Source organism: Paenibacillus sp. HWE-109 (genome assembly GCF_022163125.1).
GTDB lineage: Bacteria > Bacillota > Bacilli > Paenibacillales > NBRC-103111 > Paenibacillus_E.
Genome location: NZ_CP091881.1, coordinates 4495568 through 4610910, shown reverse-complemented (window position 1 = coordinate 4610910; position 115343 = coordinate 4495568). Strand labels below are relative to the sequence as shown.

Below are 115343 nucleotides of genomic sequence, written 5' to 3'. Positions count from 1 at the left end.
GCTATTACTGAACTGATTCACGATAGGCAAATTGTCGACACGTATCGGACCGTTTTCGGCATCCGTACGGTGGAATACCGACGGGACGGATTATACCTGAATGGCACGTATGTACAAGTGAAAGGTACTTGCAATCACCAGGATTTCGCTGGCGTGGGCATCGCGCTGCCGGACAGTGTGCATGAATATAAAATCAAACGCCTGCTGGAAATGGGCTGTAACGCTTTCCGCTGCGCCCATCATTCGCCGGCACCGGAGCTGCTCGATGCATGCGACAGACTAGGGATGCTGGTTATGAACGAGAACCGGATCTCGGAGAGTACAAAGATCAAGCTTGATGATCTGAAATCCATGCTGTACCGTGACCGCAACCATCCAAGCATCTTTATGTGGAGTCTCGGCAATGAAGAGAAGATTAGCGGCAGCTATCAAGCCAATCGGATGCTGAAGCGACTTCATGATTTGACGAAGCGAATCGATCCCACCCGTCCTGTTACGGCGGCCAATCTAAGTCAGGAAGGTATGGACGTTGAGGTCAACGGCGCGAATTATGCGGAGTCCATAAAAGGAAGACAGACGATCGGCGAATGGTTCCAATCCCGCCCTGAAGCCAAAGTGTTGAATACGGAAAATGTCTCCTTCTTCTCGGCTAGAGGCGTCTACGAGGATGATCGGGAAGGCGGGCGCTGCTCTAGCTACGGCTCGAAATATACGATGTTCGGCAAGGAGATGGATGTCGGCAATCTGGGCGGAGCGGGCGGTACGTCGACGCCTGAACGAAGCTGGCGTTATTTCTTGAATAATCGTTTTACAGGCGGCTTGATCGTGTGGACGGGTTTTGATTATCGTGGGGAGACGACGCCGTTCCAGTGGCCGTCTGTGTTATCTCATTTCGGCATCCTGGATTATTGCGGATTTGCCAAGGATTCTTACTATTTCTATCAATCGATCTGGAAAGACGAGCCTATCGTTCATCTCATGCCGCATTGGGACTGGCCGGACCGGCTGGGACAGCAGGTGGAGGTCCGCGTGTATACCAACTGCCGTGAAGTGGAGCTAATACTGAACGGCCAAAGCTTGGGCAAGAAGATAGCGGATGCTGAATTAGGCGAGCACACGTTATCGTGGCAGGTAGCCTATGAACCCGGTCTTCTCGAAGCCATCGCTTATCGGGATGGTGTGATGGTAGCAGAGCGGAAAGAGACCACAACGGAAGCATACTCTGTTCATTTGGAGGCTAACCGGTCGGAACTCCTTGCTGACGGTCAGGACGTGTCCATGGTCACGGTTTCGGTGAGAGATCAATCGGGACGGGTAGTACCGGTTGCGGGCAACCTGATCCGATTCCATGTAGCAGGTGAAGGCAAGCTGCTTGGTTTGGGGAACGGAGACCCAGGCTGTCACGAATCGGATAAAGGAGATACGAGATGCGTGTTCAATGGATACGCTCTAGCCTTGATTCAGTCTTTGGAAAAAGCAGGGGAGATACGCATTGTAGCGTATTCGGAAGGGCTGGTGCCGGCGGTATTGACTCTTCAGGCACGGAAAAAGTTTGCAAATTGAATACTATGAGGTGATACTTATGTCAACAACACGTGATGGGGCGTATCCGGGACAGCGAATAATCGTTCTCGAAGGAACACATAATTTCCGCGATATGGGAGGCTATCAAACTGCCGATGGAAGGAAAGTCAAATATGGTATTTTCTTTCGTTCCGATGAATTGACCGGATTGACGGAGCAAGATTTAGCGGCTGTTCAAGCCTTGAATATCAAAACGATTTTCGATTACCGCAATGACTATGAAGCGCAAAAGAAACCGGATCCGGTCTTTGCCAGCGTAAAAAATATTCGCATTGCTGCTATTCAAGCAGATCAAGCATCTCGAATCAACATGTCGGGTGATGTTGGGGACGGCGATCGAAACCAACGCGATATCGCCGATATGATCAAAAGCGGCTATTTCAAACAATATCGCGCAGATACGATGATGATGGAAGTGTATACGAAGCTCCCGCTCGGCAATCCGTCCTATAAACGGTTAATGGAATTGATCCAGCATTCGGATAACCTTGGACTTCTGCATCATTGCACAGCGGGCAAGGACCGTACGGGAGTCGGTGCCGCCTTGATCTTACTGGCGCTCGGCGTCCCGGAGGAAACGGTGATGGAAGACTACCTGCTCACCAACGAAACGATGAAAGGTTTCAACAGGAAATTGCTGAGTCAGCTTGCCGAACATGTGGATGAGGTGGAATTGCGCAATATCGAACACCTGTTTGGGGTGAGGGAGCAATTCATGGAAGCCGCCTTCGGGTCGATCAAGAAGACATATGGCAATGTTGATACTTATTTTTCTGAAGAATTCGGTTTAACCGATCAAAGACGGGAAGCCTTGCAAAGCATGTTTTTAGAGTAGGAGGGCAAGCATGGACTCATTCACTTATACGATTCATTGATGAGAAGGTTCGCCGTCAGAAATAAATAAGTCAGTTGAGAAAAACCGCGAAGGCTTGATGCTACGCGGTTTTTTTCTAGTTCTGGTCATTTCTTTCATTATTCTTTTATTTGGCTTTAGTAAACTTTTAAAAGTGATGATTTGAAAAAACAACGATAAAGTTGAATCCAAAAACGTATACAGTACCATATCGTTATTGATGGGAGCGAGTTGTAAATGAATGGAAAAGCAAAGCAGACTTATCGTAAATTAGTAAGTATCATACTGGGAATGTTGATTTTTTTGTCGGGCGTACCCAATATGGGCGCGCCAATGGTTGCCCAAGCTGCGTCTGAACAATGGGGCACAGTAGGCTCAGCCGGTTTTTCGGCAGGTGCTGCAACTTATACAAGAATAGCCATCGACAGCAGTGGCACGCCCTATGTTGTTTATAGGGATGGGGGTAGAGGCGGTAATGCAACCGTCATGAAATATAACGGAAGCGCGTGGGTGAATGTTGGCTCCGCCGGTTTTGCTGATGGAACTTATCTAAGTATAGCCATCGACAGCAGCGGCACGCCATATGTTGTGTATCAGGATTTTGGTAACAGCTATAAAGCAACCGTCAAGAAATATAACGGAAGCTCGTGGGTAAATGTAGGCACTGCCGGTTTTTCGGCAGGTGGAGCAGAATCTACAAGTATAGCCATCGACAGCAGCGGCACGCCATATGTTGTGTTTCAGGATGGGGGTAACAGTAATAAAGCAACCGTCATGAAATATAACGGAAACTCGTGGGAGAATGTAGGTTCCGCCGGTTTTTCGGCAGGTGGTGCAAGTTATATAAATATAGCCATTGACAGGAGTGGCACGCCCTATGTTGTGTATAGTGATGGTGGTAACATATATAAAGCAACCGTCAAGAAATATAACGGAAGCTCTTGGGAGAATGTAGGCTCCGCGACAGGTGGAGCAAATTTTACAAGTATAGCTATCGACAGCAGCGGCACGCCCTATATTGTGTACAAGGATTTGTTGAACGGCGAAAAAGCAACCGTCATGAAATATAACGGAAGCTCGTGGGAGAATGTAGGATCCGCCGGTTTTTCAGCGGGTGTTGCAAATTATTCAAGTATAGTCATCAACAGCAGCGGCACGCCCTATGTTATGTATAAGGATTATGGTAACGGTGGTAAAGCAACCGTCATGAAATATAACGGAAGCTTGTGGGAGAATGCAGGCTCCGCCGGTTTTTCGGCGGGTGTTGCAGATTTTACAAGTATAGCCATTAACAGTAGCGGCACGCCCTATGTTGTGTATATGGATGATGAGAAGAGGAGTAAAGCAACCGTCAAGAAGCTTGCAATGACATACATGGTGACGTATGACGGCGACGGAGCTGCGTCCGGAAGTGCGCCGACGGACAGCGCCACCTATCAATCGGGAGATACGGCCATGGTTCTGGGCAACACGGGAAGCCTAGTGAAGACGGGTTACACGTTTGCGGGTTGGAACACGAAAGCGGACGGAACTGGAACGGATTACGTGGCAGGTGCCCCGATCAGCATAAACTTAGCCGACGTGACACTGTACGTGAAGTGGACAACGACCAATGCGGCAACGCCGATCATCGGCACGCAGCCGACGGGGGCAACGGTGAACGAAGGCGTGAGCAGCCCGAGCTTGAGCGTAGCGGCGACGGTGAGTGACAGCGGAACGCTGAGCTATCAGTGGTACAGCAGCACGACCAGCAGCAATAGCGGCGGCACCGCGATCAGCGGGGCAACAAGCGCATCGTATGCAGCGCCGACGTTAGCGGCGGGAACGACATACTACTACGTCGAAGTGACGAATACGAATAGCAGCGCGACGGGCAGCCAAACGGCGTCGGCGACAAGCAGTGCGGTGTCGGTAACAGTGAACGCGCTGACCAATGCGGCAACGCCGATCATCGGCACGCAACCGACAGGAGCAACGGTGAACGAAGGCGTGAGCAGCCCGAGCTTGAGCGTAGCGGCGACGGTGAGTGACAGCGGAACGCTGAGCTATCAGTGGTACAGCAGCACGACCAGCAGCAATAGCGGCGGCACCGCGATCAGCGGGGCAACAAGCGCATCGTATGCAGCGCCGACGTTAGCGGCGGGAACGACATACTACTACGTCGAAGTGACGAACACGAATAGCAGCGCGACGGGCAGCCAAACGGCGTCGGCGACAAGCAGTGCGGTGTCGGTAACAGTGAACGCGCTGACCAATGCGGCAACGCCGATCATCGGCACGCAACCGACAGGAGCAACGGTGAACGAAGGCGCGAGCAGCCCGAGCTTGAGTGTAGCAGCGACGGTGAGTGACAGCGGAACGCTGAGCTACCAGTGGTACAGCAGCACGACCAGTAGCAATAGCGGCGGCACCGCGATCAGCGGGGCAACAAGCGCATCGTATGCAGCGCCGACGTTAGCTGCGGGAACGACGTATTACTATGTCGTAGTGACGAATACGAACAGCGGCGCGACGGGCAGCCAAACGGCTACGGCGACAAGCAGTGCGGTGTCGGTAACAGTGAACGCGCTGACCAATGCGGCAACGCCGATCATCGGCACGCAGCCGACAGGAGCAACGGTGAACGAAGGCGCGAGCAGCCCGAGCTTGAGTGTAGCAGCGACGGTGAGTGACAGCGGAACGCTGAGCTATCAGTGGTACAGCAGCACAACCAGCAGCAATAGCGGCGGCACCGTGATCAGCGGGGCAACAAGCGCATCGTATGCAGCGCCGACGTTAGCTGCGGGAACGACATATTACTACGTCGTAGTGACGAATACGAACAGCAGCGTGACGGGCAGTCAAACGGCCACGGCGACAAGTAGTGCGGTGTCGGTAACAGTGAACGCGTTGACCAACGCGGCAACGCCGAGCATCGGCACGCAACCGACAGGAGCAACGGTGAACGAAGGAGCGAGCAGCCCGAGCTTGAGTGTAGCAGCGACGGTGAGCGACAGCGGAACGCTGAGCTACCAGTGGTACAGCAGCACGACCAGCAGCAATAGTGGCGGTACCGCGATCAGCGGGGCAACAAGCGCATCGTATGCAGCGCCGACGTTAGCTGCGGGAACGACATATTACTATGTCGTAGTGACGAATACGAATAGCAGCGCGACGGGCAGTCAAACGGCCACGGCGACAAGCAGTGCGGTGTCGGTAACGGTGAACGCGCTGACCAACGCGGCAACGCCGAGCATCGGCACGCAGCCGACGGGAGCAACGGTGAACGAAGGCGTGAGCAGCCCGAGCTTGAGTGTAGCAGCGACGGTGAGCGATAGCGGAACGCTGAGCTATCAGTGGTACAGCAGCACGACCAGCAGCAATAGCGGCGGTACCGCGATCAGCGGGGCAACAAGCGCATCGTATGCAGCGCCGACGCTAGCTGCGGGAACGACATACTACTATGTCGTAGTGACGAATACGAACAGCAGCGCGACGGGCAGTCAAACGGCGTCGGCGACAAGCAGAGCGGTGTCGGTAACAGTGAACGCGCTGACCAACGCGGCAACGCCGATCATCGGCACGCAGCCGACAGGAGCAACGGTGAATGAAGGCGCGAGCAGCCCGAGCTTGAGTGTAGCAGCGACGGTGAGTGACAGCGGAACGCTGAGCTATCAGTGGTACAGCAGCACGATCAGCAGCAATAGTGGCGGTACCGCGATCAGCGGGGCAACAAGCGCATCGTATGCAGCGCCGACGTTAGCGGCGGGAACGACGTACTACTATGTCGTGGTGACGAACACGAACAGCAGCGCGACGGGCAGTCAAACGGCAATAGCCACAAGCAACGCAGCCAAGTTGACCGTCAATGCGGCAGTGTCTTCAGCACCTACGGGGCTTACAGCAATAGCTGGGAATGGGCAAGTTGCGTTAACTTGGAACGGTATATCTGAGACAGTCACCTACAGTGTCTATAAGGGAACGGCTTCCGGCTTCTATGGCTTAACCCCCATAGCGACAGTGAGTAGCACGACTTATAGCTACACAGTAACGGGTCTGACGAACGGCGCTACCTATTATTTCGCAGTAACAACGAGCAACGCAGGAGGAAGCAGCAACTACTCCAACGAAGTGAGTGCAACACCGAAAGCCCCTACAACTGGCGGATCCAGTACTACGAGCGAAACCGGATTCAGCGGCGGTGCGACCAACACCGCAACGATTGCGGCTGCCAGCGGGGGGACAACAAGACTGAACGGAGCGACAATCGAAGTTCCGGCCGGAGCGATGGCTAACAACATTCAAGTTACGGTTTATAAAGTGAGCGACGCCTCGATTCTGCCACTGGACAGCGCCTTGCAATTGGTCAGCGAGGTGTACGAGATCAAGAAAGACAAGGATGGTGAATTTAGTAAGCCGATCGTTATTACGCTGCCTTTCGATAAGACGAAGGTGGACTTTGGGAAGTCGACGATAGGCATATATTGGCTGAACGAGCAAACACATAAATGGGTGTCATTGGACAGACTGAAGGTCGACGAAGAGAACGGGACAGTATCCGGAACGGTTAACCATTTTACGAAATTTGCCGTTCTGGCATCCGATAAAGCGAAGCCCGTGCAGCCGCAAACGAACGAAACGGACTTTGCAGATATCAAAGGACATTGGTCCGAAGAGAATGTGCGGGAACTGGTGAAGCTTGGCGCGATTAAAGGCTATTCAGACAACACGTTTAAGCCGAATGCAAACATCACAAGAGCGGAATTTGTGACCGTCATCGTCAAAGCGTTCCATCTTGGGGAGCAAAATGGCAAAACCTTCGCCGATACGGAGACTCACTGGGCTAAGAGCGCTATTACGACTGCCGCAGCGAAAGGCATAATTGCCGGGTATAGCGACACAAGTTTCGGACCGGACGATCTCATAAATCGTGAGCAAATGGCGGCGATCATCGTTCGCGCCGCCAAACTGGCGGCGACGGACTTGAGTGTCAACTCCCCGGACAGTGTCGATATATCCGACTGGGCGCGTAAGGCACTTGCAACGGCGACAGCCAAAGGCTTGATCAACGGTTATGAAGACGGCACAGTGAAACCGAAAGTGAACACTACCCGCGCCGAAGCGGTGACGGTCATTCTCAGAGCTTTACATGCGCAACCGTAATGGTTCTGATGTGGGGGACTTCTTCTTTTGGAGTGGTAGTATAGCGGGAAAATATGGTAATAGGTAATATAAAACTTTCATAAGCAAACAAAAGAAGCTCCAGTCGAACACACTTGTTATGAGTGTTTTGACTGGGGCTTTTTTTAAAATCGAAGCTACTCTCTGAAATAATTCTCAAGCCATAATTTGCGGGGGCAGTAATCCCAACATTATAATTGTGATAAATATCCTATAGAGGCACTGACCTGGAGGCCGGCATGCAATTTGAACCAATTTATTATATTGGAGAATTACTTCTACCGAAGATCGAGTTAAATATGACTTCGAACCAATCGATTGGCATTATAACGGACTTGAAGCGAAAGCAGCTTTTAATGGATCAATTAGTCGATCATTCCCGATATTATTTATTTCGGGTTCAACAAAATGAGTATATGCGTTTAACGGTGGAAGAGCTAATCACTTTTCTAATCAGAATAACGGAGAGGAATGAGAGTGCCGCTTGGTTGATGGATTATTTTGCTTTAAAAGAAGAGCGGAAGGTAAAAATCAAAGATCTAAGCTCAACGAAAAGAATGTATGTGACTTTGCTGCGTGTCTTTTTTGCACATCAGCCCACACTTATACTGGAGGAACCGTATTTTTACTTGGAAGAGCCAGATCGTCGTCAATTCAAACGGATTCTGGATGATCTTTCGCAAGAAAAGCAGATTTTAATTTTAACTTCGAATTTAGAGGACGCCCTTATTTCCTGTGATGCCATTTATCGGTTGAACGAGTCCGGATTTCATCCATTGGATATTCGGGACTTCGAAGAGGATAAGCAGGAAGTACAGAAACAAGACGAAGCCAATATAACCTTGCAGAAGATCTCTACCAAAAGAAATGATAAGGTCATTTTATTTAATCCGCCTGAAATCGATTTTATAGAAAGTGTAGAGGGTTCAATCCTTGTTCATGTGGGCGGCGAAAATTATGACTGTGCGTTGACGCTGACCGAGCTCGAGATGAGATTGTTAAACTTCGGTTTTTTTAGGTGTCATCGGTCCTACATCGTTAATCTGCAAAAAGTAAGAGAGATTATTACATGGACGAAGAATAGCTACAGCTTGCGATTGAATACAGGTAAAGATGCCGTGGTTCCATTATCCCGTTCCAAATTGCATGAATTAAAAGCACTTCTTAATATTTAATTTCCGGGGAAATAAAGCAGCAATCAAGCATTGAGTGGTACCATTCAGGTGACAACAGCTACATTTCGGCGGGTTTTGATGGCAGGAAGCAGGCAATTTATATATGTTTAAGTCATCAACGCTAAGGAAGTGGTGTTAATGGATGTTATCCAAGTAGAACGTATCTGTAAGAGATTTGGAAATAAGGATGCGTTGGCAGAGGTATCTTTTTCAATTCCGAAAGGGGAAATTTTTGGGTTTCTGGGTCCGAGTGGTTCAGGAAAAACAACATTAATCAAGATTTTAACTGCGCAGTTAAATCCGACTAGTGGAAAGGCCAGTGTATTTAAACAGCCAGCGGAGATGATGCATCAATCTGCACAGAAGATGCGCTTTGGCATTTTGACGGATAATAGTGGTCTATATGAGAGATTGTCGATTGAGGAAAATCTAGAGCTGTATCGTAAGTTATATGATCTTCCTAGATCTTCGATTGATAAGGTGCTGCAGTTTGTAAATTTAAGCGGAGAGCGCAAAAAGAAAGTTAATTTCTTATCAAAAGGGATGCGTCAACGTGTCATGCTGGCATGCGCGATAATCCATGAGCCGGAATTATTATTTCTGGATGAACCTACTTCGGCTTTAGATCCGGTAAACTCAGCACATATTTATAAAGGCTTGCGCTACTTAAATGAGAAAGGGACAACGATTTTCTTAACTACGCATGATATGGCTGAGGCAGAGTTGATATGTAACCGTGTAGCGATTTTGTATCAGGGACAAATCCAAACCATCGGCTCACCGAAGGAACTTAAACGACATCATCGGGAAAATGTAATTAGTGTTGACTTAATCAATGGGGAATCCTACGAGCTCCCGATCGATGAGGGGACGGCTGATCAAATAGCGGATTGGATGAAACGGGGGCTCATTGACCGATTAGAAACGAAAGAGCCAAGTCTAGGCGATATCTTTATTAAAATGACAGGAAGTGAGTTACTATGAGTATCTCATTAAAACGTGCCCGGGCGATATTTGTAAAGGATTACAAAGAGTTTTCACGTAATTACGCGGTCTCCATTATGTTAATTTTCCCAATTATTCTAGCACTTCTTTTTCGGGGGGCAGGTCCATCTTTACAAGGTGCTAGCGGTTTACTTCTAAATACTTCGTTTGTACTACTAACATGTTTCGCACAAGCATGCTTGATTGCGGAAGAGAAGGAGCGTAACACTTTACGGTCATTAATGATGACTCCGGCCACGACCATGGATGTTCTAATCGGTAAAAGTACTTTAGTCTTTGTAATGTCTGCTATTGTTCTGGCTATTGCTACGTTTATAATTGGCTATGAGCCAGCTAATATGTGGGCGTTTGTGACAGCAATCTTTCTTTCGATTATTCTATACACAGCAGCCGGGACGATATGTGGTTTATTCTCCAAGACGTTGCTTGAAGCCTCATTATCAATACTCCCTGTGGCGTTCGTATTCACCGGGGCACCCTGGGGGGCGTTACTAGTAAAGGATTATCCGGTCTTCAAAGTGCTGGATTACATGCCAAGCAGTCAGCTTGTGCATTTGCTAGGTATAAGCAGTACAGGCTTTACGATGGGAGATTTATTAAAACCTCTCCTCATTATTTTGGCATGGACGGTTGTATTAACGATTGTGTCTGTTGTTTTGTATCAACGACGGTTAAAGGATGAGTAGAGTTCATATACGGTCTTAGAGTGGTATTCGCAGGAATCCTATGGTTAAACCGTTGCCATTCGATTTGCCTTGTAATTTGGACCCCCGTGTTACAATACGGGGGTGCTGGGAATTTAGTAAAAGGGAAAGATAAGATTATAGACACGTGAATTCTAAAATGTCAGCGTGAACCGGATAGATGTCTGCGGATCAATCGTTGTCGAATCCTTTCAGAAAAAGAGAAATAACAGACATCGTTTCCTCCAACGACTGGCTGTCATCCGGACTTTGTGCGATCCACAATGCAGATTCATTCAGGGCACCTGAGAGAAAATGAGTCATTGCGTCTAAAGGGACCGGCTTCAGGTAACCTTGCCGCTGCATCAACTGCAGCTGCTCGCGCAAGTGCCGCATCGAGTTCTCCTCATCCATCCTGCGCCAGGCTTCCCACCCCAACACGGCAGGACCGTCAATGAGCATAATCCGTTTAATTCGTGGCTCGACAGCAGCCGCAACGAAGGCTCGGCATCCGAGAATCAGCTGCTCCCGTGCATCATCGCTTTGGGCCGCCTCGGCTTCAACCCGCTCCCCGATCTCCGCCTGAACGGACTCCAGCACAGCTTGAAACAAGCCTTTCTTGCTGCCAAAATGATGGTAGAGGGCGCCTCGAGTCAGCTTAGCCTCAGCCACGATTTCCTCCATAGACGATTCCACATACCCATGGTCAGTAAAGTGCTTCCGGGCTACTTCTACCAGCTTGACAATCGTTTCATACGCTTCTGCCTTGCTTTTTTTCATATCGTTTTAAATCTCCTTCTTTCCTTCATTTCTCAATAAGCTTCAAAAGCTCAATGGCTTTCAAGTCAAGAGCGATCGTCGTCGTCATTCCTTGCCGCCTTTCTCCTCATTCAGCCATAACTTCTTATTGTACTGCTCAGTATACGCGTAGGAAGGAGGGATGATTTTGATCACATCGATCAATACACCGTTGGGATCGCTAGTAATGAAATGGCGCTGTCCGAACTCTTCGTCCCGGATATCGAGCAGCAGGGGAAGCTTTTCTTGCTTAATTAGCCTTTCGTATTGCGCGTCTACATCATCCACTTCGAAGTTGAGTATTAGTCCGTTCACTGAATGTCGGAAGGCTGCGGGTACAGTAGGATGTCCAGACTCCAGAATAGCCAGCTCGAATGCCGTTTCACTATCCCGTGGCAATCGCAGGCTTACATACCAATCGGCTTCGAATACGGTCTCAAATCCAAACTGATTTCGATAAAACTCGGCGCTGGACGCCACCTGCTCGGTCAAAATGACTGGATAAAAGCTGGAAATTTTCATAACTGCATTCTCCTCTATATGTTTATAAAGAAATAATAACATACATTCTGTATGTATGTAAACTTACGCTTCACACCGCCCTCAAGCGAACGAAAAAGCACCGTCAATCACCAGACCAAGGCGATCAAGCCATTATGAGCGTTCATTCAAAAACCGCAAAGCCTTCTGCTGCGCGGTTTTTGTCTGTTTATGACCGAATCTTTCATTATTCTTTTATTGGGGTGTGGTAGATTTAACTTAGTTTGCGGCAATGGATGTACAGGGATAAGAGGAGTGAAGGTAGATATGGTCACGAGGGTGTTATTGAAAAGGGTTGCGATTCGTTTATTACTGGGATTGATGCTAGTTTCATCGATGCCATTTTCGTCTTTATTCACATTACCTGCGATAGCCAACGGACCAGAGGGTAGCGATGGGTGGACGGAATGTGCTGCAGAGGGGGCAGCCTGTACATTCTCAGGGACCAAAGAAGTGCGATTATGGGGAATCGGCGCCCCTGCAATACCTGCTAATTATGGCTTTACTTCTCACTTATTGACGGGAGGGACACTATGCACAATCGCTGCTTTCGGCTATAGTGATCCTGCTCCTGGAACTAGGAAAAAGTGTTACTACCGTGATGTACAGCTGGATAGCAAAGTGACGTCTATGGCTAGTGAACACGATAAGAAAGTGACCTTTACATTCCATGTTTATGCCATACAGGCTGGCACGTTAGATGACTTGAAAAGTAAGATTACCGTGAAAAAAACAGGTGAAACAGCCTATTCAGCTCTAGGCACCCAAGATACCGTTGCGAACCCAACGTCTACGGCGACGTCGAGTACAGTTGAAATCAACTTTAAAGACGCATTAGTTGGCTCGGAGAATGCGATACAAATTGCTCCTGGGGCATTCAAGGATAGCAACGGCGATCCGATAGAGATACCGGTGACGTCTTCCGTAGTAGGCGAAGCGCCAGACGGAAGCCTTGGCTGGACGAATTGTTCTGCGCTTTACGGCTTTTGCAACTTTACAGGGACGAAAGAAGTGCGATTATGGGGAACTGGTGCTCCGGCTATACCCGCGGATTATGATTTTGTAGCTAGAATTGTTACGGACAGTGCGTATTGTTCAGTTTCTGCATTCGGAGGCATTGATCCTGCATTTGGAACAGTTGAACGGTGCTACTACCGTGATGTACAGCTGGATAGTGCAGTGACGACGACAATCAGCGGACCCAATAATAAAGTGACGTTGACCTTTCATACGTATGCCAAACAAACGGGCACGCTGGATGATTTAAAGCGTAAGATTACAGTGAAAAAAACAGGTGAAGCTGCCTACACGGCTCTTGGTGCTGAAGATACGGTTGCGAATCTAACCTCTACGGCTGCGTCGAGTACGCTTGTCATCAAATTTAAGGATACGTTAGTCGGTCCGGAGAACACGGTACAAATAGCGCCTGGAGCTTTCAAGGATAGCAATGGCCAACCGATTAATTTGCCGGTAACCGTTTCAATAACGTCATTACCAACGGGACCGGACGGCAGCCCGGGTTGGACGGATTGTAGTGATGAAGGCGGGAATTGTTCTTTTCGAGGGACGAAAGAAGTGAGGTTGTGGGGGATAGGTCCTAATTATGGTTTTATCACTCATATATTTAGAAATATTACGGATAGTCCGAGATGTCAAACATACTTTATTGGCAATTATGATCCTGCACCAGGTTCACCGAAAAGGTGTTACTACCGTGATGTCCAGCTGGATAGTGCAATGACAACGGTCGTTAGCGGACTCAATAACAAGGTGACATTCACATTTAATATGTACGCCGTACAGGCTGGCACTATTGAAGATTTGAAGCGCAAAATTTTGGTTAAACGAACAGGTGATTCTGCCTATTCAGCGCTAGGTGCCGAGGATACAGTTGCCAATCCAACCTCTACGGCAATTTCAAGTACCCTCGAAATTAACTTTAAGGATCCGCTAGTTGGGTCGGGAAACGCCATTCAGATCGCTCCTGAGGCATTCAAGGATACGAATGGTGAGCTAATAGATCTATTGGTCTCTACTGCACTCAAGGAGCCTGTTGCCATAGACGCTGCACCGGACGGCAGCCTGGGTTGGACGTTTTGTGCCGTAGAGAATGGGAATTGCAGCTTTGCAGGAAGGAAAGAAGTGCGCTTCTGGGCAATTGACCAACCTGATAAGTTTCAATCTATCGTAAGCACAAATGATACGGCATGTACCCTTGCGTCCTTCAGTAACCGTGATCCGGCATCTGCATCTGCCAAAAGGTGTTACTACCGTGATGTACAACTTGATAATAACGTGATGACAGTCATCAGCGGAAGCAATACGAAAGTGAAGGTCACATTTAACACGTACGCCATTCAAGTTGGCACCTTAGAAGATTTCAAAAGTAAGATATCGATTAAAAAAACGGGTGATTCTGCTTATACAGCGCTAGATACCGAAGATACTCTTGAAAATGTATCCTCTACGGCTACTTCGAGTACATTCGAAATTAAATTCAAGAATGCGTTAGTTGGTCCGGAGAACGCCATACGGATCGGGTCCAACGCGTTCAAAGATAGTAATGGCCAGCTCATCGACATAGCGGTGAATTCTAACGTCGTAGGTGTTATTCCAGACGGTAGCCCTGGTTGGACGTATTGTGCTGCGGATGGCGAGAATTGCAGTTTTGCAGGGCTGAAAGAAGTGAGATATTGGGGAATAGGTACGCCAGCACCTAATTATGGTTATCGGTCCAGAGTCATTTCGGGAGGTACGGCGTGTACAATGGCTGCCTTCGGTAATACTGATCCGGCCAATGGAACATTTAAAGCGTGTTACTACCGGGATGTCCAGTTGGATTATAACGTGTCGACCGTCGTTAGCGGTCATAACAATAAAGTGACATTCACATTTTCTACGTATGCCATACAGGCTGGCACTTTAGAAGATTTAAAGAATCACATCACTGTTAAAAAAACAGGTGACACGATCTTTGCTGCGCTAAGTCCAGAAGATGTCGTTGCCAATAAAGTATCTACGGCTGCGTTGAGTACGCTGGAAATTACCTTCAAGGACACGCTAGTTGGTTCAGGGAATACGATACAGATAGCACCTGGGGCATTCAAGGACAGTAATGGCCAGCTCATCGACATAGCGATTACGTCTTCATTAACATTGTTAGGTCTTGGTCCGGACGGCAGCGGGGGTTGGACGAATTGTGCTGCGGATGGCGGTAATTGCAGCTTTGTGGGGACGAAAGAAGTGAGATACTGGGGAATAGGCACTCCTGCTATACCAGCTAATTATGGCTTTAGCTCTCAAATCATTACGAGTTATACGCCGTGTTCCATTGCGGCTTTCGGCAGTATCGATCCAGCACCTGGAACGTCCAAAAAATGTTACTACCGTGACGTTCAGTTGGATAGTGCAGTAAAGAGCGTCGTTAGCGGGATCAATAATAAAGTGAAGATAACATTTAATACGTATGCCATACAGGCTGGCACTTTAGATGAATTGAAGAGCAAGATTACAGTTAAACGAACAGGTGAAGCCGCCTATAAAGCGTTAGGTGCAGAAGATACAGTTGCCAACCCAACAGCTACGGCTATGTTAAGTACGCTTGAATTTATTTTTAAAGATCCGTTAGTGGGTTCAGACAATGTGATACAAATCGCTTCGGGAACCTTTAAGGATAGCAATGGCCAACCCATCGACATACCAGTGACGTCCGCTCTCACTTTGTTACCCGCGGCGCCAGACGGCAGCTTGGGTTGGACATATTGTGCGGAAGAAGGCAAATCTTGTATCTTTACCGGTAAGAAAGAAGTGAGATATTGGGGAATAGGTACACCTGCAGTACCCGCTAATTACGGCTTTAGATCCCTAGTTATTACGGATGTTACAGCCTGTTCAAAGGCTGCTTTCGGTAATGTTGATCCTGCATTTGGCACGACGAAAAGGTGTTTTTACCGTGATATACAGCTTGATAATAACGTAAAGACAGTGGTAAGCGGACTCAATACCAAAGTTACTTTTACATTTAATACGTATGCCATTCAGGCTGGATCTTTAGCAGATTTGAAGAGTAAAATTACGGTTAAAAAAACAGGTGCCTCGACCTATACAGCGCTAGGTACTGAAGATACGGTTGCGAATCTAACATCGACAGCAGACTCGAGTACGCTTGAAATTAACTTCAAAGACACGTTAGTTGGTTCAGGAAATACGCTGCAGATAGCTCCTGGGGCGTTCAAGGATAGCAATGGCTTGTCGATTAACATCACGATTACATCCCCTTTAACATTGCTGCCCACTGCACCAGATAATACTTTTGTTTGGACAGATTGTGCAGCAGAGAACGGGAATTGTATATTTACTGGAACGAAAGAAGTGAGATACTGGGGAATCGGCGCACCTGCTGTACCAGCTAATTATGGCTATTTGTCTAAAGTCGTTACCAGTGGTATCGGATGTAGTGGGGATGCGTTCGGTGATATGGATCCTGCACCAAATACCTATAAGAGGTGTTACTACCGCGCAGTACAGCTGGATAGTGCAGTGAATTCAAGCATAACCGTACGCCATAATAAAGTGACGGTTACCTTTCATATGTATGCTATACAGGCGGGTACTTTAGATGAGTTGAAGAGTAAGATTACGGTTAAAAGAGCAGGCCAGGCAGCCTACACAGCGCTAGGTGCAGAGGATACAGTTGAGATCCTATCATCTACGGCTAACACGAGTACACTTGAAATTAACTTTAAGGATGCCTTGGTTGGATCGGGCAACACCTTACAGATTGCTGCTGGGGCATTCAAGGACAGCATTGGCCAGCCCATCAATACATCGGTCTCCTCCCCTTTAACAATGCCGTTGGAAGTAAATGCGGTAGCTGCTACTGATACTGCCATTACGGGGACAGCCGAAGCTGGCTCCAGGGTAACGGTAAGTGCAGGTACAGGCTTATTGGGAACAGCTGTCGTGACAGATGGTACATTCTCCATACCAATTGCCGTTCAAACCGTAGGTAAGACGCTTACGATAATCGCCAAACATACAGCAAACAATGTCAGCTTAACAGCGATTGTTACGGTAATAGCCGATGAAACAGCACCAACAGCACCTTTAGTGAACACAGTGAATATGGAAGATACTTTCGTAACAGGTTCAGCAGAGCCTGGTTCCACGGTAAAGGTGAAAGCGGGGGCAAGTTTACTTGGAACTGGCCTAGCACCAGCAGGTGGAGCTTACTCCGTACCGATTACAGCTCAAGCAGCAGGTACGCAGCTTACGATTACGGCAACGGATGTAAGGTTGAATGAAAGTTTACCAACTCGTGTAATCGTAGAGCAGACGGATACACAAGCGGTAACCGCTGCAATTCAGGCGCTGGCCATTACGTATGGCGGCAGCGATCGGGCAGCGAGTGTAACGCAAGCAGTAGGCTTGCCAGCAACAGGAATAAACGGAACGACAGTTGTGTGGGCATCCAACCATACCGCAATTAACGCAGCATCTGGTAGGGTATCACGTCCTTCATATGGAGCGGGCAATACGACGGTAACGTTAACGGCGACGATCAGCAAAGGCGCAGCAAGCGAGAGTAAAGCATTCACGCTGATTGTAGCTGCAGAAACAGCAAGCAATAGCGCCGATTTGAGCGGCTTGCGTGTAAGCAGCGGAGCATGGAACGAAACATTAGACGCGGCAGTAACGAGCTATACGCTGAGCGTACCGAACAGCATCGCGAATCTATCCGTTACACCAACGGCGGCAGATGGGAAGGCGAGCGTGGAAGTAAACGGAGCGATTGTTGCAAGTGGAGAGCTGAGCGCAGCGATTCCATTGCATGTAGGTACGAATACCATTATCGTAAAAGTAACCGCACTGGATGGCACGACCACGAAAACCTACAAGATCCATGTCACAAGGACCAGCAACGAAGCCTTGCTGTCGGGACTGACTGTTGATCAAGGCACTTTAACGTTCGAGCCGGCTGAACTTGCTTATCGTGTAGATGTGGCGAGCACGGTTACAAGTCTTCTTTGGACCGTTACCAAAGCGAATCCCAACCAAACACTGACGGTTACGGGGGTGACTTACCATTCTACTTCTGTAACGGGCAATGTATACGTCTATACCGTACCTAGCTTAAATGTGGGAGCTAATGTGATCAACATTCAGGTAACAGCGGAAGATGGTTTGGCGACGAATACGTATCAATTGACCGTGAACCGTGCACCGGTTGTGCCACCCGTCGTTGTCCCAGTTGACAGCCATACAACGCCGCCAACTGATACGACTGTTACCTCTACAGATGGGAATTTGACGTTGGCGGTTGGTCAAACGGGCAAAGTTAGTTTGAACCAAGAGGTTGTGATCTCGATCCCGGCGGATGCTTCTGCCAAAGAGCTCAAGATTACGATAAACAAAGTATTGAATGCACAACAGCTAGTCACGGATAAAGAAGTTCTAGCGAGCCCGATCTTCGAAATTTTGAAAAACTTTACGGAGAATTTCAGTAAGCCGATTACGCTGACCTTCACTTTCGACAAAGCTAGTTTGCAAGGCGGCCAAACAGCAGCGGTATTTTATTATGACGAAGTCCGCAAAGTGTGGGTGGAAGTTCCTGGAGGTACGATCAATGGGGATCAAATCACCGTAACTGTGAACCATTTTACGAAATATGCGGTATTTGCAGTGGGCCAAGCGGCTGTTGCAGCAACGAATTTTAATGATATAGCTGGACACTGGGGAGAGGCAGGGATTAAGCAAGCCGTAGAAGATGGCATCGTTTCGGGTTACCCGGATGGTACGTTCAAGCCGAATCGTATTGTGACGCGCGCGGAATTTGCCGTCATGCTGATGAACACGCTGAAACCGCAAGGGGAAGGCGCGAAGCTGAATTTCACTGATGGCGCGGATATAGGGGCTTGGGCACAGATAGCGATCTCGCTCGCAGTGCGAGAAGGTTGGATGAACGGTTATGACGATGGCAGCTTCCGTCCGAACGCTGAGATTACTCGTGCAGAGATGGCCGTGGTGATTGCAGGCGCTCTAGGTAAGCCAGTCGGTGCGAATGCAGCAACTCATTTTGCAGATGATACAGACATTCCATTATGGGCAAAAAGCAGTGTTGCTGCCGTTCAGCAAGCGGGGATCATGCAAGGCAAGGACGCTGGGCAATTCGCGCCGCAAGATCGGGCAACAAGAGCCGAGGCTGTGACGGTTTTGTTGAAAGCTAAGGCGCAGAAAAGCAACGGAAGTCAATAAATGTTGGATAAGAGGCTGTTCCCAAAGTAGCTAGATCTACTTAGGGGGCAGTCTTTTAACATCATTCTAGGAAACATCGCTCTTTACTCCTCGAAGCTTGGCCACTATATGAATCAACATAGGGAACAACATACTAACAACAATACCGAAATAACTGATGATGGGTCCCATCTTACTGAAATCAGACATGTTTTTTGGAAGCATACTCATTAAATATATGATAGGGCTAAGAACGAATACCCACGTTTTATGTTTAGGCTTAGTAAATAAAGATTGCAGTGCATAAATCGTGCAATCATAGGCCATTACAGTCGTTGTAAATGCAGCCATTATCCAAATGGTAAAGAAAATCGATTCAAGACGTTCGAAAAATTCACCCGGAATATAAACTTCTTTCGCAAGTTCGACGACAGGATATGTTATTTCCATAAGTGCCATTTGTGAGAATACCCCGACACAAGTCAGATAAATGACGGTATAGCCAACGACTGGTAAAAATACGCCAATGACGACAGCTTTCGGAGCCTTTTGGGGACAATTCATCATTGTGATATAAAATAGGATCACTTCAAAACCTAAGAGTGAAAAAGTGGTCGATTTCATGGCTGACGCTAACGATTTCCAATCAGTCGTAAAAAACGGTTTTAATTCTTTGGTATCAAATACGCTTAGACTTAGCAACAGGACGGCTAGGGTGACAACTATCACAATCGGGATAAATAAGATATTTAATCGGATTAGTCCAGCACGGCTTCCGGAGACGGCATATACAATCACCATAAGGTAGCTAAAGGAGATAATTTCCATTGGTGTCGTTTCAAATAAATATTGTTTGGCAATATCGGAGATTGCCCTGGCTTCATATGCGCAATAGGAAAGGAAGTGCAGGAACAGCGCAAACACAGCAATGAATGCAACTGGTTTCGTCACTGCTGCAGAGGCATAAGCGTAATACCCTTGCTGGCTGAAATTTGTGGCGATTTTGGTTATTGTCCAAGCGATTCCAATGGCCAGTAAACCCGCGGCAAGCATTGACATCCAGGCATCCGAAGCGTTTACTGTTTTGGCCAGCTCGCTTGGCAATGTCAAGATGCCGATTCCAATAATCATCGATGTCATTGTAATGGTTATATCCAGGCCGCTGATTTCTTTATCCCCGTATTCGAAAGACTTCATTCTCTTTTCTCCTAACTTCCATATGTCCAGTTTAAGATTTCCAAAGAGTTGTATTTTTATTCCATTTCTTATTAGAAGCATTCATGTAATGACGGATCTGAGAATGCGATATGCACGGGGAGTCTCACCAATCTCTCGTTTAAATAAAGTGCAGAATTGAGCGTCCGTAGAAAATCCACACTCTGAAGCAATTGAGGTTATGGATATATTTGTATGACGGAGAAGTTCAATCGCATGTTTAATCCGTTTACTCAATATATATTCTCCTGGAGAAACACCATAAGTTTCTTTAAATAAATGACGAAATCGATCGTAGCTATAATCCGCCATAGAAGCAAGAGTTTCTAAATGTAACTTTTGATTAAAATGTTCATTGATATAATTGCGAACATAGATTAGCTTATCATCTTTCCCGGTTGACTCTGATAAGTGTTGTAATCGTTTCAGTTCAATTATCAAAGTACTAAGAAGCAAATCTAGCTGCAAGTGGTAGTGAGCCTTCTTGTTTTGAAATTCAAAGAGTATGGTCTGTAACAGCCTATTAATCTTGTAATCTGGGGTATCTACAAGCATTCCGTCACTTAATTGAAATGATGGATTATGAATATGAAATCCGATAAAAAGCACTTCTGTTTCTACTGCATGACGCTCGTCATGCCAAGTGCCGGGGCGAATGAGTGTAAATGCGTGTGGATCGTACCGATAGTCGATATCCGCTAGGCGTGTCGTGCCTGTGCCAGATTGGTAATAAACTAATTCATAACAAGTATGTTGATGCATGGCAATATAAGTTTCAGCAAGCCGTTTAGTATGATAAAAAAAGTCAAGGTTACTTATCATTCTTTGCCCCCCTTATGTTGTGAAAATAGCCAAATCATATAAAAAGTTAGCCGAATTATAGAATTAATCATTGGTATTTTTAGCTATATTAATATATGGGTTGGAGATTAGATACTGTTAATATCCAAATCGTATAATAAATGAATGGGGATTTCAATGCTGTTGGGATTTACATTGTCGAAGGGAAGGAATAACTGTGAAACAACCTCATATAGTCGTTGTCGGTAGTTTAAATATGGACCTTGTTGTCTCAATGCATCGAATGCCAATAATGGGTGAAACAATACCGGGTTCAACATTTCATACAATTTCCGGAGGAAAGGGGGCAAACCAGGCAGTAGGATGCGCGCGACTTGGTGCAAAGGTTACCTTGATTGGAGCTGTTGGAAAAGATGGATTTGGTGCCCAAATTTTAGATGGCTTGAAGGCTGAGGGGATCTTAACAGACAAGATTAAGCAGGTACTTAATGTACCTACAGGGGTGGCTAATGTTCTCCACACCTCTGAGGATAACTGTATTGTGATCGTAGCAGGAGCCAATGAGCAATGTACACCTGAATGGGTGGATGACTATGAGCAACTAATAGGCAAAGCAGATCTTTTATTGGTTCAACTGGAAATTCCCCTTGCTTCCGTTAAACGAGCAATGCAAATTGCTCATGCTTCCGGTGTTCCTGTTGTTTTAAATCCAGCACCTGCCCAAAAGCTCTCGAGAGACATTTTGCAATATGCTGATTTTATTACTCCTAACGAAATAGAGTTTGACCTGTTAAGTGAAGGTCTCTGTGATCGTAACGTTGATCTCCAGCAAAGGATGATTCTCTGGAATAAGGAATATAATGCGGAGCTTATTATTACTCGAGGCAAGGAAGGTAGCTCCTTTATACGTAACAATTCCTTACATACTGTGAAAGCACCCATTGTGCAAGTCGTTGATACGACTGGGGCTGGGGACGCTTTTAATGCTGGATTTAGCGTAGCTTATGCAAGTGGTGAAACAATGATGGATTCAGTAGAATTTGCGGTTAAAGTCGCTTCAACGTCTGTGACTAGATTTGGGGCACAAGCTGGAATGCCCTCGTTTGAAGAAATAACTAACATTTAGGAGGAGTGATTCCTGTATGCTTAACGTCTTATCACAAGAAAAAATGCTGAAACGTTTGGAAAACCCTCAAGGTAAAATTCGGATGGTGTTAGATACGGATACCTTTAATGAAATTGATGATCAATTTGCTGTTGTTTATGCACTGAAATCGCAGGAAAGACTTCAAGTAGAAGCCTTTTATGCTGCACCATTCTTTAATGAATTATCTACTGGACCTGATGATGGAATGGAAAAAAGCTATCTGGAGCTGAAAAAAATTGCTGGAATTGTGCCGGAAATGGCGAATATTCCTATCTATCGTGGATCAGATAAGTATTTACCAGGACCTGAGACTCCAGTAGAAAGCGAAGCTGCACGAAATTTAATCGAACGAGCGATGGCTTCTGAAGAGGACGATCCTCTTTATGTGGTTGCGATCGGGGCTATCACGAACGTCGCTTCAGCTATACTTATGGAGCCAAGAATTATTGAGAAGATCGTCGTTGTGTGGTTGGGAGGTCATGCTTTGCATTGGCCGGATACGAAAGAATTCAATCTGTTTCAAGATCTGCATGCCTCTCGGACAGTATTAAATTGCGGAGTACCACTTGTGCTAATACCATGTATGGGTGTTGCCTCACATTTAAAGACCACATTATCGGAGATCAGAGACTATGTGAAAGACAAAGGCAAAGTAGGAGAATACTTGTATGAAACATACCAGAATTGCATGAAGGAGCATTATGGAAAATCAAGAGTAATCTGGGACATAGCAACGATTGCTTACCTTATTGAATCAGATTGGACACCAAACGAGCTGGTTCATAGTCCAATTTTATCGGAAGATTTTCGTTGGAGTTTCGATGCTTCGAGACATTTCATACGATACGTTCGTTATATAGATAGGGATCATGTATTTGAGGATTTATTCCATAAACTTGCCTAAGAATTGTCTTTGTCGGCATGTCCCTCTGAATGTCCCCCCTACGGGGCTGCTAAGGATAATTCTTTTCAAGCGCGGATCGATTATCAATAATCGATCCCTGTTCCATTACTATGAAACGGTCGGCGACTTTGCGAGCTAAGCTGAGGTTATGCGTGATTAAAACAAGCGCAAAGCCTTTTTCGTTCTGCAGCCGTTTCAATAAACGCATCACATTGGCCTGTGTGGAAGGATCTAGCATCGTGTGAATTTCATCAGCAATCAACAGCTTGGGCTGTAAAATCAGGCCTCGCGCAATGGCGATGCGCTGGAGCTGTCCGCCGCTCAATTCGCTGCATTTTTGGGCAAGAAAACGATCATGATCCGGCAACTGCACCTGTTGCAGCATAAGCTTCACTTGTTCTAAACGGTTGGCCTTGGTTCCCCATTTGAGCACATCCAGCGGTTCCTGATGGTTTTTCAAAAAGAATGTCTCCGCAATCTGGGGGCAATAACCCTGCCAACATCAGGCCGAGAGTTGATTTGCCCGAACCAGACTGTCCGATCAGCGCCACAGCTTCACCTGCGCGGATTGAAATCGAGCAGGTGCGGCAGGCTGTACGGTTCCCAAATGATTTGCTGATTTGGTTTGCCTCCAGCAACGTTAGAATGCCTCCTCGCAAGCAGGCGATACGATGATCGCCGTGTAAGGATGTTGAGGTTTTCGCAGCAGACTACTCGTAGGTCCCTCTTCCAGCACTTGCCCCTGATCGAGCACGATCAACTTGCTCGATCCATTTGCTTTGCCACCAGCTGATTAATTTCCGCATTCTCATAACCGATCATTTCCCAAAAACCCTGACTGCTAGGCTTAGTAGCAAAGATAGTGCGTAGTTGATCCGGAATCGGCTCCCCATCCGCCGAACACATTCACGGTAACTCGTAGTTGCCCTTGCGAACCAGCTCATCATTTGTTTTCGTATCATAGGTACGGACGTTTAACACAATCTCGGATTTTTTTAGACTGATTTTGATTAATTCGGCGGTCCGTACCGTTTGTTCCATAGTGGGGATGGTTAGTAGGGATGTTCTTGAGGCAAGTAACCGGCGCTTCCCGCTATGTCCGCACCACGGAGCACTTTCTCTACCAATTCCGCCTCATGAATCGCGTAAGCGAATGTCTGACAAACAGCTTTATCTTTTAATTCTGGTCGTTTCTCCATATTAAAGCTGATATCCTGCGTGACTTCGGTAAAATCGATCTCTCCTTTTTCAAAGAGCTTCTGAACAAAGCCACTTGCCAGTGACAATTCATCGAGAATGATTCTCAGTTGCCCTGACGTCATCTTACTTGATATCGTTTATTTAATCCAATGCATTTGATGTTATAATCATATTGACTTAAAGGAATAAGGGAATGAATTTACTGCATAGGAGCGTTTGAAGGAACATGATAAAGAAAGAACTCGCACATATTCGCAAACAGTTTAAACTGGATCACGAGAAGCTTGAAATTTTCAACATTCTTAACGTGTATATCATGAAGGAAAGCAACGAAATCTATCATTATGAGCGTCAATCTTTCTCCTTATTGGACAGGGAAAAGCAGGAACTATATATGGCCAATTTCAAAAAACTACTGACCGGCGAGTTGGATCAGAAGATGTTCGAGTTAAAGTTTCAGGAGGAGGCGGAGAAGCCTTCACAGGTGCTTCTCCATCAAGGTTTAGTGACCGGCAACCCGGAAGAATGGCAAGATCTGATGCTCCTGTTGGTGGAGAAAATGTTGGCGGATACCCAATATGAACGGGACACGGTCATTACTTTCGTCCACGGACAATACTTTAAGCCGACCAAAATCAGGAATGAAGAAGCTGAGGTGAGTGAAAAGGACGAGATGTTCGCGAATCCGTTCATTCTGTGCAGTGTGAATTCCACGGAACAACAGCGGAAAATCCTCATGTTTGATTACGTCGAGCGGGAATACAAGTATAATGTTTTCGTAGATCCGATCATTAAATTGAACTCGCCGGAGCAAGGTTTTTTCTACCCAAGTGTGACGGACAACTATTCCGACATGAATCGCATTGTGTATTGCTCGGGGAAAGCCAACGAACCGAATTGGCATTTCATCGAGCAAGTTTTGAATGCCGAGAAGACCGTGACGGCGCAAGAAGAGAGAACTATTTTTGAGGAAATCGTGAAAGAAGTGGCGGGAGATCAGCTGGACGCCTCAACAATCGCTCATGTGTACGAGGAAATTCATCGGGTTATTGAGACTAACGAGGAGGAGGAACCTCCGAAGTTGGACTATAAAGATGTGGAACGCATGCTAACGGTGAGCGGCGTGGAGAACGTAACGATGGAAAAGGTGGAACGAGCGTTTCAAACAGTCGTCGACAACAAAAACTATGAACTCAAAGCAAACAGTGTCATGCCAAAGTTCACATCGAAATCAATTAAGATTGATACGAAGATCGCCACGATTTCAGTCAGTCCGCAAGATTTAAAGTACGTGAGACAGGTGAATTATAAAGGGAAACGATGTATCTTGATCGAGGTCGACGAAGACGCCGTGATCGAAGGATTTACCCTTAGTACGGAGACGTTGTAGTGTAGGGAACACGTATAGCTGAATAAATGAATCAACGAGTAGCTATGCGCTTTGAAGGAGGCGAATTTTATGCTGTATATCTTTAGTGGGTTGCCAGGCACCGGTAAGTCCACGTTATCAGCAGCTTTGGCCAGAGATATCCGGGCCACGTATCTCCGGGTAGACGTTGTGGAGCAGGCTATGCGGGTTGCTGGAACTGAGGTTAACGGACCTGCTGGTTACATCGTGTGTTACGAGATCGCTTCGCATAATCTCCGGTTGGGCCTTGACGTGATAGCTGACACCGTCAATCCCATTCATGAAACTCGTCTAGCCTGGCGCGACGTTGCGGAAACTCTCGGAATTCCGTTTGTGGAAATTGAAGTGGTCTGCTCGGATGAACGTGAACACAGGCATCGTATCGTTACGCGTGTATCCGATATTTCCGGTTTTGCGTTACCTACGTGGGATGAGGTCAAGACCCGAAAGTACGATGTTTGGGATCGGGATCACATCATTATCGACACAGCTCATCAAACCGTATCTGAAAGCCTGATGACGTTAATGGAAAAGTTGGAACAGGAGCGATTCCGTAGTAGCTTTATGAACCGACCGCGAAAGAATGTGAAAATGTAAGCCGCGCAAATCGAAAAAAGCCAATAAAGTTTTGAAGTGCTGCTGGCGGCTGCTTTGCTGCATCATCTACGAGCATAAATGTTCGTTTAACACCCCTTCAAGTAGTCTGAAAACTACTTGAAGGTTTTTTTTCTATCAATCTGCAATGTTGTAGTCGTTGATAGTATCAAACCGGACTTGAACGCCGTCATCATCAGCACGCCCTGCATGAGCATTGGAAGCAGCGTCATCGACGAGAACAGCGTCAACGGGAAATAACCGTAATTGAAAACAGGTTATTGACATTTATCTTAAAATCGTATATCTTTAAATTAAGATAAATGATTTCAAGATATCATTTAGACGACTTTAAGGAGGTAATGAGAATGATTCCAATTTTGAACCGTATTAATGAACTGAGCAGAATTGAGCGTAGTTCAGGTCTATCTGAGATTGAGAAAGCGGAACAAGCAGCGCTTCGGACGCAGTATTTACAGATTTTACGCGGGCAACTATTAACAACGCTTCTGAACGTGTCTGTTATGGATGAAATGGGGAACGATGTTACGCCTAAAAGGCTCATTGATGAAAAAGCAGCTAATAATCAATAATTTTTGTCATATATCTTAAATTTAAGATTATTTAAATTAAGACAGTTTCGCAGGTTGGCAACATGTCAGTTTAATAGCTGTGGCACCTAAACCAATTTTTTCCATGCATAGTAAGGAAAGTATTGCATGATTATATGAGAATGAATTCTGGAGGTTGACTAATGTCAAAAAAAATTGGGATTATTGTAGGAAGTTTGAGGGAAAGCTCTTTTAATCAAATGATTGCGAATTCGATTCCAGAACTTGTAGATTCCGCGGAATATGAATATATATCGATTGCTAATCTTCCCCTCTATAACGCGGATTTGGATCATGAAGAAGGGCCAGAGCCAGTTAAGCATTATCGCGAGGCGATTCAAAAGACGGATGGCATTCTCATTGTTAGCCCCGAGTACAACTCAGGTATACCGGGAGTACTAAAAAATGCACTGGACTGGGCATCGACACCTACGAAAACAGCCGTCTTAATTCATAAGCCTGCAGGTGTGATAGGCGCAACACCTGGCGTAAAAGGGACGATTCTTTCGCAGCAGCAAATCAGGCAAACGTTGGATGCCACCCAGTCCTATGTGATGCCGGCTCAAAAGATGTATATTTCTCAAATCATGGACAAGATTGATTCAAATACTCGTAAGCTCACGGATGATACGACTCGCAAATATTTACAGCGTTATGTTCAATCATTTTTGCAATGGATTAACCAGGTAGAACGGCTTAATGAGTAGTAAGGATAATAACTTGGCATGAAAAAGTATCTGCTGTTTGTGGTTTATATAATCCTGACTATATTCTTTGAAATCGCAGGATGTTCTTCAAATATTTTCAAATCATGAAACGGTAAGGGGATTAATCCTTGTTTATGAGCATTTGACAAAAAATTCTCATTGTTTTCTGTATTAGAAAAAACCCCAATAGGTCTATTACTTTTTAAATTTTCACACCAATAACACTCATCACCAGTGATTACGTAGTCTTTATTATCATTTGTAAAATAGATAACAGAGGAACCATCGCTATGTCCACCAATGACTTTAAACCTAAAAAGATTTTCGTATGAATATTCATCTTCTACGGTTACTGGATTACATTGCAATAGTTTTTCTTTAATGGAATCCGAGCAATTGTTAATTGCAAAATCGTAGTCAATTTTAGAAATAATTATTGTAGGGTTATCCATTAGATCCAAGTTTTCAATATGGTCAAAATGGCTATGTGTTATAATGACAACATCAGCAGATACTTTATTGTTTATTATTTTTCCTAATTCATTTTGGACACCAGTAAATGTAATTCCCCATTTAGATGCAGTAGTCTCATCTCGAAACCCTGTATCAATAAATATAATTTTATCATTATGCTTTGCTATATAATAAGACCAAGAAATAGTTGTTTTCATTTCTGAATTACCCATATCACGATAAATATATTTATAGTAAAACGGCGATTCTCCAAATTTAACAGCATAAAGTTCCATTGACTTTTCATCCCCTTTAGCACTCTTATTTTTAGTATTCGATATTCTTTTTATAATAATAGGCTACCGACTTCTCGGTAGCCTATTGAAGTAACCGGCAGAATTGTGGGAGGGTGAAATGCGACTTAAATTAAGCTTACTTTTTGCTTTTTTAATTTCTTCTACTTTATTTGTCGGTATTGTTTCAGCTGATTGGGCGAATATGTTTGTAGTCAATGATGGGAAAATATACGTTATTTCAGAAGAACATATAGATCCCAAACAAATTGGATTAAAAATAGGCAAAGTTACGAAATATTCCGATAGGGAAGGTACTTACTCTGGTAACTTTTCCAATTACTATCCAAAGGGAACTGGATATTACGAAATTATGGGGCTTGGAATAAATGAAGCAATCGCCATTAAAGATGATAAGGGGTTGTATATTAAAGCAACTTATGGCGGTGAATATGCAGGAAACAGGTATAATGCGATAGACTTTTTGCCATACGTTTTCGCGGTCCTCTTAGTCTTTATTAGCGGTTATTTCATAAAAAAGAAAATTAATCGTTGATTTTATTTTCGGAATTCCACAACAGATATGCTGGACAGAATAGGATCCCGTGGCTCTTCTAAGATTAATTTTGCGATGCCTGAATGAATCGAATAAACTCCCTCATGGCGTAGGATTGATATTTATCTTTATGCCAAATAATAATCAGATTCCAAGGAATGGTAGGATTCGTTAAACGTACCGTTTTCACGGAAGAATTGGTGATTTTGCTGCAAATAGCTTGCGGAAGGATAGAAATGCCTGTGTTAGCTGCTACCATTTCAGCAAGCAGATCCCAGTGTGCGCTTTCATAGATGACGCGCGGCTCAAAACCGACTTTGCTGCAGGCCTGCATAATATGCTTCCGAACAGCAAAGCCGCCAGGAAACAAAATGAACGCTTCTTTTCTTAAGTCCAGTAGGTCCACTGAGGCCTTCTCAGCCAAAATGTGCGATTCGTGGAGAATAAGGGCTAACTCCTCATTTAAATAAGGCATGACTTCAAAATCGTCCGATTCTACAGGCGCAACAACCACAGCGAGATCGAGCTGTCCTTCCAGAATGCGGCTTTCCACTTTTTTGGCACCTTCTTCTACGATATGGAAATCGATGTGTGGATATTCCCTTTGGAAGTTGGCAACAACGCTGGGGAAGAAGAGGGTCCCAATCACGGGGGGCAAGCCAATCCGTATGGAACCTGTCCGCAAGTTGGATACGTCATTAAGAATAGTGTGCAGATCTTGAACGGATTGGACGATCAACTGAATCTGCTGAATAGCGGCGGTGCCAGCATCCGTCAGTTTAATGAACTTACCTGATCGGTCAAATAGCGTTACGCCTAGCTCTTCTTCAAGTCCCTTCACCATTTTGCTCAGTGTTGGTTGGGTTAAATGCAAGGACTCCGCGGCCTTCGTGAAATTAAGCTGCTTGGCAATCTCAAGCAAATAGGTTAATTGCTTTAAATCCATGGACCTTCACCAACCTATAGACAATTTGCATGGTAAACATTCTATTAATGAATTTTACCTATTGTTGATCCGGTTGTAAAATATAATTATATTTGTAAGCGTTTTAATCCAATTTGATTTTTGTAATCTTTAGCTGCGGAGGTATAAGCAATGACAAGATTTCTAGAAAATAAAGTCGCTTTGATTACTGGTGCTGCAAGTGGAATCGGTCTTGAAATTGCCCGCACTTATGCACGAGAAGGAGCCAAAGTTGTCATTGCTGATGTCAATGAAGAAAAGGCTGGTTTGGCGGTTGAGGATTTGAGATTAGCAGGTTTCGATGTGATCGGGTTTGGCTGCGATGTCACGAAGGAAGAGCAGTATCTGGACGTTATTCGCAAAACAGAACAGGCTTACGGAACATTGGATATTCTCGTCAATAATGCGGGATTACAGCATGTATCGCCGATTGAGGATTTTCCGGTCGATAAGTTCGAGTTTATGCTTAAAGTGATGGTGACAGGCGCTTTTATTGGCATTAAACATGCTTTTCCCATCATGAAACGCCAAAACTATGGACGCATTATTAATATGGCATCGATTAATGGTGTCATCGGGTTCGCTGGCAAAGCTGCATATAATAGTGCGAAGCATGGTTTAATCGGCTTAACGAAGGTTGCCGCTCTGGAGGGGGCGTCTCACGGTATTACCGTGAATGCCCTTTGTCCCGGCTATGTCGATACGCCGCTTGTGAGGGGGCAATTGGAAGATTTGTCCCGAACACGCAATGTTCATGTAGATAAAGTTTTAGAAGAAGTGATTTATCCACTTGTCCCGCAAAAGAGGCTCTTGTCTGTGGAAGAAATCGCTGATTATGCCATGCTGATTGCCAGCGACAAGATGAAGGGTGTTACGGGGGCTTCCCTGCTCATTGACGGAGGCTACACGGCACAGTAGGAGGAGGTTATTGAATGAGTAAACTATATGCTTCAATATCTGAAGCGATACAGGATATACATAGCGGTGACACTTTGATTGTCGGAGGATTCGGGCTGTGCGGTATTCCAGCGAATTTGATCGGTGCTCTGAAAGAACAGGGAACTACAGGACTGACCGTAGTTAGCAACAATTGCGGTGTTGATGATTGGGGACTTGGGTTGCTGCTGGCTAATAAGCAAATTGAGAAAATGATATCTTCCTATGTGGGCGAAAATAAAACGTTCGAGAAGCAATTTTTAAGCGGAGAGCTTGCAGTGGAACTGGTCCCACAAGGAACTCTTGCGGAGCGGATTCGAGCCGGTGGTGCAGGAATTCCCGCTTTTTACACGGCTACTGGTGTTGGCACGTTAGTTGCTGAGGGCAAAGAACATAAAGTGTTTGAAGGACGCACGTATCTATTGGAACGTGGAATTGTCGGGGATTTTGCCCTTGTAAAAGCATGGAAAGCCGATATGCTGGGCAACCTGGTCTTCCGCAAAACGTCGCGGAATTTCAACCCGATCGCTGCAACCGCAGGGAAAGTAACCATCGTAGAGGCCGAGGAAATCGTGGAGGCAGGGGAGCTTCATCCGGATGAAATCCATACGCCTGGCATTTATGTGCAGCGGATCGTGAAATGCACGAGCATTCAAAAACGGATTGAGCGCCTCACGGTACAAACTGGAGGGATGACTACATGAGTGACGACCGTACGAAAATTGTAAAACGAGCCGTACAAGAGATTCAGAATGGTATGTATGTCAATCTGGGCATCGGTTTGCCTACTAGGATTGCCAGCTATATACCGCAAGACATGAATGTCATGCTTCACTCGGAAAACGGGCTGCTCGGTATAGGTCCTTATCCACTGGAAGGAGAAGAAGATCCGGACTTAATTAATGCCGGCAAAGAAACGATCACCGCGATCCCTGGCGCCTCTTACTTTGACAGCGCCGAGTCCTTCGCAATGATTCGAGGCGGGCATATTCACTTGGCGATTCTTGGTGCAATGGAAGTAGCAGGCAACGGTGATTTAGCCAACTGGATGATCCCAGGCAAAATGGTCAAAGGCATGGGAGGCGCCATGGATCTGGTCAGCGGCGCACAGCGCGTTGTTGTTATTATGGAGCATGTTAATAAATACGGAGAGTCCAAAGTGAAAACAGCGTGCACCTTACCCCTCACAGGGCAGGGCGTAGTTGACCGACTGATTACAGATTTGGCGGTTTTTGATTTTACCTTTGGAAAGATGGTTCTAATTGAATTGCAGCCAGAAGTTACATTGGATGAAGTGTTAGCGAAAACTGATGCAGCCTTTCTCGTCTCCCCCCATTTGAACAGCGGACAAGTCACGGAGGGAAGACAAACATGAGCGCAGAAGTTGTTATTGTGAGTGCTGTACGCACAGCAATTGGAAATTTCATGGGAGCACTCTCGGGTGTCAGCGCACCTGAACTCGGCAGCATAGCCATACGGGAAGCGTTAAAGCGGGCCCATATCAGGGACGATCAAGTGAGCGAAGTGATCATGGGCAATGTGCTGCAAGCCGGAATAGGTCAAAATCCGGCGAGGCAAGCCTGGCTTCAAGCCGGCTTCAATGAATGCATACCCGCTATGACGATTAACAAAGTTTGCGGGTCAGGCTTGAAAGCCGTTATGTTGGCAGCTCAAGCTGTAAAGCTGGGCGATGCCGACATCGTCGTTGCTGGCGGTATGGAGAACATGAGCCAAGCGCCATACTTGCTTCATGGTACGCGTGCTGGCCTTCGCATGGGCGATGCTCCCCTAGTAGACTCGATGATCCGTGATGGGCTATGGTGCGCCATGTGCGACATCCACATGGGCATGACCGCCGAAAATGTGGCGGAGCGCTACAGGCTTTCACGTGCGGAGCAGGATGAATTCGCCGTAAGGAGCCAGGAAAAAGCGCAGCGAGCGCTGAGTTCAGACCGTTTCGTCGATGAAATCGTAACGGTTTCTATTCCACAGCGCAAGGGTGAACCGCTGAGCTTTGCCCAAGACGAGTTCCCCCGTGCTGGAACGACCGGGGAAACGCTAGCGAAGCTGAAGCCGGCTTTCAAGCGAGATGGAACGGTCACAGCAGGTAATGCTTCGGGCATTAACGATGGCTCCGCTGCGCTGGTCGTGATGTCTGCGGAGAAGGCGGGGGAGCTTGGCTTGATGCCGCTAGCCCGCATCCGCAGCTACGCCAGCTTCGCACTTGAACCATCGATGATGGGGCTTGGAGCCATTGGGGCAGCTCGCTTAGTGTTTAAGAAAACGGGCATTTCCGTGGATGATATCGACTTGTTTGAAATGAATGAAGCTTTCGCGGCACAATCTCTGGCTGTCATGCGAGACCTAGGCATTCCCTCAGATAAGCTGAATGTCAATGGTGGCGCACTAGCTTTAGGACATCCAATCGGAGCAAGCGGGGCTCGTGTTCTCGTATCCCTGCTTCATGAATTGGAGAAGCGGGATGGCAAATTAGGCTTAGCCGCTCTCTGCATTGGTGGCGGTCAAGGTGTAGCTATGCTGGTTGAACGAGGGTCATTCGAAGCGAAATAGGGGTAAATCATGCGATCTTTATATGACGAAAAGTCTTCCAAGGCAGTCCGCTTGGAAGACTTTTTGTTCTACAAGTGAAGGTGATTATTCGTAAGCAACTTCCGGACTCCAGTAGGTTTTGTCATTGGATAAAATAAATATCGATAATTATATATTGCAAAACGATAAATATTAATTTAAAATCAAACTGACAATAACTAAGTGAGGTGCATGTTATGAAACGAGAAACATTCTTTTTGAAGGCAGCCGTAATTCTTATTGGAATCCCAGTTCTTGCTTTGTGCATATTTTTGGTTCCAGAGATAGCGAATTATACAGTAGAATTGTATCCAGATCATACTTATATGAAATATCTTGTTTTTATCGATTTGTATGCTACTGCTATACCGTTTTACTTTGCTCTGTATCAAGCTTTTAAACTTTTAAGTTATATTGACAAGAACAAAGCTTTCTCAGAATTATCTGTACAAGTTTTAAAAAATATTAAATATTGTGCAATCGCAATCAGCAGCTTGTATGTGGTAGGCATGCCGCTCTTCTATCTCGTGGCGGAGAAAGACGATGCCCCTGGTGTCATTGTAATCGGAATGCTCATGATTTTTGCTTCCCTGGTGATTGCAGTTTTTGCTGCTGTACTTCAAAAGCTTTTGAAAAATGCCATAGAGATAAAATCAGAAAATGACTTAACGGTCTGAGGTGGATAAAACATGGCGATTATTATCAATATTGATGTGATGCTGGCGAAGAGAAAAATGAGTGTGACAGAACTTTCGGAGAGAGTTGGAATTACAATGGCGAATCTTTCTATTTTGAAAAATGAAAAGGCAAAAGCGATTCGATTTTCCACGTTAGAGGCGATTTGCAAGGCTTTAGATTGTCAACCTGGCGATATTCTAGAATACAAAAGTGATGGAGACGATTGTTGAAATTGAATCACAAGGATGATATAATGCTTTTAAATTAAGGACTGGAGTTGAAAGAATAATGTAGGATTTCTTGCTAACGATAAAACAGTAAAGCGATATTTTCGCATGTTTTATTTGCTATGCAAGAAAGTTACATATTCTTTCACTCAACCGATATCTTTATTTAACTCCGTGCAGGGGTTGATTAACTGTATTTATTTGAGCTACAAGAATGTAACTTTCTTGTAGCTTTTATTTTTTATACAGGAGGATAAGGATATGTCATTAATCAATGTTACAAACCTCACATATGCCTATGAAGGAAGTTACGATAACATTTTTGAACATGTCAATTTCCAAATCGATTCTGATTGGAAATTAGGATTTACAGGAAGAAACGGGAGAGGCAAGACAACATTTCTCAATTTGTTGCTTGGTAAATATGAGTACAGTGGAACTATTTCTGCCAATGTCAGTTTTGAGTATTTCCCCTTCCCAGTAGAAAATAAAGAAAATAATACGCTTGATGTCATCAACGACATTTTTCCGGACTATGTACACTGGCAGTTAATGCGTGAGCTTTCTTTATTAAAGGTTTCTGAGGATGTTTTGTATCGGCCATTTGATTCCTTGTCTAATGGGGAGCAGACGAAAGTTTTGTTAGCCACTTTATTTATTAAGGAAAATAGCTTTCTGCTAATCGATGAACCAACTAATCATCTTGACATGCATGCAAGAAAACTGGTTAGTGATTATCTCAAATCCAAAAGCGGATTTATTCTGGTGTCTCACGACAGATCTTTTCTTGATAACTGTGTAGATCACATACTTTCAATCAATAAGACCAACATCGAAATTCAAAAAGGCAATTTTTCAAGTTGGTGGGAAAATAAAATAAGGCAAGATAATTTTGAACTTGCCGAGAATGAAAAACTTAGAAAAGACATCAGACGTTTGACAGATTCCGCTAAACGGACGGGCAACTGGTCGCATGAAGTGGAAAAAACAAAAAACGGAACAAGAAATTCCGGTTCCAAGGTAGATAAAGGATATATTGGCCACAAAGCGGCTAAAATGATGAAGCGCTCTAAATCAATTGAGCAAAGGCAGCAAACTGCTGTTAGTGAAAAATCTAAACTTCTCAAAAATATCGAGAGCTCAGAAAGTTTAGAGATATCACAGCTTGCTTTTCATAAAAACCAACTTGCTGAACTTGATCGTGTTTCCATTTTTTATGGTGATAAGATGGTTTGTTCCGATCTAAGTTTTACGATTGAGCAGGGGGAGCGAATTGCGCTTTCCGGTAAAAACGGCTCAGGAAAATCAAGCATCATCAAACTTATTTGTGGTGAGGAAATGAGTTATACAGGCAGCTTCAGGAAAGACAGTCAATTGAGAATATCTTACGTTTCACAGGATACCTCCCATCTCAAAGGCAATTTATCGGATTACGCGGCCGACTGCGGAGTTGATGAAAGCCTGTTTAAATCCATTTTAAGGAAGCTTGATTTTTCCAGAAGTCAATTTGAGAAGGATATTTCCTCATTTAGCGGAGGGCAAAAGAAAAAAGTATTAATTGCAAAAAGTCTCAGTGAGCATGTACATTTGCACATCTGGGATGAGCCGCTTAATTTTATCGATATTATTTCTCGCATGCAAATTGAAGAGTTGCTGCTTGAATACACACCAACGATTCTTTTTGTCGAGCATGACAGGGAATTCTGTGAAAATGTGGCAACAAAGGTCATTGAACTCTAGTTGAACCAAGCAGGGAGCATTGCTGGTGCGGCATGGTTTTCTTGCAAAACTTTTCTGTAGGGAGCAACGGCGATTTTTGCGGTGAATCTAAAGCGAATTTCAGTGGCGTAACCGCAGGTTTGTGGAGTGATCGAAGAGTTCCCACAGCTGCCTCGGGCGGAGGAAAGGGAACTACAGTTCGCTATTCTGGCAAAAAGTGTCATTATCACGAGGTTGAGGGAACTACGGTTCGCTATTTTGCTGATTCGTGGGAAATTCAGCGCTTTTCGCGGAAATAAGACCCTGTAGTTCCGCTATTGCCATAGCATCCCAGCTTTTTGCCTAAATAGCGTCTTGTAGTTCCCTTTAACAGGATTGCTTACTTTGAAGAGGCTATTTTCTAAGCATAACAGTTTCCAAATAACAAACGGAGCCCCTCACGTTCGGGGGCTCCGTTTGTTATTTTGGCACATCACACGCGAGTTAAAAAGGGTTCAAAACATGGAAGAAGACGTTTGGCGAAGCCATCCGGTAATAGTAGCTGCACCAGCCAACGCCCTTATTCGTGAAGCGGTTCGTCGTGCTGTACAACAAACGCTCTTGTTCCAGCTCTTCGATTTGACCGATTCGGCCATCTGCGTAATCGAGAAGTCTGAGTGAAGCTGTGTCCAGACGGTTCACGACACCTCCGTAACGGATGTCGATGACTTCCCAGCCGAAAGGTTTGTACATGCTCAGCCACTGGGTACGATGGGCTGCGCGCAGCTCCCTCACAGCACCCGAAATGGCTGGGAGCACTTCAGTCGCAATCCGCCGCAACGACTCCTTATCGTCCTTATCGTACGCGCGCTTCAGCTCGATGCCGATCTCGCTTTTCTGCTTCAGGACGCTGCACAGCTTCTGCGGCACGTCGAACAAATAATCAAGCTCCGCGTCGCTTGCGCGGCGGCTGTGAATGTCCTGCTCCAGCTGAGCATAATGGGCAGACATGGGGAGACCTTCGATTTGCTTGTCGAACATCCCCAGCAGCACATCTTGGTACAAGAGAAACTTCGAAGGGTTGCTCTGCTTCCGGTTATCCGGTTCAGAGCCAGGCGTTTCGTCCAAATACTTCAGCTGCAAATACGCGTCAGCCTCAATGCCCGTGCAGAACTTGACCCGCTCTGCGACTCGATTCCAATCGGGACTACCCTCGGTGTAGGCATGCTCCGCATAAAGCTGCAAGCCCAGCAAAGCGATATACGGATTGCTTTCCATTCCGTCATCACCCCACATCGTGGCGTATACTTCGCGAATGCCTTCTTTTTTACATACTTGCAAAGCCGTGTCTGTCGCATTCAACGACAATCCGTAATTCACGCCGAATGTGTTAAATACCCATACAGCACCGGCAAATACGAGATTGCAGCCAAGCGGACGATGCTTGGCGATCAGGTTCTCATAATCCTCACGCTCGGTGTGGACGTAATCCCAATACACCATGTCCACATCTTTGGGGATGCGGCTCGCCATCTCTTCCGGAATTTGGGTATCCTCATCATAGTACTCATCGCCGCCATTCGAAGCCAGCTTCAGAAACATATCGCTCCACATCATCGGCTTCAAACCGCGACTGCGCACAACATTCAGCACCTTGTCCAAATGTGCTGTCATAATATCGAAACGGCTTGTATATCCGTTAAGGTCCAAATATTTGCCGCGTCCGAGCTCTTCCGCCTCATCCATGCCGATATGGATTTTGCGGCTGCGGAACGGAGCGCTGATGGCTTCGATCATGCGCTCGACGAGACGATCCGTCTTGTCTTCGCCGACGAGGAGAGCACCCTTCGTATCCTTGTAATGCTTAACGGGCTCCCATTTCAAGAACTCTTCCAGATGGGCAAGTGTCTGAATGCTTGGAAACGCCTCGATGCCGAATTGGTCTGCATAATCGTCAATTTCCTTGAGCTCCGCATGCGAATAGCGTCCGCGCATATAACCGAAGTAGGGCTCGCCGCTAATTTCGTACGTATCTTCCAAATACAGCATGACGGTGTTCATCCCCATCAATGCCATCTTGTTCAGCATGAATTTGAAGCTGTCCACCGTAAGTACCGCATTGCGCGATAGATCGAACATCGGTCCGATGGTATCGAACTGCTGCTTCTCCTGAATCTGGAACAACTCTCCGCTGCGGCCATGCTGTACGAGCAAACCGAGACCACGGTAGAATTGATGTTTCCGTTCATAGCGGATATACGCTTTTCCTTGCTCCAAGCCAACTTCCAGGCCGCCAGTCGATGGTTCGACATGGACGGTTAGTCCATCTTCGGCCTCGATAATGCCAAGCTCCTTCGACAATATCTGAATGCCGGATAGCAAGGAGGTTAAATCCCCTTCGAAATGCAATTTCATCTGTCATATCCTCCTAAGCGAGTTACAAGTTATCACTCTAAATCTTACATGATTTTGATTGTTTCATCCAGTATTACATAGGATAAGTTTGGATTTCAATCATAATTTCACATTTTCAGTTGAGAGGGACAGTGGATTTTGACTAAATGGTAAATAAAGGGTTACTGGGTGTTTTATCGAATACTATGATTTGCTACTTCTAAAAGAGAGAGGTGAGGTCAGGATTGTCCATAAAATTCAATTGGCTGCCCAATTTATTGCGAAAATCGAAAATTAAGCATCGATTGATTGTATCTTTCATCTTATTATCGATTATCCCCTTATTTTCAATGACACTTATTGCCTATACCCAATCCAGTGAAGCTATTCATACGAAGATAGGTACGTATTCCTTGCAAATCTTGGACCAAGTTCGCGATGAGATTAAAAGAGAGAACCGTAAACTAGACTACTTGAGCAACCAAGTAATGATGAATAGTCTCGTTCAAAAGAATTTGGAAAATGCAACAGAACTCGACGCTCAGTCGGTTATGGATACTTATTATGAGGTAAATCAGACGTTTAGCGGCCGCAAGCTGTTGAATCATATTAAATCGATGCAAATCTATAATAAGTCCAAAGAGCTCGTTTATGATTTGGGCTATGACAAGCTGCTCGCGCAGGACATAGAGCCTTTGACCCAGATGATTGCTGAACGCAAAGGAAATGATATTTGGACGCATGTTGTCACTCAGAATGGCGTAGATTGCATCGTGCTTGCGCGCGAAATCCATTCAGGATCGAATTGGCTCAATACGGTAGGTTATATCTTTATTGCCATTAAAGAAAGTTTTTATTCCCGAGATATTTATGAGGACGTCAATATGGGGGAGGGGGCGGATTTATTCATGATCGACCCGCAAGGCAGTGTTCTTTCCTCCAGGAATATGGATATGCCGGTTGGGCGCACGCTGGATCAAAGCAAGGATCTGTTGAACAAAATTACCGAAAATGAGAAGAAAGGCAAACGTGCTTTCATTTCATCATGGCATCATAATGGCTCATTGGTCGCTTATTCCTACGATTCTACGGCAAGATGGTACTTGGTAAGCACGATTCCTACCTCTTATTTGAATAAAGAAACCAGTACGATCGTTCCGTATATGTTGATTGCCACTGTGCTCTGTCTCTTATTTTCACTTTTATTGACTTTTGTAATTTCAGGCAGTATTTCCAATCCCCTGCAGCGATTAACGCATTCCATGAAACAGTTGGCGTTGGGGAATTTACAGGCAACCAATGAAGATCGCAGCCAAGATGAGATCGGCTTTTTGTCAACGAGATTCAATACGATGGTTTTGCAAATAAGCAATTTGATCGAACAGACAAGGAATGAGCAAGTGAAGAAAAGGGAAGTTGAACTGCAAATGCTGCAGGCACAAATTAATCCTCACTTTTTGTTCAATACGCTGAATTCTCTCAAGTGGACTGCAATGCTCAATCAAGCTGTAAGTGTAAGCGATGGACTTGGGGCGCTGGCCGAATTGCTGCGGAGCACCATTGTAGAGACGAGTGAAATGATTTCACTGCGTGCGGAATTGGATAACATTAACAACTATATCGTTATACAGAGGTTGCGCTATGGCGCTACGTTTGAGGTCGAGCATCAGATTGATAAGGGGTTGATGGAAAGTGGCATTCTTAAATTCATCCTGCAGCCTATTGTTGAAAACGCGATCATCCATGGCTTGGATGAACAGGCTGACCATAATAAGATCGTTATAACGGCCAAGCGGTTCGAAGGTCATATTCAAATCAACATTGTGGATAATGGCAAAGGGATGAGCCCGAATAAAGTTCAGCAGCTGCTGGATACCCCGAATATAGCTAAGCAGCGGCTTTCCAATATTGGGATTTCAAATGTTAATGAACGAATCAAGCTTCATTTCGGTGAAGCATACGGAATCACGATTCAGAGTGAGGTAGGCAGAGGCACTTCGGTAAGCTTAATAATGCCTTTGGCAGAGATAGGGAGTCGTGCGGATGAGTAAAGTATTAATTGTTGATGACGAAAAAATTATCCGAATCGGGCTCAAAATGATGATTCCGTGGGAGCAGCACGGATTCGAGTTGATTGGCGCAGCAGAGGATGGGGAAGCGGCGATGGCCCTAGTCGAACAGTACACGCCTGATATTGTCATAACGGATCTCAAGATGCCTCGGTTAAATGGCCTTGAACTCATACAGAGGCTAAAGGAAGCCCAATTCTTCAGTGGGAAAATTATCGCAATAAGCAATTATGGTGAATTCGATTTGGTTAGAGAAGCGATGAAGCTTGGGGCCATTGATTATTTGCTCAAGGTAACCTTAAAGCCGGAGAACCTGCTAGATAGTATAAACAATGCTGCCAATCAGCTCTTGTCAGAAAAAAAGAAACAAGAACTAGAGCGGCAAAAGGAAGTCGCACAGATTGAGAATCTCATGTTAGCTCGGACAAATTTCTTCAAAGATTTGGTCTATTTCAGCAACATGTCGGAGCCGGAAGTAGAGAGGCAGGCGCAGAAGCTGAACATTCAGATCGATCCCAAGCGCAATTTTTTGTTGTTAATCACAATAGACGAGTATGTGCAAACGATGAATAGCGGCAAATGGACGCAGAAGCATCTGTTGGCATTCGCGATTAGCAATATCATATCGGAGATGGTCGATGTCTCTTTCGTGATGGAGTTCTCTGAAATCAGTGAACGTGACTATGTGGTTGTTCTTCCAGATCGCAATAAGTATGAGAGCGCGACTGCCAAGCTGCAGTTTGCAAACCGGATTGCCAAGCTGCTGAAGCTCTATTTGAATCTTGGCGTAAACGTTGTTATCAGCGCCTCATTTGCCAGCTTGCAACAAGTAAGAGATGCCTATAGATCATGTAAGGAAGCAGTTGAACTGCGATTCTATAAGACTGATGCCATCGTGATTCATGTCGGAGATGCGGTGTTTGATGGAAAGAAAAACATGCTGCATGAACAGGATAACCTGCTTGAACATATCCGTTCAGGCAATAAGGAAGCATATCTTGGCTGCTTTGATGATATGTATGAGAAAGCAAAACAAGGAAGGGTTCCTCCTGTTCAATTCAAGAAAGCCATATCAGCCGTTCTTGATAGCTGTGAGGCATTCAATGCGGAGAGTGAGCACCCATTACTGCCCGAACAGGTGCGCGAGCAGCTCAGCAGGGGAGATAACCTAGCGGAAGTCAGAGAAGCATTCGTGCGAGCAGTGAGTTATTTTAGCCAAAATGTCATTCCTGTATCATCCAAATATCGCAAGGAAATACGTGCCATTATCGCCTATATGCTCAAACATATCGATCAGAAGATAACGCTTCAGATGATGGCAAGTGTTGTGAATATGAACGAGAGCTATCTGACGCGTCTCTTCAAGAAGGAAACGGGAAAAACGATCGTGAATTTCCTCAATGAGCTAAGGTTGGAGAAAGGCAGAGAGCTGTTGAAAAACCCCGATTTTAGCATCAAAGAGATTGCCGAGCTGGTCGGCATTCCAGATCCCTTTTATTTCAACCGCCTCTTTAATAAAACGTACGGGCTGAACCCAACGGATTTCAGGAAAAACAATCTTAAAAGTATAAATCGTCCATAAAGGGGTCGAGATAATAAATGTGCATGCGGTATCGATCATTATATGATGAGGTCAGCTAAGAAGCATTCTACAATTTTTACGAAATCTAGGGGGAAGTTATGATGAAGAAGCTGACAGTCATGATCGTGTCATCGGTACTAGTAAGCAGTTTTTTAGCAGGATGCACAAGCAATCAGGAAACTCCGACAAAGCCGAAAAGCATTACGCTTAATGCGCTTTTCATGAAGCAAGCGGGGTATAGCGAAGACGCTATCAAGGAAGCAACCGATGCTTTTATCAAAGCGAACCCTAATATTAAGGTGGAGACGACATTTGTTCCTTATGAAGCACTGGAGCAGAAAATTCTTGTTTCCAATGGCAGCTATGACGCCGTATTAATCGACGCGCCATGGACAGCGAAATTTGTAAAAGCCGGCGTGCTGAAGGAAGTTACGGATAAAGTGCCGGAAGCGGCGCGCAAAGACATTTTTGACGGGGCGCTAAGTGCCATGCAATATGAGAATAAACTGTATGGAATGCCCTGGCTGAATGACGTGAAATATTTATTTTATAATAAAGAGATGCTCACGCAAGCCGGCATCAGCAACCCGCCTACGACATGGGACGAATTGATCGCAGATGCGAAGATTTTGAAGGAGAAGAAAATCGTTGATTTTCCGCTTGTCTGGTCTTGGAAACAAGCAGAAGCACTATCTGTCGACTATACGATGATGGCTGCCTCTTTCGGCGGGCAAATGGTGAAGGATGGCAAACCGACCCTGAATGATAAGCCGAACATCGAAGCGCTGAACTTCATGTATCAGTCGATGAAAGAGGGACTTACGAATCCAAGTTCCCTTGAATATTTGGAGGAGGATGTCAGAGGCGTATTCTCAAGCGGTAAAGCTGCATTTGCTTTGAACTGGACCTATATGCTTGGTATGGCCAACGATCCCAAAGAATCCAAAGTTGTTGGCAAAGTAGGCATAACTACAGTACCTGGCACCTCGAAGGGGCCAGGAGCAACAGCGAATGGCGGAATGGGCCTGTCCATAGCCAAAGACAGTAAATACCCGGAAGAAACATGGAACTATATCCAATTCTTAGCGTCCAAAGACTTCCAGAAAAAACATGCGAAAGATGCGCTGCCGATCTGGAAATCGTTGTTCAGCGACTCCGAAGTTGTCGCAACGAGCCCGGAATTAATCAGCGTTTCCAAATCGCAATATGAACATATCGTGAATCGTCCCGTTGTTCCATGGTATGGGCAACTGTCGACCGAACTGCAGACCTCTGTTCAGAAAGCCTTGACGGGGAAGGAAACACCCGAAGATGCACTAAATAAACTACAGGAGAAAGCTAAAGAAATAGCGAGTAAATGACATCATGCTGAGAAAAAGATGGAGTGACCGACGTTTTGCAATAATTACGATACTGCCAGCTTTTATCCTGGTATTCGGCATTGTCTTATATCCGCTGATTCAAACCTTCATCTACAGTCTCAAGAACATGGAACTGACTTCAGCCAGCAAGGGGCAATTTGTAGGTATTCATAATTATGTTGAAGCTTTAACCGACTCTTCAGTATGGGAAGCACTGGGGAGAACAGCCTATTTTGCCTCATTCTCCATTGCACTGGAGCTTGTTCTAGGCTTGTTGGCAGCTCTCTTGCTCAATGAGAACATTCGGGGAATCGGGTTCCTGCGCTCGATCATTATTTTGCCCTGGGCGGTTCCAACTATTGTGAACGCAGCCATGTGGAAATGGATTTATCATCCAGAGTATGGTGCGCTTAACGGTTTGCTAGCTCAGTTGCATTTGATCGATGCGTATCGGCCTTGGCTTAGCAGCCCTTGGACAGCCATGAATATGGTCATACTTGCAGATGTTTGGAAAATGACCCCATTCGTATGTATCTTCTTTCTTGCATCCTTGCAGATGACGAATAAGAGTGTATACGAAGCGGCAAGTATCGATGGAGCGGGACTATTCCGCAGATTGATCGTGCTCACGCTCCCATATTTAAAACCAACCGTGCTGGTGCTGATCGTGATGCGAACGATGGAATCCTTCAAAGTCTTTGATTTGATTTACGCCTTAACGAAAGGCGGGCCGACGAATGGCACAATGGTTATTATTTATAAAGCCTACCTGGAGGCGTTTACCAATTTGCAATTTTCACAAGGCGCCACGCTTTCCTATTTGATTGCCCTATTTATAGCTGCTCTTACATTTGCCTATGTGAAAGTTCTGAAGGCAGAAGGGGGGATCTAAGTGAAAAGCAGCGTGTTGTCGACTTTCCAGTATGCGTTTGGCGTGCTGATTGCCATCTGCACATTGGCTCCTTTTGCTTGGTTATTCATTTCCAGTATTTCGTATCAAATTGATTTGCAAGAAGTGCCGATGAAGTGGATTCCCAAGCGGATTACCTTTGAACGCTATATGGATATTTTTACGAATGCTCATCAAGATATTGCCTATGCTTTTCGTATTTCAATGGCCAATAGTTTGTTGGTTGCGGTTTCTGTTACTATGATCGCGCTTCTTATCGGTGGTTTGGCTGCGCATGCTTTTGCCAAATATCAATTTAACTTCCGGCGACAACTGATTTATCTGTTCTTATTCACTTATATGATTCCATCCGTTGTCATTGTCATCCCTTTATATCTCCTGCTTCAAAAAATGGGGATGCTGGATTCCAAATTGACCTTAATTATTCTTGATTTGACCTTTGCAATTCCGTTTGTGATATGGATCATGCAGAGTTATTTCAAACAGGTATCGCATGAATTCTATGAAGCGGCTTCGATAGATGGCTGCAGCCGTATGCAAATCCTGTATTTGATCGTAGTGCCAATCGTGCGACCTGGCATTTTGGCAACGATGATTTTTGTGTTTTTGCTTTCTTGGGATGAGTTTTTCTTCTCGCTGTTGTTTACTTCAACGCTTCGTGCCAAAACCATTTCAGTCGCCATTTCAGAATTTAGCGGTAAGAACGCAGTAGATTTCGGAATGGTAGCCACAGGCGGCGTATTGGCTTCCCTGCCTCCTCTGCTTATTGCGATCTTGTTTCAGAAGTTCCTTGTTCAAGGAATGACTGCCGGTGGCGTGAAAGAGTAGGGTTGGCTAGTGTTAGCGAAGCTTGGCAGGTCGAGACGCTTCTTGATGACTAAGGATAACAGTGTTTCTGGGGCTGCGGGGGTGCTTCTCTGAAGCGGAGCTTTCGCAGCGCCTGATTCGCTTTTCCATATAGAATCACTTTTATCCTAAAAGTTTAAACGCTTATACTATCGGGCGATTGGCGAAAGGGGGATAGTGACAGAAGCAAGGGATCTGGAGCGTTCACAGGCTTGGAAAAAAAATGAACCAGGAGGCGTTAATATGAATATAGCCAAGGTAAACCCCGTTAAGAGTAAGTTGAAATGGTACTCTATTGCTGTGCTTTGCGTCACTTTCGTTTCGGCAACCTTGCTGACACCTGCTCTAGAACAGAGGGCTAGCGCGGCAGGCGAGCAGAAACCTTTTCCACAGCAAGTCAGTTATAGTGGGATTACCAAACCTAATCATGTCACACAGGCACAATTGAATACGGATGTCGCGGCTTACTATAATTCGTGGAAAGCAAGCTATCTTAAAAATAACTTATCCTCCTTGCCTGGCGGCTATTATGTGAAAGGTGATATTACTGGCAGCGCGGATGGGTATAAACCATTGGGTTCTTCCGAAGGTCAAGGATATGGCATGGTAATAACAGCTTTAATGGCAGGCTATGATGCTAATGCCAAAACGATTTACGACGGCCTTTTTAAGACAGCCAGAGCTTACAAAAGTTCGCAAAATAATAATTTGATGGGTTGGGTAGTCGCAGATGCCGCGGGTGCTCAAGGGCATTTTGACTCAGCGACAGATGGGGATATCGATATCGCATATTCCCTGATTCTTGCCCATTACCAATGGGGATCAGCAGGTACGATCAATTATTTGGCTGAAGCCAAAAAGATGATTACTAGTGGCATTAAAGTCAGTAATGTGACGACTAATAACCGATTGAACCTTGGCGATTGGGATGGTAATAGCGTGTTGAATACGAGACCGTCTGATTGGATGCTCAGTCATATGAGAGCCTTTTACGACGTAACGGGGGATCAAACTTGGCTGAATGTGATTAATAATCTTTACAGTGTTTACACTTCATTCAGTGCGTCCTATTCGCCAAACACAGGTCTGATTTCGGACTTTGTGGTAGGCAATCCGCCGCAACCTGCTCCTCAGAATTATTTGGATGAGTTTCCGGAGACGAATGAATATAACTACAATGCAGCTCGCGTGCCTACCCGAATTGTGATGGATTATGCGCTATATGGCGATGCGAGAGGCAAAACAATTGCCGACAAAATCGCTACTTGGATTAAAGGGAAAACAAGCAACAATCCGAACAATGTGAAAGACGGATATAAATTGGATGGAACTGTGACGGGTTCGGCTAGCGGTCCAGCCGGCGTATTCGTGGCTCCGTTCATTGCAGCCGGCGTATCCAGCAGCAGCAACCAAGCATGGATCAACAGCGGCTGGGACTTTATGAAAAGCCACAAAACGGGCTATTATGACGACAGCTTCACACTTTTAAATATGCTGTTCATCTCAGGCAATTGGTGGAAACCAGCGGCAGGAGGAAGCGTTCCGGATACGCAAGCGCCTACGTCACCTGCGAACTTGGCGGCAGCCGCTTCATCCAGCAGCCAAATTAATTTAACTTGGTCGGCTTCGACGGATAATGTTGGCGTTACCGAGTATCGGATTTATCGTGCGGGCACACAAGTTGGAACCTCAACAACTGCTTCTTACAGTGATACAGGACTTACGGCTTCTACCTCATACAGCTACACGGTCAAAGCTGTTGACGCTGCCGGCAACCTATCCGGTCCAAGCAATACAGCAACAGCTACAACAACCAGCGGAACGACACCACCGTCCAATCTAGCTCTGAACAAGACGGGTGTCTCCAGTTCTAACGAAGGATCGGGCTTTGTACCGGCCAAAGCCTTCGATGGCAATGCAGCTACAAGATGGGCAAGTGTCGAGGGAGTTGATCCTCAGTGGATCTATGTTGATCTTGGTTCTGTAAAGAACATAAATCAAGTGAAGCTAACTTGGGAAGCGGCTTATGCGAAGACTTACAAGATTCAAATATCTACAGATAGCGGAGCTCCTACGAACTGGACCGATGTCTATTCAACATCAACTGGCGATGGTGCCATAGACAATATTACGATTGCCTCTCAGAGTGCCAGATATGTAAGAGTATATGGCACGGGTAGAGGAACTTCTTACGGATATTCATTATTCGAATTTGAAGTATACGGCACAAATCCTTAATCATTTACTAAGAAATTTACAATCTGCTTTAACGTACCGTTCTCCAGTAGTACTAAAAACAAATTCGGCGTCGTGGGATTGAATGCGTACGTTCTCGCCAATAATTTCATCATTTATAAATACAGAAATTGGCTGTTGAAATACTCTCATTCGCTCGAAGTCAGAAGGTTCTATGAGTTGACGTTGTTTGGGCATGGTTATCTCCTTAATTAGTAATCAACCTTTGTTACATTATGGCATAAATTCAGAACCGGTAGTAGCAGGCATCTTCTTGGAATAAAAGGCCAACCATCATCTCATACTAACTGAGAGATAATGGAGGTGAACACTATGCCCAAAAATGATGCAGATCCCAAGTATGACCGCGAAGATAACAAAGCAGATAAAAAGAACAATCAGCAGAATAACGCTAGTTTCCTCGAAGAAGAACAAACGCTCACGAACAACGAGGCCCCTGATTACGTCCCAAGTTTAAATGGTATCCCCAAAAATCAAGTTTGAGTTCGATTATACAACAAACTGTAGTCTGTACAAGGCTGCCCCAGGGTTAAAACCTGGGGGCAGCCCTTTTGTTTATCCGAATCAAGAGTGGACTGGCAGCCCTTCATCAAGCCAGACGGGACCCGCGGCTGATGGCTTAGTTCCAAAAGGAAATCGTATCAATAATCAAGCCGATCAGTTTGGTTGATTTGAATTTTCGGTCCATCAAAATGCTTATCCAATCTGCAAAACCGAGCAGTGAGATGGCTGCAAATACAATGATTTCCTTTGTCTTTCTGCGGGTTTGAATCATGATGATTACGCTGATGATCAACGCGAGAGAGCCGAATAGGATGAACCAGATCATGTGGAACATGGCTCCTCTTTTTTTTCTTTTTTTCTTCTTCGCATCCATGTTATGAGAAGCAGCAGCACAGGGATGATGAAGCTGAAAAATAACGAATACTCGAAGTCGTGCTTCTTGCTGAATTCTATATTTTCGACCATATTGTCATAGCCTAAGGCAAGTCCGGAAATGAGTAGAATGAACGCCAACGCCAGCCAAGATCGACTGGTGATTTGGAATAATTGACATAACCCAGCTACTGCACAGTAATAGGCGATAGACAGCTTGATAAAGATAGCCGCCAACAAAATTAGGGCAACTGTCGATTCGAGATGCTCAAAAAACAATCCGACATGAATTTCTTGCACAATGACAAACATCGGGTAAGCGTCGTGAGAAGCGCGGGAAACACCCAGCACGCCGATTGTAAAAAATGTAGTGGCGCTCAATAAGATTGTGGCAACCGTGATGGCAAGAATAAAGGTAGTTTTTCTGCGTGCTTGAACATAGGGAAACAACATGAGGAAGATGAGCGCCTCCATAAATGGAAATCCAAAGATGGATCGGGTGTCTTTGACTGTTTTCCATACGTCCATTCTGAACATACCTTGGAAGCGATCCCAGTTCCACTCGGAAAGTGCAAAAATGAACACAAAGATAAATGTCATCGTGACGATGGGAAATAGCAATTCTGTCGACCTGGCGATAGTCTCGATTCCTTTGATGACCGCATAGGCAATAATCAAGAGAAACATCGCATGGAATACAGTCAATGGTGTAAGCGGCATGAGGGTTTGTTTCATGAAATCGCTTAGGTTCCTGGTGATGAAACTAGCAAGCTGGGTAAAGTAGGCTACGTACATTAGGGCCAGCAGACCGCCGAATCCTTTGCCGGCAGCTGCGGTACAAATCTGAACGATTGTAAGCCCAGGATATTGGCCAGCTAAATAGAACCAGAGGAAGGAGATGAGAATGCCTGCGGCGCCACCCCACAATGGAACCATCCAGGCATCTTGCTTGGCAGCGGCGATCAATCCTCCAGGAAGGAAGAAAAATGAAGTTCCTATTAAGAAAGAGAGTGTCAGTACAAAAAATTGCCAAACGGTCAATTTACTTTGTTCCATCTATTACTCTCCTTTATACGGATTAATGATCTCACCGATATCGTTAACCGTGCTATTAACCTTTATTTGCAGTTTGGTTTGGGTCCATGAATTCTTCTGGTTTCTCAAATAATCCCATTCTTTTCCTCGCTTGTATTTGATCTTGTTCTCCAGTCCGAACAAATCCCACTGTTTCTCACACGACTCCAGGTATAACTCCGTAGACTTCTCGATGATTTGGTTGTTAAACTGTTGTTTGATTTTGGCGATGTTGTCCGTGGTCAAATCCTTCATTTGCTCGTTATTTATGATGGAGAGGCGGATATCTAGCGTAACCATCCAGATCGGTTTTCCGGAAACCATGGACAAGGATTTATGAACTTTAACTTTGCTTGCCGCTAGATCAACAGTACTTCCATCCATCTCAACCGACTCAAAAAAGCTGCTGGCTTCACCTTTTAGTAGATTGTAATAGCCGGCTTGCTTCAACCCCATTTTGCCAACCATTCGGTCATGCTTGAAGACAGCGCCCCCGGTCAGTATGAGGTTCTTCTGATTAGCATTAATCTGTTCGTACCGGTCTGTAGTAAGGGATGGCTTCGATCCACTAAGGCTGACCAAGGGAAGGATGGTGATCATGGAGGTTTCCATGTTCTCGACCAAATCTTTGACCCTGGATTTTCTGCTAACCCGTCCGGTTGATTCGGATACGTTATTGACAAGCGAACGCAGGGTGCGACCTTGCAGCCGCTCAAGCGGAATATATGTCATCATGACATCAGCAAGCGGAGAATCCGTTACGAGCAGGAGAAGGCTCGAACGTCTGTTGTACTGCCTTTCATAGTAGTTGAGAAAAGGCCGTAAACCTTCCCTTGCGTACCTTTCGCTAATGATGTGGGATTGATAATGATCTGTAAACAACCTGCGCGGCAAAATTTCCGATGATTTCAAACCCAACTCCCCTTTGCTGGGACCCTGCACTTTGTACGTGTAAACGGGGGATTTGACGTTCGATCCCATTTGGGAAGCGAACGCACCGGGGTTGATGATTTGGTAGTAAACAATCTGTTCGTGGGTCTCCGGCACCGTGTCTGTTCCAACCAGCCCGGCAATCGCCAATTGATTGACCTCAATCTTATCCCAGCATCCTGTTAGACAGCCTATACAAAGGCAGATGACAGTCCACTTCCATATTATCGCGCTCATGTGCCGCCACTTCTTTTTCTTTTGGCGCGGTTCAAACGCGGGTATGTTTTCATCCAGGGTCGAGGGACTCTGACTAGACTATCTTTCCAATCGGATAATGAAATCGGCGCAAGGGGAGAGAGATAAGAGATGTTGAAAGATTTGATGGAAGCCAAGTGTACGATCGTAAACAGCGCTCCGCACAATACGCCGAACAAACCCATTGTGCCAGCCAGGATCATGAAAAAAAATTGCAGCAACCGCTGCGTGATAGCGAAGCTGTATGAAGGCATTACAAAATTGGAAATCGCGGTTATGGCGACGACGATAACCATGGCCGTGGAAACAAGTCCTGCACTTACAGCTGCTTGACCAAGTACTAATGCGCCAACAATGGAAATCGCCTGGCCAGCAATGCGGGGCATGCGAAGTCCTGCTTCGCGGAGAAGTTCGAACGTCACCATCATGATGAATGCTTCCATAAAGGCAGGAAAAGGGACGCCTTCCCGTTGAGCGGCAATGCTGATCAACAAGGAGTGAGGCAAAAGCTCCTGATGATAAGAAACGACTGCTATGTACAGAGACGGCACGAATACAGATAGCATAAAAGACAGTATTCGCAGCAATCGAAGCAGCGACGCGACATCAGCTCTTTGATAGTAGTCGTCAGGAGCAATAAAAAATTGGAAAAAGGTAATAGGCCCGATCAAGGCAATCGGACTCCCGTCGATGAGTACGGCTATACGTCCTTCCAGCAGGTGCGAAGCCACTATATCAGGGCGCTCTGTGTCCAGTAAAGTTTTGAAAGGAGAGTAGGTCCGGTCTTGGATCCATTCCTCGATATATGCACTGTCCAAAACGCTGTCGATTTCGATAGAAGCGAGGCGTTGCCGGAACTCATCCACGATCTCAACAGGCGCAAGGTTCCCCAGGAAAATCATATTAATCGTTGTTTTCGTTTCTGTTCCCTTAGTGATTTGCTCGATGTGCAAATGGACGTTTTTGACTCGTTTTCGCAGCAGTGACAAGTTGATGGCGATATCTTCTGTAAAACCTTCCTGAGGCCCGCGGACGGTGGATTCCGTCTGAGGTTCTGATACGGTTCGGTTACTCGTTTGGGAGGCATTAATGATCAATACCTGGTTTGCCTGGGAAAGCAGTAACAAGCAGCTGCCATTGAGCAAACTGTCGATGCAAACTTTCAGATCGGATGAACTTGAAATGAAGCTGAAAGGAATTCTCCCTTGCAATTCGTGAATGAGATTATCAGATGATTCCAAATCACTCAAAAGCGTTTTGTCAGTTAGGAAATGCAGTAATTCATGTTCAATCTTATCTCGATCGGCCACAGTATCAATAAAAACACATAAGCTTTGAATGTCTGACGAAATAACAAGCGAGTGTACGACCAAATCAGGAGGTTCATGCAAGATATGCATGATTTGACCGACAAAATCTTGCATGTTCTCACAGTCGTAGATCGAGGAAGCATTCTGGTAGGAATCATTTCGCTGCATACCCAAGCTCCTTAATTAATAATTAATTCCAGTATTTCCATATTGGGTTTGGATATGCATTGTGATACTTGGTGCTTGGCAGTCTGTTCAGTTATAAGGCAGCGCAAAGTAAAACGTAACGATGCCATCCCGGACAGTCAAGCCATAAGAGGCTTGATGCTGCTGAAGAATGGTACGGGTAATGGATAAACCGAGCCCAGTTCCGCTGAATTTTTTGCTGCGGGAGCTCTCCAGCACATAGAAAGGCTCCCAGACTCGATCCCATTCGGCTTCTTTTGCAGCATGCGTGGGATTCGAAATTTGGAAGTGCAAGACATCCTCCTTGGTTTCCACCTTTATCGTAACGAAGCTTCCACTCGTATATTTCATCGCATTGCTCATCCAATTGTTCAACACCGATTGCAGTTTCCTCCGATCCGCCATCACGCGAATATCCTCATTCAAAGCCACGTCCAGTTGCAGTTCGATGCCTTGCTGGCGAAAAGCGTTCCCATAGACCGCTATCGTTTCCATAAATAGCTTCTTGAAGTCGACAGGTTCAAAGAGAGAGGTGTCCTCCTGCAGTCCAGACAGTTCCAACAGCCGGTCGATCAATCCGGACATATCTTCGCTCTGCTTGCGAATGACGGCTGCATAAGTGCCATCATCCAGCCCGTCTTGAAGTCCTGATGCATAAACGTGAATTAACGCTAATGGTGTTTTCAGTTCATGTGAAATATCCGAAATAAAATGCCGGAGATTGGCATTTTTCGCTTCCAACGATTGATGAGCTTCTTTTAAATTGTCACTCATTTGGTTAATGCTATGCGCAAGAGATTCGATTTCATCGCCAGTGCGGATGTCTGTTTTTATGAAAGTTAAGCGGGAGATCGCCTCTGCAGCCTGATTTAGTTCAGCCAGCGGTTTCACAATGCGTTTCGTATACAGCACGGACAACAGGACAAGCAGCACAAACATACCTATCCATAGATACGCATTGAAGCGATTCACGATCTGTATCGTATCCTCGGAGTGAGAAATCGATTCGCCCACAGCAAATACGGTATCCCCCACGGTCACGAAATTGACGAGAAAGCTGGACTTGAGTTTGACTTGATCAAATATTTTATTGACCCTTCCGCCCTCGCGGAGGATCACCATGCTCTCCTCGGTCAACCAAAATTTGCTGAGGGTTATGCCTTTGCGGTTCAATTGCACCAACAAGTCACTATTCAAATCGTTGACGGACTCCGATAATGAACTGGCTACGATGGTGACCTGATTGTGTTCCGCAATGGTCTCAAGTTGTGCGACTAGTGTCTTGAGCTCCATATGCTCGAGCGCCGTGACTAACTCATCCAGCTTGTTTTTTTTCTCATACAAAAAGTATTTGGGCAGTAAATAAGTATTTACGCTGAAGGACAGCAGAAATACAACGCATAACGTAAGGCTAATCTGCGTAATCAGCTTCCGGGTCAGTCTACTCATGCGAATCCTCCAGACAATAGCCCATCCCTCGGTGCGTTTTGATCCAGTGTTCGCCGATCTTCTCTCTTAGCCTGCGAATATGGGTGTCAACCGTCCGCTCCTCTCCGAAATAATCGAATCCCCAAACTTGATCGAGCAGCATTTTGCGAGTTACGATGTGCCCTTTGTTGACGACAAGATATCTCATCAATTCGAATTCTTTATTCGTAGCCTGGATGTCCTTGCCACCGCGATAAATCTTCTGGGCTTCCATATCCACAGTCAAATCGCCAATGACGGACTTCGCAGTTAAATTCAGCAATTTTTGCGCTCTTAATCGTAAAATGCGTGGATCAAACGGTTTGCGCAGATAATCGTCGGCTCCCGACTGCAAAGCAAGAAACTCGTCATCTGGATCTCCTTTGGCTGTCAGCAGAAGCACCTTGGTTCGGCTTGATTTCTTCATTTCCTGGCAAACCTCAATGCCACTCCGTTTGGGCATCATCCAATCCAGAATGGCCAAGTCCACTTTATGCGTATAAAAGAGGTCGATTGCTTCTTCACCGTCTTGAGCGAGGAGCACGTTAAACCCATCTTTGACGAAATAAGCTTTTAAAATCTGCAGCATAAGCGTCTCATCGTCTGCGAGCAGCAAGTTCATACCGATCCCTCCTTCTTGTATGGCTGTAACGATATCATGGTTTTGTTACATCAGTATGACAGATTCTCAAAACTCGAATCAAGTTGGCTCTGTTTCTTGTCTTACGCTTTGGCACATTGTTGTAACATAGCTCCTTTACAATGACGTCGAACGATGATCAGGAAATTGGAGGATGTACCAAATGAAAAAACAATTAACAACGCTATGTGTAACAAGTATGCTAAGTCTATCCTTAACGGGATGTTGGGGCAGCGCGGCTACGCAACCATTGCCCACAATCAGCTTGCAGTCAACAGAACCTACTGCGGTGAAAGCCGCGGTGGAGCAGTTTCAATTTGACGTTGATCCGGAAACATTTGCGCTTGTTCTGATGAAAAATGGTGTGCGAATGCCGGCATCGCTGCCTCTCCCCAAAGCTGAAGTGACGAACTTGGTGAAGTCCAAGCATGCTGTCAAATGGACCTATCCGAATAAAGTCAACGTCAGTATCGAGCAGAAAAGCGACTATCTCGACATTCGGCTCGAATCTGCCGGGGCCGAGCAGTTCCAGTGGCCCTCTGTTCAGTCGGATAACTATATGCTGCCTCTAGGCGAAGGGAAAAACATTCCCGCAAGCGACGCAAACTGGCGCGAATTTCTGAAGGACCAGACGCTCAGTTGGAGCGAATCGTTCTCCATGGATTTTTTTGCGCTTGGCAAGAATCAGTTGTCTCTTGTCTATGTGGTCACGAACAAATTCAATAATGAAATTCACTTCGATGCTTCACCGAATGTAGCCTTTCAATTTACCCATGAATTTCCTTCGATTAACAGCGATAAAAGCTACGGATTCCGCCTCTATGTAACGGCAAATGATCCACAAAATGTTGTGCTGCCCTATAAAAACTATGTGGCAGAGCAAGGCAAGATTGTCACTCTGAAGGAAAAAGCCAAGCTTAATCCTTCGATTAGCAAGCTGTATGGAGCACCTCAGATTTACTTGTGGAGCGAATCGATTCTTACGGATTCCGATGTCAAATGGCCTCAGCTGCGCTCGCTGCTTCCCAAAGGGCTTGGGTCATGGCTTGTTAAGCTTCTGGCTCCTACAACGGATGGAAGTGCAGAACTGGAACAGGTGCTCAAGCAAATTTCCAATCAGGATTTTATGGACAAATATCAGAAGAAAGTTGTTCTCACCGCGCTGAATCAGGCTTTGAAAATGCGAGAATTTTATACGCAAGCCCAGTTTCCTAACCCTGGTGAGGAAGCTCGCAAACTCATTGGGATGGGAGTTGACAAGCTGAGCGAGGAAAAACTATATGATTTGAACAAGCTGCTTCTCAAAAGTATTCTGCTGGATGCCGTCAGTGAATTAGCGGATTGGGGACAATCCGATTCGACGCAGCTAATCAAAGATATGCGGGAAGCGGGCATCGAAAATGCCTGGCTGGGCCTTCCCAACTGGTCGAGTGGCTTGATGAATCCTCAAATGGTTAGCGAGGGAAGCAAGAACGGCTACCTCATTGCTCCATATGATTCCTATCATTCTATTCATGAAAAAGGAGATCCTTCGTGGAATACGGCTTCCTTCCCAGACCCAACGCTCTATGAGAATGCGACGGTAACGCGCAAGAATAACACCAAAGTCGCTGGATTTTTGCAGCGTGGGCGCAAACTGAACCCTACACTGGCGATGCCAAGTGTCAAACAGCGTGTGTCTGGCATTATGCAGGACGGAATCAGCTTTAACTCCTGGTTCGTGGACTGTGATGCCACGGGGGAAATCTATGATGATTTCTCTCCAGCCCATCCGACCACGCAGCAACAGGATTTGCAAGCGCGCTTGGAAAGGCTCGATTATTTTGCCACAGACAAGAAAATGGTTGTCGGCTCGGAAGGAGGCAACGACTTTGCCAGCAGTGTGATTGCCTTCGCGCAAGGTATTGAAAGTCCTGTCATTGCTTGGGGGGACCCTGATATGAGAGATCAAAAGAACAGTCCATACTATGTTGGAGGCTACTACGCCAAGGATGGAATTCCCGAGCGCTATGGCAAGCCTGTGCCCATTAAACCGCTCTATGAGAAAGTTTACATCGATCCTGCTTACTCTGTTCCGCTCTATAAATTGATCTACAACGATACAATCATTACAACGAATCATTGGGAGTGGGGCAGCTACAAGATTAAGGGCGAGGAAGCAGACCGGATGCTCTATGAGCTGTTGTACAATGTCCCGCCGCTCTATCACTTGGATCGCAAGGCATGGGACAAAGATAAAGCAAGCATGCTTGGCTTTCTGAAAGTATGGTCACCATTTCACCGAGAGGCTGTTAGCCGTCAGATGAGCGGGTTCTCGGTCCTTACGGAGGATCGGCTTGTGCAAAGCGCACAGTATGGGAATGATCTGAAAGTCATCGCTAATTTCTCGGATAAACAGGTAACGGTGGCAGGTGAAGTCATCTCAGCCAAATCGGCTGTTCTATACAATGGCAAAGAGCGTCAAGTGTTTGACGCGGCGGCGAATGCCAAACTGTTGTGACCGTTCTCAAAAATTACGAGTTGATCTACGCGAAGCAACTATAGTATATTTTAGGAATCATTCGAAGGTTTTTTGATGCCTTTCGGTGTTAAGGGAGGCTCATCATGAGGACGGATACATTCTTAAACATACTGCAAAACGAACTCGTCGTCGCGCTTGGCTGTACGGAGCCTGTTGCGATTGCCTTAGCTGCTGCCAAGGCTAGGACTTATGTGGATGGCAATATCGATAAAATTACAGTTTACGCAAGCGCAGGCATAATCAAGAATGCACTTGCAGTCGGTATACCCGGGACGGGTTTGACAGGGATCGATTTTGTCGCTGCTTTGGGGGCAATTGCCGGAAATGCAGAGAAACAGCTTGAAGTGCTTGCCGATATTAAGCCGGAAGATATTACTGTGGCGCAGGAAATGGTGGAACGAGGGATTTCTGTTGTTCATCTCGCCGATACACCCAAGAAATTATATATTGAAGTCATTATTGAAGCAGAGACAAGGTACGCGAAGGTTGTTATTACGGATAACCATACGAATATCACACTGATAGAAGTTGACGGGCAGATCATTGATAGGGGCGGCTGCGCCAATGCGAGTTTTAAGAGCTCCAAAGAAGATCGCAGCGAGCTGACGATTGATTCGATCGTCGAATTCGTGAACACGGTGGATCTTGCCGAGCTCGGTTTGGTAAAGCAAAGCATTGAGTTAAACCGCAAAGCGGGATTGGATGGTTTGGAACATGCATACGGTCTCGAAGTCGGTAAGACGATTAAAGAAAATGTGCAAAAAGGTATTCTGTCCGACGACTTAATCTCTCATGCCATGGCGCTTGCCGCGGCGGGATCAGATGCCCGGATGGCGGGTTCCTCCATGCCGGTCATGGCGAATTCGGGAAGCGGAAACCAAGGCATTGCCGCGACTAATCCTGTAATAGCAGCAGCCGAAAAGCTTGACGCCACCGAAGAGCAGCTCATTCGCGCCGCTGCTTTGAGCCATTTGGTCACGATTCATATTAAATCCAAATTTGGCCGATTATCCGCCTTATGCGGGGTTACCGTATCCGGCACCGGAGCAAGCTGCGGCATCACCTATTTGCTTGGCGGAGGTAAAGCGGAGATCAAAGCAGCAATCCAAAACATGCTCGGCAATGTGTCGGGGATGATGTGCGATGGAGCAAAGGGCGGCTGCGCGATGAAAGTAGCCACCTGCACAAGTGCGGCAGTGCAATCTGCGCTTCTCGCATCCAAAGGAATGACGATTTCCTCTACGAATGGGTTTATCGAAAATGAAGCTGAGAAGACGATCGACAACTTTTGCCGTATCGGTAATGAGGCGACATCGGAGATTGATAAACTTATTCTCGAGATGATGCTGAATAAAGACTTATAGCAGGAAACAAAAAGGCTGCCGGTATCGGCAGCCTTTTTGTTTTGTTCGGCGTGAAGGGTAGGTCCGCCCGTGCTATTGATTTTGTTGTTGATTATGATGCTGCGGATTGTGGTGTTGTTGGGAGTGCTGCGCATTCTGAGTATGTGTATGGTGGGTTTGATGATGATGCGGATGTTGCATGTGATGAGTATGATGTTGTTGCGGATACAGCATATGGTGATACTGTGGATGGTAGCCAAGGAGATGTACAGGGTGGTAAGTATGATGATGCATAGGATGATACGCATGATGGTGTACAGGATGATAGGCGTGATGATGCATCGGATGATAGGCATGATGATGTATAGGGTGAGGTGTTTGAGCATGGTGCGGATGGTAGACATGATGAGGTTGCGCATGGCCGGCGTGTTGGAGCTGTTGATGTGCAGGTGGGTACACGACAGGTGTTGTCATCGGTTGTTGATAGATGGGGAGATTATCCCCTGTCCATGCTGGCGTTTGTTGAACTGGAAGCTGGGCACCCGTCCATGTTGGGGCTTGCTGCGCAGGCATATGAACCTCCGTACGTGTTGCAGCTGGATAAGTAGGGAGTGTTCCCTCTAGCGATACATTTTCTTTAATCATGTTTTGTTCCCCTTTCGGTGTAGGCATATGTCATCCTATGCAGGTGATGGAAAATAGGGCACATGTCTATAAAAATTGGGCTTATCTGCCCGATTTGGGTTGCGTCCAACCTTTTTGGACATAGATCGCTTCCCCCACTTTGGCAATAATGGGTTGCTTCCGCTTGCTGTTTTGAAAGAGCGAAAAATAGGAGAAATCTGGATGCACGAAGCGATCCGTCCGAAAGGCGGACTGGGTGCTGCCAGGCATCCTGTGTTTATTCAGGATCATAATGACTTCTTGCTCGGAAGCGAGGTCCAGACCATAACCATGTCCATAGTAATGATCGTTTTCCATCATAATGACGTTTTCTCCTTTGCCCCAAGGAATTGTGGGTTCGTATTCGGGGTTCTCAAAATAAATGATGTCCCCACTTACGGCTTCTTCAATCACACCCCGGTCGATGAGATGCAAGTTGCTGTTGGATTGCCAATCGAATAGCAAAAGGTCCGAGAATAAGATATCGAATTGTCTGGCATCTATGGACTCCAGTATGGCTTTGTACAAGATGATGACAACAGCCATTGAGCATTCGAATGCGTAAGAAGTGCCATTTTTGAAAATATCTCTTATGGCATCCTGCGGGGCAGCGCCTGGTTTCAACTGAAATCTCCCGTGATTTGTAAGGTGCCAATAGGCCCGATTGCATTGCGTATTGTCGAAACCAGCAAAATAGACACCGCTTTTACTCAGCGCTCTTGAGGACTCCACAATTTGGGTTCGCATGTCCAGTTCAAATAACAGGGTGCCAAGCGAATCATATTGATACGTTAGAGGGCTGTTCAGCTTTTTTTGATAAATGGCAAATTCTAATTCAGACAGCGTATTTTCTCCAAATATGACTCTGTTGTTGCCTTCGATTACGATCATGGGCTCCTCCCCAATTCCTAGATCAGTAAGCGTGATTCACCTATTTTTATGTGGAAACAGGCATTTATGTGCGGATTATTTCCTTCAATTGGATTTACACAAAACACACATTCCTCTTAATCTTTGGATAATGCGCAGCGACTATACTGTGTCATATACAAGCAGAAGGCTCAAGGAGAATGGAACATGCTGCCAAAGGGAAAAATTAGAAGTCTGCTGAGCGGCTGGAAAATGCTGCTTTTTGCGCTTATTTCGTATACCGTACTGTTTCTAATTGCTTTTCAGGGAATGATTATTAGCAAACAATCGACGGCTACGATTCAGAAACAATACAATCAAATCGTATTTGATAAAATGGACTCGCTTTCTGTCAATCTCATTAACTATCTGAATTATATAGATGATTTTGCACGCACGTTATCCGTTAAGACGGATTTAACGCGCCGCATTCAAGACAATCACGATGTTCCTAAAGAGGTCATTGAAGGATATTTGAGTTATTTTCGGCTGCGGCTCCCTTTGTATATTCAAATTCTTACCGATCAAAACCGTGTATTCGCTTATCCGCCGATTGATCAAGAGGAGGAAGAGCGATTCAAAGCGACCTTGTCTGCAATGCCTTGGTATGGGACGCGTTTATTTCTCGACAACAGTTTTATTCACTCCGACGTAGCCCCTGATTTTCATTACCGTGCGTTCCCTCAAGCGCTGTACATCAGCAAAAATATGCTCCAAGACGACCATTCAATCGGAACGCTCACGATCAAAATGAACGGTTCCGCCATTGAGACGCTGCTCGATACGGTAAGAATAAATCCAATGAATGCCGTGTTTATCCTATCACCGGAAGATCAGGTGCTGTTCGCCAATACGCAGCCTTCTTCAGAGGTATCCAGCTATCTGCAAGCGCTGGATAGAAAAAGGTTGGACGAGCTTATCGGCAATAGCGGCGATGATGCAGGTTCAGGCAAACTGAAATTGGCAGGTCAGGATTGCTATTTTATCTATAAGCAGATTCCTTCGACGACGTGGAAGGTGCTGTCGATCATGCCCATGGCATCGCTGCATGCCGAGAGTATAAGCATATGGCAGACGACGGGCATTACGACGGCTTTTTCGCTGCTGCTCATTGTCACTTTTGGCTACCTTCTGTATACGAAGCTGCTGCTTCCTCTACAGAGAATGTCGCGAATTGTCCGCATAGCGGGAGAAGGCGAGTCTCCGGAGAGGTATGTCTACAAAGGGTTTAAGGAGCTAGAGACATTAAATGGAGGCATCTATCGGTTCTTCGAACAAATTCAAACACAGATTCAAACGATTAAGGAAGTGGAGAGTGAGAAGAGAAGGTTGGAGGTCCATGTGCTGCAAGAGCAAATGCGGCCGCATTTTTGGCATAATTCTCTCAATGCCTTGCGCTTCATGGCCGTTCTGCACGGAAACTCGATCATGGCTGACGCGATTCTAGCGCTAACCCGTATGCTCGATTATACGTTGAAAAATGCGCACACGCTGTTCAGCAAAGTGGAGGAGGAGAAGGAATATGCCCTCCAATACATCCGGTTCCAAGAAATACGCTCGATGCAGCGAATCGAACTGAATGTGGAGATTGAACCGCAGGCGCTGCAGGCTAGCATCCCCAAATTTACACTCCAACCTTTACTTGAAAATGCGATCACGCATGGCTTCTGCACGCCATTCGACCGTAAGCCTACACTTTGCCTACGCATTCATGCGAGGGAGGAAGGCTTGTGCATTTGGATTGAAGACAACGGCAATGGCATTGAGGCGGATAAGCTGCGAACGCTTCTGGTTCCCCAAGATCAAGAAAGGAAGGGCGAGTCTACGTCTGGCATCAGCCTGCTCAATTTGCAAGCGCGAATATCGCTGGAATATGGCAGCAACTACGGGGTCCGGGTGCACAGCAAGCTGGGTGAAGGGACGCGAATCGAAATTACATTGCCTTTGATCATAAACGAAGAGAAAGCAGGTGACCCGTTATGAAGGTCATGATTGTTGAGGATGAAGTACTGGTGCGGCTAGGTTTAAAAAAGGCAGTTCCCTGGTCAACGCTAGGCATGGAACTTGTTTGCGAAGCAAGCGACGGTTCGGAAGCCTACGAAATGTTCGTACGCCATCTGCCCGATATTGTGCTCGTGGATATTGAACTGCCCAAAATGGATGGTTTGCGGTTCATTCAGTTTGCCAAGAAACACAGGGAGGATGCCAAATTCATTATCCTCACCTGCCATCAGGATATGAAGTATGCGCGGAGCGCTATTCAACTGCAGGTTACTGATTTTCTGCTGAAATCGACGCTGGATATGAAGGAACTTTGTGATATTTTGCAAAATATTTCGGTTGAATTGCGTCTCAAACGCCATGCGGGCAACGGAACAGACGCGCGTGAAGCAGATCGGGCACAGCGGAAAAAAAGGTTTCTGCGCAGCTGGCTCGACGGTGTTCTGCCTAAATCCGAGCCTGAGCGTTCAGATGCACAGCTGGAGGAATTTGCGTCACTCATAGAAGCGAACCGCTTCCAAGCATGGGTGATCCAGCTGGGTAAACAAGCTGCTGCGATGATGGCATGGCCCCAGATGGACGCGGATCTCGAGCCGTTGACCCTGCATCACTTGGGGAGCCGCTGCTTAGGGCTGGTCGAGGATGCTTCCAAGCGCAGGCTGCACCTGATCTTCGCTGGAGCGCCTTCAACAGAGGAAACGCAGCGTTGGAAAGAAGCGGTACAGGATAAGCTGGATGTGACCATAACCATCGCAATGAGTGCCATCTTCCACGATCCTTATGAATGGCGTGCACATGATCTTCAAGCTGCCGAACTGCTGCAGCTTGAATTTTATAATTACAACGGTGATATTTACTCTTCAAACAAACAATGGATTCACGATACAGTTACAGAACCTGTTCAGAAATTGAAAAAAGAGATTTACGACCGAATTGGGGCTCTCCAATTTGCAGACATGGCTCCACTCATTGGGGCACTGTGCGAATCGCTTGTAGAGCCTCCTTTCCTGCATCCTCATATTGTCAAAAATATGATGACGGAGATGCTCTTCCGCCTGTGGTCAGCCTGCGAAGAGATGACCACTGCGGCTATTTCTACCAACCATCAGTTGGTTGACTTGATCTATGCGGCTGCAAGGCTCGGAGAACTGTCAGATCTGCTGTTGGAGGAAGTGCGCAGAGTCGGGAAGGCTGTAGCAGAGTGTTATGCGCAAGACGATAAATCAACGCTTATTCTATTGATCAAACAGTATATCAAATCCAACATGCACAGGGAGTTCTCCCTGCAGGAGATAGCGGATACGTTTCATATGAATAATTCTTACTTGAGCCGTATATTCAAAGAAGAGACGGATACAAGCTTCACCGAATATGTCCTCTATGAGAAGACGGAAGCCGCCATGGCCCTGATGAAGAACGGACTGCCTCTCACTCAAATTTCTGAGAAACTGGGCTATCAGAATTTAAGCTCTTTCACACGCATGTTTAAAAAAGTTAGAGGGGTTTCCCCCTCGCGTTATCAGGACTAGTTGATAAATGGTTAGCAAAAAATGATAAATCGAAAGGACAAATGGTGAAGCCATTTACGAGCTCTTTAACAAAGCGATACATTCGCCTCGCATTCGCTCAGAGCTTAACAAAGAGGTAAACAATCCGTCAAAGCCTGTCATGTCCCTGCGTCAAAATCGCTTCTATACTAAATGAGAAGGGTGCAATCAAGCCTATGTGAACAAGAAAAAGGAGAGAAACGACCCATGCAAACCTATTTGAAATGGTTGTTGCTGCCAACTGTCGGCATGACACTTCTGGCAGGCTGCGGACAAACGGCTAACAAAACCGCGACATCAAGCCCCGCTTCCCCCACACCATCTTCATCAGCTTCAACAGCACCTGCCGCAAGCGCAAAGACGGCGAATGAGCCCGTAGAGCTGACTTTCTACTATCCCGTTAACGTAGGCGGACCGGTTATGAAGGTGATCGACGGAATGACGAACAAATTCATGGAGACTCATCCGAATATCAAAGTGAAACCTGTCTACACAGGCAACTATGGAGACAACACGATCAAAATCCAATCCGGGATTCAAGCGAAGCAGCCGCCGGATGTGGCCGTCATGATGTCTACGGAACTATATACCATGCTGGACTCGAACGCCATTATCCCGCTGGATGATTTTATTGCCAAAGATCCCAGTATTAATATGAAAGATTTCTATCCGGCTTTTGTTGAAGATACGCAAACAGGCGGTAAAACGTACAGTATTCCCTTCCAACGCAGTACCATAGTTCTGTACTATAACAAGGAAATGTTTAAGGAAGCTGGGCTCGACCCGGAGAAACCACCGAAAACGTGGGATGACCTGATCGATTACGCCAAAAAGCTAAAGCGTGACGGACATGCAGGTTTGGAGATACCTGGGAATGACGATTCTTATTGGATGCTGCAGCTTTTCGCGCTTCAGAACCACACGGATCCGAAAGTTAATCTCATGTCTCCAGACGGCAAGAAAGTCATGTTCGACCAGCCTGAGAACGTAGAAGCCTTGCAGTTCTGGCTGGATCTTTCCCGCAAGCATAAGGCGATGGCGGAAGGAATTATCGATTGGGCAACGGTACCAACTGACTTCATTCAAGGCAAAACAGCGATGATGGTTCATACGAGCGGGAATTTGACCAATGTGAAAAATAACGCGAAATTCGATTTTGGTGTTGCGTTCCCTCCAATGAAGAAACAATTCGGCTCACCAACGGGTGGCGGCAACATGTATATTTTCAAAGATACGGAACCGAAAAAACAAGCTGCAGCCTGGGAGTTCGTCAAGTTCATGACAGAACCGGAGCAAGCTGCGCAGTTCAGTGTCGGGACAGGCTATGTAGGTGTGCGTAAATCCGCGTTCGAGACCGATACGATGAAGAAATACGCAGCAAGCTTCCCGCAGGCGCTCGTTGCCCGCGATCAGCTTCAATATGCGCATGCAGAGTTATCCACACATAACCATGGCAAGGTATCGACGGCGCTCACGAACCAGATTCAGGCCGTATTATCGGGGACGATCGATCCGGCAGCTGCGCTGAAGAAAGCGCAGGAAGAAGCGGAACGCGCACTCGCGCCATTTAACAAGTAAACACTGACTGTTTGTGAATGCCGCAGCCCATGGGCCCGCAATTCATCGCGCTTGGTCGATGGGCGCTGCATTTACTGAAGGAGACTTGCCTTATGAATACCGTCTGGAGCGAAAGACTCAAGCGGAACAGTTTGGGGTGGGGCTTGCTGCTCCCTTCACTGCTTATACTTGGTTTATTTACTTACTATCCGATCTTCAAGACAACCTGGCTTAGTCTATTTCGAATGGACTTATCCACACCCGTGCCGGTCTTCAATGGGCTGGGGAATTATGCAGCGCTGCTGGAAGATCCTGTGTTCTTGAAAGTATTCATCAATAATATCTGGTTTGGACTTGGCACTGTGCCAACTTCGATGGCGCTTGCTTTTGTAATGGCGTTGTTTGCCGATAAAGCGATTCGTGGAAAGGGCTTCATTAGGGTCGCCTATTTCTATCCGAATATGATTCCAATGATTGCTGTAGCTAATATTTGGCTATTTCTATACACACCTAAATTTGGTTTGCTTGCTCATGTAGCATCCTGGTTCAGTGAGCAGGAAGTCAGTCTACTGGGTCAGCCTGGAACGGTAATGGGCGCCTTGATCGTCATGATCATCTGGAAAGAAGCGGGCTATTTCATGCTGTTCTATTTAGCCGCCTTGCAGCAGATACCCAAGGATTTGTATGAGTCAGCTTCTGTGGATGGCGTTGGCATGTGGAAGGTGCTTTGGCGCATTACGATCCCGTTAACGATGCCGACTTCGCTGTTCGTCGCTATTGTGGCAATAACGAATGCTTTCAAGTTGGTTGATCACTTGTGGATTATGACCAAAGGCGGGCCGGATAACGCCAGCAGTCTGCTCCTTTACTACATTTACGAAACGGCATTCAGTTATAACGACCAAGGGATGGGAGCGGCGATGACGGTCGTGCTAGTCATTCTGCTGCTGATTGTATCTTCGCTGCAATTTTTCGGATGGGATCGCAAAATCCATTATGAGTAGCAGTGGTCGGGAAGAAAGCTTCATAGGAGGGATCGTATGAATCAAATTGAGCTGCAGCTTGGCCGTCAACGAACGAACAGCCGCAAAGAAATACAGATGAGGACTGGCTTTCCCTCAAGCGTTCGCCGCCTCATAGGACAGACGCTGTGGCATGTTTGCATGTATATCCTTGGTTTGTTATGGCTCATACCGATGGCGTGGGTCGTTTGGACAGCCTTCCGTCCGAAGGATGCTGCGCTGGGCTTCCACTGGTCCTTGGAATGGACACTGGATAATTTCATTACGGTATGGCAGGAGGCGCCATTCGGTCAGTATTATCTCACGACATTAATCCTTACAGGCGGTGTGCTGTGCGTGCAGCTGTTGAGTCTAACGCTTGCCGCCTATGCCTTTGCGAGAGTACGTTTTGCTGGTCGGGATTTGGTGTTTATTCTCTTCTTGGTGCAGATTATGGTGCCGCCAGATGTGCTCATTTTCTCCAATTATCATGTGCTCAAAGAATTGGGGCTACTCGATACGAAGCTTGGTGTCATGCTTCCTTATTTCGCCTCTTCGTTCGGTATCTTCTTGCTGCGGCAAGCTTTCAAACAGCTTCCTTATGAGCTTGAAGAAGCTGCGCGTGTCGAAGGCTGTTCGCGTCTGGGCCTGTTGTGGCGAATTTATGTGCCGCTTTCACGGCCTGTTTACTTATCATTCGCCGTCGTTTCCTTCAGCTATCATTGGAATAATTTCTTGTGGCCGCTCGTTGTGACTAACTCTGTAGAAAATCGACCGCTCACCGTCGGTTTGGCGCTCTTCGCCAAATCTACGGAGTCAGGCGGTCAGTGGACAGAGGTTTGCGCAGCAACACTTCTGGTGGTGGCGCCTATTTTTATTGGCTTTCTCATTTTTCAGCGGCAGTTTATTTCCAGCTTCATGCATTCGGGAATTAAAGGATAAAGCAGCGGAGGGATCAGTATGAAAATTGCTATGATTGGAGATTTGCATTATCCGTCTATCGTTCTGAACCGTCCTGAGGTGGTGAAAGCGCGTGACGCTTTCTTTGATTATGTGTTATCTGCCTTTTTGGAGACAGAGGCGGATTATCATATCGCGATTGGCGATATGGCCAATGCTGGAGAGCTTGTCGAATTCGACTATATTTTCAGCAAAGTAGAGAGCTGCGGAAATCGGGTTCGCTTCATCCATATTATGGGCAATCATGATACCTATACGCACGATAAGGCAGCAATTCTAGCGGCTACGGGGCTGAAGCCCTACGAGCGGATAGAAACAGAGCAAGCGACACTGATCATGCTGGATACGGCGCGAGAAACAGTAACGGATTGGAGCGGGTTCATGGAGGAGGAGCAGTTGACTTGGCTGGAAGCTAATCTGAGTGAGCCATCCGATAAACCTCTTCTCGTATTTGCCCATCATCCCATTTATGGAACAACTGCGCGATCAACAGAAGCGATGATGTCGCTGCACGAGGCTGTCCAGCTGCGCCGTATTCTGAATAAGCATACGGGTGTAGGTTTCTATTTCAACGGCCATAATCATATCAACTCGATTGTAAGGGAACAGGACTGGTATTTCGTACAGACAGCTGCAATGCTTGATATTCCAGCATTTCGGCTGATTACGGTGGAAGATGGACAAGTGAGTGTGGAACTAATCAAGTTTGACGATAGGAATGTCAAGGAATGGGCTCATATCGTCAGTCGGCATATGCCTTATTTTGAACCCTTTCCTGAGGCCGAGGGAGATGCGTTATCGTCAAACGTCAGCGCTCGGAAGGGCTCGTCGTTTGGAGGTCATCAGGGATGACAAAAGGGCCGCTGCGTCTTGCCATTGTTGGAGGTAATCGGGGAGGCCGATTGGAACGGGCGCTTGGGTTGCTGGCTGCCCAGATTCAACTGACAGCCATATGCGATGTCAACGAAGCTGTCCTGGGAGCTTGGCAGATTCAATACCCTGGCGTTACGACCTACACGGATTATCAGGATATGCTTCAAGACCAGACCATTGAAGCTATTTATATCGCTAGCCCGATGCCCTTTCACGCTCGGCAGTCCGTTGAGGCTTTGCTCGCGGGGAAGCACGTGCTTAGCGAGGTTCCAGCCTTTCAGACCTTGGATGAGGCATGGGAACTGGTGGAAACCGTGCAGCGTACAGGCTTATGTTATATGATGGCCGAAAATTATTGCTTTTCCCGCGCGGTTCTGACTGTAGGGCATTTGATTAATCAGGGGTGTCTGGGCGAAATAACGTATATGGAAGGCGGTTATCTTCATGATTGCCGTCATCTCATCGCACAGGCTGACGGCTCGCTCACGTGGCGTGGACAGCTGCATCGTGATTACAATGGTATGAATTACCCGACGCATTCGCTCGGCCCGCTGGCACATTGGCTCGGCACGAACCAAGCTGGCGGGGATCGACTGAAGAGTTTAACCGCCTTCACTTCGCCTTCCAGATCGCTGCAAAATTACTTCCATGAACAATATGGCGGCCAGCACCCAGCCGCGCAGCAAGGCTATTGGCAACAAGGAGATTCCTCCGTAGTGGTTGTTCAGTCAGAGCGAGGTGTACTGATTACTTTGCGCGTAGACTGGACATCTGCAAGGCCTCCCAATCCGACGCATTATGTTGTGCAAGGAACGGAGGGGGGGTATACGTCAGGTCGCCATGAACGGGAGCAGGATCTGATTTGGCTGAAACAGGTGTCGTCTCAAGAAGATGACGGGCGAACGGCTATGTGGGAGCCGCTAAGCCGCTACCAGCCTCAGTTCGACCATCCGCTCTGGCAGGCGTGGGGCCATGAAGCGGCTCATTTCCGGCATGGCGGCGGCGACTTCCTCGTCTTCGTGGAATTTGCCGCAGCGATTGAGGAACAGCGTGCTCCTATGGTAGATGTCTACGATGCGGCAACATGGAGTTCTGTGTTTGCGCTATCGACGGCATCTGTAGCAGCTGGAGGCAAAACAATGGTATTTCCGGACTATAAAGCCAAGAATGGAGGGAAAGACGCTTGAACGAACCCCTATCCAAGCTGTTTATGCATAAGGAAAGTTTAGCCGATTTGTCGGCACTTGAACTTCTTCCAGGATACTCACTTCGTCATTTCAAGCCAGGTGATGAAGCCGTCTGGGAGCATATCATTGAGCGCTCTTTTGAAAAAAGGATCACCTTCGAGGAGAAGATCGGCGGATCTCCCTATTTTCAAATAGAGCGTGTGCAGTTTATTTGCCGGGGGAGCGAGCCTGTAGCAACCGCAACGGCTTGGGAGCGGGAAGAAACAGGGGAGGATTCCGGTTACTTGCACATGGTTGGGGCTTTGCCTGAGTATGCAGGACAAGGGCTTGGTCGTGCCGTAACCTTGGCGGCACTGCACAAGATGAGAAGTGAATACCGCAGCAGCGCAACTCTCAAAACCGACGATTTCCGGTTAGCAGCGATTCAGGTTTACTGGAGATTGGGCTTTCGCCCTACGTATCTTGGCGAGGATCATGAGAAGAGATGGACTCACATCATGGGGCTCATTCAGAAGTAGTTGGTTGAATGAATGGAAAATAGGGTGATCAATTTGCAGGGTCCTGCCTTGTCAAGCGAAAAGTTGCGTTGGGAGAATGTGCGTTTCTTCTATTGGCCAAGTGTTCCTCCTTATTTCAAGGACAATGATGAGGCCGAAATAGATGGCGGCAGCCAGAAAGTCGTTACCATTTATGGCTGCTCGGATCGTTCAGCGGAAAGTGGTGAGCTGCATATCTGCCCTCACGGATATCCCTACAGCTTGATACAGCACGAGGGCTCGCTCTTCCTCATTGAAATTGCTCCCTCTTTCCTCGATACAATGGCTTACGAGTCGGGATTCGGTCAGCCGGGCTCCATCGAAATCAGGCATAAAGCACAGGTGCAGGATGCGAAGCTATGGCAGCTGGGCAGTTGGATGCTGGAGGAAATCAGAAGCGAGGGTGTTCATGGCGCTCTGTATCGAGACGCACTTGCGACGATGACAGTTCTCCATCTGCTCCAGTATTACGCTGTGAGTTCCCGTCCGCTGGCTGCTCCTAGCCGTTTTACTCATCAACAAATATCTGAAGTTATTCAGTACATGCGCGAGCATCTAGACCAAGACCTTGCACTGACCGAACTGGCCTCAGTAGCTAATGTGAGTTCGCCTCATTTGATCCGTCTTTTCAAAAAGCAAACCGGCTATACGCCTCACCAATATTTTATCCGCATGCGGGTAGAACGCTCCAAAGTGTTGCTCCAGTATGGCAAGGAAAGCCTGAAGACGATCGCCTTACAGGCCGGGTTTGCTGATCAAGGCCATTTCACCAGGCTGTTTAAGAGGCTGACGGGCATTACGCCTATGCAGTATGCGAATGAATGCATCTCTAAGTGATGAAGTGAATAAATCCCCTAGTCTGCTGTAAGAGGCAGCCCTTCCCTTTTTGTGCAAATAAGAGTCTTTATGCAGCTCTTATTCGCACGGAGAGTGGTTTTTTTTTCGTTAATAGCGGCTTTTATTGGAGGCTATTAGCTTCAAAATAACTATACAAACCAAGACGATTTTGTTCAATGAATTACGTGTTTTGTTCAATAACGAATGGGGGAAAAAGCTTACGATATAGAAGAGTTAAGGTTGCCAATCTAAGGAGGAATGAATGATGAAAATGGGTAAGAAAATTTCGATGTTGGCGGTAAGCACGATGCTGTTAGGCTCTCTTGCAGGTGTTGCTTCGGCAGCGGCGTGGCACCAGGTTTCTAGTCAAACTTACTGGCTGCTCGATGCATTGGAACGTGGACAAGGTGTTACCTCAGACGGAAGCGGCTGGATTTTCAATTCGAATGCCGGCTTACTTCGCACCAGTATTGACGGCAAGACGGTTCAAGCCCGCAACGCATTGGCGATTCCTTCGGCGATTTCCAGCTTGGGCGGTGATCATATTGGGGACATCAGCTATTATAATGGCAAAATTTATGCCCCAATCGAAGACGGTTCCAACTATCAACATCCCTTCCTTGCGCTCTATGATGCACAAACGCTGCAATACACAGGTACTTCGTACGCGTTGCCGTTGAACCTGCATCCAGGTGGAGTGCCTTGGGTTGCTGTTGACGCTCAGCGTGGTCAAGTGTACACGGCACAGTGGAGCAATGCGAGCAACCTGAATGTATTCAGTCTCGATGACATGCATTTCATCAAAACCGTTCCGCTCACGCAAAGCATCGATCGCATTCAAGGAGCCGAAGTATACAACGGTCAGCTGTATGCTTCTACGGACAACGGCACGCAATCGGTCTATACGATTGACCCGGAAACAGGCAGCGTAGCGCTTGCGTTTAACCGCAACTTGTCCAGCGGGACAGAAGCTCAGGGGATTGCTGTGCTGCCAACAGCTAATGGCGCAGCTCTGCACATCCTCGACGTCGGATCTAACCGTATCAGCGTCAACTTCCGCCACTATGCGGAGTAGCGTTTAGCTATTATCAAAGGCTGGCATCGAGAATCTCGATGCTGGCTTTTTTTGCAATAATAGACAGCGGAAGTTTTAGGGTGGATTTTCGTTGACGTTTATCGTAGACCTCTTTGCTTTGGCGGTTTTCGGTCTTGAGTGGCATCTAATGAACTGTAGGACGCTTAAAGACGAGAAAATAGCTTCTTTGGAGATGTAATGAACTGGATTGGTGTTATCGACTAATTTATTGACCGAATGGTTAGCAATTGCTTGAAATAGCGCGTCTGGCATTCATTAGATTTTAAGAATGAGCGATTTTGGCCGAATAAAGGTTATTGAGTTCGTAAGGAGACTTGCGATGGTGCATGGACTTGAAGACCTAGCCGCAGGCTAGGTCTTTGTTTATATGAACGCGGAGTTACTCCAGCTACCTCGCACGGAGGGACTGCGGTGCGCTGTTCTAGCCAAAAGTGTCATTATCGAGAGTTTGAGGGAACTATAGTACGCTATAATGCTGAAAACCGCCATATGCCAGGCCAGAGGGAACTACGATCCGCTATGTCACCGTTTTCCGGTTGGAATCAGCAGGTTCCGCTGAAATAGCGGATCTCAGTTCCCTTTCAGGCTACGTTTACCCCAGTTTCCGCCAGTTAGCGGATCATAGTTCCTTTTCACACGACGCTCTCTGTCATTGCATAGTCCGAAGGGAACTACGATCCGCTATGTCACCGTTTCCCGGTTGGAATCAGCAGGTTTCGCTGAAATAGCGGATCTCAGTTCCCTTTCAGGCTACGTTTACCCCAGTTTCCGCCAGTTAGCGGATCATAGAAAACCGCTATGAAGATGCTCATCTCTAAAGGCGGCAAAGCTGCTTTCTTGCGAAAAAGATAATATCGGATAACGAAGTATAAATAATCCCGTATCTTTGACACACGATTCATCCTATATTAATCCTTGTAATCCGTAATAACGGCAAATTGTCAAGCCTCGCGAATCTAAAAAAAAGGATGTGATCTGGCTGCGGATAACGTTAATAAGGTAGGAAGAATGCACAGCTGCTGAATGAATCATAGCCTTGTCTCATCAGCCCCGGTGAATGCTTAGAAGAAATATTAATTTGTAGGAGGGGATTCATGTATGAAGAAATTGGTCGCTTGGTTGTTGCTCTGCACAATGGTTATCGCGCTTTTACCATCCATGCAAACACGCGCTCAAGCATCTACGGTGAACATAGTTAATCCTGGATTTGAAGAAACGACGCTGAATCAATCGAAGCTAATTCCTACGAATTGGACGACTTCCTTATGGAGCAGGACGACTGCAGTCGATACGAGCGTAACTACAGCGGTTTACAACAGCGGGACCAAAGCGCTTTATATCAGCGCGACGGATGCAGGAGCTGCTGGCTGGACATCCAAAGCGATTCCGATTGAAAGCAGTATGCAAACCATCCAAACCACGGTGAAAGTGAAGAAGTCGGCGGATTATGCCGGTAATAATCCATGGGTGTTCATCAGTTATGGGAATAGTGGCACATTCCTTGGCACAACCTCAGCTCCAGCAGCAGCTTTGAGCAGCAGCGAGTGGACCACCATATCGCTAACGATTAACAGCAGCCAGTTTCCAGCTGGAACGAATATGATCTGGCTGAATCTGGCTACGAGCAAAGCAGGGGCTGCTACGAATGCGGGCTTCCTCTATTATGATGATGTAACGATGGAACTGCTTGATGCTCAAGCGCCTACAGCTCCGAGCAATCTTGCGATTGCAGGGCAAACGGCGACAAGCATTGAACTAACTTGGAACGCGTCGACTGATCAGGTAGGCGTCACGGGATATGACGTGTACAATGGGACAACACTGGTTGGGTCTACGACAGGCTTATCTTATATTGTAAACGATCTCAATGCGAATACCAGTTACACCTTTACTGTAAAAGCCAAAGATGCAGCGGGTAATCAATCAGCAGCAAGCAATGCTGTAAACGCTACCACTCCAATAGCTTACGAGATAGCCAACCCTGGATTTGAATTAACAACAGTAAGTCAAACGAAGCTTGTGCCCCTTAATTGGAGCTCCTCTCTGTGGTCTCGAACGATCCCTGTCGATACAGGCGTAACCACAGATGTAGCAAATAGCGGCGCGCATGCGCTGTATATAAGCGCAGTGGACGCCGGAGCCGCTGGTTGGGCGTCCAAAGCGATTTCTGTTGACAGCAGCATGCGGACCATTAAGACGACAGTCAAAGTGAAAAGTTCGGCTGATTATGCTGGCAATAGTCCGTGGGTGTTCATCAGTTATGGGAATAACAACACATTTCTTGGTACAGCAGTTGCTCCGGCCACCAGCCTTAGCAGCAGCGTATGGACAGAAATAACGTTAACGATCAACAGCAGTCAGTTTCCAGCTGGAACCAACAATATCCGGTTAAATTTGGCTACGCTTCGCGCAGGTGCCACAAGCAATCAGGGGACGTTGTATTACGATGATGTCACGATGGAATTGGTCCCGGATACGCAAGCACCTACGGCACCGACCAATCTTCATGCAACTAGCCAAACGGCTGAAAGCGTAGCTTTGGCATGGAATGCCTCTACAGACAATATCGGCGTGAGCGGGTACCATGTTTACCAAGGGGCGACGCTGATTGGAACAGCGACAGGGTTAACGTTTACGGTGAGTGGTCTTCTTTCAACGGCAAGTTATGCTTTTACGGTGAAAGCTATAGATGCTGCGGGGAATGAATCTGTTGCAAGCAATGCGTTTGTGACCAATGACACGCAAGCCCCGACAGCGCCAACCCATGTAGTGGCGTCAGCGATTAAGATGAAAAGTGTCACTCTGACCTGGGACGCTTCAACCGACAATGGGGGCGTAACGGGCTATGATATTTTCCAAGGGTCGACGCAAGTAGGGACGGTGACTGGAGTAACGTATACAGTGAGCGGTCTTGAAGCGTACAGTGGCTACACCTTTACCGTGAAAGCACGAGACGGGTCGGGGAATATATCAGCTGCCAGCAGCCCGGTAGACGTCATTACCTCGAAGTATTACGATTTAGCGAATCCTGGATTTGAAGAAACGCGGGTGAGTGAATCGAAGCTGGTCCCAATCAGTTGGTCATCATCCCTGTGGAGCGGAGCGCATGCGGTGGATACGGGGATTACTACAGCGATGAAATACAGTGGTACCAACGGTCTTTACATTAACTCGACGGATGTGGGAGCTGCAGGCTGGTCTTCCAAAATGATCCCAATCGACAGCAGCATGCAGACAATTAGAACTTCAGTAAAAGCGAGAAAGTCCGCTGATTATGCGGGTAATGGCTCGTGGGTGTTTATCAGCTATTTCAAGGATGGCACGTTTCTTGGAACAGCGGTTGCGAACTCCCCTGGGATTAGCAGCAGTACATGGACAGAGATCGCTTTTACCATTAATAATACGCAGTTTCCGGCAGGAACGAATCAAATTCAGTTGAACCTTGCTACACTCAAAATGCCTAACGTAAGCAATCAGGGAACGATTTATTACGACGACGCAAAGATAGAGTCTATTGAATATTTTCCGCTGAAAGCAGATACGTTCGCAAACTGGTGGAAAATCGGCCAGAATGTGGTGTTCAAGGCAATCGAAGGTCAACTGCCAAGCAGCGTGCAAACGGTGACTGGTACGGTCTACGATACGGATAATCAGGTGGTAGCGCAAGCTGCGGTAGATCGCCAAACGCTGCTTACGACTGGTTGGAGTTGGACACCTACTCACGAAGGGTACTATGAGGTCGCTTTCGACTATACAAAACAAGGGATTACGGGTTTACTTCCGCTTCAACAATCGTATCAAATTATGTCCAGCCCGAAACGAACGTCTGCAGAATTTGTCCGCAATCGCTACTCGGTGGCCGTGGTTGAAAGCCAGCCCAAAAGCATGGCCGACCGCAATTCCCTGTTCGGTTTCAGCTATGGTCTTGATGGTGACGTTTCCATCCAACTCGCGGATATGGTCGGTTTTGATTTTGCGAGAATTCATACCGTCCCATGGGGAGGTCAGTTCGGTGATATCAGCATGGCGCTTGAGCCAAGTCGCGGCACGTTTAATTGGGCTGCGTTCGATGCACATATCAATAAACTGACAAACCAAAATTTGGAGCTTATTGGCAACATTGTATTCACGCCACAGTGGGCATCTCCACATCCGGAAGATACAACGATTTATATTGCCGTTCCCGGATATGCCTCTTACGCTCCGGTAGATATGAATGATTTTGCCGTTTTCCTGCGTGCGCTTGTCACTCGTTATGGCGATCGAATTAAAAAGTGGGAAATATGGAATGAGCCTCATTTGAAAGGAGGAAGTATTTTCTGGAATGATACGCCAGAGAAGTTCGTGGAACTGCTTCGAACGGGTTATGAGACGATCAAAAGTGTTCAGCCAGATTCCGAAATTTGGATCGGCGGCATGGGAGGCTACAGATATCTGCCGTTCTACAACGAGCTGCTGCGTCTTGGAGGAGCAAGTTATTTCGATAAGCTATCGCTGCATGGCAAATTTCCAGATCCAAGAGATTATCAGAAATATGATCAATTATATGGGGTGCCATCCAAGCCGTGGGTAACGTCAGAAAGCCATGCGGGTCTCTATGGTCCAACTCTTTTGAAAGATATGCTGACAGAGCCTCAGGTTGCCCAAAAAATGCTGCTTGATTATATGTTCCAGATGAAGCATCAGGTTGAGCAGATCGCTTATTTCGAAATGATAGATTTAACGGAGCCTGAAGCACTGCCATTCGCCCAAGCGGAAGGTTGGTTTACGAATTCTGCGGGATTGTTCCGCAAGAAACCGCAATTAGAGCCGAGACTTAGTTCCGTCGTCATGCATAGATTTGTTGAGACACTTGGGAAAAATGTCGTCTATCGCGGTGAATATTCGCTTAGCGGCAATCAGAAAGCGGTTTATTTCGAGAGTGACGGAGAGCCGCTGCTCGTCGTATGGACCGAAAATGCAAATGCGGCGCCAATTGCTGCTAATCTTACTGGGGCTTTTACAAATGGGACCGTTGTTAGGGATTGGACGGGAAGCACAGAGACCGTATCTCCTTCTTTACTGCTGAAACCTAACAAGATGTACTTTATTAGCAACGTTAATGCAGCCTATTTGGCCAGTTTGACTTCAACAAAGGATGTCCTATTGTCCGATTACGAGAAATCCCGACAAAGCGCCAACGCGCCTACAGGATTAGGGAAGAAAGGCATGTTGTTTGATCGTACGACGGGCGCTTTGAGCACCGATATTCATTGGATTGACCAGGATTGGCTTTATCAGAACATTGACTCTGAGCGGCCAGCAGGTTTTGCCGCCAAGGCTGCTGTTGGCATTGCGAATGACGGACTCGATCTGGTCATTGATGTTTCGGATAACGTATTCGTACAAAATGAAACGAAAGGAAACTATTGGATTGGCGACAGCATTCAATTCGGGATTGATACATCGGGGATTGGCTTAGCAGGGGCGCAAGTGGAATTCCAAGCAGCTCTTACGGCTAACGGTCCTGTCCTCTACAAGTCCTCTGTGCCTTATATTGGCGGGGATCTGCCGTCAAACTGGACACAAGCTGGTCAGTTCGTACAATACGCCAGCATGCTGGTAGACAGTACACAGAGTGGGAAGAAGATTTATAAGATACATCTCGCTTGGTCGGAATTGTATCCTTATATTTCTGATGTAACGAAGCCATTATATATATCGCTGCTTGTCAATGATAATGATGGTGCCGGGCGGCTCGGTTGGCTGGAATGGGCCAGTGGGATCGGCAAAGCCAAGGATGTAAGTGTGTATGGCAAAATTGTATTTGATCAGCAGGCACCTGTTACGACGGCTTCGGTGTCGCCAGTTCAGCCAGATGGGCCAAATGGCTCGTATATGAATCCGGTCACCGTGGTATTGGCCGCGACCGATAATTTGACGGGTGTGGCTAAGACGGAATACAGCCTAGATAACGGGAATACGTGGCAGCCTTATACAGCAGCGGTGACTTTTAGCAGCAATGGCCAGTATACTTTGAGCTACAGGTCAACGGATCAAGCGGGAAATGTTGAATCTAGTCAACAGGTTAGTTTTAACATTGCCACGACAACGGTAAGCGTTCAATTGAAGGATAGCAGCGGAAACCCAATCAGTGGGGGAACCGTATCCTACTATGACGGAGAATGGAAGACTTTCGGTGTTACAGATGCCTCTGGAACCGTAAGCAAGTCTTTGCCGCATAAAAGCTATACGTTTGCTATGAACTATGAGGGAACGTATAAGGAAAAGGTGCAGCATACAGGAACGGACTCTGTTATTGTGTTTAATACTGTCAACGTGAAGGTGCAGTTGAAGGATAGTCTGGGTAATCCGCTTAATGGTGGTATTGCGAGTTACTACGCAGGAAGCTGGCGGCAGTTTGGCAGTATAAGCGGCGGCGAGACTAACAGGGAATTATTGCCCGGCTCCTATACGTTTGCTATGACATACGAAGGGACCTATAAGGAGAAGGTGCAAAATACTGGAGTGGATGCTACGATTGACTTTCAAACCGTCAACGTGAAGGTGCAGTTGAAGGACAGTTTGGGTAATCCGCTTAATGGTGGTAATGCGAGTTACTACGCAGGAAGCTGGCGGCAGTTTGGCAGTATAAGCGGCGGCGAGACTAACAGGGAATTATTGCCTGGCTCCTATACATTTGCTATGACATACGAGGGGACCTATAAGGAGAAGGTGCAGAATACTGGAGCGGATGCTACGGTCGACTTTCAAACCGTCAATGTGAAGGTGCAGTTGAAGGACAGTATGGGTAACCCGCTGGATGGCGGTATTGCGAGCTACTATGCAGGAGGCTGGCGGCAATTCGGCAGTACGAGCGGCGGCGAGATCAGCAAGGAATTATTGTCCGGCACCTACACTTTCGGCATGACATATGGAGGCGTGTATAAAGAAATAGCCAACAACACCACGGCAAACTCTGCGGTCATCTTCCACATGTAAAAGGTGAAAAAGCAAACGGAACTAAGCCATGGGCTTGGTTCCGTTTGTGGTTTGAAGCTGGAGTGATAGATGAGTTACACCAGCTGCTTCCCACGGCGGCAACTACAGGACGCTATTCCTTAAGGATGAAAAACAACCTTAAAGCAGCCGAATCCTGGGGAAAAGCGCCGACACCCACCGTAGCCCCCCCGAAATCCCCCCCACCGTAACGCTGAAATTCAGCGTTAACGAGCTCGAAACGTTCGTTTGCCACTCCATAAGGATGAAAAAGAACCTTAAAGCAGCCGAATCCTGGGGAAAGTGCCAAAGCACCCACCGTAGTACCCACCGAAATACCCCCCACCGTAACGCTGATTTTCAGCGTTAACGAGCGCGAAACATTCGTCTGCGACTCCAAAAGGATGAAAAACAACTTTAAAAGTAGCCGAATCCTGGGGAAAGTGCCAAAGCACCCACCGTAGTACCCACCGAAATACCCCCCATCGTAACGCTGAAATTCAGCGTTAACGAGCACGAACCGTTCATTTGCCACTCCATAAAGATGAAAAACAACCTTAAAAGCAGCTGAATCCTGGGAAAAGCGCCAAAGCACCTACCGTAACGCTGAAATTCAGCGTTAACGAGCGCGAAACGTTCGTTTGCCACTCCATAAGTATGAAAAACAACCTTAAAGCAGGAGAACCAATCCCGTTGAGCTATTTTCAGCACTTTTCGTGGAAATAAGACAATGCAGTTCCGCAACTGTCCTCGTACCCCATCTATTTGCCGAAATAGCGAGTCAGAGTTCCCACCCTTAATAGGCTTCACAATTTCTAAGAGGATCACCGCTCAGGGCGTCGAAGCGGACGCGCTCGATCAATCGCGTGCCCGCCAGATCGTCGAAGCGGACGCGCTCAATCAATCGCGTGCCCGCTCAGATCGTCGAAGCGGACGCGCTCGATCAATCGCGTGCCCGCCAGATCGTCGAAGCGGACGCGCTCAATCAATCGCGTGCCCGCCAGATCGCCGAGGGCGGATAGCCGACAATTTTGCGAAATACGCGGTTAAAATAGGATTGATCGCAAAATCCAAGCTCCTCGGCAACTTGACGAATGCTTTTGTTCGTATTCAGGAGCATATCGCGGGCTGCCGAGACACGCACTTGATGCACATAGTCAATGGGCGGATGGCCTATGGTTTCGCGAAAGAGGCTGGTCACATAGTTAGGCGTGCGATCAACCAAGGCGGCTAAGTGCTCAATGCGAATTGGTTCTGTGTAATGATCCAAGATGTATTGCTGGATCACATGAACGAGGGCTAATTTCTTGTAAGGAAATTGGCGTTCGTCAAATTCGCGGCAAGTGATCGCCAGCATTTCCTGTAGAATACTGCAACACAATGGAGCGTAGTAAGGCCGCTTGCTGATCCATTGCTGGGTCAAATGCTGAAACCTTTGTTTGAGATAGTCGAACTGCCGTGTTTCTATTTTGAAGTGTGAACGAATGGGCGGAAGCATTTCCAAAGGGGAAGGCACAGGAGCAGGTGTGAAATGAGCCGAATATTTCTGATGCGCATGTCCAAATTCGGGATAAGCTTCCCTCATGGTAGCGGCGGGAATGTAAAGCATATCACCTTTCTTCAGAGGAATGATGCTGTCATTAAGCTCATAAATCAATGTACCCTGAGTGACTAACAGTAAGATGTCATAGTCGACTGGAGATCGCTCCTTTCTCCAGTTAGGATCAGAGACATCATCATAGTAAATGGAATGCAAGTTGATCATCTGAACACTCTCCCTGAGCTATTCCTTCTAATATATCGTAGAATCATCCCAAATTAAATAGAATTATTAATCGCTTGCCTGGAAGAATTTCTGTATCCTTATAGTAAATTATGGGCATTACGATGGGAGACGAATTCGAATGACAACGTTGCAAGAAGCGATTCTGCAAACCCCTTCTCTTGTGTCCTTTTGGGACTTTCAAGAAGAGGATAATTTTCATACGGCCCAAGGTCCTTTTCCTTATGTTTTGGAAGCGATGTCAGGACCTATTAAGCGAGTAGAGGACGGCGTGCTAGGGGCAGGTGCCGTTGAATTAGCCTACGGACAGTGGTTTCGTTTACCCCGCAGCGAATGTCCAGCACTCGACTTCCATGGGTCAGACGCCAAGCTGACTCTGATTGCCTGGATCAAGCGGAATCCGTCAGACAATCCACAATGTGAGGCGATCGCTGGCATGTGGAATGAATCGGAGAAGAAAAGGCAGTATGCCATGTTCCTTAATTTGCGAATCTGGGACAGCCAGGACCAGGTGTGCGGTCATGTGTCTGCAGAAGGCGGTCCAACCCCGGGATATCCGTGGTGCATGTCAACTGCTATCGGAGCGACACCTGTTGCCAAAGATGAATGGCATACCATTGCTTTCACTTATGATGGGAGCCATGCCAAAGTTTATTTGGATGGCTTGTTGGATGAACGCGAACAGTACAATCCATATTTCTATGATCAAGGGCTGTACGATGGAGGCAGCTCAGGCGCTGATTTTACTGTAGGAGCCGTACATAGGTCTGGTGAAATGGGCAACTTCTACGCAGGCTTGCTGGGAGGGCTCGCCGTTTTTCAAACAGCACTGCCAGCAGAACAAATTCGTAAGTTTTCTCTGAATGTTCGTTAATTTTGTAAGCCCTTAAGTAAGATTGAGGGCTTATTTTTATTTTTTACTACTTAGATTTAGGATGAAATTTTGCGAAAGTTGCGGTAAGCTTAGGGAAATTGCAAATATGAGCATGTGGGGATGTGCAGACATGTACTCGCTATTAATCGTGGAAGACGAGGAACTGATTCGCAAAGGGATGAGGCATTGTTTGGACTGGTCTGGCTATCAAATCGACAAGGTCGAAGAAGCGGACAATGGTCAGCTCGGACTGGACATGGCGATCCAGATGCGGCCGGATATTGTTATCACGGATGTGGTCATGGCAGAGATGGATGGTATCGAATTCGTTAGGAGATTGCGGCAGGAGATCACGGATAAGCCGATCTGGGTGATCATTATCAGCGGTCATGAGGATGTGGATTACATCCGATCTGCTTTAAAGCTGCAGGTTGTCGATTTCTTGTTAAAGCCCTTTCATACGGAAGAGCTGGAGGAAGTGCTGCGCAAAGTAATAAGGGCCTGCGAGGATGAGCGTAAGCAGAATGCTCATGTGGCCTATCTGGAACAGCGCAATGGGCAATCACAATCGATTGTTCGGGAACGGTTTTTGCAAGATCTTTGTTACCGTCAAGTTTCTGATGAGGAAATTGCGTTGTATATGGAGTTTTTGGGAGAATCTTTTAGTGATTATGGCTCGTACAGAGCTGTTTTTATCGAAAGTGACAAGGCGCAATCGCATGTGGAAGAAGCTCTGCGCAGCATGGCGCCAATGGTCGCCGTGTTCCCCATTGATCGAGGGGCGTACGGTGGTATTGTCTTCGACACAGGCCCCGAATGGTTGCCGCAAGCAGGTTTAAGAATAGGCCTGGGCTGCGGAGTCATGCGGCTTGCGGATCTTCATCGTTCCTTTCAGCAAGCGAGAGTTTCTCTCCTTTTTCTGCCAGAAACGATGGGTGAAGGCACCGTCTTAGCTTATCAGGCAGAGGTTGCGGGCGATATGCAGGAGGTGCTGCTATCCGATATGGCCTTGCAAGAATCAATGATCCTGGCCGCCATGGAGAATGGTGATCGTGATGCCTTGCATGCAGCGCTAGAGGTTTACTTCGAGCTGGTGCTGCGCTTGGACCGAACTAAGCTGGATTACTTGCGAGCTTTCAGCAGCATGTTGTTGATTCAGATCCGCCGGCATTTTGCCGTGCTTGGAGAAAGATCAGCGCTTATCACTGCGGCGCTAGAGCAAATTAGCGTAGTGAGCGACATTCAGGGACTTCGCCAGCTCATGATGCAAACGCTTGCGGAACTCACCGTCATCATCAACGATAAACCGGATCAACGGAAAGTTGTTCGGCTCATTCACAGTTACATTCAGAGTGCGTTCAGAGAAGAGCTGACTTTGGCGCAAATAGCGGCGCAGGTGCATCTGTCACCTAATTACTTGGCAAGTGTGTTCAAAAAAGAGACAGGCATCACAGTCAATGCGTACATCACGGATGTCCGTTTGGCAGAGGCTAAGCGGCTGCTGCAATCCGACAGGCAGCTATTAATTCATGATCTTGCCGAGCAGGTTGGTTATAAGGATAGCAAATATTTTACAAAACTGTTCAAACGAGAATGCGGCATGAATCCCAGTGAATATCGGGAAAAATTCGGATGAAGACACTTTTACTTCGACTGCTGACAATGGATTCGCGGATGAAGCTTCGCAACAAAATCTTAATTTCTTTCGTGCTGATGGTTATTATTCCAACGGTTTGCATCGGCTTTTTTTCCTATCAGAAGTCGTCTTCCATCATCAGCGAACAAACAAGTCATGCTTATCTGGAAGCGCTTCGTCAGACAGAAATCAATATGTCGTATCGGCTGACGGAAGTCGAAAACATTTCTGAAATCGTTTACGCGAACGGAAGGCTGCAGCAAATTTTGCGTCGCGCGAGCCAGGGCGATCTGAGCATCGGGGATGTGATCGTGGATTACAAAAACATCATCGAAATTATCAAGAATCTGGAAAAAAGCCGTAACATCCTTCGTATTCGCTTAATGGTTCAGGGTGATCCGCTTTATGCTATGGAGAAAGAAAACATTTTGGGCATCAGCAAGGAATCTTTGGATCATTGGAACGATGAATTGAATTTGCAGCCGAGAAGCATGGAGTGGGTCTTCAGCAATAAGACGACTTATCCAGGCGTTGCGAATATGAGTACGGTTTCGCTCTATCGTACAATTAAGGATTTTGAAGATGTGAAAAGCGTGCTGGCCCTGGTAGCAATCGATATGGATCAGAAGACGTTGACGAATGTGCTGCAAAATATGAATCTGAGCCTGCCTTATCAAGCGATGCTGTTTAACGAAAGCGAATTGATAGCCTCTTACACCAGGGAGCCTGAGCAGATTAATATCGATGCGCAAGCGTTGCAAGAATTGTTGGAACAAGACGAAAAAGATCCTGTTGCTTACAAAAATATACGTGTTCAGGGGAAAGACTATTTATTCTTGGTTCAACAAGTGGCAAATGTAAACTGGAAGCTCGTTGTCCTCATTCCTACTCTGCGTATTACGGATCAAAGCTCCTTATTGGGCATATATATTTTATTATTATCGGTATCGCTGCTTGCGATGACGGTGGGATTGTCCTATTTGCTCTCTGATCGAATAACAAGACGGTTGTACAAGCTGATGGTCAAAATGAAAGGGATCGAGAAGGGTCATTTCGGCGAGCTGGTCGAGGTCAGCGGGCAAGATGAAATTTCCGTCCTGCAGCGCAGCTTCAATCACATGTCGGTACAGATTAAAACCTTGATTGATGAAGTTTATGCCATTACGCTGAAAAAGCAGCAGGAAGAAATGAAAGTGCTGGAGGGAAGAATTAACTCACACTTTCTATACAATACACTGGATACGGTCAAGTGGATGGCGCTCGATTCCAAGGCGCCTGAGATCGCTAAGATCGTGACGAACTTGTCTAAGTTTTACCGGATCAGTCTGAATCAAGGACATGAAAGACTTAGTGTGGAGAAGGAACTGGAGCATGTGAAAGCTTATGTTCATATCCAGGATACTCGCTTTAGCGGCAATATCAAGTTCGAAACCAAGATTGATCCAGCTCTGCTGCACAAAGAAATTATTAAACTTATTTTACAGCCAATCGTCGAGAATGCGATATTGCATGGCATTAACAAAAGTCAGACGAAGAAGGGCACGATTCGAATTCGGGGTCATTTGCGCAGAGACGGTATCGTGTTCACAATTTCCGATGATGGAGTGGGAATGAGCAAGTCAGTGAAAGATTCCCTATTGCACCCAGAGGGATCTGGTTACGGGATTAGGAATGTGCATGAGCGGCTGCAGCTGTATTTTGGTGAGGGAAGCGGTGTGAAGATTCGCAGTCAGGAAGGAATTGGTACTTTAGTAAGGCTCTTGTTAAAAAAATCAAGTGATTCAACGCAATAGCGTAGCTTTCACCACCAAATCGTAGTTAAGCCCCGTTACCGGGGCTTTTTTCTTTCCTTATAATCGGTTGTAAGCGGATTCAATTAGAATGCAATTCGCGAATTAAATCTCATTTGTGAAGGAGTGCATGCTTGCCATGGTCAGATTAAGAATTACGGCAGCGTCCAAAAGAAGGTTGAAGACAAGTGTTATAAGGGGAATTGTGTTGATGATGCTCCTGCTCAGCTGCTTGCCCGCGCCGTTTGCGGCGGCAGCGATAAGTGGCGATACACTTGTCCCAGGCGAAGTTGGCGTCATCCTGGATGATCGTGATTCGGGGGTCATAAGATCAGGTCTGTTTGTTGATGTTACGGGATGGGGAGGGGCGTACAACAACGGTTTCAGCTATGCGAATTTGAATCGAACAACGCCGCAGCGAATCAAGTTTGCCCCAATAATTCCGCAAGATGGCTTGTATGATTTCTATGTAAGAAAGCCGGGCGGCAAATCTTATGTCGGGAATGTTCCCTACACGATTCATCATGAAGATGGAACGAGTGTGGTCAATCTTGCTCTCAGCGCGGATAACAAGGAAGAGTGGGTTAAATTGAACGCGCAAGCCTATCCGTTCAAAGCTGGAGGGACTTACAGTATTGTCGCTGCCGGAGACGGATACCTAACGTTTCCTCCTCTTCCAACGGGGAACACCGGGTTCGCGATTGACGGCATCAAGCTGATTCGGACGGCCAATCTGCCGAATCCCAATCAGGATGCGGTAGAGGCGGAGAAGCTCAAATATGAAACGAACGCGTGGATTGGGGCAAGCACAACAGTTGCTTCAAGTGTCTACGCTTCTGTCATGAAGCTGAAATCCGGCCAAGTACCTGGCAGCGGTGTACTCGTAAGTGCTGTTGTTCCGCCGACAAGCACTTATCTATTGGGTACTGCCAGTGATGTTGTATTGAAAGCGCAGAATACGTCGCATACGAATGCGGTGGAGAACGTTACTCTTACCTTTGTCAAAGGGAATGCCTCAACAACACTGAACGTTGCTGTGACTATCGAAGGACAGCCATTCGTTGATAACGCCAATTTCACGAATACGGCAACGTGGTACCGGGATTATGCGCCGGGCATCTTTAACCCAAGTGAAGGTACCATTGAGTTGACGGCCCGTATCGATAAGCCGTATAAGGAATTCGGCAACGATTGGGATTTCTTGTTCCGACTTGTTCCGGCCCAAAGCGGACCGGGAAATACGTTGATCAATGCTCACATTCCACCGCCTGGAGCGAAGCCAACAGGTGCGAATCCAACCTATGAACAGCCGCTTATTTTCACGGTGCGCAATGGAGATGGAGCGAAGGGGGCCAGCGCTTTTGCGCAGCCAGGACAGTTGAATTATGTGCAGGGAGTTCCCTTTAATCTTGCTTTTACATGGAAGATGGGAGCAGGTGGATATGTGGCTATCTCCCAAGATGGCGTAGAGATATCGCGTACAGCAACTACGGTGCCAGCTGTTATGGAAAATTTCTTGCCATTTGAATTCATGGTGGAACGCGGAGCTCCTTATAACATTAGCAATGTCAAAATTTCCACCAAAGCGCTAGCTAGCAGTGAGTTGGAGACGAACAAAGCAGCCTTTACGCAATCAGTAAATACGGCATTAATTGCCAAGACAGCACTCGGACAACCGATTCAGGCGAACAAATTCGTAACACCTTGGCATACGAGCTCCCAGTATAGTGTGGTCAAACCAGCTTTCCGCAGCGAAAAAGAAGTATTCCTGGCAAATGAGGCTGCTGTTTACCCGATTATGAGCGTCAATTATGGAACCGCTGCCAAAACATATACGGTAAAGATCCAAGCGAAAGATCCCTATAATAACATAGCGTTCACAGAAGAGAAAAGTGTCGTTGTCCCTGCAGATGGTGTCTATCGTGCCGAGGATTTGACCTTGCCGCAGCTGAATAGTTTAGTTGGCTTCTGGTATTTGGAAACCACGATCTCCTCTTCGGAATTGGATGTTATGACTTATAAGAGTGCGATTTCCAAAGTGCCTGTCAACGATACGCAGCTTACCGACGGCAAATATGCAAATTATTACGGACAGCATACGAGCTACAGCTATTCCATGCTGCCTTGGAAGAAGATTAATACGAGCACAGAACGAGCATGGGAAGATGCTCGAGCATTCATGTGGTTCAAAATTGAGCCGGAGAAAGGTCAATTCTCTTGGGCACAAACGGATGGATATGTGCAGGATGTAACGGAAGCGAATATGGATGTGCTTGCCGTTCTCGGCTATCCGTCCGATTGGGCTTCGTCACGGGTTGCAGCGAGTGAAGTTCCAGCGGAAGGGTATAAGAGCGATTACCAATACCGGGCAGAACGCTGGATTCCCAAGGATATTCAAATGAAGAACGGGGTTCTTGGCACAGGCGAGGATTGGTCGAATTACGTGTATCAAACGATGAAGCGTTATGCGGGCAAAGTGAAGTATTATGAAGTTGTTAATGAGGCGAACTTCCATCCACCGTTCATTGCAGCGACACATTCGGGTACGAAGGAAGAATACTTCCAGATGCTGCGACTCGCTTACGAGCAAGCACAGAGGGTGAAGGCTGAGTATAAGGCAGAAACAGGAAATGACTTGGCCTTATATGTGACAACCAGCGGCTTCGCAACGCCACCAACGTCAGACCGTCAAATGGCGATTGACGCTTTGAAACCGCCTTATAATCAATATTACGATATTTATGTGATTCACGGTTATTTGGGTATTGCTGGAATCACGGATGTGCTTGCAGCGTATTCACTAGCCAAGCAGGCACGTCCGGAGCTAAAGCTTTGGCAAGGTGAGGTCTATCCATTGAACAACATAGTGACCTCCTGGCGTATTTATGACGTCGTGCAGAAGTATACAGACTTCATCTCAGCGGGCTTTGACAAGTACTTTGACATGGGTACGCCAGCGGAAGATGCTTTTCTGACAAGGCATTCCTTATCGCCTACGGAAGTATTCCAAACTACAGCGCTGATGAATCATCATATTCGTAAGGTAGATCATTATATAGGTTCATACGCCGGATTCACAGGAGCAGCATTGCTGCCTGCGAAGCATTATATGCAGCGCACGGATGGAAGCTATCTGAGCATTCTATCTTCAGATTCTACAACCTTGCATATCGCGATTCAAAATGCGAATAAAATTAGTCGTGTCGAAGACAACTACGGTAATTCAGTTGCCGTTGAGATGGTCGATGGCGTCGGGCAAATCGATAAGACGAATACGGTATTTATTATCAGCAGCGAGCCATTGGTTATCAAAAGCGTTGTTGGCGATGGAGCGCTAACCTTTATTAAAAATGGCAGCTTCGAGAAAGTATCCGGGGATCCAACAGGAGGACCTGCGGCAGTTGCGATGAATGACTGGCAGATGGGCTGGAATGTTGGTGTTTATGGGACGAACGCCTATGTGAACCAAACAAGTCCGTATCTGGGGCAGAAGGCAGCAGAATTCAATTCTACAGGTGCGCCAGGCAACAGGACGTATATGTATCAATCTTTTGCTATCACAGAGCCGGGTAATTATGTGTTGTCTGCCCGCATCAAGAAGTTGAGCGGTGGCGCTGACGTTAAGCCTGAGCTGAACATTTGGGATGGACAGAACGATCATCAACTAGCCCCGGTTACCCTGACCGATCAATATGCAGCGTATACGAACTCGATCGTAGTCACACATCCGATGAATATAACCGTCAACATCGGAATTCTGTCTGGTGTTGGAAATGTTTTGTTTGATGATATTGCTTTCAATTTGGTACCGGAAAATGTAACCATCCAAATGGATAATTCGGATGCAACTGGTGTAGCGTTCACAGGAACAACGTGGGACAATACGCGAATAAGTACTGAGGCAAGTAAAGGCAACTATGCATTAAACACATCCAAGGCTGGCAATGCCAGCGTTATCTATACGCCAACAATTCCACTGGGTGGCATGTACGATGTTTATGTTTATCAACATCCGGTCAACAATGCAGCCTTTGCCCCATATACGATCCAACATGCTGCAGGCACAGATGTCGTCATGGTTAATCAATCGCTCAATGGCGGCAAATGGTTCCAAATCGGCAGCTTTCCGTTTAATTTCGGCACGGATGGCAAGTTGAGCATCACGAATAGCTTTACTGTAGGCAATTTTATGTTGGCGGATGGTGTTAAGTTTGTAAGATCAGGACCGGTCACACGTGACATAGCGCCAGCCACTTTTCATGCGGATGTGACGAACCCAACCAACCAAAGTGTGACGGTTACCGTCGTTTATCCAGCGGACGTGACCCTTCGAGAATACAAGCTCGGCGCTAATGGCGCATGGTCGGCTTATGTATCCCCGATTGTTGTATCTGACAATACGGCTGTTTATGCAAGAAGCAGCGATGCCTTAGGTAATGTGTCTCCAGTAAGCAACTATACAGTAAGCAATATTGATCAAATCCAGCCAACAGGAACCGTGGCATATGCGGTATATGGCGGTGCAAATGAGGCGGTGCAGGCAACGCTCACTGCGAGCGAGCCCGTAACCATTACGAATAATGGCGGATCGAATCGTCATATATTTTACTGGAACGACAGCTTTGTCTTCGAATTTGTTGATGCTGCTGGCAATCCAGGTACGGCGACCGCAACTGTAAACACAATTGTATCGAAAAGCACAGCCCCTGCGGTCAAACCGGCCCTATCCAGTGACAATGGCTATGATAATGGTATATTGGATGGTCAATATGTGGTTACTACGAATATATGGTATGGAAACAATGCCAGAATATATCATCTGTATGAGAATGATGTGCTCATCGATTCCAGGATCCTAGCAGATAATAGTCCGAATGCCCAAACGGTTGCGACTCCAATTAGCGGCAGGAAAAATGGGACATATCGGTATTATACGCAGCTTATCAATGCCTTCGGAACCACCACAAGCGACACGCTTGTCGTTACGGTTATGCAGGCTGACCCTGGCAAACCAGTTCTGTCCAATGACAATTGGGATGGAGACGGCAATTTCAAGGTGAGCATGAACATGTGGTGGGGAACGAATGGAACCATTTATCGGTTGTATGAGAACGCAGTATTGATCGATACGCAAATACTGACCGCTCATACACCGTCGGCCCAATCGGCATTGACGAATTTATCGAACCGAGCAGCAGGTACTTACACGTACAGGGCCGAGTTTGTTAATGATGCGGGAGCGACATCCAGCGAAACGATGACCATACAGGTTAACCACTAATTAAGAGACGGAGATTGCGCTTTGATGCGCATCTCCGTTTTGCTTTTTCGAAAGCCGCCGCAGCCACAGATAAGAGCCTCCAGAGGCTCTTATTCCGCCAAAACAGTCACTTTTCGCGCGGGTAGAAGTCTCCAAAGGCTCTTATTCACTCAACAAGCCAATTTTCCGCCGCCTAGCTACAGAAGGAACTTCATTAATTTAACTCTCGTTGCTACCGGTCCAGAGAGAGGAGCGCCCATTTAGCGTAATAATAGACACCAAATCATAGCCTTATCCCGTTTTCGTACACATCATCCCATCTTATAATAAGAATATACCAATGATAACGATTACATAATGAGGTTGAATGAAAGGAAAGTTGAACGATGCCGAAAGTTGAGAAGATAAACAACGTCAGAGTAAGAACTCCCTCTGAGCGAAGGAATTGGCTGTTCGATATGAAGCGGGATTACGATCTGTATCTGTTATTGTTGCCGGGTGTCCTTGCGCTGATTATTTTTAAATTCTTGCCCATGTATGGAATTTTAATCGCTTTCAAGGAATTCAATCTGTTTGACGGAGTGTGGGGAAGCCCATGGGCTGGGTTCAAGTATTTTGAGGAACTATTTAACGATTCGAAGTTTTATACGGTGCTGGGAAATACGCTGCTCATTAATTTTTATAAGCTAGTCTTTCAATTCCCGCTGCCCATCATGCTGGCGCTAATGATTAATGAAGCCCGCAACCTGATGTTTAAACGAGTTACACAAACAATTACTTATTTGCCGCACTTCTTGTCGTGGGTAATTATTAGCGCGATTTTCATCAACGTGTTGTCTCCGCTGACTGGGATATTGAAAGATGTCTTCGCGATGCTCGGCATGAGCAACATCATGATGATTGCGGACGAACGTTTTTTCCGCAGTGTGCTCGTGGCATCGGCAGCCTGGAAAGAAACGGGATGGTCATCCATTATTTATTTGTCAGCTATTCTTGCTGTTGACCCCCAATTGTACGAAGCAGCCAAAATGGATGGCGCCGGCAAGTTCAGACAAATTTGGCATGTCACACTGCCGGGGATACGTAGCGTGATCGTATTTATTATCATGCTGAGAATTGGAGCGGCGCTCGGGAATGATTTGGAGCAAGTGCTGATGTTCTACAGTCCTTTCGTTTACAGTGTTGGAGATGTTATCGGAACTTATGTGTACCGGATTGGTTTGGGCCAATTTAAATACAGCTTTACAACTGCCCTGGGACTTTTTCAGTCATTGATTGGTATGGGACTTATTGTAGGGGCGAACTATGTAAGCAAAAAATTCGGCGAGAGAAGTCTCTGGTAAAGGAAGCAAGGTGAACGATGATGAGGTTACAGACAAAAGGTGAAATTGCTTTTACAATGATAAACTATATGTTGCTTTGCTTAGGGATGCTAGTATGTCTCATTCCCGTTATCAACATTATCGCCAAGTCATTTAGCGGTGAAGCGAGCATTATGGCGGGAGATGTGTTTCTATGGCCCATCAATTTTAACGTAGATGCTTACCATATTGTGTTAGGCAGCCAGAAATTTATTACTTCATTCCGAAATTCGGTCATTATTACCGTTGTTGGGACGCTGCTTAATGTGACACTTACGGTTTTTACGGGCTACGCGTTGTCCCGAACACGACTGCGTGGAGCCAAAATTGTGATGATGATGTATGTGTTTTCGATGCTGTTCAGCGCAGGCATTATACCGACTTATATGATTATCAAAAGCGTAGGACTTCTGGACACGCTCTGGGCGCTGATGCTGCCCTCACTTGTGAGTCCATTTAATATGATTATTGTCCGCCTCTACTTTTTTGGGATTCCAGATAGTCTGGAGGAGTCAGCGAAGATGGATGGCGCAGGCAATTTAAGGATTTTGTTTCAAATCATGATACCGCTTGCAATGCCTGTCATTGCCACCATCGCCCTCTTCTGTGCGGTTGAATATTGGAATAGTTATTTCGATGCGTTAATGTACATTAATGATTACAATTTGCTGCCTTTGCAAGTTTTTTTAAGGGAGATGATTATGAGCGCCTCGGATGCAACGAACAATGTTGATATGTTGGCCCAAGTTCATGTTTCCCAAGAATCGATCAGGGGAGCGACTGTCGTAGCGGCAACACTTCCAATCGTGATCATCTATCCGTTTTTGCAGCGTTATTTTGTCAAAGGTATGGTGCTTGGTGCCGTAAAAGGCTAAAATAAGCAAACAATATGGGAGGTCTTTAACATGAAAAAAAGAGTCTATAAAGCAAGCGGAATTATTCTCAGTACCGTATTAATGTCAAGCATGCTTGCAGCCTGCGGGGGGAGTACGGGTTCAGAGGGGGCAAGCACAAGCACGCCTGACAACGCTACGACCAAAGCAAGTACAGCGCCTAAGGAAAAGGTGACTTTGAAAATACTTGCGCCCAACAATGTGGAGGAATTTCCTGCCGGATCGGATGTAAATAATAACGAAATCATTAATACGCTTCGGGAGAAAACAGGTTTTAACATCCAGTGGGAGCTGCTGCCCAAAGATTCTGAGGCAGCCAGACAGAAGCTGAATGTGCTGATGGCCTCTGGTGATACGCCTGATCTGATCATTTCGGGTGATAAACAAGTGTTCGGCAACTTCGTGCAGCAGGGACTGCTGGCTCCGCTAGATACGCTTCTGAACGAAGAGGGGAAACAAGTGAAAGCAACGTTGACAGCGGATCAATGGAAATCCTCGACTTCGGATGGGAAAATCTACGCAGTACGCACTATGACAGCCAGTACAGCGGTACGGGCCTTGATGGTGAGACAAGATTGGATGGACGAAGCAGGCATCAAGGCACCTAAGACACAGACGGAATTTTATGAAGCGTTGAAAGCGCTTAAAGTAAGTAAACCGGATGCCGTGCCGTTCGTCGCTAACTTGTCGCAGACGCTGAGCTCGCTCGAAGCGATTCAAAGCATGTTTTATCCGCCAGTCGATTTCGTCCAGAAGGATGGGAAAGTCGTGTACACGCCTGTTGAGCCTGGAGCCAAGGAGTTTCTAACTTACACCAATAAGCTGTACAAAGAGGGATTGATCGATAAGGAAGCTGTCGTGATCAAAGCGGAAAACTTGAAGGAAAAGTTGGTCAGCAGCAAAGCAGCCATGAGTACCGTTGCTTGGTTTGATGCCCTCCCTATCGAAAAAAGCTTGAAAGAGAAAGCGCCAACAGCCAAGCTAACCTACCTCCCAATGCCGACAGGCGACAATGGTTCCAGCGGGTATTCGAAGGTTCCTTCACTAACCAAGTATTTCATGGTTCCCAAAGCGAGTAAGCATCCGAAGGAAATTATGCAATTTCTGAACAAAGCTGTTAATGAGGAAATCATCAATTACATTTCATTCGGGAATGAAGGCAAGCATTATGAGAAGAAAGACGGTAAATTCATCGCCACCAAAGAAGCAGACAATATCCGTTTCCGCGTTTATTACAATATGTTTGATACCGTAGCTCTTGGTCTGCAGCGGATTGATCAAAAAGGATTTATGCCTTATTTTGGTCCTGTAGAGAAAACGGCTAAATACGAGGATGTAGTTGATCTTGTGCCGCCGATTCCGGTCGTGGACAAAAAAAGCAAAGAACTCAAGGATTTGCGCGACGAGTACTTTATGAAAATAATTACTGGCGCCCTTCCATTGTCAGCTTACGATGAGTTTGTGTCCAAATGGAAGCAAGCAGGCGGAGAAGAAGTGGTCAAAGCGCTTAACGCCGCTTATAACGGCAAGTAAATAAAAGCGATCGGTTTCCCGAAAGATAAGGGGAATTGATCGCTTTTTTTTGATGCAGTACCTGGAGAAAACCGTACTCATCTACCAATTATGAGCCAAACGAGTGATATCCTCCTCCGTCAGCTCTCTTCCTAACAAGACTTCCATGAAGATAAGAGGCGTAATTGCCTTGATTCCATGCTTCATGCCTGCCGGAATTTGCAAAACATCGCCTGCGAGCAGCTTATAGCGAATATCCTCGAGTAGAATCTCTGCGCTGCCTGATAGAATCGTAATGATTTCTTGCCGCAGATGATGCTGGTGATAGCTGGTAGCTTTCCCTTGGGCCAGCTCAACTTGCTTGATCATCGTTTCAGTTCCAAGTTCGTCTTTGCAATAATGGAGTACTCGATAGATGCCCCAGCTTTTCTCGCCGTACTTTGGTATAAGCGATACCGTTGTGTACCTTTCTTTGATTAGATTGGCTTGTTCCTTGTTAGCGATCAGAATGCCGTCCGCACTTGCAGCAACAATGATATCCGGTACGCCAATTACTTCAATGGGATAGGGAAGTTCGTTGATGATATGGGTATTACTGGAGTTATCCGATATCCGGCCTGTTCCAATAACGCGATCATTAAAGTGCTCCGTTAGTGCCTTCCAACTCCCCAGATCATTCCATAATCCTTCATAAGCGAGGACAACCGCAGGCTGTGTATGTTCGACGACCTCTCGATCAAAGCTTTCGTTGGCCAGGTGTTCGTATGCGGCGCGCCACGCATCAACTTGGACAGGATGCCCCATCTCCTGCAAATAGGTCAGCATGAACTGCAAGGAGAAGGCGAATATCCCGCAATTCCAAAGAGCCATCTGTTCGATTAAACAACCGGCTGTTTGTTCGTCGGGCTTCTCCCTGAACTGGTGGATGAATGCATAGCCACCGGGATCCTTGGGGAGAACAGGCACGATATAGCCGAACTGATCCGAAGGTTGATTAGGCTTTGTCCCAAGTAAAGCAAGAGCTGCTTTGGATTGTGCCAGAACATCCGGAAAGCGATGAAGCAGTTGGAAAAAGGCGGTATCTGCGAAGGTGTCCACTGGAAGAATACAAATCGTTTCATTCGGTTCCACATCCATGTTCTCATGCAAATAACTAATCGCTAAACCGATGGCTGGGAAAGTTCCTCTTTTATAAGGTTCGCTAATGATAGGAATGTCTTCTCCCACATAGGTGCGTGTAATCTCAACTTGGCTGTGGTGAGTGATGATGCAGGTGGATTGCAGCAATCCTACCTCATCTAATTGTCGGCATATTCGTTGAATCATCGATTCTCTGGTCCCATCCGCGGATTTCAAAAGCTTGAGAAACACCTTGGAACGAATCTCGTTGGATAGTGGCCACAGTCTCTTTCCTGATCCCCCGCACAATAGTACAATACGCAAGACCAATTCTCCTTCCTCGGGGAACATGACCCTTTATCTTGATTGCTTGGCTAGAATGACTTCAGGTAGATATCACTTTGACTGCTTGGAATAGCCTTTACGTTTGTGAAGAGAGATTGATCTGTATTTCTTGGCTAAAGGAGACAATTTGGCGTGCGAAAATTGCGCAGTGCTCCAATGAAAGCTTTTATTCAAAGCAGGTTTCAAGATCATTTTGTCACGTGATGACGAATATAGAAAATTTCCATACGTTTCAAACTCGGAAAAAGCAAATTGCTTGGATTTATTCATACTGCGCATAATTGCTGAGTACCAACTTCGGTTATGTTTGGACGCAATCGCTTGTTTCAACTGCTTTACCTTTGATTTTTCGAACAGCATGTAATGGGTAACGAAAGATATACGAGAAGAGCGGTTTCTACCCATTAGCTTTTTATACGTATTGAAATATTCGTTCTGACTCCAGTTTCTACAGTAAAACACTGTCTTATTGCCGATCTTGAAGACGTGCGGACGAATGAGCACCGTATCAGCGTCGATGACCATATAATAGTCGGACGAGCACAATTTATCGCCGTTCAGCTTGAGCAGTTGTTGATAAAGCCAACCGGAACGATCCCAGCTTTTGGATTGGTAGTGGATGTCCTTCTTCGTTATAGGGAGAACGGTATCTTCATGAACGAATCGGCAGCCCTTTTTTGCACATAGATCAAGAATTCTTTGTTTCCTTGGAGCTACAATAATGATTTCTCGAATAGGGTGCTTCACATACTTGCGAACAGAATCAATAACAAAGGGGAGTGTCCCCAGATCCTTCTCAATGGCTGGGATTAGCACATCAATTGGCGTTGTATGGCTAAGCTCCGCTTTTTTTTCTATTGGCATATGCTCATCTCCATTAATCAAATGTATGAAATATCATATGTCAGGAGTGTGAAATGGAATGGGTTTCGTGAAGTTAATCTGACCTAATCTTGAATAAAAGAATTCACGTATGATAAAATCAGGCGCTTCTACGCAACATGCTGCGCAAGGTTTGGTGAATCATCTGATCTCGAGGTTTAGGGGGGGGGGGGGGGGGGGCGATCTCTTATTTTCAGGAGCCGGGATACTTCCGCTATATCCTCGTGCTCTATTTAATTGGTTTAAAATGGATTTTATACCAAATGTTATTATTCGGTGCTTGCGGGCATTAACCCTGCGCTATATGAAGCAGCAAGGATGAATGGGGTTAATTGTGAACGATTTGGGGATTCGGCAGTGCCGCCAATCTTACGGTTTGCCGTTACACTTTCTGGGAAAAGAGTGACAAGTTATGTAGAGGAATAATAGTTCGATATTGAAAATAAGGCAGTTGAAAGAATCGACGAGTTCCCCAGCTACCTTGCGCGGAGGGAACTACAGTACGCTATTACAGCAAAAAGTGCCAGTATCACGAGGTTGAGGGAACTACAGTGCGCTATTATGCTGTTTTGATTGGGAATTCAGCTTATTTCGTGGATATAGGGTCCTGTAGTTCCGCTATCTCCCTCGGATCCCTGCTATTTGCAAAAATAGCGTACTGTAGTTCCCTTTTAGTATAGTTTTAAAGGGACTCCCTCCAGGGGACTGCATTTAATAGAATTCCTTAGCTGGACTCCCTCAAGGGGACTCCATTAGTAGAATTCCTTAGTTGGAATCCCTCAAGGGGACTGCATTAGCAGAGTTCCTTAGCTGGACTCCTTCAAGGGGACTGCATTAGTAGAGTTCCTTAGCTGGAATCTCTCAAGGGGACTCCATTAGTAGAGTTCCTTCAACCGAACTCCATTAAGAGGATTCCCTCAATAGAACTCCCGCAACCGGATTCGTCGCTCTTAAGAAGCTCATCTCTCACGGTGCCTACACCTGGTTTGCATAATTTTGATATTTTTTTGCGGATGTGTCGATTTTGTTTAAAGTGGTTCGTCGTCTTTATAGAAGCTGATAACAAAGGAGACTTACGATGAACTCATTCCTTTCAAAAGACGGCACCAAGATCGTCTATGACAAAGTTGGTCAAGGACCAGCGCTCATTCTGGTAGCAGGCGCTTTCAGTTACCGAAAATTCCCGGGGATGGTGAAGTTGGCTAAACTGCTTTCAGAACACTTCACTGTCTATAACTACGATCGTCGAGGTCGAGGCAATAGCGGAGACACCGAATGCTATGATACTGCGCGTGAGATTGAAGATCTGCAGGCAATGATAGCCGAAGCCGGTGGCGCGGCATCTGTGTGGGGATTGTCATCGGGGGCTGTTCTTGCTCTGCAGGCCGCTGCGAAAGGGGTTATGATGACGAAACTAGCCCTCCACGAGCCGCCCTTCGTGGTCGATGCAGCGGATCGCAAGCCGCCGGAAGATTTTCTGCGGCATGTTACTGAGCTTATTGCGGCTGATCGCCGCGCTGAGGCCATTACATATTTTATGACCAAGGGGATGGGCGCTCCTTCATTTGTCGTCGGCATGATGCGCATGATGCCAGGAGTGTGGTCGAAGCTTATGGCCGTTGCGCACACACTTCCTTATGATGCAGCTTTGTTGGATGGATTCATGGATGGCAAGGCTTTACCATCCCGGCTATGGAGCAACGTCAAGGTGCCGACCCTTGTGTTGGAAGGTACGGAGAGCCCGGCTGGGCTTCGCCATGGCGCTCAAGCACTTGCCCGTGTGCTTCCTAACGCGCAGCTGGTGAGCAAAAAGGGACTCGGTCATACGAAGAAACTGAATGCCAAGTTCATTTGCTCGGAGCTGACCACCTTTTTTGCTGGATAAATCAGGGATGTCTTAACGTGGCGGCAGGAACTTCCCTGTGTGCAACGAAGCAATAGGAAGGGATATCGATTCGCAGAAATTATTACGATTAAACAGGAGGAATAACAAATGAGATTTATGATGATTGTCAAGGCAACAACGGATTCAGAGGCGGGAGTTTTGCCCAGCGATGAGCTGATTGCGGCTATGCAGAAATATAATGAGGAATTAATCAAAGCTGGCGTGCTTCTTGCTGCCGATGGCCTGCAACCCAGTTTCACGGGAATACGGATTTCCTATCCGGAACCTGGAGCCAAACCTAAGGTGGTGGACGGTCCATTTACAGAAGCCAAAGAAATGATTGCCGGCTATACGTTGATTGAAGTTAAGTCCAAGGAAGAAGCCATTGAATGGGCTTTACGCATGCCAGACCCCCATGGATTCGGCCAGGGTGAGATTGAACTTAGGCAAGTATTCGAGTTCGAGGAGCTAACGGACGATCCCGACACGCAGGAGAAAGAAGCGGCGCTTCGCCAAGAGATTGAAGGCCAGCGAAGAGGATGAGTTCGTCCCTGACACATAGGACGGTTGACGCGATATGGCGAATGGAGTCAGCCAAGCTGATCGCAGGGTTAACACGCATGGTGCGGGACGTGGGGCTAGCCGAAGATTTGGCTCAAGATGCTTTGGTCATCGCCCTCGATCGTTGGCAGGAGATCGGCATTCCGGACAATCCGGGGGCTTGGCTGATGACGACGGCGAAGCGGCGGGCCCTCGATCTGCTGCGCAGGAATAAGGTGCGTGACCAGAAGTACACAGAGATTGCTCACCAGATGGATTTATACACAGAAGATGATGTGGATCAAGCTTTGGATGGACAAATGGGTGACGATCTTCTTCGCTTGATATTCATGACCTGTCATCCGGTGTTGTCCCAGGATGCCAGAGTTGCCCTCACGCTTCGCTTGTTATGTGGGCTAACGACAGATGAGATCGCGCGTTCTTTCCTCGCGGTTGAATCAACGATTGCCCAGCGGGTTGTCAGGGCGAAGCGAACGCTTAGCGCTGAGAAAGTGGCTTTTGAGGTTCCGGTTGGCAAGGAACTCCAAGACCGACTGTCCGCCGTGCTTGAGGTGATCTATCTGATGTTCAATGAAGGATATTCGGCAACCTCCGGGGATCAATGGATCCGTCCAACGCTGTGCCTGGAGGCGCTGAGATTGGGACGTGTTCTTGCCGAAATAGCCCCGCAGGAGCCCGAAGTTCACGGGTTGGTTGCCCTCATGGAAATGCAATCCTCGCGGTTTAGAACCCGGGTTAACGTCAAGGGAGAACCTGTTCTGCTCACAGATCAAAACCGTGCCCAGTGGGATCAACTGTTGATCCGCCGCGGGCTGGCAGCGCTGGAACGCAGTCGCAAGCTTGGACGAACGCTCGGGCCTTACTCGCTGCAGGCAGCGATAACCGCTTGTCATGCACAAGCGCCCTCTACAGCTGAAACAGACTGGATTCGGATATCCGCTCTCTATGAAGCATTGTCGCGTGTAATGCCTTCACCGATCGTCGAATTAAACCGGGCGGTTGCCATATCGATGGCATTCGGTCCGGCTTTCGGTCTGCAGATTGTCGACGAGTTGAATGCCGAGCCTGCTCTGAAAGGATATCATCTGCTGCCAAGCGTTCGCGGTGATCTCCTTGTGAAGCTCAAGCGGTACGAGGAAGCGCGAGTGGAGTTCGCACGTGCAGCAGCTTTGACTCGCAACGAGCGTGAACAGACACTTTTGCTGAATCGAGCCGCCGAATGTGAGTCGATTAGGGAGGAAAACATATGCGATTTATGTTAATTGTGAAGGCGACTGGGTATTCAGAAGCAGGCCTCCAGCCAAACGGGGAACACCGAGAGGCAGCTATGGACTTCAAGAAATCATTGCTACAAGCTGGTGCGTTTCTTGATGCAGACGAACTTCTGCCTAGTTCGACCAGTGTTAGGATCGTGTATCCTGCGCATGATTGTGAGCCGAATTTAGAGGTTGGCCCATTTCCGGTTCAGCAAGACCTTATGGCGGCATATACGCTGATTGATGTTGCCTCAGAGGAAGAAGCGCTGAATTGGGCGCTCCGCATGCCAGTCCCACCGGGTCGCGGCCCGTATAAGATTGAAATGCGGAAGCTGCGGGAACAAACGGATTTCTTACGCAAACCTGATCTTCATGCTTTGGAGGCTGCGCTCAAGGAGCAACTAGACATGTTAAGAAAATGCTGAGAAATGCTCGCTCCCTATAAACCATTATGATCTTAAAGGAGAAATTGCACATGAATCCAGAAGTAACTGATTTTATCGAAGCGTTAAAAGAACCATGGCAGGTGGAACTCTCCGCACAGCTGAGGGAGCTTGTCAAACAATCGATTCCGGATGTAAGTGAACGTATGCAGTATAAGAAGCCCCACTTTATGAAAAACGGCAAGTATGCCGCTGTCATATCAACTTCCAAAGATGCGGTTAGTTTTACTATCTTCAACACGACTGGATTGGAACTTCCAGAAGGCATGTTTGAGGGGCCGCCGGAAAGAAAGACGTTGAAACTGAGAAAAGGGGATTCCTATAATTCAACAGAGTTGGCTTCTTGGGTCAGTCAGGCTTCAAGTTCACTTTAAGAATAGTGCAGTTGATTAATTAAAAATTGAAAACTGGCATATTGGCGACACTTCCTCCTTATATATGGTATGTAGGGCTTATTTGAAAGGAGAGTGCCAAATTGTCAGATGAGTTTGTTTTGCGTTCATTGGATGAGATTCGCTTCTGGTCACGTATTATGAAAGAGCATTCGTTGTTTCTAAAACTGGGTTTTCGATGCGAAGATACACAACTAATCCAAGAAGCGAATCATTATTATCAAATTTTTGAGCATATCGAAGGCCGGTCCCATGCCTATAATGAACAAACAGATCCGGAACAAATCCGAAGATTTAATGTCGAAGTGCATGCGGCCGTTTCGCACATCTGGGCTTTTAAGAGGAAAGTTCTCGGGCTCATTATTCAATGCAAACTTCCAGGCGGCAACAACTTTCCGTTATTGGTTGACCATACAAGCAGAGAAGCCAACTATTTCAGGAATCGATTAGAGGAATTAAACGCGGGCAGATTAGAACCATTGCCAGATGCGATTATCGATGAAAATATCTTCTTCTTGCGAATTATGGCTGACCATGCCAAATTTATTGGGCATCTGCTGGATCCATCTGAACGCCAATTAGTGGAACAAGCGCGGAACTTTAGTCATGATTTTGACCAGCTTCTCTTCCAAGCCGTTGATTTAAGCGGTATGCGGCCGCAATCACAAACAGAACCGCTCCTTGATCAATTCCTGGACCAAAACCGAGTTTCTGTCGTTTCGCTGCGCGACTTCAAACAGACAGCGCGAGATTTAATCGAGGCTTGTCGGATCAAAAGCATTATACATCCCTTGCTTGCTGATCACGTATTCCGTGAGGCTGAAAGATTTCTACATATCATTGATATGTTTGAACGATGTTTAACCGGAAATGTCAGCAGGAACTAACTAAAAGCCCAGAAACCAAGCAGGTGATCCTGCATGAGCTTCTGGGCTTTATAAGTTGTGTTATTCGTTATTATTCGCTGTTCTCCTGGTTCGCTGGTTAACGATGAACAGGAGCCCAAAGGAGATGAGTATAATGGCAGCGGCCCAACACCAGGCAAGCGACTGGTTGCCTGACTCCACGGCTATATAGATGGCGGTAGGGAGTGTTTGCGTTTTGTGAGGGATATTTCCTGCGATCATCAGGGTTGCGCCGAATTCCCCCAGACCACGGGCAAAGCCGAGAATGTACGCGGCCATCAACGAGCGCCATGCCAGAGGAAGGGTGACATAGCGCAGCACTTGCCACTCGCTCGCCCCGATAGATCTCCCGGCATCTTCCAAATCCTTGTTAACCAGTGAAAAACCGGTTGTCATCGTTTGATAAACGAGCGGAAATGCAACGACGACTGAAGCGATGACAGCAGCGCCCCATGTGAAGATGATCGACTGGTTGAATAGGCTTTCCATCCAGTATCCGATCCAACTCTTTTTCCCCAACAGGACTAATAAGATAAAGCCTACAACTGTCGGAGGAAGTACTAATGGCAGAAGGAAGGTCGCTTCTAAAACGGTTTTTCCGCGGAAATGACGCCGCGACATCCCCCAAGCTGCTATACCTCCTATCAGTAGAACGAAGATGCTGGATACGACGGCTACTTTCAGAGAAAGCAGGATGGGAGAAGCAAATTCAGTCCAGTTAATCGAGTTCATCATCATTTTGGAATTGAAAAGCCGAATTTAACAAAGACATCTTGTGCTTCTTTTGTTTGCAGGTAGGCATAAAAATCAGCTGTTTCTTTGCTGTGTTTCGTTGCCTTGACAATGCCTGCTGGATATTCGATAGGTGTATAGGATTTGGGATCAACACTGAAGGCTACTTTGACGCTTTTGGAAGTTAGCGCATCGGTTTTATACACAAAACCAGCTTCAGCATTCCCCGACTCTACATAGGTTAGCACTTGGCGCACATCCTTGCCCTGAACGATTTTGGGTTGAAGCGTATCCCAAAGTTTCGCGTTCGTCAACGCCTCTTTGGCGTAACTGCCGGCAGGAACGGTTTGCGGTTCTCCAACGGCCAAATGTTTGATGGCATCATTGGTTAGATCGTCTGCTTTCTGCACAGCTACTTTGCCATCCGCAGGAACTACAACGACTAATTCATTGATTAATAAATTCTTTTGCTGCGCCGTGTCAATCAATTGCTTGTCAACTAGAGCTTTCATATTTTTGGTCGCAGCCGAGAAGAACAAGTCAGCTGGCGCCCCTTGCTCGATTTGCTGCTGCAATGCCCCCGAGGCCCCGAAGTTGAAGTTGAGTTTGATTTGTTTGTTCTTGCCCTCGTAGTTTGTTTGAATCTCTTTGAATGCATCGGTTAAGCTTGCTGCTGCGGAAATCGTTAATTCAACTTTTTCCGTTGGTACAGGTGTTGAAGTGGCTGCTGCTGTGGCTTGAGCGGTTTGAACTGGCGTTGCACTAGCAGCGGGCTGTTCTTTTTTGCTTGCGCAACCTGTCAAGACCAATGCGGCTATAATGAAACATGATAAAACATAACTAAACTTGCTTAATTTCAACATAAGTTCCCCTCCAAGGTTGAATATCTATCTATTTGATTATAAGTAGAATTATATAATCATTGTTCATTATATTAAAGCGTCTATGATTAGTAAACATCTTTTGCGTAGCGCTTTGACTGTGACATCTCTTTCAAATAGGTTTCAACCTCAGCGGAAGTCATCCCGCTATGCTGTTGAATGATTTGTTTGAGCGCAGCTTCAACCTCTTTGGCCATCTGGCTTGCATCCCCGCAGATATAGAAATGAGCGCCTTCTTGGAGCCACTCCCACAACTCAGCCCCATGCTCGATCATCCGATGCTGAACATAGATTTTGTCGGGCTGGTCACGTGAAAAGGCGGTGTCCAGTCGGTGTAAAATTCCTTCCGTTTGCCAAGCTTGAAGTTCCTCTTTGAAGTAGAAGTCACTGGCGGCTCTCTGCTCTCCAAATATGAGCCAGTTCTTCCCTTTGGCGCCGACTGCCTTGCGCTCTTGCATGAAACCGCGGAAGGGGCCGACACCAGTGCCCGGCCCAATCATAATCATGGGTATGTCCGGATTGGCTGGGGGGCGGAAATGGGCTGTTTTTTGCACAAAAACAGGAATGTCGGAGCACGACTCCGCACGATCTGCAAGGAAGGCGGAGCAAACACCTTTTCTGGATTTTCCGTTATATGAATAGCGCACAGTAGAGACGGTGATATGAACCTCGTCGGGACCAGCTTGCGGACTCGAAGAAATGGAATAAAGTCTTGGCTGCATAGGCTTGAGAATATCAAGAAAATCTATGGCGCTAATCGAAATGGGAAACTCCTGAAGCACATCGACCAATTGTCGTCCCCAAAGCCATTTCTTCAGTTCCGATTTGTTTTCGTTTTTGAGCAGATGGCCAAGCACTTCGCTACTCGAGCGTTCTTGAATGAATCGAAGCATTCCTGGCGTGATACGGACAATTTCATAGTGATGGAGCAAAGCAGCGGCGATTGACATTTCGCCCAGTTCCTTAACAGTCACGGCTGCTGCAGAATCCACCTGGATAACTGCCAAGATTTCATCGACTAAATCTGGACAATTCGTAGGCCATACTCCCAAGGCATCCCCAGCCTCATAACGCATACCGCTATTCTTAAGATCAAAAATAAAATGTCGAGTTTCTTTCTCAGAATTTGCTGGATTCAAACGACGATTGGCAATAAGGGTTGTGCGCAGTGGATGATTTCGATCATAAACCTTGTTCTTTATTAACTCAGTTGCAGGAAGCTGCTCGGGTTCAGGGCTGCTTTGCGGTGGCTCATTTAAGGTTCTGGCAATTGTCATGATCCAAGTTGCCAACTGCTCTTGATAATCTGTATCGCAATCAGTACGATCCAAGAGACGATAAGCGCCAAGTTCCTCGAGACGCGCATCCAAATTACGACCGAATCCACAGAAAAGATCGTAGTTGGTGTCACCGAAAGCGAGAACTGCGAAGCGAAGATTGGATAAACGAGGCATGCTGCTTGCTTTCAACATTTGCCAGAAACTCTCGCCATTATCAGGCGGATCGCCAGCTCCGAAAGTGCTTGCGATGAACAGCATATGACGTTCGTTCGGTAGATCATCCAGCGCGTAGGCATTCATCTGGACTAAGCGGATGTCATAACCTTCTTGCTGCAGCTGTTTCGCGCATGCATGGGCTGCACCTTCCGCATTGCCGGTTTGTGAAGCCCAAACAATCGTGACTGGATGCTTAGATCCCTTCTGTGTCATCTGCGAAGCAGCCGGAGAGATCTCGGGTGATACAGGCACTGCAAACATCGGAATAGCAGCAGGTTCAGGAAGATAAGTGCGAGAAAAGATCCCAGCTAACAAGCCATCCAGCCAATATCGTTTTATTGGTTCGAGCGGCGCCGTAGGCGGTAGAACGGGAATGCCAGCAGCATTGCGTGACTCTTCTGTGCGCAAACTGGTGATGAATCCTGAAAGATACGTTTTCTCATGGCTTTCCAGCGTCATTACGGAGTTTGGCTGAATACCCAACATACTTGCAAGTGTATCAATTTGCGCCATATGGACGACCTCCTTCAGTAGATTGGATGGCATCGATTCTAAAGGTTCAACAACGCGAATCAGGGAGACTGCGCAATATTTAAACTCTGGTTGAAATGAAATCGGGTCAATTGCATCATTGGTGACGTCATTAATGGCAAGGTTTTCCCCGAAAATGTCGTTCCAATGAAAGGGCGCAAAGCAGTTCCCAGGACGGACCCGGTCAGTAATCGCTGCCGGTAGCACAGCAAGACCGCGCCGCGAGCGGATTTCCAGTCGATCTTGCTCTTTAATTCCGAGCGTCTGGGCATCTTCTGGATGAATTTCGATAAAGGGGCCAGGATTCAGTTTGTTTAACATAGGGATTTTGCCTGTTTTGGTCATCGTATGCCACTGGTGCTGCAAACGGCCTGTGTTTAGGACAAAGGGGAAATCGCTGTCCGGCATTTCAGCAGGAGGTAAATAGGGACGAGCAAGAAAAACTCCCCTTCCACTTTCTGTTGGGAACACGAGGGCAGGGCGACTGCCGTCTGGATGGACCTTCAGGTTCTGGCTGATCCCATCGTTCAAGTAGCGGATTGGATTCCGATCATTCTTGCTGTCTGGCGCACATGGCCATTGCATGGGGGTTTCAAGCAGACGTTCGTAGGTGGCGCCGCGGATATCGTAACCGGTCTTGGCATTCCATGCTTGTTGAATTTCTTGATAAACCTCACTCGAAGAGCTGTACGTGAAAGCAGCTGAGTAACCCATTTCGCAAGCGACTTTGGCAATGATCTGCCAGTCGGGAAGTGCTTCACCCGGCGGATCTATGGCTTTCTGCATCCTTGTTAAGTTCCGCTCCGAATTGATCATAACGCCTTCGGCCTCTGACCATAAGGCGCCAGGGAGCATGATGTCTGCATATCGGTTGGTCTCGGTCTCGAAGTACGCATCCTGAGTGATTACAAGCTCTGCCTTCTGCAGGCCGGCTATGACGTTCTTACGGTTGGGAACCGTGGCTACCGGGTTTGTGCAAATAATCCAGCAGGCTTTGATATCTCCGGCTTGCATACTTTGAAACATAGAAACCGTACCAGTGCCGATGTCAGTCCTCAGTGAACCACGCGGTATTTTCCACATCTCCTCGATAAAAGTGCGATCGGATTCGACCAACACGGAACGTTGTCCAGGCAGTCCTGGTCCCATATAGCCCATCTCTCTGCCGCCCATTGCGTTCGGTTGTCCTGTAAGCGAGAAGGGGCCGCTGCCAGGTCGACATATTTTGCCGGTTGCCAGATGTAGATTGCAAATCGCATTGGTATGCCAGGTGCCATGCGTGCTTTGATTAAGACCCATTGTCCAGCAGCTCATCCACTCGGGCGATTCCCCGATCCATTGAGCGGCTAAGCGGATATCAGCTTCAGCGATACCCGTTATGTCAGCTACTTTGCTTGGTGTGTATGCTTCCAGAAATTCAGGCATAGTCTCCCAACCAGCTGTAAAATCAGCGATAAATGCCGCATCGGTATGACCATTTTGGAGCAGCAGATGCAGAAGACCATTAAGAAGAGCCAGATCCGTTCCTGGTTTTATTTGCATGAAGAGACTAGCTTTATCTGCCGTTGCGTTGCGACGGGGGTCAACGACGATCAGTTTGGCGCCAGCTTTGACCCGATCCATCACACGCAGAAAGAGGATAGGATGACAATCGGCCATATTCGCGCCAATGACGAAAAATAAATCCGCCTGATCCATATCCTGATAGGAACCAGGAGGTCCATCCGATCCGAGAGATAGTTTGTAGCCGCTGCCTGCGCTTGCCATGCATAACCGTGAGTTGGATTCAATGTTGTTGGTACGTACAAACCCTTTGGCTAATTTATTGATAAGGTATTGAGCTTCCAGCGACATTTGGCCGGAGACATAGAAGGAAAGAGCGTCAGGGCCATGCCTATCGAGGATAGCTCGCAACTGACTTGCCGTTTCATGGATCGCCTCTTGGATTGAGATTTTGAGGGGGGCGGCATTCCGCTTTGGGCGCTTGTAAGCATATTCCATTCGTCCTGATTCAGCAATTGCTTGCGCGCATGTGTTGCCTTTGGTGCACAGTCTGCCGTAATTCGTCGGATGTTCTTTGTCGCCTGTAACTTTCAGTACGCGGTTTCCGAGCACTTCCAGTATGATTCCACAGCCTACACCACAATAGGGGCAAACACTTTTAACTTTTTTGGTGGACGTTGTTGACATATAAGGTCACCCGCATTTTTCGTGCATCGCACGGATGTATTTTGATTGAAAATGCTGAAAAACTAACACAGGATATAACTGGATATCGCTATTTTATACCAATATATATCGTACTACGACTTAAGTCAATAAATTATGTTAATATACATGACATTAAAATGAGTTTTTACTCTTGTTTTCAATCGTTTTATATTATATGTTAAGTAATGTGACTTATAAGGTGTATAAAAGCCGATCTTTTCAGAGTCCGAAGAGAGTGAATATTGTAAACTACATGTATTCCGTTATTCCAAGGAGCACACGATGAATGAAAAGCGATTGCCCAAGCATGTGTACGAGCAGCTAGCTATATTCCGCTATCAAATTCGCAAATTTATACGCTTCAGCGAGGAAGCAGCACGGGAAAAAGGACTCACACCACAATATCACCAATTGATGTTGTCCATTATGGGATTCCCTGATCGGGAGTTCGCTACTCCGAAAGAGTTGGCTGAACGATTGCAGATCACTCGCCATGCCTGTGTAGAGCTTATTAAACGGTGTGAGGAAATGGACTTGGTGCAGCGGTTTCCGAACGAAGAGGATAAACGGAGTATCTTCATCCGATTGACGTCTTACGGCATGGGGATTTTGGAGGAGTTGTCCGAAATTCATATCGATGAACTAACGAGAGCTGGATTGCTTGAGTTTCAAAAAGAGTAAACACACGCAAAAGGACCGCGCTAGTTCAGCGGGTCCGGTTTCTGTGTGGATGTTAGCTTTTACAATGATTAGATGTGGCTGTATGGTGCTTTAGGGATTAAGAGGCTTGCTACGAAGTACATCAGTGTCACCGTTCCAAAGCTGCTTAGAGCGGCTGCTACGAGTAGCAGCCGAATGAGGGTTGCGTTAACGCCAAGCCACTCGGCCATACCTCCGCAAAGTCCGGTTAATTTACTGTCAGTTGTCGATCTGAATAGTTTGTTCATGTGAATAAGTCTCCTCTCAAGTTTCAAGCCTATTTGGGTTTGCTTCAACGTCGTTCTTATATCTTTATTGTAGCTGCTTCAATCGTTGGCGAAAATGGACCTCTGGCGGTTTTGGAAGCCCTACTAAAGTCGGGGAGGTTCCACAACTTCAGTTGAGCTTGGTCACTTTTGCAATAATTAACATCGACGTTAGGTTAAATAACACGTATACTAATATTTTGAAAAAATAGATCATATGGAGTGGATGGCTGTGGAAATTAAACTGGATGATTTGACAGGTGCCCAAGTAATTGCCTTGGTAGGTGAACATTTTCAGAGTATGTCGGCTCAATCTCCGGCTGAAAGTATGCATGCGCTGAATCTGGATGGGTTAAAAAAGCCGGAAATTACGTTTTGGAGTGTATGGGATCACAATGAGATCATGGGCTGCGGGGCACTCAAAGAACTCGGCGGCCAGCATGGAGAGATCAAGTCTATGCGAACATCCGCGTTGCATTTGCGAAAAGGTGTTGCCAAACGTCTTCTTGAACATATTATTGAGGAAGCGAAGAGACGCGGCTATGTGCGTTTAAGCTTGGAAACAGGTTCTATGGAGTCTTTCCAACCGGCGATTAAACTGTATGAAACCTTAGGATTTCATTACTGTGAGCCGTTTGCAGATTATATCGAGGATCCGAACAGTGTGTTTATGACCAAGGAATTGTAAATCAGGCGGAATAGGAATAAGGCTTGCGCAGGCAACTTCATGCGCAGGCCTTTTTTAAGTTCCGTTATTTCGATATTCAGCAGGCGTAATTCCCGTATATTTTTTGAACACTTTATAGAAATAAGTACTATTGTTATAACCAGTCTTTTGTGAGATTTCTTCAATAGAGTCGTGGGTGGAAACGAGCTTTTCCTTCGCTCTCTCGATGCGAAACTCATTTAAATAGTCAGGAATCGACTTGTTGGTGAGCTTTTTGAAAATACGACCGAGATAGGCTGGTGTGAAATCAAGGATCTCCGCGATTCGGAATAGCGACAATTCTCGGTCAGCATAATTTTGATGAATGATGGTATCAATAGATACGATCAAGTTGTCATGTTTTGAACTTTTTTTATCTTTAAATCCAAGGCATAGCTGGTCAATTAATTCGTAGAAATGATCTTGCACATCGCGCAAAGTTTCCAATTTGTGCATGTGATGGATAAAAGATCCGAAATCGTGATCCAGGAGTAAGCCGGCGTTTCGATCCATGTTGATTGCAGCCGTACTTAGCGAGAAAGCCAACTGATTAAACAGCATGTTGTAAACCATATAGGAGGGCGGCTCCACCGTCTGAACGATTTCATCGAACCATTTCTTCGACTCTGCCGCTTTGCCCAGCTTCAGCGTCTCCAACATATTATTTTCAAGCAGGTTGGGATGAACGAAAGGGGCAAGCGCTTGCTGGCGAGGTTGTCGACTATGCAGAATGCAGCGATAGCCTTCAACAAATTTGTATTTCAACTGCTGCTGTGTTTCCGAATAGAGGTCAGATACTTCAATTAAGCTGTCGCCGGTTCTGCTGATGGAGGCGGACAACGATAAGTTCAGAAATTGGTCGGTGGAATCTTGAACTTGCTTTACCAGATCAATCCATGAAGGTTCCGCTTGGAAGCTGCCATTCAAAAGAACGGCAATGGTCTTCTCATCTATATCGATACATTCGCAGCTGCCAGTTTGAGCGAACGTTTCGGAAGCGATATTCATAATGCCGTATTTAAAGAGCACCCGGTCTTCGAAGTGATATTGCCTGGAAAACGAGTCGAAGCGGTCGATTACGAAAAGGATGAGCACATAATCGCTGGCGGGATCCATCGCGATTTCGAATTCCTTGAGCTCTCTTTCGATGTCAAGGGGCTTTTTATACCCGCTTGTATGAACCAGCTGGCGCAAAAAATGCTGTTTCAGTTTGTACTGATTATTGCGTTTTTCTTTCATCAGTACGTTTAATTTGGATGTGACTTTCTCGATGGGTTTATACAGTGATTTGGACAAGAAGAAAGAGATGCTGAGCCCGATTAGCAGGATGAAGAAACAGACTAGAAGAACGGTCTTCTTAATCGTTTCGATTTTCCCCATGATGGTGTTATAAGGCAACACGCGGATGAAAAGCCAATTGGTGACGTCATGCTTGGAGTAGACAACCAAGGATTTGACGCCTTCCACCTGATCCACAAAATAGCCGGATGCTTGACTGGAGGAAGTGTTCAGTATCTTTTGGACATAAGGCTTCTCATGAAGATCCGCGAGGAACGGCATGGTGTCGGTGCTGGTTACCAATGTGCCTTTGCTGTCGATGATGAAGGTTGAGCCATTCTTGTCCATATCCAGGCTGGTTATCGCATCTTTCATCCAACGCTCTGGCACGTTGAGCATAATCATATTGTCGAGATCGGAGGATTGACCTTGCAGATCATAAAAGACAAAAGTGTATACATTCGCTGTTTTGACCTCTTGAAACGGCGTTTGAACAGGTATTTCCCGGGGAATAGGTGCCAGACGCTTGTAATTGCTGAAATGTTCGATCAGCTTGCGCGCATCCACATCATAGAAATCATCGAAATTCTGAATCGCATTGCCAGAGGATAACGTGGAGGCATAAAACGTTTTGGAGTTCTTACCATAAATATAGATGGAATGAATGAAGTAGTTCATATTCAAATAAGCATTCAATCGAGTTAACGCGGTGGTTGTCTCGACATTGCCAGGGGAAGTGTAATGGAGCAGTTTATCCAAAAGCGGATCGGCGTATATTTGAAGCGCGTAGCTTGTTGAGTTTTCAATCATCGATTTTGCGCTATAGCTCGTTTGAGACAAGCTGCTTTTTTCAGATGCATAGATGTTGGACAAGGCGATTTTCTCGAAGCTTGCGTAGAGAGCAGAAGATAAAGTCACGATGGTAAGGATGATGCAAACGATGAGCGAAAGGAAGATGTTGGCGTAAAGCTTATTGGGTGTTCGAGCCATTGTGAGTTTCATCAGCAAGTCTAAGCTCCTTCGTTAGGCAGGATCGATGTATTCATTATTATAGTGAATAATTTGTAAACAGGTAAGTGTAGATACAAAAAGTATAAAGCTGAACCAATTCGTATAGGTGCTTTTCGCAAATAATTGGAGTCGTTTAACCAGTTTGTGAAGTATACGGGGAGCAGGATCGTGAACTAGTATGGAGTTAGGAAACCGGTTATCCTAATCACAGCTGATGGAGGGCTCCATGGAGAGAAGGCAATCTGTAGAGAAATATGTGTTCCAAGTCATCGGCTATGTCTTCATATCGCTGTTCGCGCTGATGTGTTTGATTCCCTTCTTAATGATTGTCATAGGCTCAGTGACAGAAGAATCGAGCATTATTAGAAACGGATATAGTCTCATTCCGAGTATGTTTTCATTAGATGCTTATGCCTTTATATTAAAAAATCCCAAACAGATCATATCCGCATATCAAATTACATTATTGGTTACGATCGCGGGTACAGGGATCGGGCTGTTCCTTACAGCGATGACGGCATATGTTTTGCAGCGCAAAGACTTCAAGTACCGCAACGTGTTCTCCTTTTATTTCTTCTTCACCACTTTGTTTTCTGGGGGACTTGTGCCCTGGTACATACTGATCGTCAAGTATTTGGGGTGGAAGGATTCGCTCCTGGCCTTGATTATCCCTCCGTTATTAAACGTATTTTATATCATTATCATGAGAAGCTTTATCAGCTCCACAATCCCAGATGCCATCAGCGAATCAGCCAAAATCGATGGTGCCGGTGATTTCCGAATCTTCTTCTCCATGATTCTTCCGCTAACGAAGCCTGCACTGGCTACGATCGGGTTGTTCATTTCGCTTAATTATTGGAATGATTGGTATCATGCGACCTTGTTCATTAACAAAGAGCACCTGTATCCACTGCAATATTTTCTCTATAAAATATTGAGCAGCATCGCTTTTGCCAACTCTTCCGTGGCCTCCCAAGGATCTGTCGTGATGGATACGCCGAAGGAATCGTTCAAACTGGCGATGACGGTGATCGCGACGGGGCCGATTATACTGCTCTATCCTTTTGTACAGAAGTATTTTATTCAAGGAATTACGATAGGCGCCGTCAAGGGATGACATCGGCTTAGGCTGTTGATCATAGATGAGTGTACGAGAGCAAAGGGGAGGATTTATCGATGAAACATGTAAAGACGCTGATAGCTGCCAGCTTGGCGGCTGTCCTGCTGCTGGCAGGCTGCTCGACAAACAGAGGCCAAGAAACGGCTTCACCTAAACCGTCGGCTGGCACAAGTACGGAAACGGGTTCCAACAAAGTGGATATTTCCAAAGAAGTGAAGCTCAAAATATATCTGATTGGCGATCAGCCCAAGGACATCGGACTTGTTTATGACGAAGTCAACAAGATGCTCAAACGGGATATTAATGCAACTGTTGAGCCTGTTTTCCTCTCTTGGGGAGATTACCTGCAGAAGTATCCGCTTCTATTCGCGACGGGAGAAGATTTCGACCTGGTGTTCTCGGCGAATTGGATCAAGTATGGGGAACAGGCGATCAAAGGGGCTTTCCTGGAACTTACGCCAGATATGATAACGAAATATGCGCCGCAAACGATGAAGGAGATGCCTAAGGAGGCCTGGGAACAGGCGAAGGTCCAGAATAAAATCTATATGGTGCCTGCTTCAACCAAAGACTTCTCCATGGCTGTTGTCGGCGTCAGAGGAGATTTGCGAGCGAAATACAACATTCCTGAGTTGAAAACGATCAATGATTTCGAGAAATATTTAGAAGTTATTTCCAAAAACGAGCCTAGTATGGTGCCTTTCGATGAAGGCTTTAATGCTTATACGATGTATGATTTCATGGTCGGTACGGAACTCACACCTAAGCTGATTATTGGCAATTCGCTCGTTTCCGTTGATCTGAAAGATAAGTCAGGGAAGCTGATTGATGTCGCGCAAACCCCGCAGTATTTGGAATTTGCCAAGAAAATGGCCGATTGGAACAAGAAAGGCTATTGGTCCCAGAATGCCCTGCTCAATAAGACGCCAGTGAAAGATTCTTTCCTGGCTGGCAAAAGCGCTTCGATGGCTGGAAATATTCAAGATATGAGTCTGGGTGTAACAACAGCGAATCAGAAGCATCCAGAATGGAAAGTTGAGCTGTTTGATCTATATAACGGCAAGGCAACTTATGTGAACCCTTACATAGGCAACGGTATGTCGATCAATGCTAATGCCAAAAATCCCGAGAGAGCCTTGATGATGCTCGATCTATTCCGAAATAATGAGGATTATTTCAATTTAACGACTTATGGAATCAAAGGCAAGCATTATGATTTGACAGCAGATAAGAAAATTCAGGCTCTGGGCGGAACGGATTCCGGTTACAAAATCGATTCGGGCTCCCCGTGGGGCTGGAGAACGCAAGGGCTGATCAAGCCGCTGGCAGATCAACCGAAAGAAGTTGCAGCGATCCAAGCGGCTTGGACCAAAACCGCGATAACGAATCCACTGCTCAATTTTGTGTTCGATACAACGAATGTGAAGAATGAGCTCGCAGCGATCAAGAATGTGAAGGATCAATATCGCAATCCCATTACATTAGGTGTAGTGAATGATCCGCTCGAAGCGGTCAAGACACTCAATACCAAAAATAAAGAAGCGGGTCTGGATAAAGTGGTTGCGGAAGCGCAGAAACAGCTTGACGAATTTGTAAAGAATAACAAATAACAAGTGAGAAAGGACGAGAGGGCTGCGACGATCATGCAAGCAGTCCCTCTCGTTTTTGGTTATCAGGAGGAGAATGCTATGCATACGAAAAGTTTTCTAGGCGATTTGCGGAAAAATCGCATGCTGTATGTGATGATCGCGCCCGCCGTTTTGTTTTTTCTTATTTTCTGCTATTTCCCTATGGCAGGAATGGTAGTTGCCTTCAAATCTTATTCCTATAAAGATGGTATTTTTGGAAGTCCATGGGTTGGTCTGGCGAATTTTGAGTTCTTTTTTCAATCGGGCAAAGCGTTCCTAGTTACGAAAAATACAATCGTGTATAACTTCTTGTTTATGATTGTGAACAACCTGCTGGAAATGAGCATCGCCATTGTGTTATTTGAGTTAGCAGGCAAGTATGTCAAAAAGTTTTTGCAGTCGGTGATTTTTCTGCCTTATTTCATTTCGTGGGTCGTAGCTGGAGCGATTGTCTATAATTTTCTGAATTATGAGTTCGGTGCAGTGAATACGTTCTTGAAGTCATTAGGCTTCATACCTGTAAACTTTTATAATAATCCGGCTTTGTGGCTTTATATTTTGATCTTTTTTAGCGCTTGGAAGTCCGTCGGGTATGGGACCGTTATCTACCTTGCGAGCATCGCAGGCATAGATACGGAAATGTACGAAGCTTCCAAAATCGACGGCGCGAATGTGCTGCAGCGGATATTCCATATTACGATTCCTTCGATTATTCCAACCATGATTGTCCTGCTCTTGCTGAAAATCAGCCAAATCGCACGAGGCGATTTCGGTTTGTTCTACCAACTGATCGGTGACAATGGACTCTTATATGATAAAACCGATATTATCGACACATTTTCCTTCCGCGCGCTCCTTGATTTGCAGGAATTCGGCATGGCAGCAGCAGTCGGCTTGTATCAGTCTGTCCTGTGCTTTCTAATTATTGTGATCACCAACGAATCTGTAAAAAGAATTAAAAAAGAAAGCGCCTTATTTTAACCGCAGGAAGTTGTGAGAGGGGGGATGCAGGGCAGAAGTCAAGGCTGGTTAGGAAGGAAGGGTTGGTTATAAGGATATTGGAAAGTTATAAAAGGAGCTGATTATTGACAATGATGGTCCGCAAAACAAAACGTCAACTCGCACTTATGATGGTATGGGTCATGATCTTTAGTTGTTTCAGTGCTTTGCCGTTTGCCCGTATGCCCATAGCGAAAGCCGCTGAGGGCTGGCCTGCAGCGGTTCTATCGGGGACCAATATGCCATTCGGACCTGTGGATTCCCTCGTCACGACGCAGAATCCGCCCGACTTCCGTTGGCCTGCCATTGCGGGGGCAGACAATTACACGCTGCAGCTTAGCCGCAGCCAAACGGTAGCGACTGTCGTATATGAACAAGAAACGCAGACGTCAAACTTCTATAATTTTAATCATATATTGGAGGCTGGAACTTGGTATTGGCGTGTTCGCTTCCACAAGCCTGGCATGGAGGTGTCGGAATGGAGCGATATTCGCAAGTTCCGCATTGAGGAGCAGAATGTGCCGTTTCCGGTTCCTTCCGTCAACCAACTGCTAAGTAATATAAGCCCCACACACCCGCGTATTTGGGCTAATTCATCCACACTTGCTGATTTCCGCAATCTGCGATTTACGGTCGGCCAAGAGATGTTTCAAAGGATTAGCGGGTCTGTAAATACTAATTTGTGTACGCCGACTGTACAGGAACCGAATA

General features: G+C 46.4%; 87 protein-coding genes and 1 pseudogene (2 of these 88 running past the window's edge). 61 read left to right on the top strand and 27 right to left on the bottom strand.

Features of this window, described 5'->3' with window-relative positions:
- From LOZ80_RS19735 to LOZ80_RS19710, 6 genes are all read left to right on the top strand, one after another.
- A protein-coding gene (locus tag LOZ80_RS19735) for a glycoside hydrolase family 2 TIM barrel-domain containing protein (protein ID WP_238166321.1) crosses the window boundary here: on the top strand, window positions 1-1563 show its 3' portion. It extends 915 nt beyond the left edge of the window; 1563 of the gene's 2478 nt are visible here — the last part of the coding sequence; the start codon falls outside the window, past its left edge; its stop codon occupies window positions 1561-1563.
- Between the two features lie 19 nt (window positions 1564-1582).
- Window positions 1583-2419: a tyrosine-protein phosphatase gene (locus LOZ80_RS19730; protein WP_238166320.1), complete on the top strand. Its 837-nt coding sequence runs from the start codon at window positions 1583-1585 to the stop codon at window positions 2417-2419.
- Window positions 2420-2674: 255 nt separating this feature from the next.
- Window positions 2675-7579 carry a DUF8696 domain-containing protein gene (locus LOZ80_RS19725; protein ID WP_238166319.1) on the top strand — a complete coding sequence of 1635 codons (4905 nt, stop codon included), beginning with the start codon at window positions 2675-2677 and terminating at the stop codon, window positions 7577-7579.
- 257 nt (window positions 7580-7836) lie between these two features.
- Window positions 7837-8772, top strand: a complete 936-nt coding sequence (locus tag LOZ80_RS19720) for a LytTR family transcriptional regulator DNA-binding domain-containing protein (RefSeq protein WP_238166318.1) — start codon at window positions 7837-7839, stop codon at window positions 8770-8772.
- Between the two features lie 138 nt (window positions 8773-8910).
- Entirely contained in the window at window positions 8911-9756 is an 846-nt protein-coding gene (locus tag LOZ80_RS19715; protein WP_238166317.1) for an ABC transporter ATP-binding protein, read from the top strand.
- Window positions 9753-10463: an ABC transporter permease gene (locus LOZ80_RS19710; protein ID WP_238166316.1), complete on the top strand. Its 711-nt coding sequence runs from the start codon at window positions 9753-9755 to the stop codon at window positions 10461-10463. The genes LOZ80_RS19715 and LOZ80_RS19710 overlap by 4 nt, the downstream gene beginning before the upstream one ends.
- Window positions 10464-10652: 189 nt before the next feature.
- On the opposite strand, the gene LOZ80_RS19705 is transcribed toward LOZ80_RS19710, so the two are convergent.
- Window positions 10653-11240, bottom strand: a complete 588-nt coding sequence (locus LOZ80_RS19705; protein WP_238166315.1) for a TetR/AcrR family transcriptional regulator — start codon at window positions 11238-11240, stop codon at window positions 10653-10655.
- An 84-nt stretch (window positions 11241-11324) separates the two neighbouring features.
- Window positions 11325-11780: a VOC family protein gene (locus LOZ80_RS19700; protein WP_238166314.1), complete on the bottom strand. Its 456-nt coding sequence runs from the start codon at window positions 11778-11780 to the stop codon at window positions 11325-11327.
- Window positions 11781-12065: 285 nt separating this feature from the next.
- Here LOZ80_RS19700 and LOZ80_RS19695 point away from each other — a divergent pair, with 285 nt between their 5' ends.
- The gene (locus LOZ80_RS19695; protein ID WP_238166313.1) at window positions 12066-19052 is read left to right on the top strand and encodes an S-layer homology domain-containing protein; all 6987 of its coding nucleotides are present in this window, start codon (window positions 12066-12068) and stop codon (window positions 19050-19052) included.
- A 66-nt stretch (window positions 19053-19118) separates the two neighbouring features.
- Here the strand turns inward: LOZ80_RS19695 and LOZ80_RS19690 are convergent, their stop codons facing one another.
- On the bottom strand, window positions 19119-20228 hold the full coding sequence (locus LOZ80_RS19690; protein ID WP_238166312.1) for a GerAB/ArcD/ProY family transporter: 1110 nt from the start codon (window positions 20226-20228) through the stop codon (window positions 19119-19121).
- A gap of 81 nt (window positions 20229-20309) precedes the next feature.
- A complete protein-coding gene (locus tag LOZ80_RS19685) occupies window positions 20310-21068 on the bottom strand; it encodes a helix-turn-helix transcriptional regulator (RefSeq protein ID WP_238166311.1) in 759 nt (252 codons plus the stop codon).
- 196 nt (window positions 21069-21264) lie between these two features.
- Between LOZ80_RS19685 and rbsK the strand changes: the two genes are divergently transcribed.
- Both rbsK and LOZ80_RS19675 read left to right on the top strand, forming a co-directional pair.
- Window positions 21265-22173 carry a ribokinase gene (gene rbsK, locus LOZ80_RS19680; RefSeq protein ID WP_238166310.1) on the top strand — a complete coding sequence of 303 codons (909 nt, stop codon included), beginning with the start codon at window positions 21265-21267 and terminating at the stop codon, window positions 22171-22173.
- Between the two features lie 16 nt (window positions 22174-22189).
- On the top strand, window positions 22190-23098 hold the full coding sequence (locus LOZ80_RS19675; RefSeq protein ID WP_238166309.1) for a nucleoside hydrolase: 909 nt from the start codon (window positions 22190-22192) through the stop codon (window positions 23096-23098).
- 49 nt (window positions 23099-23147) lie between these two features.
- On the opposite strand, the gene LOZ80_RS19670 is transcribed toward LOZ80_RS19675, so the two are convergent.
- The gene (locus LOZ80_RS19670; protein ID WP_238166308.1) at window positions 23148-23558 is read right to left on the bottom strand and encodes an ATP-binding cassette domain-containing protein; all 411 of its coding nucleotides are present in this window, start codon (window positions 23556-23558) and stop codon (window positions 23148-23150) included.
- Between the two features lie 592 nt (window positions 23559-24150).
- Entirely contained in the window at window positions 24151-24420 is a 270-nt protein-coding gene (locus LOZ80_RS19665) for a hypothetical protein (RefSeq protein WP_238166307.1), read from the bottom strand.
- Window positions 24421-24524: 104 nt separating this feature from the next.
- Here LOZ80_RS19665 and LOZ80_RS19660 point away from each other — a divergent pair, with 104 nt between their 5' ends.
- Together LOZ80_RS19660 and LOZ80_RS19655 are read left to right on the top strand one after the other, a co-directional pair.
- Window positions 24525-25688 carry a DUF4317 domain-containing protein gene (locus LOZ80_RS19660; RefSeq protein WP_238166306.1) on the top strand — a complete coding sequence of 388 codons (1164 nt, stop codon included), beginning with the start codon at window positions 24525-24527 and terminating at the stop codon, window positions 25686-25688.
- A 69-nt stretch (window positions 25689-25757) separates the two neighbouring features.
- On the top strand, window positions 25758-26303 hold the full coding sequence (locus LOZ80_RS19655) for a P-loop nucleotide/nucleoside kinase family protein (protein ID WP_238166305.1): 546 nt from the start codon (window positions 25758-25760) through the stop codon (window positions 26301-26303).
- 135 nt (window positions 26304-26438) lie between these two features.
- Here LOZ80_RS19655 and LOZ80_RS19650 read toward each other — a convergent pair whose 3' ends face one another.
- The gene (locus LOZ80_RS19650) at window positions 26439-26588 is read right to left on the bottom strand and encodes a hypothetical protein (RefSeq protein WP_238166304.1); all 150 of its coding nucleotides are present in this window, start codon (window positions 26586-26588) and stop codon (window positions 26439-26441) included.
- Window positions 26589-26668: 80 nt separating this feature from the next.
- On the opposite strand from LOZ80_RS19650, the gene LOZ80_RS19645 reads away from it, so the two are divergent.
- Complete coding sequence (locus tag LOZ80_RS19645) at window positions 26669-26893, top strand: DUF896 domain-containing protein (protein WP_238166303.1); 225 nt, start codon at window positions 26669-26671, stop codon at window positions 26891-26893.
- Window positions 26894-27054: 161 nt separating this feature from the next.
- Window positions 27055-27618 (top strand): NADPH-dependent FMN reductase, encoded by a 564-nt coding sequence (locus tag LOZ80_RS19640; protein WP_238166302.1) that lies wholly within the window; start codon window positions 27055-27057, stop codon window positions 27616-27618.
- Between the two features lie 44 nt (window positions 27619-27662).
- Here LOZ80_RS19640 and LOZ80_RS19635 read toward each other — a convergent pair whose 3' ends face one another.
- Complete coding sequence (locus LOZ80_RS19635) at window positions 27663-28367, bottom strand: MBL fold metallo-hydrolase (protein WP_238166301.1); 705 nt, start codon at window positions 28365-28367, stop codon at window positions 27663-27665.
- 118 nt (window positions 28368-28485) lie between these two features.
- Between LOZ80_RS19635 and LOZ80_RS19630 the strand changes: the two genes are divergently transcribed.
- Window positions 28486-28920: a hypothetical protein gene (locus LOZ80_RS19630; RefSeq protein WP_238166300.1), complete on the top strand. Its 435-nt coding sequence runs from the start codon at window positions 28486-28488 to the stop codon at window positions 28918-28920.
- A 64-nt stretch (window positions 28921-28984) separates the two neighbouring features.
- Here LOZ80_RS19630 and LOZ80_RS19625 read toward each other — a convergent pair whose 3' ends face one another.
- Window positions 28985-29866, bottom strand: a complete 882-nt coding sequence (locus tag LOZ80_RS19625) for a LysR family transcriptional regulator (protein ID WP_238166299.1) — start codon at window positions 29864-29866, stop codon at window positions 28985-28987.
- Between the two features lie 150 nt (window positions 29867-30016).
- Between LOZ80_RS19625 and LOZ80_RS19620 the strand changes: the two genes are divergently transcribed.
- The 7 genes from LOZ80_RS19620 (at window position 30017) to LOZ80_RS19590 (ending at window position 36054) form a co-directional block, all read left to right on the top strand.
- The gene (locus tag LOZ80_RS19620; RefSeq protein ID WP_238166298.1) at window positions 30017-30802 is read left to right on the top strand and encodes a 3-hydroxybutyrate dehydrogenase; all 786 of its coding nucleotides are present in this window, start codon (window positions 30017-30019) and stop codon (window positions 30800-30802) included.
- A 14-nt stretch (window positions 30803-30816) separates the two neighbouring features.
- Entirely contained in the window at window positions 30817-31524 is a 708-nt protein-coding gene (locus LOZ80_RS19615; RefSeq protein ID WP_238166297.1) for a CoA transferase subunit A, read from the top strand.
- Entirely contained in the window at window positions 31521-32195 is a 675-nt protein-coding gene (locus tag LOZ80_RS19610; RefSeq protein ID WP_238166296.1) for a 3-oxoacid CoA-transferase subunit B, read from the top strand. Before LOZ80_RS19615 ends, LOZ80_RS19610 begins: the two co-directional genes overlap by 4 nt.
- The gene (locus LOZ80_RS19605) at window positions 32192-33391 is read left to right on the top strand and encodes an acetyl-CoA C-acetyltransferase (protein ID WP_238166295.1); all 1200 of its coding nucleotides are present in this window, start codon (window positions 32192-32194) and stop codon (window positions 33389-33391) included. Before LOZ80_RS19610 ends, LOZ80_RS19605 begins: the two co-directional genes overlap by 4 nt.
- Window positions 33392-33606: 215 nt before the next feature.
- On the top strand, window positions 33607-34086 hold the full coding sequence (locus LOZ80_RS19600) for a DUF2975 domain-containing protein (protein WP_238166294.1): 480 nt from the start codon (window positions 33607-33609) through the stop codon (window positions 34084-34086).
- A 12-nt stretch (window positions 34087-34098) separates the two neighbouring features.
- Window positions 34099-34317 carry a helix-turn-helix domain-containing protein gene (locus tag LOZ80_RS19595; protein ID WP_238166293.1) on the top strand — a complete coding sequence of 73 codons (219 nt, stop codon included), beginning with the start codon at window positions 34099-34101 and terminating at the stop codon, window positions 34315-34317.
- A 258-nt stretch (window positions 34318-34575) separates the two neighbouring features.
- Entirely contained in the window at window positions 34576-36054 is a 1479-nt protein-coding gene (locus tag LOZ80_RS19590) for an Lsa family ABC-F type ribosomal protection protein (RefSeq protein WP_238166292.1), read from the top strand.
- 462 nt (window positions 36055-36516) lie between these two features.
- Here the strand turns inward: LOZ80_RS19590 and LOZ80_RS19585 are convergent, their stop codons facing one another.
- Window positions 36517-38427, bottom strand: a complete 1911-nt coding sequence (locus LOZ80_RS19585; protein ID WP_238166291.1) for a beta-N-acetylhexosaminidase — start codon at window positions 38425-38427, stop codon at window positions 36517-36519.
- Between the two features lie 224 nt (window positions 38428-38651).
- On the opposite strand from LOZ80_RS19585, the gene LOZ80_RS19580 reads away from it, so the two are divergent.
- The 8 genes and pseudogenes from LOZ80_RS19580 (at window position 38652) to LOZ80_RS19545 (ending at window position 47913) form a co-directional block, all read left to right on the top strand.
- Entirely contained in the window at window positions 38652-40457 is a 1806-nt protein-coding gene (locus LOZ80_RS19580) for a cache domain-containing sensor histidine kinase (protein WP_238166290.1), read from the top strand.
- Window positions 40450-42057: a response regulator transcription factor gene (locus LOZ80_RS19575; RefSeq protein ID WP_238166289.1), complete on the top strand. Its 1608-nt coding sequence runs from the start codon at window positions 40450-40452 to the stop codon at window positions 42055-42057. The genes LOZ80_RS19580 and LOZ80_RS19575 overlap by 8 nt, the downstream gene beginning before the upstream one ends.
- A 98-nt stretch (window positions 42058-42155) precedes the next feature.
- Window positions 42156-43418, top strand: a complete 1263-nt coding sequence (locus LOZ80_RS19570; RefSeq protein WP_238166288.1) for an ABC transporter substrate-binding protein — start codon at window positions 42156-42158, stop codon at window positions 43416-43418.
- Between the two features lie 4 nt (window positions 43419-43422).
- Window positions 43423-44310 (top strand): carbohydrate ABC transporter permease, encoded by an 888-nt coding sequence (locus LOZ80_RS19565; protein ID WP_238166287.1) that lies wholly within the window; start codon window positions 43423-43425, stop codon window positions 44308-44310.
- Window positions 44311-45156 (top strand): carbohydrate ABC transporter permease, encoded by an 846-nt coding sequence (locus LOZ80_RS19560; protein ID WP_238166286.1) that lies wholly within the window; start codon window positions 44311-44313, stop codon window positions 45154-45156. It abuts the gene before it with no gap.
- 261 nt (window positions 45157-45417) lie between these two features.
- A pseudogene (locus LOZ80_RS19555) lies at window positions 45418-46965 on the top strand (glycosyl hydrolase family 8); the annotation flags it as partial.
- A gap of 54 nt (window positions 46966-47019) precedes the next feature.
- Entirely contained in the window at window positions 47020-47412 is a 393-nt protein-coding gene (locus LOZ80_RS39530; protein ID WP_443147072.1) for a discoidin domain-containing protein, read from the top strand.
- A gap of 330 nt (window positions 47413-47742) precedes the next feature.
- Complete coding sequence (locus LOZ80_RS19545) at window positions 47743-47913, top strand: hypothetical protein (RefSeq protein WP_238166285.1); 171 nt, start codon at window positions 47743-47745, stop codon at window positions 47911-47913.
- A gap of 136 nt (window positions 47914-48049) precedes the next feature.
- Here LOZ80_RS19545 and LOZ80_RS19540 read toward each other — a convergent pair whose 3' ends face one another.
- The 6 genes from LOZ80_RS19540 to LOZ80_RS19515 form a co-directional block, all read right to left on the bottom strand.
- Window positions 48050-48259 (bottom strand): hypothetical protein, encoded by a 210-nt coding sequence (locus LOZ80_RS19540; protein WP_238166284.1) that lies wholly within the window; start codon window positions 48257-48259, stop codon window positions 48050-48052.
- Entirely contained in the window at window positions 48256-49362 is a 1107-nt protein-coding gene (locus LOZ80_RS19535; protein WP_238166283.1) for a GerAB/ArcD/ProY family transporter, read from the bottom strand. Before LOZ80_RS19535 ends, LOZ80_RS19540 begins: the two co-directional genes overlap by 4 nt.
- A 3-nt stretch (window positions 49363-49365) precedes the next feature.
- On the bottom strand, window positions 49366-50547 hold the full coding sequence (locus LOZ80_RS19530; RefSeq protein ID WP_238166282.1) for a Ger(x)C family spore germination protein: 1182 nt from the start codon (window positions 50545-50547) through the stop codon (window positions 49366-49368).
- Window positions 50544-52043, bottom strand: a complete 1500-nt coding sequence (locus tag LOZ80_RS19525) for a spore germination protein (protein WP_238166281.1) — start codon at window positions 52041-52043, stop codon at window positions 50544-50546. Before LOZ80_RS19525 ends, LOZ80_RS19530 begins: the two co-directional genes overlap by 4 nt.
- Before the next feature lie 87 nt (window positions 52044-52130).
- A complete protein-coding gene (locus LOZ80_RS19520; RefSeq protein ID WP_238166280.1) occupies window positions 52131-53510 on the bottom strand; it encodes a sensor histidine kinase in 1380 nt (459 codons plus the stop codon).
- Window positions 53503-54150 (bottom strand): response regulator transcription factor, encoded by a 648-nt coding sequence (locus tag LOZ80_RS19515; protein ID WP_238166279.1) that lies wholly within the window; start codon window positions 54148-54150, stop codon window positions 53503-53505. Before LOZ80_RS19515 ends, LOZ80_RS19520 begins: the two co-directional genes overlap by 8 nt.
- A gap of 181 nt (window positions 54151-54331) precedes the next feature.
- Here LOZ80_RS19515 and LOZ80_RS19510 point away from each other — a divergent pair, with 181 nt between their 5' ends.
- Both LOZ80_RS19510 and LOZ80_RS19505 read left to right on the top strand, forming a co-directional pair.
- Window positions 54332-56668, top strand: coding sequence for a glycoside hydrolase (locus LOZ80_RS19510; protein ID WP_238166278.1), 2337 nt, complete (start codon window positions 54332-54334; stop codon window positions 56666-56668).
- A 104-nt stretch (window positions 56669-56772) separates the two neighbouring features.
- Window positions 56773-58053: an L-cysteine desulfidase family protein gene (locus tag LOZ80_RS19505; RefSeq protein ID WP_238166277.1), complete on the top strand. Its 1281-nt coding sequence runs from the start codon at window positions 56773-56775 to the stop codon at window positions 58051-58053.
- 72 nt (window positions 58054-58125) lie between these two features.
- Here the strand turns inward: LOZ80_RS19505 and LOZ80_RS19500 are convergent, their stop codons facing one another.
- Together LOZ80_RS19500 and LOZ80_RS19495 are read right to left on the bottom strand one after the other, a co-directional pair.
- Window positions 58126-58704 carry a hypothetical protein gene (locus LOZ80_RS19500; protein ID WP_238166276.1) on the bottom strand — a complete coding sequence of 193 codons (579 nt, stop codon included), beginning with the start codon at window positions 58702-58704 and terminating at the stop codon, window positions 58126-58128.
- 54 nt (window positions 58705-58758) lie between these two features.
- Window positions 58759-59586, bottom strand: a complete 828-nt coding sequence (locus LOZ80_RS19495; protein WP_238166275.1) for a protein-glutamine gamma-glutamyltransferase — start codon at window positions 59584-59586, stop codon at window positions 58759-58761.
- Window positions 59587-59772: 186 nt separating this feature from the next.
- On the opposite strand from LOZ80_RS19495, the gene LOZ80_RS19490 reads away from it, so the two are divergent.
- From LOZ80_RS19490 to LOZ80_RS19440, 11 genes are all read left to right on the top strand, one after another.
- Window positions 59773-61587, top strand: coding sequence for a cache domain-containing sensor histidine kinase (locus tag LOZ80_RS19490; RefSeq protein WP_238166274.1), 1815 nt, complete (start codon window positions 59773-59775; stop codon window positions 61585-61587).
- The gene (locus LOZ80_RS19485) at window positions 61584-63134 is read left to right on the top strand and encodes a response regulator (RefSeq protein WP_238166273.1); all 1551 of its coding nucleotides are present in this window, start codon (window positions 61584-61586) and stop codon (window positions 63132-63134) included. Before LOZ80_RS19490 ends, LOZ80_RS19485 begins: the two co-directional genes overlap by 4 nt.
- 225 nt (window positions 63135-63359) lie before the next feature.
- Window positions 63360-64730 (top strand): ABC transporter substrate-binding protein, encoded by a 1371-nt coding sequence (locus LOZ80_RS19480; RefSeq protein WP_238166272.1) that lies wholly within the window; start codon window positions 63360-63362, stop codon window positions 64728-64730.
- Between the two features lie 92 nt (window positions 64731-64822).
- Window positions 64823-65713 carry a carbohydrate ABC transporter permease gene (locus tag LOZ80_RS19475; RefSeq protein WP_238166271.1) on the top strand — a complete coding sequence of 297 codons (891 nt, stop codon included), beginning with the start codon at window positions 64823-64825 and terminating at the stop codon, window positions 65711-65713.
- Between the two features lie 159 nt (window positions 65714-65872).
- Window positions 65873-66652, top strand: coding sequence for a carbohydrate ABC transporter permease (locus LOZ80_RS19470; RefSeq protein WP_238173048.1), 780 nt, complete (start codon window positions 65873-65875; stop codon window positions 66650-66652).
- An 18-nt stretch (window positions 66653-66670) separates the two neighbouring features.
- A complete protein-coding gene (locus tag LOZ80_RS19465; RefSeq protein WP_238166270.1) occupies window positions 66671-67522 on the top strand; it encodes a metallophosphoesterase family protein in 852 nt (283 codons plus the stop codon).
- Window positions 67519-68730 (top strand): Gfo/Idh/MocA family protein, encoded by a 1212-nt coding sequence (locus LOZ80_RS19460; protein WP_238166269.1) that lies wholly within the window; start codon window positions 67519-67521, stop codon window positions 68728-68730. Before LOZ80_RS19465 ends, LOZ80_RS19460 begins: the two co-directional genes overlap by 4 nt.
- Window positions 68727-69248, top strand: coding sequence for a GNAT family N-acetyltransferase (locus LOZ80_RS19455; protein WP_238166268.1), 522 nt, complete (start codon window positions 68727-68729; stop codon window positions 69246-69248). Before LOZ80_RS19460 ends, LOZ80_RS19455 begins: the two co-directional genes overlap by 4 nt.
- Before the next feature lie 48 nt (window positions 69249-69296).
- Window positions 69297-70103, top strand: a complete 807-nt coding sequence (locus LOZ80_RS19450) for an AraC family transcriptional regulator (RefSeq protein WP_238166267.1) — start codon at window positions 69297-69299, stop codon at window positions 70101-70103.
- A gap of 262 nt (window positions 70104-70365) precedes the next feature.
- Window positions 70366-71178 (top strand): hypothetical protein, encoded by an 813-nt coding sequence (locus LOZ80_RS19445; RefSeq protein WP_238166266.1) that lies wholly within the window; start codon window positions 70366-70368, stop codon window positions 71176-71178.
- Window positions 71179-72297: 1119 nt separating this feature from the next.
- Window positions 72298-78180, top strand: a complete 5883-nt coding sequence (locus LOZ80_RS19440; RefSeq protein ID WP_238172867.1) for a fibronectin type III domain-containing protein — start codon at window positions 72298-72300, stop codon at window positions 78178-78180.
- A 112-nt stretch (window positions 78181-78292) separates the two neighbouring features.
- On the opposite strand, the gene LOZ80_RS19435 is transcribed toward LOZ80_RS19440, so the two are convergent.
- Window positions 78293-78508, bottom strand: coding sequence for a hypothetical protein (locus LOZ80_RS19435; protein WP_238172866.1), 216 nt, complete (start codon window positions 78506-78508; stop codon window positions 78293-78295).
- Between the two features lie 654 nt (window positions 78509-79162).
- On the bottom strand, window positions 79163-79942 hold the full coding sequence (locus tag LOZ80_RS19430) for a helix-turn-helix domain-containing protein (RefSeq protein WP_238172865.1): 780 nt from the start codon (window positions 79940-79942) through the stop codon (window positions 79163-79165).
- Between the two features lie 139 nt (window positions 79943-80081).
- Between LOZ80_RS19430 and LOZ80_RS19425 the strand changes: the two genes are divergently transcribed.
- The 7 genes from LOZ80_RS19425 (at window position 80082) to LOZ80_RS19395 (ending at window position 93307) form a co-directional block, all read left to right on the top strand.
- Complete coding sequence (locus LOZ80_RS19425; protein ID WP_238172864.1) at window positions 80082-80834, top strand: LamG domain-containing protein; 753 nt, start codon at window positions 80082-80084, stop codon at window positions 80832-80834.
- A 106-nt stretch (window positions 80835-80940) separates the two neighbouring features.
- A complete protein-coding gene (locus LOZ80_RS19420; RefSeq protein WP_238172863.1) occupies window positions 80941-82470 on the top strand; it encodes a response regulator in 1530 nt (509 codons plus the stop codon).
- Entirely contained in the window at window positions 82467-84263 is a 1797-nt protein-coding gene (locus LOZ80_RS19415; protein ID WP_238172862.1) for a sensor histidine kinase, read from the top strand. The genes LOZ80_RS19420 and LOZ80_RS19415 overlap by 4 nt, the downstream gene beginning before the upstream one ends.
- Before the next feature lie 136 nt (window positions 84264-84399).
- Window positions 84400-89541, top strand: a complete 5142-nt coding sequence (locus LOZ80_RS19410) for a golvesin C-terminal-like domain-containing protein (RefSeq protein ID WP_238172861.1) — start codon at window positions 84400-84402, stop codon at window positions 89539-89541.
- A 365-nt stretch (window positions 89542-89906) separates the two neighbouring features.
- Window positions 89907-90863 carry an ABC transporter permease gene (locus LOZ80_RS19405; RefSeq protein ID WP_238172860.1) on the top strand — a complete coding sequence of 319 codons (957 nt, stop codon included), beginning with the start codon at window positions 89907-89909 and terminating at the stop codon, window positions 90861-90863.
- Between the two features lie 17 nt (window positions 90864-90880).
- Window positions 90881-91756 carry a carbohydrate ABC transporter permease gene (locus tag LOZ80_RS19400; RefSeq protein WP_238172859.1) on the top strand — a complete coding sequence of 292 codons (876 nt, stop codon included), beginning with the start codon at window positions 90881-90883 and terminating at the stop codon, window positions 91754-91756.
- Between the two features lie 30 nt (window positions 91757-91786).
- A complete protein-coding gene (locus LOZ80_RS19395; protein ID WP_238172858.1) occupies window positions 91787-93307 on the top strand; it encodes an extracellular solute-binding protein in 1521 nt (506 codons plus the stop codon).
- Between the two features lie 81 nt (window positions 93308-93388).
- On the opposite strand, the gene LOZ80_RS19390 is transcribed toward LOZ80_RS19395, so the two are convergent.
- Window positions 93389-94729 (bottom strand): sugar phosphate nucleotidyltransferase, encoded by a 1341-nt coding sequence (locus LOZ80_RS19390; protein WP_238172857.1) that lies wholly within the window; start codon window positions 94727-94729, stop codon window positions 93389-93391.
- Between the two features lie 72 nt (window positions 94730-94801).
- Complete coding sequence (locus LOZ80_RS19385) at window positions 94802-95614, bottom strand: DUF6492 family protein (RefSeq protein ID WP_238172856.1); 813 nt, start codon at window positions 95612-95614, stop codon at window positions 94802-94804.
- Window positions 95615-96710: 1096 nt separating this feature from the next.
- On the opposite strand from LOZ80_RS19385, the gene LOZ80_RS19380 reads away from it, so the two are divergent.
- The 6 genes from LOZ80_RS19380 to LOZ80_RS19355 all read left to right on the top strand — a co-directional run bounded on the left by LOZ80_RS19380 (window position 96711) and on the right by LOZ80_RS19355 (window position 101056).
- Window positions 96711-97517, top strand: coding sequence for an alpha/beta fold hydrolase (locus tag LOZ80_RS19380; protein WP_238172855.1), 807 nt, complete (start codon window positions 96711-96713; stop codon window positions 97515-97517).
- Window positions 97518-97625: 108 nt separating this feature from the next.
- On the top strand, window positions 97626-98060 hold the full coding sequence (locus tag LOZ80_RS19375; protein WP_238172854.1) for a YciI family protein: 435 nt from the start codon (window positions 97626-97628) through the stop codon (window positions 98058-98060).
- Complete coding sequence (locus LOZ80_RS19370; protein WP_238172853.1) at window positions 98057-99340, top strand: RNA polymerase sigma factor; 1284 nt, start codon at window positions 98057-98059, stop codon at window positions 99338-99340. The genes LOZ80_RS19375 and LOZ80_RS19370 overlap by 4 nt, the downstream gene beginning before the upstream one ends.
- Window positions 99325-99759, top strand: a complete 435-nt coding sequence (locus tag LOZ80_RS19365) for a YciI family protein (RefSeq protein WP_238172852.1) — start codon at window positions 99325-99327, stop codon at window positions 99757-99759. The genes LOZ80_RS19370 and LOZ80_RS19365 overlap by 16 nt, the downstream gene beginning before the upstream one ends.
- A 50-nt stretch (window positions 99760-99809) precedes the next feature.
- A complete protein-coding gene (locus LOZ80_RS19360) occupies window positions 99810-100151 on the top strand; it encodes a DUF1801 domain-containing protein (protein WP_238172851.1) in 342 nt (113 codons plus the stop codon).
- A gap of 101 nt (window positions 100152-100252) precedes the next feature.
- Window positions 100253-101056 (top strand): DUF2935 domain-containing protein, encoded by an 804-nt coding sequence (locus LOZ80_RS19355; protein ID WP_238172850.1) that lies wholly within the window; start codon window positions 100253-100255, stop codon window positions 101054-101056.
- Window positions 101057-101116: 60 nt separating this feature from the next.
- Here the strand turns inward: LOZ80_RS19355 and modB are convergent, their stop codons facing one another.
- The 3 genes from modB to LOZ80_RS19340 all read right to left on the bottom strand — a co-directional run bounded on the left by modB (window position 101117) and on the right by LOZ80_RS19340 (window position 106904).
- Complete coding sequence (gene modB / locus LOZ80_RS19350) at window positions 101117-101806, bottom strand: molybdate ABC transporter permease subunit (protein WP_238173047.1); 690 nt, start codon at window positions 101804-101806, stop codon at window positions 101117-101119.
- Window positions 101807-101808: 2 nt separating this feature from the next.
- Window positions 101809-102669: a molybdate ABC transporter substrate-binding protein gene (modA, locus tag LOZ80_RS19345; RefSeq protein ID WP_238172849.1), complete on the bottom strand. Its 861-nt coding sequence runs from the start codon at window positions 102667-102669 to the stop codon at window positions 101809-101811.
- Between the two features lie 86 nt (window positions 102670-102755).
- Window positions 102756-106904, bottom strand: a complete 4149-nt coding sequence (locus tag LOZ80_RS19340; protein WP_238172848.1) for a bifunctional nitrate reductase/sulfite reductase flavoprotein subunit alpha — start codon at window positions 106902-106904, stop codon at window positions 102756-102758.
- A 303-nt stretch (window positions 106905-107207) separates the two neighbouring features.
- Between LOZ80_RS19340 and LOZ80_RS19335 the strand changes: the two genes are divergently transcribed.
- Window positions 107208-107606: a MarR family winged helix-turn-helix transcriptional regulator gene (locus LOZ80_RS19335; protein ID WP_238172847.1), complete on the top strand. Its 399-nt coding sequence runs from the start codon at window positions 107208-107210 to the stop codon at window positions 107604-107606.
- A 68-nt stretch (window positions 107607-107674) separates the two neighbouring features.
- On the opposite strand, the gene LOZ80_RS19330 is transcribed toward LOZ80_RS19335, so the two are convergent.
- The gene (locus LOZ80_RS19330; protein ID WP_238172846.1) at window positions 107675-107872 is read right to left on the bottom strand and encodes a PspC domain-containing protein; all 198 of its coding nucleotides are present in this window, start codon (window positions 107870-107872) and stop codon (window positions 107675-107677) included.
- A 250-nt stretch (window positions 107873-108122) separates the two neighbouring features.
- On the opposite strand from LOZ80_RS19330, the gene LOZ80_RS19325 reads away from it, so the two are divergent.
- Window positions 108123-108578, top strand: coding sequence for a GNAT family N-acetyltransferase (locus tag LOZ80_RS19325; RefSeq protein ID WP_238172845.1), 456 nt, complete (start codon window positions 108123-108125; stop codon window positions 108576-108578).
- Between the two features lie 54 nt (window positions 108579-108632).
- On the opposite strand, the gene LOZ80_RS19320 is transcribed toward LOZ80_RS19325, so the two are convergent.
- Window positions 108633-110876, bottom strand: a complete 2244-nt coding sequence (locus tag LOZ80_RS19320) for an AraC family transcriptional regulator (RefSeq protein ID WP_238173046.1) — start codon at window positions 110874-110876, stop codon at window positions 108633-108635.
- A 235-nt stretch (window positions 110877-111111) separates the two neighbouring features.
- Here LOZ80_RS19320 and LOZ80_RS19315 point away from each other — a divergent pair, with 235 nt between their 5' ends.
- The 4 genes from LOZ80_RS19315 to LOZ80_RS19300 all read left to right on the top strand — a co-directional run.
- A complete protein-coding gene (locus tag LOZ80_RS19315) occupies window positions 111112-112002 on the top strand; it encodes a carbohydrate ABC transporter permease (RefSeq protein ID WP_238172844.1) in 891 nt (296 codons plus the stop codon).
- 59 nt (window positions 112003-112061) lie between these two features.
- Entirely contained in the window at window positions 112062-113615 is a 1554-nt protein-coding gene (locus tag LOZ80_RS19310; RefSeq protein WP_238172843.1) for an ABC transporter substrate-binding protein, read from the top strand.
- 78 nt (window positions 113616-113693) lie between these two features.
- Complete coding sequence (locus LOZ80_RS19305) at window positions 113694-114614, top strand: ABC transporter permease (protein WP_238172842.1); 921 nt, start codon at window positions 113694-113696, stop codon at window positions 114612-114614.
- Window positions 114615-114724: 110 nt separating this feature from the next.
- Window positions 114725-115343, top strand: partial view of a DUF4962 domain-containing protein gene (locus tag LOZ80_RS19300; protein ID WP_238173045.1) — the 5' end (the start) only. It continues 5141 nt past the right edge of the window; 619 of the gene's 5760 nt are visible here — the first part of the coding sequence; the start codon lies at window positions 114725-114727; its stop codon lies beyond the right edge, outside the window.

Bases quoted from the DNA above. Each gene is read 5' to 3' on its own strand.
- LOZ80_RS19730 (WP_238166320.1), top strand. From the start codon at position 1,583: ATGTCAACAACACGTGATGGGGCGTATCCGGGACAGCGAATAATCGTT.
- LOZ80_RS19725 (WP_238166319.1), top strand. From the start codon at position 2,675: ATGAATGGAAAAGCAAAGCAGACTTATCGTAAATTAGTAAGTATCATA.
- LOZ80_RS19720 (WP_238166318.1), top strand. From the start codon at position 7,837: ATGCAATTTGAACCAATTTATTATATTGGAGAATTACTTCTACCGAAG.
- LOZ80_RS19715 (WP_238166317.1), top strand. From the start codon at position 8,911: ATGGATGTTATCCAAGTAGAACGTATCTGTAAGAGATTTGGAAATAAG.
- LOZ80_RS19710 (WP_238166316.1), top strand. From the start codon at position 9,753: ATGAGTATCTCATTAAAACGTGCCCGGGCGATATTTGTAAAGGATTAC.
- LOZ80_RS19705 (WP_238166315.1), bottom strand. From the start codon at position 11,240: ATGAAAAAAAGCAAGGCAGAAGCGTATGAAACGATTGTCAAGCTGGTA.
- LOZ80_RS19700 (WP_238166314.1), bottom strand. From the start codon at position 11,780: ATGAAAATTTCCAGCTTTTATCCAGTCATTTTGACCGAGCAGGTGGCG.
- LOZ80_RS19695 (WP_238166313.1), top strand. From the start codon at position 12,066: ATGGTCACGAGGGTGTTATTGAAAAGGGTTGCGATTCGTTTATTACTG.
- LOZ80_RS19690 (WP_238166312.1), bottom strand. From the start codon at position 20,228: ATGAAGTCTTTCGAATACGGGGATAAAGAAATCAGCGGCCTGGATATA.
- LOZ80_RS19685 (WP_238166311.1), bottom strand. From the start codon at position 21,068: ATGATAAGTAACCTTGACTTTTTTTATCATACTAAACGGCTTGCTGAA.
- LOZ80_RS19675 (WP_238166309.1), top strand. From the start codon at position 22,190: ATGCTTAACGTCTTATCACAAGAAAAAATGCTGAAACGTTTGGAAAAC.
- LOZ80_RS19665 (WP_238166307.1), bottom strand. From the start codon at position 24,420: ATGACGTCAGGGCAACTGAGAATCATTCTCGATGAATTGTCACTGGCA.
- LOZ80_RS19660 (WP_238166306.1), top strand. From the start codon at position 24,525: ATGATAAAGAAAGAACTCGCACATATTCGCAAACAGTTTAAACTGGAT.
- LOZ80_RS19655 (WP_238166305.1), top strand. From the start codon at position 25,758: ATGCTGTATATCTTTAGTGGGTTGCCAGGCACCGGTAAGTCCACGTTA.
- LOZ80_RS19650 (WP_238166304.1), bottom strand. From the start codon at position 26,588: ATGTCAATAACCTGTTTTCAATTACGGTTATTTCCCGTTGACGCTGTT.
- LOZ80_RS19645 (WP_238166303.1), top strand. From the start codon at position 26,669: ATGATTCCAATTTTGAACCGTATTAATGAACTGAGCAGAATTGAGCGT.
- LOZ80_RS19640 (WP_238166302.1), top strand. From the start codon at position 27,055: ATGTCAAAAAAAATTGGGATTATTGTAGGAAGTTTGAGGGAAAGCTCT.
- LOZ80_RS19635 (WP_238166301.1), bottom strand. From the start codon at position 28,367: ATGGAACTTTATGCTGTTAAATTTGGAGAATCGCCGTTTTACTATAAA.
- LOZ80_RS19630 (WP_238166300.1), top strand. From the start codon at position 28,486: ATGCGACTTAAATTAAGCTTACTTTTTGCTTTTTTAATTTCTTCTACT.
- LOZ80_RS19625 (WP_238166299.1), bottom strand. From the start codon at position 29,866: ATGGATTTAAAGCAATTAACCTATTTGCTTGAGATTGCCAAGCAGCTT.
- LOZ80_RS19620 (WP_238166298.1), top strand. From the start codon at position 30,017: ATGACAAGATTTCTAGAAAATAAAGTCGCTTTGATTACTGGTGCTGCA.
- LOZ80_RS19615 (WP_238166297.1), top strand. From the start codon at position 30,817: ATGAGTAAACTATATGCTTCAATATCTGAAGCGATACAGGATATACAT.
- LOZ80_RS19610 (WP_238166296.1), top strand. From the start codon at position 31,521: ATGAGTGACGACCGTACGAAAATTGTAAAACGAGCCGTACAAGAGATT.
- LOZ80_RS19605 (WP_238166295.1), top strand. From the start codon at position 32,192: ATGAGCGCAGAAGTTGTTATTGTGAGTGCTGTACGCACAGCAATTGGA.
- LOZ80_RS19600 (WP_238166294.1), top strand. From the start codon at position 33,607: ATGAAACGAGAAACATTCTTTTTGAAGGCAGCCGTAATTCTTATTGGA.
- LOZ80_RS19595 (WP_238166293.1), top strand. From the start codon at position 34,099: ATGGCGATTATTATCAATATTGATGTGATGCTGGCGAAGAGAAAAATG.
- LOZ80_RS19590 (WP_238166292.1), top strand. From the start codon at position 34,576: ATGTCATTAATCAATGTTACAAACCTCACATATGCCTATGAAGGAAGT.
- LOZ80_RS19585 (WP_238166291.1), bottom strand. From the start codon at position 38,427: ATGAAATTGCATTTCGAAGGGGATTTAACCTCCTTGCTATCCGGCATT.
- LOZ80_RS19575 (WP_238166289.1), top strand. From the start codon at position 40,450: ATGAGTAAAGTATTAATTGTTGATGACGAAAAAATTATCCGAATCGGG.
- LOZ80_RS19570 (WP_238166288.1), top strand. From the start codon at position 42,156: ATGATGAAGAAGCTGACAGTCATGATCGTGTCATCGGTACTAGTAAGC.
- LOZ80_RS19565 (WP_238166287.1), top strand. From the start codon at position 43,423: ATGCTGAGAAAAAGATGGAGTGACCGACGTTTTGCAATAATTACGATA.
- LOZ80_RS19545 (WP_238166285.1), top strand. From the start codon at position 47,743: ATGCCCAAAAATGATGCAGATCCCAAGTATGACCGCGAAGATAACAAA.
- LOZ80_RS19540 (WP_238166284.1), bottom strand. From the start codon at position 48,259: ATGATCTGGTTCATCCTATTCGGCTCTCTCGCGTTGATCATCAGCGTA.
- LOZ80_RS19535 (WP_238166283.1), bottom strand. From the start codon at position 49,362: ATGGAACAAAGTAAATTGACCGTTTGGCAATTTTTTGTACTGACACTC.
- LOZ80_RS19530 (WP_238166282.1), bottom strand. From the start codon at position 50,547: ATGAGCGCGATAATATGGAAGTGGACTGTCATCTGCCTTTGTATAGGC.
- LOZ80_RS19525 (WP_238166281.1), bottom strand. From the start codon at position 52,043: ATGCAGCGAAATGATTCCTACCAGAATGCTTCCTCGATCTACGACTGT.
- LOZ80_RS19520 (WP_238166280.1), bottom strand. From the start codon at position 53,510: ATGAGTAGACTGACCCGGAAGCTGATTACGCAGATTAGCCTTACGTTA.
- LOZ80_RS19515 (WP_238166279.1), bottom strand. From the start codon at position 54,150: ATGAACTTGCTGCTCGCAGACGATGAGACGCTTATGCTGCAGATTTTA.
- LOZ80_RS19510 (WP_238166278.1), top strand. From the start codon at position 54,332: ATGAAAAAACAATTAACAACGCTATGTGTAACAAGTATGCTAAGTCTA.
- LOZ80_RS19505 (WP_238166277.1), top strand. From the start codon at position 56,773: ATGAGGACGGATACATTCTTAAACATACTGCAAAACGAACTCGTCGTC.
- LOZ80_RS19500 (WP_238166276.1), bottom strand. From the start codon at position 58,704: ATGCCTACACCGAAAGGGGAACAAAACATGATTAAAGAAAATGTATCG.
- LOZ80_RS19495 (WP_238166275.1), bottom strand. From the start codon at position 59,586: ATGATCGTAATCGAAGGCAACAACAGAGTCATATTTGGAGAAAATACG.
- LOZ80_RS19490 (WP_238166274.1), top strand. From the start codon at position 59,773: ATGCTGCCAAAGGGAAAAATTAGAAGTCTGCTGAGCGGCTGGAAAATG.
- LOZ80_RS19485 (WP_238166273.1), top strand. From the start codon at position 61,584: ATGAAGGTCATGATTGTTGAGGATGAAGTACTGGTGCGGCTAGGTTTA.
- LOZ80_RS19480 (WP_238166272.1), top strand. From the start codon at position 63,360: ATGCAAACCTATTTGAAATGGTTGTTGCTGCCAACTGTCGGCATGACA.
- LOZ80_RS19475 (WP_238166271.1), top strand. From the start codon at position 64,823: ATGAATACCGTCTGGAGCGAAAGACTCAAGCGGAACAGTTTGGGGTGG.
- LOZ80_RS19470 (WP_238173048.1), top strand. From the start codon at position 65,873: ATGTATATCCTTGGTTTGTTATGGCTCATACCGATGGCGTGGGTCGTT.
- LOZ80_RS19465 (WP_238166270.1), top strand. From the start codon at position 66,671: ATGAAAATTGCTATGATTGGAGATTTGCATTATCCGTCTATCGTTCTG.
- LOZ80_RS19460 (WP_238166269.1), top strand. From the start codon at position 67,519: ATGACAAAAGGGCCGCTGCGTCTTGCCATTGTTGGAGGTAATCGGGGA.
- LOZ80_RS19445 (WP_238166266.1), top strand. From the start codon at position 70,366: ATGATGAAAATGGGTAAGAAAATTTCGATGTTGGCGGTAAGCACGATG.
- LOZ80_RS19440 (WP_238172867.1), top strand. From the start codon at position 72,298: ATGAAGAAATTGGTCGCTTGGTTGTTGCTCTGCACAATGGTTATCGCG.
- LOZ80_RS19430 (WP_238172865.1), bottom strand. From the start codon at position 79,942: ATGATCAACTTGCATTCCATTTACTATGATGATGTCTCTGATCCTAAC.
- LOZ80_RS19425 (WP_238172864.1), top strand. From the start codon at position 80,082: ATGACAACGTTGCAAGAAGCGATTCTGCAAACCCCTTCTCTTGTGTCC.
- LOZ80_RS19420 (WP_238172863.1), top strand. From the start codon at position 80,941: ATGAGCATGTGGGGATGTGCAGACATGTACTCGCTATTAATCGTGGAA.
- LOZ80_RS19415 (WP_238172862.1), top strand. From the start codon at position 82,467: ATGAAGACACTTTTACTTCGACTGCTGACAATGGATTCGCGGATGAAG.
- LOZ80_RS19410 (WP_238172861.1), top strand. From the start codon at position 84,400: ATGGTCAGATTAAGAATTACGGCAGCGTCCAAAAGAAGGTTGAAGACA.
- LOZ80_RS19405 (WP_238172860.1), top strand. From the start codon at position 89,907: ATGCCGAAAGTTGAGAAGATAAACAACGTCAGAGTAAGAACTCCCTCT.
- LOZ80_RS19400 (WP_238172859.1), top strand. From the start codon at position 90,881: ATGATGAGGTTACAGACAAAAGGTGAAATTGCTTTTACAATGATAAAC.
- LOZ80_RS19395 (WP_238172858.1), top strand. From the start codon at position 91,787: ATGAAAAAAAGAGTCTATAAAGCAAGCGGAATTATTCTCAGTACCGTA.
- LOZ80_RS19385 (WP_238172856.1), bottom strand. From the start codon at position 95,614: ATGCCAATAGAAAAAAAAGCGGAGCTTAGCCATACAACGCCAATTGAT.
- LOZ80_RS19380 (WP_238172855.1), top strand. From the start codon at position 96,711: ATGAACTCATTCCTTTCAAAAGACGGCACCAAGATCGTCTATGACAAA.
- LOZ80_RS19375 (WP_238172854.1), top strand. From the start codon at position 97,626: ATGAGATTTATGATGATTGTCAAGGCAACAACGGATTCAGAGGCGGGA.
- LOZ80_RS19370 (WP_238172853.1), top strand. From the start codon at position 98,057: ATGAGTTCGTCCCTGACACATAGGACGGTTGACGCGATATGGCGAATG.
- LOZ80_RS19365 (WP_238172852.1), top strand. From the start codon at position 99,325: ATGCGATTTATGTTAATTGTGAAGGCGACTGGGTATTCAGAAGCAGGC.
- LOZ80_RS19360 (WP_238172851.1), top strand. From the start codon at position 99,810: ATGAATCCAGAAGTAACTGATTTTATCGAAGCGTTAAAAGAACCATGG.
- modB (WP_238173047.1), bottom strand. From the start codon at position 101,806: ATGAACTCGATTAACTGGACTGAATTTGCTTCTCCCATCCTGCTTTCT.
- modA (WP_238172849.1), bottom strand. From the start codon at position 102,669: ATGTTGAAATTAAGCAAGTTTAGTTATGTTTTATCATGTTTCATTATA.
- LOZ80_RS19340 (WP_238172848.1), bottom strand. From the start codon at position 106,904: ATGTCAACAACGTCCACCAAAAAAGTTAAAAGTGTTTGCCCCTATTGT.
- LOZ80_RS19335 (WP_238172847.1), top strand. From the start codon at position 107,208: ATGAATGAAAAGCGATTGCCCAAGCATGTGTACGAGCAGCTAGCTATA.
- LOZ80_RS19330 (WP_238172846.1), bottom strand. From the start codon at position 107,872: ATGAACAAACTATTCAGATCGACAACTGACAGTAAATTAACCGGACTT.
- LOZ80_RS19320 (WP_238173046.1), bottom strand. From the start codon at position 110,876: ATGAAACTCACAATGGCTCGAACACCCAATAAGCTTTACGCCAACATC.
- LOZ80_RS19315 (WP_238172844.1), top strand. From the start codon at position 111,112: ATGGAGAGAAGGCAATCTGTAGAGAAATATGTGTTCCAAGTCATCGGC.
- LOZ80_RS19310 (WP_238172843.1), top strand. From the start codon at position 112,062: ATGAAACATGTAAAGACGCTGATAGCTGCCAGCTTGGCGGCTGTCCTG.
- LOZ80_RS19305 (WP_238172842.1), top strand. From the start codon at position 113,694: ATGCATACGAAAAGTTTTCTAGGCGATTTGCGGAAAAATCGCATGCTG.